The 114,052-nt window shown below is 62.5% G+C and carries 101 protein-coding genes, 1 tRNA gene and 2 pseudogenes (1 of these 104 cut by a window edge); 44 read left to right on the plus strand and 60 right to left on the minus strand.

The features are described 5' to 3' along the window. Positions 1-225 precede the first annotated feature (225 nt). The 4 genes from NKJ15_RS22845 to NKJ15_RS22860 all read left to right on the plus strand — a co-directional run bounded on the left by NKJ15_RS22845 (position 226) and on the right by NKJ15_RS22860 (position 3,923). Positions 226-387, plus strand: coding sequence for a hypothetical protein (locus NKJ15_RS22845; protein WP_352501782.1), 162 nt, complete (start codon positions 226-228; stop codon positions 385-387). Between the two features lie 154 nt (positions 388-541). Beyond that, positions 542-2,701, plus strand: a complete 2,160-nt coding sequence (locus NKJ15_RS22850) for a transglycosylase domain-containing protein (RefSeq protein ID WP_352471002.1) — start codon at positions 542-544, stop codon at positions 2,699-2,701. Positions 2,702-2,797: 96 nt separating this feature from the next. Next, entirely contained in the window at positions 2,798-3,382 is a 585-nt protein-coding gene (locus NKJ15_RS22855) for a DUF1214 domain-containing protein (RefSeq protein ID WP_352471001.1), read from the plus strand. Next, positions 3,375-3,923 (plus strand): DUF1254 domain-containing protein, encoded by a 549-nt coding sequence (locus NKJ15_RS22860; protein WP_352471000.1) that lies wholly within the window; start codon positions 3,375-3,377, stop codon positions 3,921-3,923. The genes NKJ15_RS22855 and NKJ15_RS22860 overlap by 8 nt, the downstream gene beginning before the upstream one ends. A gap of 14 nt (positions 3,924-3,937) precedes the next feature. On the opposite strand, the gene NKJ15_RS22865 is transcribed toward NKJ15_RS22860, so the two are convergent. Then, positions 3,938-4,123: a hypothetical protein gene (locus tag NKJ15_RS22865; RefSeq protein ID WP_352540743.1), complete on the minus strand. Its 186-nt coding sequence runs from the start codon at positions 4,121-4,123 to the stop codon at positions 3,938-3,940. A gap of 187 nt (positions 4,124-4,310) precedes the next feature. On the opposite strand from NKJ15_RS22865, the gene NKJ15_RS22870 reads away from it, so the two are divergent. Further along, on the plus strand, positions 4,311-5,321 hold the full coding sequence (locus NKJ15_RS22870; protein ID WP_352770653.1) for a DUF2336 domain-containing protein: 1,011 nt from the start codon (positions 4,311-4,313) through the stop codon (positions 5,319-5,321). 11 nt (positions 5,322-5,332) lie between these two features. Here NKJ15_RS22870 and NKJ15_RS22875 read toward each other — a convergent pair whose 3' ends face one another. From NKJ15_RS22875 to NKJ15_RS22885, 3 genes are all read right to left on the minus strand, one after another. Then, positions 5,333-5,680 (minus strand): DUF1491 family protein, encoded by a 348-nt coding sequence (locus NKJ15_RS22875; protein ID WP_352501779.1) that lies wholly within the window; start codon positions 5,678-5,680, stop codon positions 5,333-5,335. Between the two features lie 94 nt (positions 5,681-5,774). After that, the gene (locus NKJ15_RS22880) at positions 5,775-6,548 is read right to left on the minus strand and encodes a peptidoglycan-binding domain-containing protein (RefSeq protein ID WP_352683843.1); all 774 of its coding nucleotides are present in this window, start codon (positions 6,546-6,548) and stop codon (positions 5,775-5,777) included. Then, entirely contained in the window at positions 6,523-8,271 is a 1,749-nt protein-coding gene (locus NKJ15_RS22885) for a sensor histidine kinase (protein ID WP_352614963.1), read from the minus strand. The genes NKJ15_RS22880 and NKJ15_RS22885 overlap by 26 nt, the downstream gene beginning before the upstream one ends. Positions 8,272-8,791: 520 nt before the next feature. Here NKJ15_RS22885 and NKJ15_RS22890 point away from each other — a divergent pair. Both NKJ15_RS22890 and NKJ15_RS22895 read left to right on the plus strand, forming a co-directional pair. Continuing rightward, a complete protein-coding gene (locus NKJ15_RS22890; RefSeq protein WP_352470996.1) occupies positions 8,792-9,160 on the plus strand; it encodes a DUF5330 domain-containing protein in 369 nt (122 codons plus the stop codon). A gap of 113 nt (positions 9,161-9,273) precedes the next feature. Further along, positions 9,274-9,702: a SufE family protein gene (locus NKJ15_RS22895; protein ID WP_023677843.1), complete on the plus strand. Its 429-nt coding sequence runs from the start codon at positions 9,274-9,276 to the stop codon at positions 9,700-9,702. 104 nt (positions 9,703-9,806) lie between these two features. Here the strand turns inward: NKJ15_RS22895 and NKJ15_RS22900 are convergent, their stop codons facing one another. Continuing rightward, the gene (locus NKJ15_RS22900) at positions 9,807-10,232 is read right to left on the minus strand and encodes a Ros/MucR family transcriptional regulator (protein ID WP_023677844.1); all 426 of its coding nucleotides are present in this window, start codon (positions 10,230-10,232) and stop codon (positions 9,807-9,809) included. A 677-nt stretch (positions 10,233-10,909) separates the two neighbouring features. Here NKJ15_RS22900 and NKJ15_RS22905 point away from each other — a divergent pair. From NKJ15_RS22905 to NKJ15_RS22915, 3 genes are all read left to right on the plus strand, one after another. Further along, on the plus strand, positions 10,910-13,021 hold the full coding sequence (locus NKJ15_RS22905; protein ID WP_352817721.1) for a S9 family peptidase: 2,112 nt from the start codon (positions 10,910-10,912) through the stop codon (positions 13,019-13,021). 77 nt (positions 13,022-13,098) lie between these two features. Further along, a complete protein-coding gene (locus NKJ15_RS22910; RefSeq protein WP_352614937.1) occupies positions 13,099-13,725 on the plus strand; it encodes a LysE family translocator in 627 nt (208 codons plus the stop codon). A gap of 144 nt (positions 13,726-13,869) precedes the next feature. After that, a complete protein-coding gene (locus NKJ15_RS22915; protein WP_352470993.1) occupies positions 13,870-14,253 on the plus strand; it encodes an SET domain-containing protein in 384 nt (127 codons plus the stop codon). Between the two features lie 11 nt (positions 14,254-14,264). Here the strand turns inward: NKJ15_RS22915 and NKJ15_RS22920 are convergent, their stop codons facing one another. From NKJ15_RS22920 to NKJ15_RS22935, 4 genes are all read right to left on the minus strand, one after another. After that, positions 14,265-15,215, minus strand: coding sequence for a cytochrome c (locus tag NKJ15_RS22920; RefSeq protein ID WP_352614934.1), 951 nt, complete (start codon positions 15,213-15,215; stop codon positions 14,265-14,267). A 9-nt stretch (positions 15,216-15,224) separates the two neighbouring features. Further along, positions 15,225-15,668 carry a c-type cytochrome gene (locus tag NKJ15_RS22925; protein WP_352449059.1) on the minus strand — a complete coding sequence of 148 codons (444 nt, stop codon included), beginning with the start codon at positions 15,666-15,668 and terminating at the stop codon, positions 15,225-15,227. 176 nt (positions 15,669-15,844) lie between these two features. Next, on the minus strand, positions 15,845-16,441 hold the full coding sequence (locus tag NKJ15_RS22930; protein ID WP_023677850.1) for a superoxide dismutase: 597 nt from the start codon (positions 16,439-16,441) through the stop codon (positions 15,845-15,847). A 107-nt stretch (positions 16,442-16,548) separates the two neighbouring features. Beyond that, on the minus strand, positions 16,549-17,427 hold the full coding sequence (locus NKJ15_RS22935) for a branched-chain amino acid aminotransferase (protein ID WP_352470990.1): 879 nt from the start codon (positions 17,425-17,427) through the stop codon (positions 16,549-16,551). A 148-nt stretch (positions 17,428-17,575) separates the two neighbouring features. Between NKJ15_RS22935 and NKJ15_RS22940 the strand changes: the two genes are divergently transcribed. Then, complete coding sequence (locus tag NKJ15_RS22940) at positions 17,576-18,238, plus strand: haloacid dehalogenase type II (protein ID WP_352470989.1); 663 nt, start codon at positions 17,576-17,578, stop codon at positions 18,236-18,238. Between the two features lie 173 nt (positions 18,239-18,411). After that, positions 18,412-19,236, plus strand: coding sequence for a L,D-transpeptidase (locus NKJ15_RS22945; RefSeq protein WP_352540739.1), 825 nt, complete (start codon positions 18,412-18,414; stop codon positions 19,234-19,236). A gap of 355 nt (positions 19,237-19,591) precedes the next feature. Here NKJ15_RS22945 and NKJ15_RS22950 read toward each other — a convergent pair whose 3' ends face one another. From NKJ15_RS22950 to NKJ15_RS22980, 7 genes are all read right to left on the minus strand, one after another. Further along, positions 19,592-20,011: an Ohr family peroxiredoxin gene (locus NKJ15_RS22950; protein ID WP_352470987.1), complete on the minus strand. Its 420-nt coding sequence runs from the start codon at positions 20,009-20,011 to the stop codon at positions 19,592-19,594. Positions 20,012-20,066: 55 nt separating this feature from the next. Further along, on the minus strand, positions 20,067-21,128 hold the full coding sequence (locus NKJ15_RS22955; RefSeq protein WP_352470986.1) for an alpha/beta fold hydrolase: 1,062 nt from the start codon (positions 21,126-21,128) through the stop codon (positions 20,067-20,069). A gap of 46 nt (positions 21,129-21,174) precedes the next feature. Further along, positions 21,175-21,927 carry an SDR family oxidoreductase gene (locus NKJ15_RS22960; protein WP_352614930.1) on the minus strand — a complete coding sequence of 251 codons (753 nt, stop codon included), beginning with the start codon at positions 21,925-21,927 and terminating at the stop codon, positions 21,175-21,177. A gap of 91 nt (positions 21,928-22,018) precedes the next feature. After that, complete coding sequence (locus tag NKJ15_RS22965; RefSeq protein ID WP_502896488.1) at positions 22,019-22,675, minus strand: VOC family protein; 657 nt, start codon at positions 22,673-22,675, stop codon at positions 22,019-22,021. 222 nt (positions 22,676-22,897) lie between these two features. After that, positions 22,898-23,545 carry a cysteine hydrolase family protein gene (locus NKJ15_RS22970; RefSeq protein ID WP_352501766.1) on the minus strand — a complete coding sequence of 216 codons (648 nt, stop codon included), beginning with the start codon at positions 23,543-23,545 and terminating at the stop codon, positions 22,898-22,900. Between the two features lie 47 nt (positions 23,546-23,592). Further along, entirely contained in the window at positions 23,593-24,129 is a 537-nt protein-coding gene (locus NKJ15_RS22975) for a hypothetical protein (protein WP_352471106.1), read from the minus strand. A gap of 131 nt (positions 24,130-24,260) precedes the next feature. Continuing rightward, positions 24,261-25,580 carry an epoxide hydrolase family protein gene (locus NKJ15_RS22980; protein ID WP_502904286.1) on the minus strand — a complete coding sequence of 440 codons (1,320 nt, stop codon included), beginning with the start codon at positions 25,578-25,580 and terminating at the stop codon, positions 24,261-24,263. A gap of 207 nt (positions 25,581-25,787) precedes the next feature. Here NKJ15_RS22980 and NKJ15_RS22985 point away from each other — a divergent pair, with 207 nt between their 5' ends. Next, positions 25,788-28,649 carry an ATP-binding protein gene (locus tag NKJ15_RS22985; protein WP_352470982.1) on the plus strand — a complete coding sequence of 954 codons (2,862 nt, stop codon included), beginning with the start codon at positions 25,788-25,790 and terminating at the stop codon, positions 28,647-28,649. Positions 28,650-28,803: 154 nt separating this feature from the next. On the opposite strand, the gene NKJ15_RS22990 is transcribed toward NKJ15_RS22985, so the two are convergent. Continuing rightward, positions 28,804-30,336, minus strand: a complete 1,533-nt coding sequence (locus NKJ15_RS22990; protein ID WP_352817728.1) for a helicase HerA-like C-terminal domain-containing protein — start codon at positions 30,334-30,336, stop codon at positions 28,804-28,806. 277 nt (positions 30,337-30,613) lie between these two features. Here NKJ15_RS22990 and NKJ15_RS22995 point away from each other — a divergent pair, with 277 nt between their 5' ends. From NKJ15_RS22995 to NKJ15_RS23010, 4 genes are all read left to right on the plus strand, one after another. Beyond that, positions 30,614-32,056 carry a methylmalonyl-CoA mutase subunit beta gene (locus NKJ15_RS22995; protein ID WP_352817729.1) on the plus strand — a complete coding sequence of 481 codons (1,443 nt, stop codon included), beginning with the start codon at positions 30,614-30,616 and terminating at the stop codon, positions 32,054-32,056. After that, positions 32,053-34,176, plus strand: coding sequence for a methylmalonyl-CoA mutase (gene scpA, locus NKJ15_RS23000; protein ID WP_352540734.1), 2,124 nt, complete (start codon positions 32,053-32,055; stop codon positions 34,174-34,176). The genes NKJ15_RS22995 and scpA overlap by 4 nt, the downstream gene beginning before the upstream one ends. A gap of 73 nt (positions 34,177-34,249) precedes the next feature. Beyond that, complete coding sequence (locus NKJ15_RS23005; protein WP_352470978.1) at positions 34,250-34,471, plus strand: AbrB/MazE/SpoVT family DNA-binding domain-containing protein; 222 nt, start codon at positions 34,250-34,252, stop codon at positions 34,469-34,471. Continuing rightward, positions 34,468-34,857 (plus strand): type II toxin-antitoxin system death-on-curing family toxin, encoded by a 390-nt coding sequence (locus NKJ15_RS23010; protein ID WP_352683826.1) that lies wholly within the window; start codon positions 34,468-34,470, stop codon positions 34,855-34,857. The genes NKJ15_RS23005 and NKJ15_RS23010 overlap by 4 nt, the downstream gene beginning before the upstream one ends. On the opposite strand, the gene NKJ15_RS23015 is transcribed toward NKJ15_RS23010, so the two are convergent. Further along, the gene (locus NKJ15_RS23015) at positions 34,854-35,327 is read right to left on the minus strand and encodes a GreA/GreB family elongation factor (protein ID WP_352490814.1); all 474 of its coding nucleotides are present in this window, start codon (positions 35,325-35,327) and stop codon (positions 34,854-34,856) included. The genes NKJ15_RS23010 and NKJ15_RS23015 overlap by 4 nt on opposite strands. 142 nt (positions 35,328-35,469) lie before the next feature. Further along, entirely contained in the window at positions 35,470-36,348 is an 879-nt protein-coding gene (locus NKJ15_RS23020; protein WP_352540732.1) for a class I SAM-dependent methyltransferase, read from the minus strand. A gap of 224 nt (positions 36,349-36,572) precedes the next feature. Between NKJ15_RS23020 and NKJ15_RS23025 the strand changes: the two genes are divergently transcribed. Together NKJ15_RS23025 and NKJ15_RS23030 are read left to right on the plus strand one after the other, a co-directional pair. Beyond that, positions 36,573-37,094 (plus strand): TetR/AcrR family transcriptional regulator, encoded by a 522-nt coding sequence (locus NKJ15_RS23025; RefSeq protein ID WP_352614919.1) that lies wholly within the window; start codon positions 36,573-36,575, stop codon positions 37,092-37,094. 92 nt (positions 37,095-37,186) lie between these two features. Further along, on the plus strand, positions 37,187-38,563 hold the full coding sequence (locus NKJ15_RS23030) for a TIGR03808 family TAT-translocated repetitive protein (protein ID WP_352817734.1): 1,377 nt from the start codon (positions 37,187-37,189) through the stop codon (positions 38,561-38,563). Here NKJ15_RS23030 and NKJ15_RS23035 read toward each other — a convergent pair. Beyond that, a complete protein-coding gene (locus tag NKJ15_RS23035) occupies positions 38,556-39,560 on the minus strand; it encodes an asparaginase (protein WP_352614917.1) in 1,005 nt (334 codons plus the stop codon). The genes NKJ15_RS23030 and NKJ15_RS23035 overlap by 8 nt on opposite strands. 26 nt (positions 39,561-39,586) lie before the next feature. Continuing rightward, a complete protein-coding gene (locus NKJ15_RS23040) occupies positions 39,587-40,753 on the minus strand; it encodes an acetyl-CoA acetyltransferase (protein WP_352540731.1) in 1,167 nt (388 codons plus the stop codon). 226 nt (positions 40,754-40,979) lie between these two features. On the opposite strand from NKJ15_RS23040, the gene betI reads away from it, so the two are divergent. The 5 genes from betI to betB are packed head-to-tail and all read left to right on the plus strand — an operon-like array spanning position 40,980 to position 47,282. Continuing rightward, positions 40,980-41,570, plus strand: a complete 591-nt coding sequence (gene betI / locus NKJ15_RS23045; RefSeq protein ID WP_352454288.1) for a transcriptional regulator BetI — start codon at positions 40,980-40,982, stop codon at positions 41,568-41,570. Beyond that, a complete protein-coding gene (gene betC / locus NKJ15_RS23050; RefSeq protein ID WP_352470970.1) occupies positions 41,567-43,096 on the plus strand; it encodes a choline-sulfatase in 1,530 nt (509 codons plus the stop codon). The genes betI and betC overlap by 4 nt, the downstream gene beginning before the upstream one ends. Continuing rightward, positions 43,096-44,103, plus strand: coding sequence for a threonine/serine dehydratase family protein (locus NKJ15_RS23055; protein ID WP_502901210.1), 1,008 nt, complete (start codon positions 43,096-43,098; stop codon positions 44,101-44,103). The genes betC and NKJ15_RS23055 overlap by 1 nt, the downstream gene beginning before the upstream one ends. Positions 44,104-44,106: 3 nt before the next feature. Next, on the plus strand, positions 44,107-45,759 hold the full coding sequence (gene betA / locus NKJ15_RS23060; protein WP_352470968.1) for a choline dehydrogenase: 1,653 nt from the start codon (positions 44,107-44,109) through the stop codon (positions 45,757-45,759). A gap of 59 nt (positions 45,760-45,818) precedes the next feature. Next, a complete protein-coding gene (gene betB, locus NKJ15_RS23065) occupies positions 45,819-47,282 on the plus strand; it encodes a betaine-aldehyde dehydrogenase (RefSeq protein ID WP_352540730.1) in 1,464 nt (487 codons plus the stop codon). On the opposite strand, the gene NKJ15_RS23070 is transcribed toward betB, so the two are convergent. Continuing rightward, the gene (locus NKJ15_RS23070; protein ID WP_352540729.1) at positions 47,246-49,516 is read right to left on the minus strand and encodes an AGE family epimerase/isomerase; all 2,271 of its coding nucleotides are present in this window, start codon (positions 49,514-49,516) and stop codon (positions 47,246-47,248) included. The genes betB and NKJ15_RS23070 overlap by 37 nt on opposite strands. A 17-nt stretch (positions 49,517-49,533) precedes the next feature. After that, positions 49,534-51,048 (minus strand): phosphomannomutase/phosphoglucomutase, encoded by a 1,515-nt coding sequence (locus tag NKJ15_RS23075; RefSeq protein ID WP_502906634.1) that lies wholly within the window; start codon positions 51,046-51,048, stop codon positions 49,534-49,536. Between the two features lie 205 nt (positions 51,049-51,253). Between NKJ15_RS23075 and NKJ15_RS23080 the strand changes: the two genes are divergently transcribed. Both NKJ15_RS23080 and NKJ15_RS23085 read left to right on the plus strand, forming a co-directional pair. After that, positions 51,254-51,330 (plus strand) — tRNA-Pro (locus NKJ15_RS23080). Positions 51,331-51,339: 9 nt separating this feature from the next. After that, on the plus strand, positions 51,340-52,857 hold the full coding sequence (locus NKJ15_RS23085; protein ID WP_352817743.1) for a site-specific integrase: 1,518 nt from the start codon (positions 51,340-51,342) through the stop codon (positions 52,855-52,857). On the opposite strand, the gene NKJ15_RS23090 is transcribed toward NKJ15_RS23085, so the two are convergent. The 4 genes from NKJ15_RS23090 to NKJ15_RS23105 all read right to left on the minus strand — a co-directional run bounded on the left by NKJ15_RS23090 (position 52,832) and on the right by NKJ15_RS23105 (position 58,246). Then, positions 52,832-54,451 carry an ABC transporter ATP-binding protein gene (locus NKJ15_RS23090; protein ID WP_352817746.1) on the minus strand — a complete coding sequence of 540 codons (1,620 nt, stop codon included), beginning with the start codon at positions 54,449-54,451 and terminating at the stop codon, positions 52,832-52,834. The genes NKJ15_RS23085 and NKJ15_RS23090 overlap by 26 nt on opposite strands. Position 54,452: 1 nt before the next feature. After that, positions 54,453-55,571 (minus strand): ABC transporter permease, encoded by a 1,119-nt coding sequence (locus NKJ15_RS23095; RefSeq protein ID WP_352817747.1) that lies wholly within the window; start codon positions 55,569-55,571, stop codon positions 54,453-54,455. Then, a complete protein-coding gene (locus NKJ15_RS23100) occupies positions 55,564-56,487 on the minus strand; it encodes an ABC transporter permease subunit (protein ID WP_352470962.1) in 924 nt (307 codons plus the stop codon). Before NKJ15_RS23100 ends, NKJ15_RS23095 begins: the two co-directional genes overlap by 8 nt. Before the next feature lie 166 nt (positions 56,488-56,653). Further along, a complete protein-coding gene (locus NKJ15_RS23105; RefSeq protein ID WP_352614906.1) occupies positions 56,654-58,246 on the minus strand; it encodes a peptide ABC transporter substrate-binding protein in 1,593 nt (530 codons plus the stop codon). A 381-nt stretch (positions 58,247-58,627) separates the two neighbouring features. Here NKJ15_RS23105 and NKJ15_RS23110 point away from each other — a divergent pair, with 381 nt between their 5' ends. After that, a complete protein-coding gene (locus NKJ15_RS23110) occupies positions 58,628-59,107 on the plus strand; it encodes a TadE family protein (protein WP_084641571.1) in 480 nt (159 codons plus the stop codon). A gap of 1 nt (position 59,108) precedes the next feature. Beyond that, positions 59,109-60,893, plus strand: a complete 1,785-nt coding sequence (locus tag NKJ15_RS23115; protein WP_352490799.1) for a pilus assembly protein TadG-related protein — start codon at positions 59,109-59,111, stop codon at positions 60,891-60,893. A 16-nt stretch (positions 60,894-60,909) separates the two neighbouring features. Here the strand turns inward: NKJ15_RS23115 and bglA are convergent, their stop codons facing one another. The 10 genes from bglA to NKJ15_RS23165 form a co-directional block, all read right to left on the minus strand. After that, on the minus strand, positions 60,910-62,538 hold the full coding sequence (gene bglA, locus NKJ15_RS23120) for a beta-galactosidase BglA (protein ID WP_352817750.1): 1,629 nt from the start codon (positions 62,536-62,538) through the stop codon (positions 60,910-60,912). Continuing rightward, positions 62,528-64,561, minus strand: a complete 2,034-nt coding sequence (glgX, locus tag NKJ15_RS23125; protein ID WP_352817752.1) for a glycogen debranching protein GlgX — start codon at positions 64,559-64,561, stop codon at positions 62,528-62,530. Before glgX ends, bglA begins: the two co-directional genes overlap by 11 nt. After that, positions 64,561-66,189 carry an alpha-D-glucose phosphate-specific phosphoglucomutase gene (locus tag NKJ15_RS23130; protein WP_352817755.1) on the minus strand — a complete coding sequence of 543 codons (1,629 nt, stop codon included), beginning with the start codon at positions 66,187-66,189 and terminating at the stop codon, positions 64,561-64,563. Before NKJ15_RS23130 ends, glgX begins: the two co-directional genes overlap by 1 nt. A 3-nt stretch (positions 66,190-66,192) precedes the next feature. Then, positions 66,193-67,638 carry a glycogen synthase GlgA gene (gene glgA, locus NKJ15_RS23135; RefSeq protein ID WP_352470956.1) on the minus strand — a complete coding sequence of 482 codons (1,446 nt, stop codon included), beginning with the start codon at positions 67,636-67,638 and terminating at the stop codon, positions 66,193-66,195. A gap of 3 nt (positions 67,639-67,641) precedes the next feature. After that, entirely contained in the window at positions 67,642-68,907 is a 1,266-nt protein-coding gene (gene glgC / locus NKJ15_RS23140; protein ID WP_352470955.1) for a glucose-1-phosphate adenylyltransferase, read from the minus strand. A gap of 35 nt (positions 68,908-68,942) precedes the next feature. Beyond that, the gene (gene glgB / locus NKJ15_RS23145; protein ID WP_352470954.1) at positions 68,943-71,156 is read right to left on the minus strand and encodes a 1,4-alpha-glucan branching protein GlgB; all 2,214 of its coding nucleotides are present in this window, start codon (positions 71,154-71,156) and stop codon (positions 68,943-68,945) included. 146 nt (positions 71,157-71,302) lie between these two features. Then, positions 71,303-73,771 (minus strand): glycogen/starch/alpha-glucan phosphorylase, encoded by a 2,469-nt coding sequence (locus NKJ15_RS23150; protein ID WP_352470953.1) that lies wholly within the window; start codon positions 73,769-73,771, stop codon positions 71,303-71,305. Positions 73,772-73,946: 175 nt separating this feature from the next. After that, positions 73,947-74,729, minus strand: coding sequence for an ATP-binding cassette domain-containing protein (locus NKJ15_RS23155; protein ID WP_352470952.1), 783 nt, complete (start codon positions 74,727-74,729; stop codon positions 73,947-73,949). Positions 74,730-74,731: 2 nt separating this feature from the next. Next, entirely contained in the window at positions 74,732-75,793 is a 1,062-nt protein-coding gene (locus NKJ15_RS23160) for an ABC transporter permease (RefSeq protein ID WP_352503463.1), read from the minus strand. A 154-nt stretch (positions 75,794-75,947) separates the two neighbouring features. After that, positions 75,948-76,925 (minus strand): sugar ABC transporter substrate-binding protein, encoded by a 978-nt coding sequence (locus NKJ15_RS23165; RefSeq protein WP_502893787.1) that lies wholly within the window; start codon positions 76,923-76,925, stop codon positions 75,948-75,950. A 267-nt stretch (positions 76,926-77,192) separates the two neighbouring features. Here NKJ15_RS23165 and NKJ15_RS23170 point away from each other — a divergent pair, with 267 nt between their 5' ends. The 6 genes from NKJ15_RS23170 (at position 77,193) to NKJ15_RS23195 (ending at position 82,594) form a co-directional block, all read left to right on the plus strand. Further along, on the plus strand, positions 77,193-78,422 hold the full coding sequence (locus NKJ15_RS23170; RefSeq protein WP_352470950.1) for an ROK family transcriptional regulator: 1,230 nt from the start codon (positions 77,193-77,195) through the stop codon (positions 78,420-78,422). A gap of 2 nt (positions 78,423-78,424) precedes the next feature. After that, complete coding sequence (locus tag NKJ15_RS23175; protein WP_352470949.1) at positions 78,425-78,871, plus strand: RbsD/FucU family protein; 447 nt, start codon at positions 78,425-78,427, stop codon at positions 78,869-78,871. Beyond that, entirely contained in the window at positions 78,868-79,791 is a 924-nt protein-coding gene (locus NKJ15_RS23180) for a carbohydrate kinase family protein (RefSeq protein WP_352470948.1), read from the plus strand. The genes NKJ15_RS23175 and NKJ15_RS23180 overlap by 4 nt, the downstream gene beginning before the upstream one ends. Before the next feature lie 253 nt (positions 79,792-80,044). Further along, a complete protein-coding gene (locus tag NKJ15_RS23185) occupies positions 80,045-81,187 on the plus strand; it encodes a DegT/DnrJ/EryC1/StrS family aminotransferase (RefSeq protein WP_352540722.1) in 1,143 nt (380 codons plus the stop codon). Between the two features lie 18 nt (positions 81,188-81,205). Then, the gene (locus tag NKJ15_RS23190) at positions 81,206-81,412 is read left to right on the plus strand and encodes a hypothetical protein (protein ID WP_352470946.1); all 207 of its coding nucleotides are present in this window, start codon (positions 81,206-81,208) and stop codon (positions 81,410-81,412) included. 162 nt (positions 81,413-81,574) lie between these two features. Further along, positions 81,575-82,594, plus strand: a complete 1,020-nt coding sequence (locus NKJ15_RS23195; protein ID WP_352470945.1) for an LLM class flavin-dependent oxidoreductase — start codon at positions 81,575-81,577, stop codon at positions 82,592-82,594. 38 nt (positions 82,595-82,632) lie between these two features. Here NKJ15_RS23195 and NKJ15_RS23200 read toward each other — a convergent pair. The 3 genes and pseudogenes from NKJ15_RS23200 to NKJ15_RS23210 form a co-directional block, all read right to left on the minus strand. After that, positions 82,633-83,114: pseudogene (locus tag NKJ15_RS23200) on the minus strand (RES family NAD+ phosphorylase). After that, complete coding sequence (locus NKJ15_RS23205; protein WP_352614887.1) at positions 83,111-83,542, minus strand: antitoxin Xre-like helix-turn-helix domain-containing protein; 432 nt, start codon at positions 83,540-83,542, stop codon at positions 83,111-83,113. Before NKJ15_RS23205 ends, NKJ15_RS23200 begins: the two are co-directional and overlap by 4 nt. 39 nt (positions 83,543-83,581) lie before the next feature. Further along, the gene (locus NKJ15_RS23210) at positions 83,582-84,208 is read right to left on the minus strand and encodes a CDP-alcohol phosphatidyltransferase family protein (protein ID WP_352470942.1); all 627 of its coding nucleotides are present in this window, start codon (positions 84,206-84,208) and stop codon (positions 83,582-83,584) included. Between NKJ15_RS23210 and NKJ15_RS23215 the strand changes: the two genes are divergently transcribed. The 3 genes from NKJ15_RS23215 (at position 84,207) to NKJ15_RS23225 (ending at position 86,187) form a co-directional block, all read left to right on the plus strand. Next, the gene (locus NKJ15_RS23215) at positions 84,207-84,467 is read left to right on the plus strand and encodes a hypothetical protein (RefSeq protein ID WP_352614884.1); all 261 of its coding nucleotides are present in this window, start codon (positions 84,207-84,209) and stop codon (positions 84,465-84,467) included. The two genes, NKJ15_RS23210 and NKJ15_RS23215, sit on opposite strands and share 2 nt — an antisense overlap. A gap of 51 nt (positions 84,468-84,518) precedes the next feature. Then, entirely contained in the window at positions 84,519-85,031 is a 513-nt protein-coding gene (locus NKJ15_RS23220) for a phosphatidylglycerophosphatase A family protein (protein ID WP_352470940.1), read from the plus strand. 79 nt (positions 85,032-85,110) lie between these two features. Continuing rightward, positions 85,111-86,187, plus strand: coding sequence for a tartrate dehydrogenase (locus tag NKJ15_RS23225; RefSeq protein ID WP_352817765.1), 1,077 nt, complete (start codon positions 85,111-85,113; stop codon positions 86,185-86,187). A 96-nt stretch (positions 86,188-86,283) separates the two neighbouring features. On the opposite strand, the gene NKJ15_RS23230 is transcribed toward NKJ15_RS23225, so the two are convergent. Beyond that, complete coding sequence (locus tag NKJ15_RS23230) at positions 86,284-87,885, minus strand: FAD-dependent monooxygenase (protein WP_352817768.1); 1,602 nt, start codon at positions 87,883-87,885, stop codon at positions 86,284-86,286. A gap of 96 nt (positions 87,886-87,981) precedes the next feature. Between NKJ15_RS23230 and NKJ15_RS23235 the strand changes: the two genes are divergently transcribed. Further along, positions 87,982-88,425: a MarR family winged helix-turn-helix transcriptional regulator gene (locus NKJ15_RS23235; RefSeq protein ID WP_352470937.1), complete on the plus strand. Its 444-nt coding sequence runs from the start codon at positions 87,982-87,984 to the stop codon at positions 88,423-88,425. 286 nt (positions 88,426-88,711) lie between these two features. Here the strand turns inward: NKJ15_RS23235 and NKJ15_RS23240 are convergent, their stop codons facing one another. The 6 genes from NKJ15_RS23240 to NKJ15_RS23265 all read right to left on the minus strand — a co-directional run bounded on the left by NKJ15_RS23240 (position 88,712) and on the right by NKJ15_RS23265 (position 94,502). Further along, complete coding sequence (locus NKJ15_RS23240; RefSeq protein WP_352817771.1) at positions 88,712-90,019, minus strand: type II toxin-antitoxin system HipA family toxin; 1,308 nt, start codon at positions 90,017-90,019, stop codon at positions 88,712-88,714. Beyond that, positions 90,019-90,402 (minus strand): helix-turn-helix domain-containing protein, encoded by a 384-nt coding sequence (locus NKJ15_RS23245; protein WP_502906938.1) that lies wholly within the window; start codon positions 90,400-90,402, stop codon positions 90,019-90,021. Before NKJ15_RS23245 ends, NKJ15_RS23240 begins: the two co-directional genes overlap by 1 nt. Positions 90,403-90,537: 135 nt before the next feature. Further along, complete coding sequence (locus NKJ15_RS23250; RefSeq protein ID WP_352470935.1) at positions 90,538-91,716, minus strand: hypothetical protein; 1,179 nt, start codon at positions 91,714-91,716, stop codon at positions 90,538-90,540. Between the two features lie 55 nt (positions 91,717-91,771). Next, positions 91,772-92,779 carry a succinylglutamate desuccinylase/aspartoacylase family protein gene (locus NKJ15_RS23255; protein ID WP_352817774.1) on the minus strand — a complete coding sequence of 336 codons (1,008 nt, stop codon included), beginning with the start codon at positions 92,777-92,779 and terminating at the stop codon, positions 91,772-91,774. A 9-nt stretch (positions 92,780-92,788) separates the two neighbouring features. Further along, on the minus strand, positions 92,789-93,133 hold the full coding sequence (locus tag NKJ15_RS23260) for a RidA family protein (RefSeq protein WP_352817777.1): 345 nt from the start codon (positions 93,131-93,133) through the stop codon (positions 92,789-92,791). A 49-nt stretch (positions 93,134-93,182) separates the two neighbouring features. Next, positions 93,183-94,502, minus strand: a complete 1,320-nt coding sequence (locus NKJ15_RS23265) for a type III PLP-dependent enzyme domain-containing protein (protein ID WP_352817779.1) — start codon at positions 94,500-94,502, stop codon at positions 93,183-93,185. Between the two features lie 77 nt (positions 94,503-94,579). Here NKJ15_RS23265 and NKJ15_RS23270 point away from each other — a divergent pair, with 77 nt between their 5' ends. Continuing rightward, the gene (locus NKJ15_RS23270; protein WP_352817782.1) at positions 94,580-95,521 is read left to right on the plus strand and encodes an amidohydrolase family protein; all 942 of its coding nucleotides are present in this window, start codon (positions 94,580-94,582) and stop codon (positions 95,519-95,521) included. Here NKJ15_RS23270 and NKJ15_RS23275 read toward each other — a convergent pair. Genes NKJ15_RS23275 through NKJ15_RS23290 form a run of 4 tightly spaced genes read right to left on the minus strand, consistent with a single transcriptional unit; the run spans position 95,495 to position 100,004 of the window. Beyond that, positions 95,495-96,466: an ABC transporter permease gene (locus tag NKJ15_RS23275; RefSeq protein WP_352470930.1), complete on the minus strand. Its 972-nt coding sequence runs from the start codon at positions 96,464-96,466 to the stop codon at positions 95,495-95,497. The two genes, NKJ15_RS23270 and NKJ15_RS23275, sit on opposite strands and share 27 nt — an antisense overlap. Beyond that, positions 96,463-97,428, minus strand: coding sequence for an ABC transporter permease (locus NKJ15_RS23280; RefSeq protein ID WP_352503472.1), 966 nt, complete (start codon positions 97,426-97,428; stop codon positions 96,463-96,465). The genes NKJ15_RS23275 and NKJ15_RS23280 overlap by 4 nt, the downstream gene beginning before the upstream one ends. After that, a complete protein-coding gene (locus tag NKJ15_RS23285) occupies positions 97,425-98,933 on the minus strand; it encodes a sugar ABC transporter ATP-binding protein (RefSeq protein ID WP_352614870.1) in 1,509 nt (502 codons plus the stop codon). The genes NKJ15_RS23280 and NKJ15_RS23285 overlap by 4 nt, the downstream gene beginning before the upstream one ends. A gap of 18 nt (positions 98,934-98,951) precedes the next feature. Further along, positions 98,952-100,004: an ABC transporter substrate-binding protein gene (locus NKJ15_RS23290; RefSeq protein ID WP_352470927.1), complete on the minus strand. Its 1,053-nt coding sequence runs from the start codon at positions 100,002-100,004 to the stop codon at positions 98,952-98,954. A gap of 239 nt (positions 100,005-100,243) precedes the next feature. On the opposite strand from NKJ15_RS23290, the gene NKJ15_RS23295 reads away from it, so the two are divergent. Then, on the plus strand, positions 100,244-101,044 hold the full coding sequence (locus tag NKJ15_RS23295; protein WP_352817785.1) for an IclR family transcriptional regulator: 801 nt from the start codon (positions 100,244-100,246) through the stop codon (positions 101,042-101,044). Between the two features lie 174 nt (positions 101,045-101,218). Here the strand turns inward: NKJ15_RS23295 and NKJ15_RS23300 are convergent. From NKJ15_RS23300 to NKJ15_RS23330, 7 genes and pseudogenes are all read right to left on the minus strand, one after another. Further along, positions 101,219-101,404 (minus strand): annotated as a pseudogene (locus tag NKJ15_RS23300) (SDR family oxidoreductase); the annotation flags it as partial. 36 nt (positions 101,405-101,440) lie between these two features. Further along, on the minus strand, positions 101,441-102,730 hold the full coding sequence (locus NKJ15_RS23305; protein WP_352817788.1) for an ABC transporter substrate-binding protein: 1,290 nt from the start codon (positions 102,728-102,730) through the stop codon (positions 101,441-101,443). A 28-nt stretch (positions 102,731-102,758) separates the two neighbouring features. Further along, a complete protein-coding gene (locus NKJ15_RS23310) occupies positions 102,759-103,595 on the minus strand; it encodes a carbohydrate ABC transporter permease (protein WP_352817790.1) in 837 nt (278 codons plus the stop codon). Further along, positions 103,585-104,532, minus strand: coding sequence for a carbohydrate ABC transporter permease (locus tag NKJ15_RS23315; protein WP_084641568.1), 948 nt, complete (start codon positions 104,530-104,532; stop codon positions 103,585-103,587). The genes NKJ15_RS23310 and NKJ15_RS23315 overlap by 11 nt, the downstream gene beginning before the upstream one ends. Before the next feature lie 24 nt (positions 104,533-104,556). Continuing rightward, positions 104,557-105,420, minus strand: coding sequence for a TauD/TfdA dioxygenase family protein (locus NKJ15_RS23320; protein WP_352490782.1), 864 nt, complete (start codon positions 105,418-105,420; stop codon positions 104,557-104,559). Between the two features lie 111 nt (positions 105,421-105,531). Next, positions 105,532-106,194: a TetR/AcrR family transcriptional regulator gene (locus tag NKJ15_RS23325; protein WP_352817793.1), complete on the minus strand. Its 663-nt coding sequence runs from the start codon at positions 106,192-106,194 to the stop codon at positions 105,532-105,534. A gap of 271 nt (positions 106,195-106,465) precedes the next feature. After that, complete coding sequence (locus NKJ15_RS23330; protein ID WP_352817796.1) at positions 106,466-106,948, minus strand: Lrp/AsnC family transcriptional regulator; 483 nt, start codon at positions 106,946-106,948, stop codon at positions 106,466-106,468. An 87-nt stretch (positions 106,949-107,035) separates the two neighbouring features. Here NKJ15_RS23330 and NKJ15_RS23335 point away from each other — a divergent pair, with 87 nt between their 5' ends. The 4 genes from NKJ15_RS23335 (at position 107,036) to ftsH (ending at position 112,094) form a co-directional block, all read left to right on the plus strand. Then, positions 107,036-108,136: a pyridoxal-phosphate dependent enzyme gene (locus NKJ15_RS23335; protein ID WP_352817799.1), complete on the plus strand. Its 1,101-nt coding sequence runs from the start codon at positions 107,036-107,038 to the stop codon at positions 108,134-108,136. A 68-nt stretch (positions 108,137-108,204) separates the two neighbouring features. Then, positions 108,205-108,822 carry a glutathione S-transferase family protein gene (locus NKJ15_RS23340; RefSeq protein ID WP_352817801.1) on the plus strand — a complete coding sequence of 206 codons (618 nt, stop codon included), beginning with the start codon at positions 108,205-108,207 and terminating at the stop codon, positions 108,820-108,822. Between the two features lie 514 nt (positions 108,823-109,336). Continuing rightward, positions 109,337-109,699, plus strand: coding sequence for a hypothetical protein (locus NKJ15_RS23345; protein ID WP_352503729.1), 363 nt, complete (start codon positions 109,337-109,339; stop codon positions 109,697-109,699). Positions 109,700-110,159: 460 nt separating this feature from the next. Continuing rightward, positions 110,160-112,094 carry an ATP-dependent zinc metalloprotease FtsH gene (gene ftsH / locus NKJ15_RS23350; RefSeq protein ID WP_352817805.1) on the plus strand — a complete coding sequence of 645 codons (1,935 nt, stop codon included), beginning with the start codon at positions 110,160-110,162 and terminating at the stop codon, positions 112,092-112,094. 91 nt (positions 112,095-112,185) lie between these two features. On the opposite strand, the gene NKJ15_RS23355 is transcribed toward ftsH, so the two are convergent. Next, positions 112,186-113,043 carry a protein-L-isoaspartate O-methyltransferase family protein gene (locus NKJ15_RS23355; RefSeq protein WP_352817807.1) on the minus strand — a complete coding sequence of 286 codons (858 nt, stop codon included), beginning with the start codon at positions 113,041-113,043 and terminating at the stop codon, positions 112,186-112,188. Between the two features lie 187 nt (positions 113,044-113,230). Then, positions 113,231-114,052, minus strand: the 3' portion of a protein-coding gene (locus NKJ15_RS23360) for an ABC transporter ATP-binding protein (protein WP_352817810.1). The gene runs 810 nt beyond the window's last position; the window shows 822 of its 1,632 coding nt (coding positions 811-1,632); its start codon lies off the right edge, out of view — the gene reads right to left on this strand; it ends in the stop codon at positions 113,231-113,233.

A 114,052-nucleotide genomic window follows, 5' to 3' on the forward strand; every position in this document is an offset into this window, starting at 1 on the left:
GCATCGTCGACCCGGCGAAGGTGGTACGGACGGCGCTGCAGGACGCGGGCTCCATTGCGGCGCTTCTGATCACGGCGGAAGCCATGATCACCGACGTTCCGGCGAAGGAAGCCGCTGCTTCGCCCGGCGGCATCGGCTATTGACCAGCCACTGCCGGAAACAAGCCTGAAAGACAGCCGCCGGGGTATCTTCCCCGGCGCGCACCATCGGCAAGGAGATCGATCAATGATCGCATTCGTCCCGAAGCCAAAGGCAGCGGCGAAAATCGAAGTGGCCGAGGAAAGCCGCTTCGATCGCATTCGCAGGCTTGCCGACAAGCACAGGAAAGCCAACGCCGGCATGATAGGCCGCGACCCGAAAAAGATCGCGGACAAGCGTCCCATGTGACGACTGCCAATGCTCGGCACCTCGCGCAAGCGCGGAACCTTCATCGCCCTTGTAGGCAGCGCCAAAATGGACGAATAGTCATAGCGGCGCGCCGCCGTGAAATTGCCGGCATGCGGTTTCTCAGTTGGCGGCATCGCCGCAGCCGGATCCTGGAATGGCCAGTCCTTTGGAACCACGCAAGAGAAGAGGTCCGATCGCCGCAAGGCTGCTGGCGGTGGATGCGTGGATTGATTCCTCGGTCTACGAAATCGGCTTCAGGGCGCGCCAGTTCTGGGAAGCGGCGACCATCTTCTCGCGGCGTTTCCGTGTCGACGGCTGGCGCCGCGGCCTGATCGAACTGTTGAGTGAAGGCTTTACGCTCGGTGCCGGCGGCATCGTCGTCCTTTTGGCGCTGGCCTTGCCGGCCTTCCAGATAACCGCCGGCGACTGGCGCACGCAAGGCGACTTCGCCGTCACCTTCCTCGACCGCTACGGCAACGAGATCGGCCAGCGCGGCATCATCCAGCGCGATTCGGTGCCGGTCGACGAGATGCCCGACCATGTCATCAAGGCGGTGCTGGCGACCGAAGACCGCCGTTTCTTCGACCATTACGGCATCGATGTGCTCGGCCTGTCGCGCGCCATATTCGAGAATGTGCGGGCAAATTCCGTCGTCCAGGGCGGCTCGAGCATCACCCAGCAGCTGGCCAAGAACCTGTTCCTGACCAATGAGCGGACATTCGAGCGCAAGATCAAGGAAGCCTTCCTGTCGCTGTGGCTCGAAGCCAATCTGTCGAAGAAGGAAATCCTGCAGCTTTACCTCGACCGCGCCTATATGGGCGGCGGCACCTTCGGCATCGAGGCGGCAGCCGATTTCTATTTCGGCAAGAGCGTCAAGGACCTGAACCTTGCCGAGGCGGCGATGCTGGCCGGCCTGTTCAAGGCGCCGACCAAATATGCGCCGCACATAAACCTGCCCGCCGCCCGGGCGCGGGCCAATGTGGTGCTGTCCAACCTGGTCGATTCCGGCTTCATGACCGAAGGCCAGGTGCTGCAGGCAAGATTACACCCGGCCGAAATCGTCGACCGCGGCGAGCAGAAGAGCCCCGACTACTACCTCGACTGGGCCTTCGACGAGGTCAAGAAGATCGCCGCCAAAGGCGGCCCGCACTCGCTTGTCGCCCACACCACCTTCGACGCCAACATCCAGAAGGCGGCCGAAGAATCGATGGAGTTCCACCTCCGCCAGTTCGGCAAGGAATACAACGTCACCGAGGGCGCCATCGTCGTCATCGAGACCAATGGCGCGGTCAGGGCGATCGTCGGCGGCCGCGACTACGGCGCCAGCCAGTTCAACCGCGCCACCAAAGCGCTTCGCCAGACCGGCTCCTCGTTCAAGCCCTATGTCTATGCGACGGCGATGGAGCATGGCTTCACGCCGGATTCGGTGGTTTCCGGCGGACCCATCTCCTGGGGCAGCTGGTCGCCCCACAATTACAATGGCGGGTCGGCCGGCAACGTCACGCTGATCACGGCGATGGCCAAATCGATCAACACGGTGCCGGTGCGGCTGGCCAAGGATTATCTCGGCATCAAGCCGATCAAGGCCATGGCCGAGGCGATGGGCGTCGAGTCGCCGCTGGAATCGCACAAGACCATGGTGCTCGGCACGTCGGGCATGACCGTGATGGACCAGGCGACGGGTTACAGCGTATTTGCCCAGAACGGCCTTGCCGGAACCCGGCACGGCGTCAGCCAACTCTTCACCCGTACCGGCGAGGTGGTCTACGACTTCGCCAAGGATGCGCCGCCGCCGCATCGGGTGCTGTCGGAGCAGGCGCTCAAATACATGAACACCATGCTGGCGGCGGTGCCGGTGATCGGCACTGCCCGGCGCGCGGCCCTTCCAAACATCGTCGTCGCCGGCAAGACCGGCACGACCCAGTCCTACCGCGATGCCTGGTTTGTCGGCTTTACCGGCAACTACACGGCCGCCGTCTGGCTCGGCAATGACGACTTCACCGCGACCAACAAGATGACCGGCGGCACGCTGCCGGCCATGGTGTGGCAGCGGCTGATGGTCTATGCGCACCAGAATATCGACCTCAGACCGATTCCCGGCCTCGATCACCCCTTCGTCGATGCCGAAATTGCCGCCAAGGCCGAGGAAGCGGAAAAGAAGAACGCCGAACAGGCAGCTGCCGATGCCGCCGCCGAGCGTCCGCCGGTGCTGTCCAGCCGGACCACCCAGACCCTGAAGGAACTGACCAGGCTGTTCCAGGCGGCACCCGTGCTCGACGCGCCCGCTGCACCGGAAACCCTCTCGGCGCTGTGACGCCCAATTGCGCGGGGCCGCTTGCCACAAGGCCCTGCGCCGCGATATCCCCGAGCGGCAATCTTTCAGTCCCGGCCTTCGGTTCCCTGCCTCCTCATGCTCAAGAACGCCTTCCTGACACTGCTTTCGCTTGCCATCGCCGTCGTCGGCGGTGGCGGCAGCGTCTGGTATGCACTGAAGCTGCAGGATGGCGTCGGCGCCATCAGGATCGGCCAATGGACCGCCTTCCCCGATATCGGCACGCCGACGGCAGATCCCTATTCGAAGGCCCGCGTGGCTCGCGAAGGCGTGCTGGCGCTCGGACAGGCGGAAGGACTGTCCTTCATAGCCGAGCGCGATTCCGGCGGCGAACAGCTCCAGCGGCAATGTGCCTACAAGATCGCGGGCGGCTTTCCCACCGCCCGGTTCTGGACGCTTTATGCCGCCGACCAGTCGCTTGGCGTGGTCGAGACCGGCAAGCCGAGGCCGGCTGCGCTGCAGTCCTATCAAGTGCTGCGCCAGGCCGACAATTCGGTGGTCATTTCCGTCGGCAGCCGCCCAGCGCCCGGCAACTGGCTGCTGACCAGCGGCGCCGGCAAGATGTACTTGGTGCTTACGTTCTACGACACGCCGATCGCCAGCAGCACCGGTCTCTCGGACGTCACGCTGCCACAAATCCAGAAGGTCGGCTGCAATGCGTAGCCTGCTGCATGCCGTGCTGCTCGGCCTGCTCGGCGCCGGCATCGTGCACATCATCGTGCTGCTGCTCGTCCCCGAGTTCTCCGAACGCGACGCCTGGTCGCGATTGGCCATGGCTTCGGATCTCTACAAGATGACCAGGCTCGACGCGGAAGCCGGCGGCGCGCCGGTGGTGAAATCGGTCGATCCGCTATTTTATGCGGCGGCATGCCGTTTCGATCTTGCCGAGGGGATGGTGCGGGTCAAGGCGCCGGGCAAGGTGCCGTTCTGGTCGATATCGGTCTATGACCGCGGCGGCCACAACATCTACTCGTTCAACGACCACAGCGCGACCGCAGGCATGCTCGACACCGTTGTGCTGACGCCGGCCCAGATGATCGAGGTCCGCAAGGATCTTCCCGAGGAACTGCAAGGGGCCATCTTCGTCGAGGCGCCGATAGAGGAAGGCGTATTCGTCATCCGTTCGTTCGTGCCCGACGACAGCTGGAAGCCGATCGTCTCGCGGTTTCTCGAACAGAGTTCCTGCGAACTGCAGGATTTTTAAGCCGGTTCCGATGCTCAGTGATGCGGTACCGGCAATGTTCCCGAAGGTCCCGGCTTGTCAGGGCCGGCCGGCCGCGTTTCGCCGGTCTGCGGCCGCTGTTCGTAGCGGACCCCGGGAAAGATGATCACTGCCGCCGGCGCGGTTTGTTGTGCTCGATTGGTTGCCGCCGTTCGCGGCACGAAAGACAGTACCATGCCCATGGTTCGCGTATTCCTCTCGGTTGCCCCGGAGCACAACGCAACGCCTCCATAGTCGATTAAGAAGGCAGTAGGTTAACGGAGCGCTAACGGATCGCCGCTAAATTGATCTTTGTTCTTGGGAAACGCGAAACCGGTACAGCCCGGCAGAGCGCTGTCCAGATCGTGTCGAGTGTCGGGCGTATCCTTCGTGTCAGCTTCGGATTTCAGGCAAATCGCAGCAGGAGCTGAATCGGGAAAGGCCGAAAGGCTGTTTCGCGCCGCGGTATCGGCGTTCTGCTCGCTCACCCGCCCTTCGCGCCGGGAGATCGCGCAGCTCGAAGACCTGACGCTGCCGCTTTTCGAGAATGTCTCGGTCGAATCGCGCCGCTACGTCGCGGCTGCCCTTTCCGAATGCGAATATGCACCCGCCGCGCTGGTGCGGCGGCTTTGCCAGGAGCGGGTCGACATCGCCGCTCCGCTGCTGATCCGCTCGCGCGCCCTCAGCGACGTCGACCTGATCGCGCTGATCGGACGTCACGGCCTGCCGCATGCCCGTGCCATTGCCCGCCGCAAGGATCTCAATCAGACGATCGCGGATCTCATCAAAGTGCTCGAAAGGCCGACGCTGGTGCGGTCGCAGCAGCAGCCGGAAACAACCGCCAAAGCCGCGTCCGAAAACGCCGAAGTGGTTGCGGGCGAGGTCAACAGGCAAGAGGCTTCCGATGCCGCTGAAACTGTACGCCGCCGGTTGCGATCCATGATGCGCGCCGAGAGCGGCGCTTCCATCAGTCCGTTCGTCGAGCCACAAACCTATGTCAATCTGCGCGAGACCGCGCTGACCGGCAATGCGGCATTCTTCCAGACAGCGCTCGCCGATGCGCTCGAAGTCGATTTTTCAACGGCGCGGACGCTCACCGCGAGCCACAATTACACACCGCTGCTGGCCGCCTTGCGGGCGCTCGACCTCAGCGAAGACAAGGCGTTCCTGATCACGGCCGCCATCTATCCGACCGAGTTTCCGCACCCGCAGGCGATCCGCATCTTCCTCGACCGCTACCGCCTGCTGCACCGCGACGCGGCGTTGGACAGGCTCCGCGGCTGGAAGGCCGAGACCGTGTCGAAAATCGTTCGCAAGCCTGGGCGCGTCGCCGCAAATGCCGACCTGCGCAAGCCGAACAGCGCCGATATGACCGCCACCCCAAAGGCGCGTCGCGTCTGAAGGGCTTGCCGTTAAGACGCCTTGACCGAGATAAGCTCCTCGACGCGAATGGCGCCCGCCTCGATCTCGACCACCCAGATATCCGGATCGAATCTCTTCTCGCGCTCCAGCCGCGCGTCGAAGATGGCGGCATCGTCGCCTTCGCCAAGCAGGCTGAAAAAACGGTCGTCCGGCCTGGCTGAATCGTAACTCGTCTGCGGCGCCGGCCCGAACAGCGCCATCTCCCCTTGCCTGCCCCGCGCCAGCACGAAAACCGCGCCGGCTTCCGTCGCGCCGCGCTTGACCACGGCGGCAAAGCCGCCGGCGCTGAAAACCCGGCGCAACAGCGCCGACACCCACAGATCGGTGGTTACCCGCATGGAGAAGTCCTGGACATGCGGCGGTCCTTACAGCATTGGCCGGAAGACCGTAACCGGTCTTTGCGAGGCGATCGGCGAGCGGCCGTTTCGACCCTTAGTTGGTCAGGCCGATCTCGCGCATCTTGACGTAGACGATCTCGTCGGGCTCGCCGGTCTCCGGCAAGCCGAACAGCGCCTGGAATTCCTTGATCGCGGCCTTGGTGCGCGCGCCGACGACGCCATCCAATCGCATGTCGTCATTGCCGAACGCCTTCAGTCCGGCCTGGATCTTGACGATGCGGGGATCAGGTGTTTGCGCCACCGCATTTGCCGGTGCGGACGCTGGAATGGCGGTTGGAACAGCGGCCGTTTCGACCGGCCGCGGCACGGGATGCGGCACCACGGCTGCGGTCGTCGGCGTGGCACCCAGTTGATCCAGCAAAACGCTGTCGATCTCGCCGGAGGCATTTAATCCGACCTTCTGCTGATAGGCCTGGATGGCCTTGCGCGTATTCGGTCCGGGAATCCCGTCGACGGTGCCGGAATAGAAATCGAGATCCTTCAATATGCCCTGGACCTGCTCGACGACCGGGTCGCTCTTGATCGGCGCAGCGGCCGGACGCACGATATTGATGGTGGTTTCGGGCTCGTCGCTGTCCGCCCGGGGAAAGCGCTCGATACTCCTCGTGGCGAAAAACGCGCCGGCATGCGGAAAAGGCTGGTACCAAAGCGCGTTCGCCGAGACGTAGAACAGCGTCACCAGGAACGCGGTGGAGCCGCCGACCACAACAGGATTGCGCGAGATCAGGCTGCCCAGCGCCATCGCTCCGTGCTCGAAGGCATTGCCGCGGCGTTTGACCGCCCTAGGCTGTTTTGCGGAGCGACCCATTGCTCTCCCCTTTGCCACCGTCCGCCTTGGCTTTGACTGCGGACATCGGCACCACGCCGGCCTTCTCCGCCGAGCGGCCCGTCGGGCCGTTCACGGGAAGGCTGATCGTCACCGTGGTGCCCTCGCCAGGCATGCTTTCGATCGACATGGTGCCCTCGTGCAGCGCCACCAGCCCCTTCACCAGCGAAAGCCCGAGGCCTGTGCCTTCGAAACGGCGGGTATAGTCGTTCTGGATCTGCATGAACGGCTTGCCGAGATTGGCGAAATCTTCCTCGGCGATGCCGATGCCGGTGTCCCGGACCCAGAAATGCAGCCGCGAGCCGATGCGCTTGGCGCCGATGACGACATTGCCGCCTTCGGGCGTGAACTTGATCGCGTTGGAGACGAGATTGATCAGGATCTGCTGCACGGCGCGACGGTCGGCATTTATTTCGCCTGCGTCCGGCGCGATCTGGGCCTGCAGATCGATAGCCTTTGCCTCGGCTTGCAGGCGCATCATCGATTGGCACATCTCGACCGCTTCGCGGAAGCGGAACGGTTCCGGTTCGGTCGCGTAAGCGCCCGATTCGATCCGCGATACGTCGAGTATCGAGGTGACGACGGCAAGCAGGTGCTGGCCCGAATCCCTGACCAAGCCGACATATTCCTTCTGGCGAGGATCCTTGAAGCTGCCGAACATCTCGTGCAGCAACATGTCGGAAAAACCGATGATGGCATTGAGCGGGGTGCGCAACTCATGGCTGACGACGGCAAGGAAGCGTCCTTTCGCCACCTCGGCGGAGGCAGCCGCCTCATTGGCAGCGGCAAGCTCCTGGCGCAGTCCGGCCAGTTCGTCGTTCTCGCGCAGAAGAAGCGTGAAGACAGTCTCCTGCCCCGGCGCGCGCATCATCTCGAGCGAGAACGGCCGGTAATTGTCGGCCGTCACGCCGCTGCTCTGCGGCAGCCGGACGCGAAGGTCGAGCCGGCGCGACAGGGCGCCATCGCGCATATCGGCCAGCGCACTGAGATACGGGACGCGGTCGGACAGATGGATGCGATCGAAAAGTCCGGTGCCGAAAAGCAGCTCCGGCGGCAGCCTCAGCATAGTGCGTGCCTTAGCCGAGACGTCCAGAACCTCACCATGCGCAGCGATTCGCAGCACGACGGCGTCGATCAGGTCTTCGAGCCGGTGGCTGCCGGCCGGATCGAGCTGTGCGTTGGCGGCGCCGCGAAGCGGAGCGATACGCGGAATGAGCGTGAGTGCCCAGGCCAGTGGTACCAGCCAGTGCCATGCGGCGATTTCGGTCTGGTGGGCGAGCGGCAAGACTGAACCGGCTAAAGGCTGCAGCAAGACTGCGACAAAGGCCGATATGGCGCCCCAGACCACGGCACGGCGCGATTGGCCGATCCACCACGCTTCAAACGGCAGCGCCACTGCGAGCAAGGCAACCGGCGAGGCCACACCGCCGGCGGCAGCGATAAGGGCACCGAGGGCAACGCTGCCGACGACCAAGGCGAGTTGGCCGGCCAGGGTCATCTTGCCCGAGGCAGCCACCAGCAGGGCGGCGAACCAGCAAAGGCCGAACGCCGCAAAGATCGCAGCCACAGTCACGGCCGCGCCCATTCCCGACGTGACCAGCGTCACCGCTGCACCCGCGCTGAAGAAAGGCGCCGCCAGCATGACGCCAATGAACCGGCTGTGGCGGCGACGATCGCTCTGGCCGAGTACGGACGGATGAACCATCCGTTCGCAACCGGCGGCTATCGCGCCCGGCAACTCGGCGTATCTGGCCTTGATCGCACTCAACTCAACGCACCCGGTCGTGAAAGGCCCTGCTTTTGCAGGCGGCTTTTGTCGATCCGAAACTCGCATCCAGCGTTTAAGGAATGGATAAGGCTGGGCTGATCGTCCCCCGGCTGGCTGCAAATATCGGGATACCGGCGGGGAAAAACCGGGGCAATTGTCGCCATAGTAAACGGAGCGTTATCCACACCGCCCGCGCCTGCACCTGCGACCAATGGCATCAACCTGTCGCCGATTAAGAAAATGATCATGAAAAACAATAGGTTGGATAGTTATTATTTGCTGAATAAAATCTGAACCGTTCGAGGCAAATGAACTTCAAAACGCTTCGTTTCGAATCTGCCTAAAATTTGAGGAAAACTGTTGCTTTCGGGACAAGCCGTCCTTTGCGCGTCTGTGTCAGTATCGCGGTACAAGGGTCGTGCGGTTCGGAGGCATGACCGTCATAAAGGACAGACAGATGGGCTTTCTGATAAGAGCTGCTTTCTGGTTTTCGCTGGTGCTTCTGGCGCTGCCGCTGGGTGTCGGCGCCGATGATGCGGGCCGCGAAAGCGTCGGGCCGCTCCAGGCGCTGTTTGCGGCGCGCGAAGCCGTCGGCGATATCGCTGGCATCTGCGAGCGCAAGCCGGACGTGTGCGAGACCGGCAAATCGGCAATGCATACCATCACCGCCCGGGCAAAGGAGACCGCCAAGATCGCGGCTGCCATGCTGGACGACAAGGCCGCTGAACCCGATACAGTGACGACTACCGGCAGCGTGCCCGGGGAAATCGTCTTGCCGGCGAAAGTCGATCTGCCGGCGAAACTGCACTTGCCGGCGAAGAACTGAGACTGTTTCGGCCGAATTCATCGCCGGACCGCAAGGCTCCCCATGCCCGGCGCCTGCGGCGTTTCTCCTCTTTTTCCGTGACGCGGCAGCGCCGGATCACTATATCCGGGAGCATGACGACGACGATCCAGACCATCCGCGACGACTTTTCCCTGCTCGACGAGTGGGAAGACCGCTATCGCTATGTGATTGAACTGGGTGAAGCGCTGCCGCCGTTTCCCGATGAGCAACGCATACAAGCCAACAAGGTGCCGGGCTGCGTCAGCCAGGTCTGGCTGACTACCGAGCAAGGCGGGGGTGTCGACCCCGTTATCACCTTCAAGGGCGATTCCGACGCGCATATCGTGCGCGGCCTGGTCGCCATCATGCTGGCGCTGTTTTCGGGACGGCCGGCCAGTGAAATCCAGAGGACCGACGCCGAGGCAACGCTAAAGGCGCTCGGACTTGACGAGCACCTGTCGCCGCAGCGCGCCAATGGTCTCCGCTCGATGGTCAAGCGCATCAAGCGTGACGCCGAGGCAGCGTTGAAGCAGACCGCCTGACCGCACGGCAGTTGCTGGCGGGCATGGCGGGTTCGACCTTGACCCCATAATACAAAACGGCGCCCGCAGGCGCCGTTTGAGTATCAAACCGGAAGAGCCGCTTGTCAGCGTCCCTTGCGCTTGCGGCCGAGACCCATCTTCTTGGCGAGCTGCGAACGGGCGGCCGCGTAATTGGGCGCAACCATCGGATAGCTCGGGTCCAGGTTCCACTTTTCGCGATACTGGTCGGGCGTGAGATCATAGTGGGTCATCAAGTGACGCTTGAGCGACTTGAACTTCTTGCCGTCTTCGAGACAGATGATGTAGTCGTCATGTACCGACCGCTTCGGATTTACCGCCGGCTTCTGCTTGTCGGCAGGCGGCTGCTCGGCGGCCCCGCCGACACGCCCGAGAGCGGCATGGACATCGGCGATAAGGTTCGGCAGTTCGCCGACCGGTACGGGATTGTTGCTGACATAGGCAGCCACCACATCGGCGGTGAGCTCGATCAGCGCGTCACTGTTTCTGGAAGGTGTTTCGGTAATATCCATGGCGTTCAGGTCCCAACGAGAATTGTTTCTGTCTACGCCCTATTTTTGGCAGGCAGGGCATCGCGCGAACTTGTGCAGGAAAAAGCCTCCGCGATTCGCGTCGCGGCATCTTAATGAGCCTGAGCGCCAAGTAAGTCAATTCGCTTCTTGCGGTCTATTCAGCGATACAAGTCAAATATTCCTCATTCAGCTTCACTCTTTCGTGCAAAGTGTAACCTTGCCGTTTTTTCTGGTCAGACCAGCATCGACTGACGCGGCGGCAAGCAGCCATTACACAAACGGCAGCAGGTAAATAGAGTTCGATGCTTGACCCTGCCGGCGGCATTACAGCCTGGATGATCGGTGGATTCAGTAAAATCATAGGTTGCGAAGCGTTACTGTTGCTCGCGAGCCGTCGCCGGAGCGGTGCGCTGTGTCATTGAAATGGGGTAATGTATTTCCGTAGACCCAGCCATATCGGCCACTTGCCAAGCCGCGAAGGCAGTTGCATGAGATTGACCGGCACTGGCAGGGTCATCGCAGCGACGGCGAGAACCGCGGCAGTCCGAGAAGAAATATTCGTTATCCGTTCCTCCAGCCCGTCCTCTCGAGCCACCACGACAATAGATCATAGCCCTTGAACCCGCGCTGCTCGGCGTGTTCATTCGCCATTCAAGTAGCTTCCACAGCGAGACGCAATGACCAGAACCCCAGTGTTTCCGACCGCCACGCCGCCGCAGCCGGAGAAGCGACCGATCTTCGACACGCATCACGGCATAACGCGGACGGACGATTATGCCTGGCTGAGGGCCGCCAATTGGCAAGAGATGTTCAGGGATCCGTCCCTGCTCGACGGCCAAATCCGCGCCCACCTCGAGGCCGAGAATGCTTATCAGGCGGCGCTGATGGCCGATACGGTCCAATTGCAGAAGCAGCTTTTCGCGGAAATGAAGGGACGCATCAAGGAAGACGATTCTTCCGTGCCGATGAAGGACGGACCTTACGCCTACGGCTCCTCCTTCAAGCTTGGCGGCCAGCAGCCGCGTTATTTCCGCACGGCGCGTGACGGCGGCGACAAGCAGATATTGCTCGACGGCGATGCCGAGGCCGAGGGCAAGCCCTATTTCCGCCTGGGCGGCGTCGATCATTCGCACGACCACTGCAAGCTGCTCTGGGCCTTCGACGACAAGGGTTCCGAATTCTACACGCTGCGCGTCCGCGATCTGGCCGGCGGCAACGATCTGGCGGACAGGGTCCCGGACACCGGCGGCGGCGGTGTGTGGGATGCCGGCAATGACGGTTTTTTCTACACCCGCCTCGACCCCAACCACCGTCCTTCCAAAGTGCTGTTCCATGCGCTTGGCGACGGTCCTGAAAACGACCGGCTGATCTACGAGGAGACCGATCCCGGCTTCTTCATGGATGTCGGTGGCACGCGCTCCAACGAGTGGATCATGATCGGCATCAACGATCATGAGACCTCGGAATACCGCATCATGAGCGCCAACGATCCGTTCGCAGAGCCGAAGCTGGTTGCGGCGCGCCAGACCGGCCTGCAGTACGAACTCGAGGAAGGCGGCGACATCTTCTTCATCCTCACCAATGCCGACGGCGCCAAGGACTTCAAGATCATGACGGCGCCGGCCCACGATCCGGTGCGCGCCAACTGGCAGGAACTGGTGCCGCACGAAGCGGGCCGGTTGATCCTTTCGGTGATCGGCTTCAAGGACCACATGGTCCGGCTCGAGCGCAAGGAAGGCCTGCCGCGCATCGTCGTACGCGACCGCAAGAGCGGCGAGGAGCACCTGATCTCCTTCGACGAGGAAGCCTTCTCGCTCGGCCTGTCCGGCTCCTACGAATACGACACCGAGATCATGCGCTTTTCCTATTCGTCGATGACGACCCCGGCGCAGGTCTTCGATTACAACATGCGCACCCGCGAGCGGATGCTGCTCAAGACCCAGGAAGTGCCGTCCGGCCACAACCCGGAGCACTACGTCACGCGCCGGCTGATGGCGCCTGCCGCCGACGGCGAACTGGTGCCGATCTCGCTCCTCCATCACCGCGACACGCCGCTCGACGGGTCCGCACCTTGCCTGCTTTACGGCTACGGCTCCTACGGCATCACCGTCCCGTCCGCGTTCAACACCAATCTGTTTTCGCTGGTCGACCGCGGCTTTGTCTACGCGATAGCCCATGTTCGCGGCGGCAAGGACAAGGGCTATGGCTGGTACGACGACGGCAAGCGGGCGAACAAGATGAATACGTTCACCGATTTCATCGCGGTCGCCCAGCATCTCGTCGCCGAGCGCTATACACAGCATGACCGCATTGTCGCGCAAGGCGGTTCCGCCGGCGGCATGCTGATGGGCACGGTCGCCAACATGGCGCCGCAATGCTTCGGCGCCGTCGTCGCCGAGGTTCCCTTCGTCGACGTGCTCTCCACCATGCTCGACGCCAGCTTGCCGCTGACGCCGCCGGAATGGCCGGAATGGGGCAATCCGATCGCTTCGGCGGAGGATTACCGGACCATCGCCGCCTATTCACCCTACGACAATGTCGCCGCACTCGACTATCCGCCGATCCTGGCGCTGGCCGGCCTGACCGACCCGCGCGTCACTTATTGGGAGCCGGCCAAATGGGTGGCGCGGTTGCGCGACCGCAAGACAGGTGGGAATCCGGTGCTATTCAAGATCAACATGGATTCAGGCCATGCCGGTGCCTCCGGCCGGTTCTCCAGGCTGGGGGAAATCGCCTTCACCTACGCCTTCGCGCTCAAGGTGACAGGCAAGGCCGAGCTTGCGGCGTGAACATCGGCGGATGAGCGGTCATTGCCTTCCGTTCCGCGACGTGGCTTCATTGGCGGTGAGAGTTGCGGAGCCCACCGATGATCGATCTCGCCACGTTGATAGCTTATGTCGCGGTTGTGCTTGGCTTTGTCTTCATCCCGGGTCCCGCCACTCTTCTGACGGTGGCGCGGGCAACCAGTTCCGGAACCAGGGTGGGCATTGCGACCGGCGCCGGGATCGCGGCCGGCGACGTGGTTCACACCTTCATGGCGATCGTCGGCATTTCGGCGATCATTGCCACGTCGGCGGCGCTTTTCAGCATAGTGAAGTACATCGGCGCAGCCTACCTCATTTATCTCGGCATTCGCGCGATCATCGAGAAAACGCCGGCCTATCCGGCCGCCGGCGCACTTGCGATCCCCGCTTCCAAAGCATTTCGGCAGGCTGTTTTGACCGAGGTTCTCAATCCCAAGACCGCGCTTTTCTTCCTCGCATTTCTTCCGCAGTTCGTGCGGCCTGAAAACGGATCGGTGATGCTTCAACTGGCGATATTGGGCGTCATCTTTGTTCTGTTGGGCCTCGTCAGCACGGTGGTTTTCGCCGTGGGTGCGGGCGGCCTCGGTGCATTCCTGCGCCGAAACCCGACGGTGCTGAGATGGCAAGGCAAGGCTGTCGGCGGTATCTATTGCGCCTTGGGCATCCGGCTGGCGCTGCAACAGCGCTAGGGTCTCGACAAGCGACGCCGTATGAGGCTTCGGATACTAGGCAGGCACAGTTGATTTTCCGCTCGCAATTGCAAAGGCCGCGCGCTACCCAGTGCGCGGCCTTTTCACGGTCGCCGCCAACACTCAATCATCCAGGGATCTGCCATGTTGCTCGTCGATGTCTATCTCGACAAATCGCCCATCCAGGGCATCGGCGTCTTTGCCAAGAACCACATTGCCCGCGGCACGCTGGTCTGGAAGCTCGACCCGAAATACGACCGGCGCATCGAGGTGGAGACCTATGAGCGGGAAACCGGGCCGGTCAAAACCTATCTCGACCGCTACGCCTATCCGGACCGGCGCGACCCGAACTACATCGTCTTCGAGGCCGATGATGCGCGCTACATGAACCATGCCGACGACCCGAATTGCGACGTCTCGCAGCCGGAGGAGACCTATGCCTTGCGCGACATTGCGCCCGGCGAGGAAATGACCTGCGACTACAATCACTTCTTCGAAACCGGCTTCGACTTTCTCGGCGACCGCTGACGCAACAGCTGTCAGCTCGCCGGCTTCTTGCGCGCCGGATAGCCGTTGGGATGCGGCGGCACGGCTTTCAGGTAGGCGGCGATCGCCGAGCGGTCCTCCGGGGTCAGCACGGCCATGTTCCGCTGCACGTCGACCATAGCGCCGCCGACCGTATCGAAATCCGGCGTGAAGCCGGTTTCGAGATAGTTGGCGACGTCGGCCTCGGACCAGTCCGCGATGCCGCCCTCGCCCGACGTGATGTTCGGCACGATGCCGCTGCCTTCGGCGGCGGCCGCACCTGCCAGCCATTGGCTCTTGCTGGTGCCGCCGGCAAGATCCCGCGGCGTGTGGCATTCGCCGCAATGGCCGGGGCCTTCGACCAGATAGCGGCCTGTCAACACCGGATCCGGTGTGCCGTCGGGAAAGGAAACGACCGGCTGGTCACTCAAATAGAGCAGCTTCCACAAGCCAAGACCGCGTCGGACGTTGAAGGGAAATGCCAGCGAATTGGCGGGCGCCTTGCCGGCGACCGCGGGTAACGTCTTCAGGAATGCATAGAGATCGGCAATGTCGGCCGGCTTCATGCGCGCGTAGGAAGCATAGGGAAATGCCGGATAGAGATGCTCGCCCGACGGCGACACGCCCTTCAGCATGGCGTTGGCAAGATCCTCGACCGACCAGGCGCCGATGCCGTCCCTGGTATCCTGCGATATGTTCGGCGGCACGAAGCTGCCGAACGGCGTCTTGAGCTCAAGGCCGCCGACCAGCCGAAGGCGGGCGTCGCCTTGCGAGCCGGGCTTGGCATGACAGGATGTGCAGCCGCCGGCGTAGAAGATGCGCTTGCCCCTGGCGGCGTCGCCGGGACCAAGCTCAGCCAGCGTTGCGGCATCGACCCTGACCGGAGCCGACAGCAACCAGCCGGCAATCGCGGCCGCGCCGCCCAGAACGAGGGCGGCGCCGACAAATTTCTTCAGCAAGCGCATTGCCCGCTATCAGCCTTTTTTTACCCGGTAGTTTTGATGGCAGTTGCCGCAGCCGCCGCCAATGGTGTTGAACTGCGCCTTCAACGCGTCGGCATCCGCAGGTGCTGCGGCGACCGCCGCCTTGACGTCGGCGAGGTACTTGCCTTCAGCCGTCTTGAAGCCGGCCATGTCCTGCCAGATTTTTGGGGACGCCGTGGTGTCGCCGGTGTCGCTGCCGGCCGGGAAAAGCGTGTCGACGCCGGCATGGAATTTCTCGGCATTGACCTGCAGTGCCTGCAACGCCGTCAGCACCGAAGCTGCGTCGTAGGGCGTCTCGCCCTTGACCACTTTCGACAAGCCGGCGGCGATCTTGCCACGTTCCTTCATCAGGGCCTGCCGGTCGGCTACCGGGTCGGCAAATGCCGCCGAACCAGCGAAGGCGAGCATCGAGATGGCGAGGATAAGCTTTCTCATTCACTTGGCTCCATGTTGAAGGCAAATTCAGGATGCGGTCCCACCCCGATGACAAACGGCAAGGATGGCCTAAAAATTCCGACGCTTCGCCTCACGCTTGCGTGAAATTTTTGCAGCTGTCGTTCTGATGCTGAAAAAGAAAAGCCCCGGTTCTGCCGGGGCTTTTCTGGAACGGATCAGGCCTTTTCGTAGAGCTCGAGCACATAGTCCCAGTTGATGAGACTGTCGACGAAGGCTTCGAGATATTTCGGCCGGGCGTTGCGATAGTCGATGTAGTAGGAGTGTTCCCAGACATCGACGCCGAGGATCGGCGTCGCGCCATGGACGAGCGGGTTCTCGCCATTCGGCGTCTTCGAGATAGCCAGCTTGCCGTCCTTGACCGAGACCCAGGCCCAGCCCGAACCGAACTGGGTGGTGCCGGCGGCGATGAAGTCGGCCTTGAACTTGTCGTAGCCGCCAAGGTCGCTGTCGACCGCCTTTTGCAATGCGCCGGGCAGCTTGTTGCCGCCGCCGCCCTTCTTCATCCATTTCCAGAAATGGATGTGATTGTAGTGCTGGGCGGCATTGTTGAAGAGGCCCGCATTCTTGCCGAAGGACTGTTTGACGGCCTCTTCGACCGACAAATCGCCCATGCCCGCCTCGGCGGCCAGCTTGTTGCCGTTGTCGACATAGGCCTTGTGGTGCTTGTCGTGATGATATTCCAGCGTTTCCTTGGACATATAAGGCTGCAAAGCCTCGTAATCATAGGGCAAGGCGGGCAATTCAAAAGCCATCGGTCGTACTCCCTCGTGGAAAAATCCGGTGTCGATACCGGACTAACATAGGACTGGATTGGTCTGGAACAACTCCGGAAACGAAGCGCCGGCCGCTTTTTAGCGGGTCAGCCGGGCGAAGTCGAATGCGCCCATTCCCAATAGAGTTCGCGCGCCTTCTTGGCCACCGGTCCGGGCTGCAGATTGCGATCCTCGATACGGGTGACCGGCACCACTTTCGAGTGGTTTCCGGTCGAGAAGATTTCGTCCGCCTCCAGGAAATCGCGGATCGACAGCGTCTTTTCTGTCGTCGTGAACCCGTATTCGCCAAGCAGGGCCATGGTGCGCGCGCGGGTGATGCCGGAAAGGAAGGTGCCGTTCGGCGCCGGCGTCAGGACATGGCCGTCCTTGACCAGAAAAATATTCGACGTGCCGGTCTCGGCGACATTGCCCAGCATGTCGAGCACGAGCGCATTGTCGAAGCCGCGCATCTTGGCTTCGAGGATGGCCCGGCCGTTGTTGGGATAAAGGCAGCCGGCCTTGGCATTGGTCGGCATGGTTTCGATGGTCGGGCGCCGGAACGGCGACACCGTCACCGAAAACCCCGCCGGCGAGATCATCGGCGATTCATAGAGGCAAAGGCAGAAACGCGTCGAGGCCGGGTCGGCCGGCACGCCCATATAGCCGCCATGCTCGGCCCAATACATCGGCCTGATATAGACCGCCGTCTTGCCGTCGAACTTCTTCAGCCCGTCCCAGGTCAGGCCGACGATCCTGTCGGTGCTCATCGTCGGCTTCAGGCCGAGCGCGATCGCCGAGGCGTTTACCCTTGCCGCATGGCGATCGAGATCGGGAGCGACGCCCTCGAACCAGCGGGCGCCGTCGAACACGCTGGTGCCGAGCCACATGGCGTGACTGCGCGGCCCTAGAATGGCAACATTGCCCTCGTACCAGTCGCCGTCGACGAAGGTCCATGTCGCGGATTGCGCCGCAGTCGCCAGTGTCATTGCCAGGTTCCGTTCGATGCTTGTTGCGGCGCATTGGAAGATGCTTTGGCGGCCGCCAACCGGCTTGGCTGAGATTTGTTGAGGCCAGCGGGCTGGCGGACTGCAATCAGCGCTTGCGCCTTGCCTTACGCGGCCTCAAAACTGTCGAATGCAGTTCGCGGCTTACGTTTTCGACGCCTATGGCACGCTGTTCGACGTGCATGCGGCCGTGCGCCGTCACGCCGACCAGATCGGGCCGGACGGCCAGTTGCTGTCCGATATCTGGCGCGCCAAGCAGCTGGAATATTCCTGGGTCAGGACGCTGATGGGGGCCTATGCCGATTTCTGGCAGCTCACCGAGCAGGCCCTCGACTTCGCCCTGCGCAAGGTTCCATCCGCCGATGCCGGGCTGAGGGCGAAGCTGCTCGAGGCCTATTGGCGGCTGGACTGCTATCCGGAGGTACCGGCCGTGCTCAAGGCGCTCAAGGCATCGGGGGCAAGGCTGGCGATCCTGTCCAACGGTTCGCCTGAGATGCTGGAAGCGGCCGTCAAATCCGCCGCGCTCGACCAGGTCCTGGACGACATCTATTCCGTCGACAGCGTCAAGCGCTTCAAGACCGATCCGTCGGTCTACGACATGGTCACCACGGGCTGGCGCCTCTATCCGGGCGCTGTCTCTTTCCAGTCATCCAACCGCTGGGACGTCGCCGGCGCCACCAAATTCGGCTTCAGGACGGTGTGGATCAACCGCGCCAATCAGCCAGAGGAATACCGGGATTTTCCACCGGCCCTGATCCTGCCGTCCCTTGAAGGTCTGGTCGCCGGGGGGTGACACCGGAATGTTGCGTCGGCGCAACAGTGACGATCCAGTCACAGCTTTGCCTTTGTTTGTCCACCCTGCGGCCAGAATTGGAACCGCCTATCGCGCCGGGCATTGCTCGGGCAACCGCGCGCAACCGGGCGCATTCATGCTTTGTTGCGATTTGAGACTTAAAAAAGGCAATCATGTTCACACCCCCATCGTCCTCTCTGCGCCTGAGCCGTCGCGGTTTCCTCAACGCAGCAGCCCTTGGCGCCGCCTCGGTCGCGGTCTCCAGTTGCACCACGCTGTCGCAACAGCCGGTCGAGCCGCCGCCGCCGACCTATGTCGAGCCGGCGCTTGGCGACTATGTGACGATGTATGGGCCGATGTCGGATGGCGGCTTCGAGCTGCCGGCCATACCGGTCGACAAGATCGACCCGCAGTTCCTGCGCCAGATCGTTGACGATCCGACCGGGCAGCAGCCGGGCACCATCGTCGTCGACACCACCAATCACTTCCTCTATCTGGTGCGCCCGGGCGGCCAGGCGATCCGCTATGGCGTCGGCCTCGGCCGCGCCGGCTTCGAATGGTCGGGCGATGCGGTGGTCCAATGGAAGCAGAAATGGCCGAAATGGACGCCGCCGGACGAAATGATCGCCCGCCAGCCCGAACTAAGACCGTACAGCGCCGACAATGGCGGCATGCCCGGTGGGCTCAAGAACCCGCTTGGCGCGCGGGCGCTCTATCTCTTCCAGGGCAACCAGGACACGCTCTACCGCTTGCACGGTTCGCCGGAATGGCGGTCGATCGGCAAATCGGTGTCGTCGGGCTGTGTTCGCCTGATGAACCAGGACATTATCGATCTCTACGACCGAGTGCCGAACAAGACCCCGGTCGTGGTGACGGCCGATATCGGCCAGCCGATGGTGGCGACAGCAAACCGCAAAGCCATCCCGATCGACGCCGGCGTGCCGGAAGGATCGATCCTGCTCGGCCCGGTCAAGGCGATCACAGACTCGATCTTCTGAGCTGACGGAAGCACAGGCGGGATTGCTCACGGCTCCTGCTGGTTTTGCCGAGCGTCGGCTTGCCCGTGCCGGTGCCCGCCTTTGGATTTGATGCTTACGTTGAGGCGGACTTTGCCGCACCTGTGTGCAGACGCCACCAGTGACAGCTCATGACCCCGGAGCGGACATTTCGCGCTCAGAAGGGATTATCACGGTGATCGGAGGGATACCCCTCCTGTCATCCTGACCGTATTTGTGCTGGATGCGCTCTGACAGGTGCGATGCCGTGGCAGGTTTTTGTAGACCTTGGCGCGAAGGAATGATCCAAAATGTAACCCTGGCCATGCCAATTGCTTCAACGATCGATGCAATCCACTCAGAGCAGGTTGATCGCAATTTGCACGTTGCCGCGCGTCGCTTTCGAGTACGGACAAATGTCGTGCGCCTCGTCGATCAGGGCTCGTGCGGTATTGTACTCCACGCCAGGCAGGCTGACGTTGAGCCGAGTGCTGAGAGAGTAGCCGTCGTCCCCGAGATTTAGATCAACCTCGGCATCGATTCTCACTCCGGCCGGCAGCATAATTTTTTGTTCGTGAGCCACAGACGCAACCGCGCTTGCGAAGCTGGCCGACCAGCCGGCTGCAAGCAGTTGCTCCGGGTTGGTGCCGATGCGCGCCGATCCGGGTATGGAAAGCCTGATGTCCAGAAGGCCATCAGAGCTGCGCGAGGCGCCATTCTCGCGGCCACCTGTGGTTGCGGTCCTGGCCGTGTAAACAACCCTTGCGATCGGGTTCATAGGCATTCTTTTGGTGGTTGTCGTACCTGCCGGAGGGGCGGCGCCGCGAACTCGATCACGCGTCGACCTCGACAACGGCGTCGGCAAAGGCCTGTGGTGCTTCCTGAGGTAGGTTGTGTCCAATGCCGCCCATGACTACCCGGTGGCTATATCTGCCTGAAAACATCTTGGCGTAAGCGCTGGCGTCCGGATGCGGCGCGCCATTGGCGTCGCCCTCGAGCGTCATCGTGGGCACGGAGATGACGGGTGCCTGAGCAAGCCGCTGCTCCAGTGGATCATATTGCACCTCGCCTTCTGCCAGGCCGAGCCGCCAGCGATAATTGTGGATGACGATCGCGACGTGATCCGGATTGTCGAAGGCCGCAGCACTCCGCTCGAACGTGGGCTCATCGAAATTCCATTGCGGCGAGGCGAGCTGCCAAATCAGCCTGGCGAAATCGCGCGTATATTTCTCGTAGCCGACACGGCCGCGATCGGTAGCGAAGTAATATTGGTACCACCATTGCAGCTCGGCCTTCGGCGGCAGCGGCAGTTTGCCGGCTTGCTGGTTGCCGATGAGATAGCCGCTCACCGAGACCATCGCCTTGCAGCGTTCCGGCCACAGGACGGCGATGATGTTCGCCGTCCGAGCGCCCCAGTCGCAGCCGGCAATCGTCGCCTTCTCGATACCCAGCGCATCCATCAGCGCGACGATGTCGGCAGCGATGGCCGACTGCTGACCATTGCGCATCGTCTCGTCCGACAGGAACCGCGTCGTGCCGTATCCGCGCAGGTAGGGCACGATCACGCGGCGGCCTTTCGCCGCCAGAATGGGCGCAACGTCGACATATGTGTGGATGTCGTAAGGCCAGCCATGGAGAAGGATAACGGGCGGACCGTCGGCAGGGCCGGCCTCTGCATAGCCGACATTAAGGACACCGGCATCGATCTGCCTGGGTTCGCCGAACGAGTTCTTTGCCGTGTGCATCGCAGACGCCGTCGTCTGGTCGACTCCAATGGGCGCCGCCTTCGCTGTCGCGGTCATGCCGAGTTCGGCAAGCGTCATGCCCATTGCGGCTGCACCGATCAGGCGACGGCGGCGCTCATCGATTTTGTCGCAAACACTGATCGTGTTCATAGTGATGTCTCTTTGTGATGAGGCAATGTGCTTTGTTCCTGCGTAGTCACGAGACGAGCTGCTGGCCGCCGTCGAGGTCGTATGTCGCGCCCGTCAGCGCCGTGTTGCTCATGATGTGAACGGCGAGCGCGGCGACATCAGCCGGTCCGACGACACGTCGGATTGGCAGCGTCGCGCGCAGTTCATCGCGCCGCTTGTCGAGGTTGTCGCCGAGCAGCGACGCCGACAGTGGCGTGTCGACGAAGCCTGCGGCGATCAGGTTGACGCGTATCGGCGCGAGCTCGAGCGCGAGATTGGCGATGAGCGCGGGGAACGCGACGGTAACCGTCGAGACGATCGCGAGGCCTGGTTTTGGGCGGCGTGCGCCCGTGCCGCCCATGAATATCAGTGAGCCGGCCGACCCGACCTTGCCAGCGGCGCTGCGTGCCACATTGAGCGCGAGCAATAGGTGGTCCGTGAGATCGTGTCGTGCCTCCTCGGGAGGAATTTCGAGGGGAGAGCGATAATGGGGAGCGCCGGCAGTAACCATCACATGGTCGATCAAGTCCGGCAGATCTTGAAAGAACGACTTCAGCTGGGTCGCATCATTGGCGTCGAAGGCGGCGGTGCCCTCAGCGCTAATCTCACACGCTGCTTGATCGAGGCGGTCGCGATTGCGTCCGGTGAGGATGACGCGGGCGCCTTCGGCGCGGGCACGCCGGGCGGTCTCCAGACCGATGCCGGCGCTACCGCCGATGACGACGACGGTCTGGCCAAGAAGGTCAGGTTCGCGCTGAGTGGGGATGGCTGCGGTACTCATGATTTCCTCCGATAAAGGCCGTCAGGTCGCCACGATCTCCGCAGGCCGCGAACGAATACGGCGCCAGTGTGCCGCCGTCTGGAAGCTCTTCCTACTGCGGCAGTTCCTCGCCAGACTGCTCGGCCACTATGTATTCGGCGTACCAGTCCGGCCAGTTCTCGTCACGCTGGCCGCCGGTCCGCTTCTCGTGCTCTCCGTGGGCGACCGACGCGCGCCGCATTGCGGCGGCCAGGTCGCCCTCGGAGGCGAAGCTCGTCGCCTTCGAGTCGATCCGGCCCGGAAACCGGGTGGTGATCTCCTGGAGCAGCCAGCCGTTCCCGTCGGGATCGCTGAACGTTGCAAAGGAGACGTAGCTGCGTCCCTCCGGGTCCCGACCATTGACAGCAGGCTGTCCCGGACCGGCACGGTGGAACACTTCGCTCACATCTGCACCGTGAGCGATGAGCTCGGCGCGCGCCGCTACGATGTCGGACACGATGAGATAGAGACCCTGTGTCGACCCCGGCGCGGCCGAGGTGACAGCCTTGCCGAAGTGGATCGAGCCAGGCGAGCCCGGAGGCGTGAACTGCACAACCCGGAACATGTCGCCGACCGCGAAGTCGGCATCGAGCCGCCAGCCGAGGCCCTCGTAGAACTGCTTGGAGCGGTCGACGTCTGCGACCGGAATAACGACAACCTCGAACTTCAGGTCGACGGGACGTGCGCTTGCGGTGTCGGAGGTCTTTTCGCCCTGACGGGCCGTTGCGATGTCTGACATGGTCGTTTTCTTTCCAGTTGGGTGGGACCTGGTCCTGCCCGATCGTTGCCACGTAATGACCGAGCCTGTTCTGGATCTCTCTGCTGCATGTCGGCCAGAGCCAAGTTCTCTTCGACGTATTTTGACGCGTCGAGCGCACGGAAACGGTCCGCCGGAGTGCAGAGTGAGATGCGCACGGTTGGCCATTCCCTCGCGTGTGAGATCGATCATCACCTACGCCTCGGCGGCCGAGGTCTGGACGGCAGAAATCGAGTCGATGATTTGGTCTGTCGTGACAATCGCGCTGGCGTAGTTCGGCATGTTGATGTCGAGAGCCGCGTGCATCTCCTCATCCGAGTAGTCTGCCGTCGCGTCCCTCACCATGGTTACGTCGTAGCCGAGCTCGGCGGCGAAGCGAACGGTCGCTTCGACGCAGGTGTGTGCGATCAGTCCGATGACAATGAGTTTCTGGATTCCGTGCCTTTTCAGCTGCAGATCCAGATCCGTATTGGCGAACCCACTGGAACACCAATGTTCGGTCGCGACAGTTTCGCCTGGCTTGGGCTCGAACTCGGACCGAATCTCGCCGCCCCAGGTGCCGTATTCAAAGCTCTTGCTCTTCCATGCTCTCTTCTGGACGGGCGCGACGTAAGTCCATGTCTCATAGTCGCCCGGACGGTATCGATGATGCATTGCATAGAAGACGCGAAGCTTAGCTTGACGCGCGGCATTCAGGACTTGCAGCATGTGAGGCACGCAGCCGTTCGCCTCTGCGACAGCCCGGATGCGGGGCCATATCTTGCCCCCATCGGAAATGAAGTCGTTGTACGGATCGATCACCAAAAGTGCGGTGACCTCCCGGTCATGTGCGTGCCTCGTCATTGTGCCTCCTCCATGGAGCGGCTACATCACAAGAAAGATGCTGCCGCTCAGTTCCTGAGCGCGGCTCGTTCGATGCTGGCCGCAAAAAGCGGCGTCTCGCCCTTGTTGTGAGCGATCGACATGGGCTGGCGCTGTGACCGAAGCACCTCGAACGGGATGCCCTGGCGCTCGAAGAAGGCCATGAATTCCTTCGTGGCCCAGGACCGGACGTGGTTGGTAAACTCACATCGGCGACTGTCGATAGCCTTGACGCTCAGCTCCCAACGCACATGGATCGTGGTGCGGCCCGTAGGCGTGAAGAGGTCTGAAACCGACTCCAGGATGAGGTGATCCTTGCGGCCAAGCGTCTCGACATAGTGTTGCACCATCAGGCTGCCGCCGATGATCTCGACATTGATCGACATGCGCTTGCCATCCGGCGCCGTCGTGAAACCCGCCGCTATGTGGGCAGGCGAACACCCCTGATATTCATGTTCGGACAGCGCGAAGCACCAGTTGGGAATGTCAATCTTCTCGATCGGCGCGTTGATGATAGCCGTAAAGCTTGAATCGACGATTTCATGGTCCTCGACGGGGGCTGCCATCTTCGTGATGGGTTCGTGCGATGCGGAAGAGTGCGCGATTGCTGACATGGCGTTCTCCTTTGTCCCGGGTTCAATCGGGTTGCCTTGGACAGTCGAGCAGGTGTGACTGCAAGCGGAACCCTGTGAGGGGTTCAGATTTGCTGGCGCAGCGGACGAAATGCCGTCCGGAGTTCGGCGGTGAAGGCCGCGGGCTGCTCCCAGGCTGCGAAATGGCCGCCCTTGGGGAGCCGGTTGTAATGGATAAGCTTCGGATACGCCTTTTCAGCCCAGGTCTCCGGCGCCTGGTAGATCTCGTCCGGGAAGGCGCTCACAGCGACCGGGATCTTGATGCCCCTGGGGTCGAAGAAGCCTCCCGTCGGGTGGTGCGCGTTGTCCCAGTAAAGACGCGCCGAGGAGATCGCCGTGTTGGTCAGCCAGTACATCGTGACATTGTCCAGGATATCGTCCTTCGTCAGCCCTTCCGGCTGCCCGTCGAAGACGCGTGCGATCAGCTCGTAGCTGCGGATGTCGTGGTCGAGCATCCAGGCTGCGAGACCAACCGGCGAGTCGACGATGCCGTAGAGCGTCTGCGGGCGATTGTTCATCTCGATCGCGTAGCCCAGCCCGTTCTTGTAGAAATCGTCGAGCTGGTCCCAGGCGCGCTTCTCGTCGGGCGAGAGGCCGGCGGGCGCCCGGCCGCCGGCGGCAAGCGCCTTCGAGATGTCGGCGGGCACGGTGGCAGCCATGTTGGTGTGGATGCCAAGCAAGCCCGGAGGCTCTTGCAGCGCCATCGTCTCCGACACGGCGTTGCCCCAGTCGCCGCCCTGCGCGACGTATCTCGTGTAACCGAGGCGTTGCATCAGCATCGCCCACGCTTTGGCGATGCGGACAGGTGTCCATCCCGGTGCGGTCGGCTTGCCTGAGAAGCCGTAACCAGGCAGCGAGGGGATCACCACATGAAATGCGTCCGCTTCGCTCCCGCCGTTGGCGGTTGGATTGGTGAGCGGCTCGATGACCTTCAACTGCTCGATGATCGAGCCAGGCCAGCCATGCGTGATAATTACCGGCAATGCATTCTCATGCCTGGAGCGGACATGGATGAAGTGGATGTCCAGCCCGTCGATCTCGGTGATGAACTGCGGCAGGGCATGGAGCCGGGTCTCCATCTTGCGCCAGTCGTAATCCGTCGCCCAGTACTTCGCGAGCTTCTGCATTGTGGCGAGCTGCACGCCCTGGGTGTCGTCAGCCACATTCTCCTGGTCCGGCCAGCGGGTCGCGGCGACGCGTCGGCTAAGCTCGTCGATTTCCTCCTGAGGAAAGCTGACCTTGAAGGGCCGGATCGCATCGCCCGCGGCTGCGGCGACCGATGGGAGCAGGCTGGCAGTACCTACGGCGGCAATGCCCATTGCGGCCGTGCTCAAAACCAGGCGGCGGTCCTGATCGATTAGTTCGGGAGTCTTGGTCGTATTCATGGGTCTCTCCTGGGGGGTGCTCGGTGCTGCCGAAAACTTACGCCCGCAGGACGAGAATCGCCCGTTATGTGTTGTGAGCCCCCTGTTAGTGGCTGTCAGCGCTGGTGGCTCCGGGCAGCGGGGTCCTGCCACCGTTCGCCTATGGTGCAGGTGTTGTACTTGACTTAGACTATCGGCTTGGTGGCGGGCGGCTCCGAGAGAAGCGCCATGACGATAGTGGCAGGTCAGGCCAAGGACGGACTGTCGTTCGGTCCTTTCCATCTGGTTGCGCGCGAAAGGCTCGTCACAAAAGACGGCGCTCCCTTGGCGCTGGGCTCGCGTGCACTGGACATTCTCATTGCCCTGATCTCCACGCCGAATGAAATCGTCGGCAAAAAGGATCTGATGTCGCGGGTTTGGCCCGATGTCGTAGTCGAGGAAGGCAGCCTGCGGTTTCACATGACCAGGCTCCGCAAGGCGCTGGGTGACGGAAAGGACGGCGCACGATACATCGCGACACTACCAGGGCGGGGTTATTGCTTCATCGCGCCCGTCTCGCAGATCGGCGGTCCGCGCGATGAAGAGCCTGCAGCTGCCGCCAGTTTTCCGCACGCGAATCTTCCGAGCCGCTTGGGCCGAATGGTTGGCCGGGACGACGACGTTCTTCAGCTGTCGGCTCGACTGAATGCGTCGCGCTTCGTCACAATCGTTGGCGCGGGCGGCGTCGGCAAAACCACCGTCGCGATCGCGGTCGGACATCACCTCATTGACGGCTTCGCGGGCGCTGTGCTGTTCGTCGACCTGGGAATGCTCGGCGATCCCGACCTGGTGACGACAGCCGTCGCCTCCATGCTTGGGCTGTCGGTTCAATCGAGTGACGCGACGCCCAGTCTGATCGCCTACCTGCGCAACAAGCGGATGCTTTTGATCCTCGACACCTGCGAGCATCTCGTCGATGCGGTGGCGCCTCTGGCCGCAAGCATCATCGACGCGGCGTCGCAGGTCCACATTCTGGCAACAAGTCGCGAAGCGCTTCGGGTCGAAGGCGAGCATATCTACCGATTGGATGCCCTTGCCTGTCCGCCAGACGACCCAAGGCTTACGGCGGCGGTTGTCCAGACGTTCCCGGCCATTCAACTGTTCGTGGAGCGCGCGGTGGCAAGTGGCGCGCGCTTGGATGTCAGCGATGCGGAGGCCCTGATCGTCGCAAGCATCTGTCGAAAGCTTGACGGTGTGGCGCTTGCAATCGAGTTGGCGGCCCGGCGGGTCGAGTCTTATGGATTGCAACAAACCGCCGCGCTTCTCGATCAACGTCTGACTTTGCTGTGGCTGGGATCGCGGACCGCGCCACCGCGTCAAAAGACCCTGCAGGCCACGCTGGATTGGAGCTTTGGGCTACTTACCGACCTGGAGCGCGCAGTGCTTCGCAGGCTCGCTGTATTCCTTGGCCATTTCACGCTCGATGCGGTCTTGGAAGTCGTCACAAGCGCTGCCCTCGACAGATCGACGGTTCTTAATGCCATGGATAGTCTTGTTGCCAAGTCGATCATAGCGACGCGCCCGCTCGGAGCGATGATGCGCTATCGGCTCCTGGATACCACGCGCGCCTACGTCCTCGATATCAGCATAGATGACGCCGAGGCCGCCGATCTGGCGGTGCGCCACGCCGCCTACTATCGAAGATGGCTTGAGCAAACAGGTATCGAGTGGCCAGGTCTGGCGACCGGCGAGGAGCGGGCTCCTCACTTCGCCGCCATCAACAATGTGCGGGCCGCTCTGGAATGGTGCTTCGGCGAGGGCGGAAACGCCGATATCGGCATCGGACTTGCCACTGCTGCCGCGCCTGTTTTCCTGGCGATGTCCTTGTTGCCGGAGTGTCATCGCTGGTCAGAACGCGCGATATTCGCTCTCGACGATGCCGCTCTTGGCGGACTTGACGAGATGCATCTCCAGGCAGCCTTGGGTGTGTCCCTGATGTTCATGCGGGGAGGGCGTGATGCGGCGCGCGTCGCCCTGGAGAAAAGCCTGGCGATCGCCGAAGAACGCGGTGATACGTTGGATCAAGTGCGCCTGCTGGGTCCGCTCAACATGTTCCACCTGCGGACAGGCAACTTCGTGACCGCCCTCCAGTTTGCAAAACGCTGTTCAGCCATAGCCGCGACCCTGGAGGATCCGGTCGCGATTGCGTTGGCGCATACCATTCTGGGGATATCGCTTCACCTTCGTGGTGACCTGGCCGAAGCCCGCGCGGAGCTTGAGGCAGCGCTGGATCGTGGGCCACGCTCTCAGCGAACCACAACGGTCTATCTCGGTTTCGAGGGCAAAATCCTGGCCAAGGCTATCCTGGCGAGGAACCTTTGGCTGCAAGGCCATCCGGACCAAGCCATGGAACGTGCTCGACAGGCCGTCGAAGAGGCCGCCGCCATGGACCACTCGCTGACTCTGGCGATCGCCCTGATCTGGGGAATATCGGTGTTCCTGTGGGCCGGGGAACTGGAGAGCGCGGAGGCACACATCGACATGCTGATTTCCCGCGCCGAGTCCCATTCCATGGCCCCTTATCTGCTGGTCGGTCGGGGATTCAAAAGCGAAGTCGCAATCCGGCACGGGGATGCGACAGGTGGGGTCGGGGGCCTCCAGAGTTCTCTCCAAAACCTCCACGCAGCACCTTACGAATTGCTCACGACCGAGCTCAACCTCTCGCTGGTTAGAGGACTATCCGCGATCGGTCGGGTCGACGAAGCAGTCGCGCTGATCGGTGATTCAGTTGGTCAAGTCGAAAAGAACGGTGACCAATTGTACCTTCCGGAGTTGCTGCGGATGAAGGGAGGCCTTCTTCTCCAACAACTGTCGGAACGCAATCGCGACGAGGTCGGCGCATCCCTAATGCAGGCACTGGAGTTGAGCCGGAGTCAAGGCGCGCGGGCATGGGAGCTGCGAACCGCAATTGATATGGCAACGTTGATGGCTGGGCGAGGCGAGATCGACGGCGCTCGCGAGCTCTTGCAATCGGTTGCGGAGCATTTCGTAGAAGGCGCGAGTACGGAAGATTTGAAGGCTGCCGCGCGCCTGTTGGCGACGCTGAACTAGCTACCGCCGATACGCGTTTACACTTTTGCAGACGGTCCGACGGCAGCTATGGGCGCATAGCCGCCGTCCGCTGTCCTTCAGATCTGGCCACCGGCACTTGATGTGCAAGACAGAATTTGCCAACACAGATGCCCGCCCTTCGGTGCGATGCCCCTCACCTGCCCCTGGACAAGCTCCCCAAAATCCCGCGGACGATCGCCCGTCCGACCGACGAGCCGACCGAGCGCACGATGGATTTGATCGCCGCCTCCGCAACGGTCTGACGGTTGGAGGGGCGCGGCGCGCGGCGGCCGCCGGTCGGCTGGGGATCGTCATTGCCGAAGCCGGGAATGGTCCAGCGCGAACGGCCGCTTTCCTGTTGCTGCGCCTGTGCCTCCTGGGCGTCCTTGGCCTTCTTCTGCAGCATCTCGAAGGCCGATTCGCGGTCGATGGTCTGATCGTATTGTCCCGCAACCGGGCTCTCGGTGATCAGCTTGCGGCGCTCGTCGGGCGTGATCGGGCCAAGGCGCGATGACGGCGGGCGGATCAGCGTTCGCTGCACCATGGACGGCACGCCCTTGGCTTCCAGCGTCGAGACAAGCGCCTCGCCGGTGCCGAGCTGCGTGATCACGGTTGCGCAGTCGAAGTCGGGATTAGGCCTGAACGTCTCGGCCGCCGTCCTGACGGCCTTCTGTTCGCGCGGCGTGTAGGCACGGAGTGCGTGCTGCACGCGGTTGCCGAGCTGGGCCAGCACCGTTTCGGGGATATCCAGCGGATTTTGCGTGACGAAATAAACGCCGACGCCCTTCGAGCGGATCAGCCGGACCACCTGCTCGACGCGGTCGACCAACACCTTCGGGGCGTCGTCGAACAGAAGGTGCGCCTCGTCGAAGAAGAAGACCAGCTTCGGCCTGTCCGGGTCGCCGACTTCCGGCAGTTCCTCGAACAGTTCCGACATCAGCCACAGAAGGAACGTCGCATAGAGCCGCGGATTCATCATCAGCTTGTCGGCGGCGAGCACGCTGATGGCGCCGCGTCCATCGCGCGTGGTGCGCATGATGTCGGATATCCGCAATGCCGGCTCGCCGAAGAAATTGGCAGCGCCCTGCTGCTCCAGGACCAGCAGCGTGCGCTGGATCGCGCCGACCGAAGGCTTCGTCACATTGCCGTAGCGGGCGCCGATCTCTTCGGGGCGGTCGGCGATATTGGCCAGCAGTGACTGCAGGTCCTTCAAATCGAGCAGCAGAAGGCCTTCCTCGTCGGCGATGCGGAAGGCGATGTTCATGATGCCTTCCTGCGCCTCGGAAAGGTTCATCAACCGCGACAGAAGCAGCGGCCCCATCTCCGAGATGGTGGCGCGGATCGGGTGGCCCTGCTCGCCGAACAGATCCCAGAAGATGACCGGGAATTCCTGGAATTCATAGGGATCGAGCTTGACCTGCTCGGCCCGCTTGACCAGGAAATCCTGCGCTGTGCCCATCATAGCGATACCCGACAGGTCGCCCTTGATGTCGGCGCAGAATACCGGCACGCCGGCATTTGAGAAACCCTCGGCCAATATCTGCAGGGTCACCGTCTTGCCGGTGCCGGTCGCGCCGGTGACCAGGCCATGACGATTGCCATATTGCAGCAAAAGCTGTTCGGGCCGCTGATAACTGTCGTCCGGCTTGCGGCTGGCCCCTATGAAGATACTGGTATCGTCGGCCATGTGTCCGGTCTCTCCGCAAACCTATAGGGTTGAATGCCCTGATCCCTTGAAGAAAAGGGAGCCCTGCCGCAGGTATAGTGAGGCCATTGCGCAGCGACAATGGGCACCGTCGAAAATGGCTTTTGGAGCTTGCGGAACCTGCCCATGTTTGGCAATCGGTTGACGGTCACCGTCACGGAAGGCGAGTTGCACCGCATGTGTGCTGCATTGTGATATCGGGCCGGGGACCGTAGACTGACATAGTCGGCCGCTGCGGCCGCTAGAACGAGGAGAACCGATGGGCGCCGGTGCCTTGACCCAGGATGCCGAACTTCCGAACGTCGACCGGCAACGATGGCTGGCGCTGGCGGAGAAGGCGCTGGCCGGCGGGTCCTTCGAGGAAAAGCTCGTCTCGCATACGGACGACGCCATCCGCATCGAGCCGCTCTACGAGCGTTCGGTAACCGCCGAGCCTCTCGTGCGCGCCAACCCGGGATCACCGTGGATCGTCAGCCAGCGCATCGACGATCCGGACATAGGCCGCGCCAGTGCGCAGGCGCTGGAAGACGTCGCGCAGGGTGCCACCGGACTGTCGCTTGTCTTCGAGGGTGCGCCGAACGCCTTCGGCTATGGCTTGCCGAGGACGGCGGAGGCGCTGGAGGGCGTGCTCGACGGCGTGCCGCTCAACCGCATCCAGATCCGCATCGACGCCCATCCCTGGAGCCGTGCCGTGGCCGACTGGCTGGTGGCGTTTTTGACCAAGCGCCGCTCCGATCCGGCAAAGCTCAACCTCTCCTTCGGCATCGATCCGGCGGCGATCTTTGCCGGGACCGGCAGGCTGCGCATGTCGATCGAGGCTTTGCAGGCTTCGATGCCGCAATCGCTGGCGCATTTCTTTTCGATGGGTGTGCCCGGCGTGCTGCTGGAGGCCGACGGGCGGGTATTCCACAATGCCGGCGCCACCGAGGCGCAGGAGCTTGGCACCATGCTCGCCTCGGCCGTCTCCTATTTGAGGCTGTTCGAGAAGGCGCGCCAGCCGCTCGTCTACGCGGCGCCGCATATCGGTTTTGCGCTCAGCGTCGACCAGGACCAGTTCGTTTCGACGGCCAAGGTCAGGGCGTTGCGCAGGCTGTGGGCGCGTGTCCAGGAGGCCTGCTCGATACCGCCCTCCACCGCCAGCATCCATGCCGAAACATCCTTCCGGATGATGACGGCGGCCGATCCGGAAACCAACATCCTGCGCACCACCATTGCCGCTTTTGCCGCTGCCGCCGGCGGCGCGGATTCGATCGCCATCCTGCCGCACACGATCGCGCACGGCCTGCCCGCGGGTTTTGCCCGCCGCGTTGCCCGCAACGCGCAACTGATCATGGCCAATGAAAGCAATATCGACCACGTCGCCGATCCGGTTTGCGGTTCGGGGGCCGTCGAAGCGCTGACTGCGGAGCTCTGCGCGGCGGCCTGGCAGGAGTTCCAGCAGATCGAGGCGGAAGGCGGCGTGCTGACCAGCCTTGAGCAAGGCCACATCCAGAGGCGCGTCCAGGCAGCTTCCGCCCGCCGCAACACAGCCTACCAGGCGGGCGAACGGGCGATCGTCGGCACGACGCTGCACCCGTCGAAGACCGAGCGTCCGGTCGAGACGCTGGCGGCGGAGCGGCGGCCTGCCTTCACCGAAGGCGTTGCGGTGTGCGAGCCGCTATTTCCGATCCGCATCGATCAGTCGATCGGAGCCGTGCCATGATCCCGGATTTCAGCCAGATCGCCTGGTCGCCGCCACGGCGGGCGCCGGTCGAGATCAAAGGCCAGCGGATGACGCCGGAAGGAATCGCCGTCAAGCATCTCTACAACCAGGGCGATCTCAAGGGCTTGCCGCACCTCGATACCTATCCAGGCCTGCCGCCTTTCGTGCGCGGCCCCTATCCGACGATGTATGTCCAGCAACCCTGGACGATCCGGCAATATGCCGGCTTCTCGACGGCCGAAGAGTCCAACGCCTTCTACCGGCGCAACCTTGCCGCCGGCCAGAAAGGCCTGTCGGTCGCCTTCGATCTCGCCACGCACCGCGGCTACGACAGCGACCATCCGCGCGTCGCCGGCGATGTCGGCATGGCCGGCGTCGCCATCGATTCCATTCTCGACATGCGCCAGCTGTTCGACGGCATCCCGCTTAACGAGATGACGGTATCGATGACGATGAACGGCGCGGTGCTGCCGATCATGGCGCTCTATATCGTCGCGGCGGAGGAACAGGGCGTTGCGCAGAAGGACCTCACCGGGACCATTCAGAACGACATCCTGAAAGAGTTCATGGTGCGCAACACCTACATCTATCCGCCAAAACCTTCGATGCGGATCGTGTCGGACATTTTTTCCTACACGTCGAAGCACATGCCGAAGTTCAATTCGATCTCGATCTCCGGCTATCACATGCAGGAGGCGGGAGCGACGGCGGATCTCGAGCTCGCCTACACGATTGCAGACGGTATCGAATATGCCCGCGCCGGCGTCGCGGCCGGCCTCGACATCGACCGTTTCGCGCCGCGCCTTTCCTTCTTCTGGGCGATCGGCATGAATTTCTTCATGGAAGTCGCCAAGCTGAGAGCAGCGCGCGTATTGTGGGCCAGCCTAATGCTGAAGAACTTTTCGCCGAAGGACGAGCGCTCGCTGTCGCTGCGCACCCATTGCCAGACTTCGGGCTGGTCGCTGACGGCGCAGGATCCCTACAACAACATCATCCGCACCATGATCGAGGCGATGGCCGCCACTCAAGGCCATACGCAGTCGCTGCACACCAATTCCTTCGACGAGGCAATGGCGCTGCCGACCGACCATTCGGCCCGCATCGCCCGCAACACACAGCTCATCCTGCAGAAGGAATCCGGCACGACGCGCATTATCGACCCGTGGGGCGGCTCCGCCTATGTCGAACGGCTGACACATGATCTGGCGGCGCGTGCGCTTGCGCATATCGAGGAGGTCGAGAGCCTCGGCGGCATGGCCGCGGCGATCGAAAAGGGCCTACCGAAGCTGCGCATCGAAGAGGCTGCCGCGCGCACCCAGGCGCGCATCGATTCCGGCGAACAGATCGTGGTCGGTGTCAATGCCCACCGTCCCGGCACGGACATCGAAGTCGACGTGCTGAAGATCGACAATGCCGAGGTCAGGGCACGGCAATTGTCGAAGCTGCAGCGGCTGAAAGGTACGCGCGACGTCGCCGCCGTCGAGAGCGCGCTCGATGCGCTGACCCGTGCTGCCGGGAGTAACGGAAACCTGCTGGAATTCGCCATCCGGGCCGCACGCGCCAACGCCACGGTCGGCGAGATTTCGCTAGCGCTGGAAAAGGTTTTCGGCCGCCATGTCGCCTCGGTGCAGACGATCTCCGGCGTCTATCGCAACGCGCTCGGCGACAATCCGGTGGTCGACCGGCTGCAGGACAAGATCGTCGCGTTCGAGGAGAGGTCCGGCGGCAAGCCGCGCATTCTGGTCGCCAAGATGGGGCAAGACGGCCATGATCGCGGCCAGAAAGTGATCGCCACCGCCTTTGCCGACCTAGGCTTCGACGTCACCGTCGGGCCGATGTTCCAGACGCCGGACGAGATCGCCAGACTGGCAGTCGAGCATGACGTGCACATCGTCGGCGCCTCGTCGCTGGCTGCGGGCCATTTGACGCTCATTCCCGAACTCAAGCTTGCACTGAAGAAGTTGGGCCGCGACGACATGCTGATAGTCGCCGGCGGCGTTATCCCGCCGCAGGATTACGACGCAGTCCGGCAGGCAGGCGCCACTGAAATCTTCCCGCCCGGCACGGTCATCCCGGAAGCGGCGGAGCGGCTGATGGACCGGCTGCTGCAGGCCGGCTGACGCCTTGTTATAATGTCTGTTGTAACAAGAAACACACTGCGTTATAATCAGCGTTGCAACAGGATGCCTCACCATGAACACGACCATTCGCAAGATCGGCAATTCCGAAGGCGTGATCCTGCCGAGGGAACTTCTCGATCGTCTGAACCTGAAGGCCGGCGACCAGCTTCAAATCGTTGAAACAGGTGACGGTTTTGCGCTGAGGCCGGTGGACGACAGCTTCGAGCGGCAAATGAAAGCCGCCCGCGAGGTGATGGATAAATACAAGGTCGCGCTTCAGAAGCTCGCCGAATGAGCTGGGAACTTCTGACGAGGCGTGCAGTCGAAGCCATGCACGCGGAGCAGTTGCGCCGACACGGCGGAGCACAAGGCTTGAGGGATGAAAATGCCCTCGAATCGGCGGGCGCTCGCGCCGAAAACAAGGCCAACTACGGAGACCGGTCGGTTGAGGAACTCGCAGCCGCCTATGTCTTCGGCATTGCCAGAAATCATGCCTTTGTCGACGGCAACAAACGCACCGCCATTGTCGCGGCCGGCGCATTTCTGATTGTGAATGGTTATGCCCTGTCGGCCAATGACGGCATGCTTTACGAATTCGTCATGGGCGTCGCCGCCGGCGAAATCGACGAGGCCGGCGCCGCAGCGTTCTTCCGCGATCATGTCGTCAAGCTCGAAGACTAACTGTCGGAGAGCTTGACGATCTCCCATTCCTTGCCATTGACCACGGCAACTTCGCCGACCTTCTTGCCGAACAGCGCCATCGCCATCGGCGACATATGGGAAATTGTCCCCTTGGCGGGATTTGCCTCATCCTCGCCGACGATCTTCCAGTGCACCTTCTTGCCGTCGTGGCTTTCTAGCGTGACGCCCATGCCGAAGCGAACCATGTCGCTGCCCGGTTCCGGCACCGAAAGCTCGGCGCTTTCGCGCCGCGCCGTCCAGTAGCGGAGATCACGCGACACCAGCGCGATGCGCTCGCGGTCGGCCCTCTTCTCGGCTCTGCCCAGTTCGTCGCGCAGAGCGGCCACCTCGGCATCGATCAGCGCCATGCCGCGTTCCGTGACCAGATTGCGGTGATGGCTGATCGGCCGCTCGCCGATGCCGGCAATGGCGTTTTCGCTGTCTTCCTCGCGGGTGAAGGCCCTGCTCATCCGACGAACTTAGGCTTGGAATGGCGACTCCACAAGCCATTGCTGATGAAGAGGCTAATGGTGAAGATCTGGGTTCAGTACCCGAGATTAGACAGCTGCTTGGGGTATAAAGCTGAGCATGCGAATGCCTCAACTTGGCGCACTATCGCGCTTCGCGGGCCGCAAGGCTAAGGTCCGGTTGCGCAACTAGGTAGCGGAGCCCCTTGGTTCCGACGTCGCCTTGCTCAACGATATTGAAGCCGTGCCGGCCGAGATCCGCTGCAACTTTGTCCAAATCGACGTAACCATGCCGGTGGAGCCGAAAGGTGCTCTTCCGGCGCGGCGGTTTTGCAAAATCGACGATAAGCACGCGACCGCCCGCCTTCAGGACGCGGAAGGCTTCTCTGCCGAAATCCTCGCGGCCCTTCTTTGGAAGATGGTGGAACATCAGCGTGCTGAGGACGACATCAAATTCCCCATCCTTGAAAGGCAGTTCCTGAGCGGTGGCGGTCGAGAACCCGACTTGTAGCCCGGCTCGCCGGGCCTTTGCCGTCGCGCGCGCAACCATTTCGGCGGAGGCGTCGACGCCGTGCACGCGCCCCTCCGGCGCCACTTTTTGTCTGGCAAGGAGCGCGGTGGTGCCGGTGCCGCACCCGACATCCAGGACCACTTCTCCCGGTTTCAGCTCCGCAAAGCTTAATATCCTTTCGCGAAAAGCACGTTCGCGACCGAAGGTCAGAAGCCACGCCAGCATATCGTACAGGGCGGCGGAATGAAGCGTGATGCCGACATGCAGCGCCTTCTCCTCGCCGGCGGCCGGTCTGCGGTCCTTGGCGGACAGCCGCCCGTGAGCGCTTTGCCATATCAATAAGCTCGCGACTACGACGAGTGCACCAGCATGAAGCAGGAGGACGGGAACTCCCAAGGAAAAGACCGCATTTGCCTGTCCCAACGAGAAAAATGCCGCGAGCACCACGGCCACTTTGACGAGCGCGACTAACGCATGCCCTCCGACTATTGTTCCGAAAAGACGTTGGTGCATTGCTTTATCTCCGGCCAGCCGGGCATCGCGCCGGGCCTTCCGCAAGAGCATAGGATACTGGACAGTGTGTCCAGTATCAGTTTTACTGGCCACATCGCACCGACGCGCCCAATACTGGACGATTTGGTGTCCTTTGGCCGGAAAAGGATGTTGCCCATGCCAGCCGGACCGATCGACCGTCGGGTCGCCAGGACCGCAGCCGACTGCAGCAGGCGCTTTTCAGATTGACCGCCGAGAAGGGATATACGGCGATCACGGTCGAGGATATCTGCAGGGAAGCCGATGTCGGCCGCTCGACTTTCTACACACACTATCCCGACAAGGACCGCTTGAGGAAAGCAACGATCGACGACCATCTGAAGACCCTGCAGGCACACGGTGCCGAACGCCATTCGCAGCGAAACGCCAAGGGCTTTTCCTTCAGCGGTCCGGTGTTCGAGCATGCTCATGCCATGCGGGAGATGCACCGTGCGCTGATGGGCGGGAAAAAGCGCGAAATGCCAGAAGAGATCCGCGGCTGGATAAGCAGGCAGGTTCGCAATGAATTGCCGAATATCCAAGGTGATCAAGGCGGAGTCAGACTTGAGATCGCCACACGCTTCATCGTTGGCGCGTTCTTTGAAGTGATGCACTGGTGGCTTGAGAGGGATACGAAGCTGTCTCCGGCGGAGATCGACCAGACATTCCTGCAACTTGCCTTCAACGGGGTAAATGCGGTGATCGCCGAGCCAACGAGGATCGAATAGGGGCCAAGCGTCAGATTTTCACCACGAGTTCGACCGGGCTAGTCTGGCACGAATCCTGCGGCGCGACCGTTGAACGCAAGGAATCTGTGCCGATGTTGAACAGACGAACGCTGCTTGCGCAGACCGCCGGCTTTGCCGTCATGGGGCTTTCGCTCGGCAAGGCAGCGGCGAAAAACCTGCCAAGCATCGAGAAAGCCGCGATGCGTGGCGCGATCAACGCGACCGAGCTCGGCGTCCGGCCCGGTGCGCTTGACGATCAGAGCAAGGCTTTCACCAAGCTGCTGCGCGACGCGCACGACCGCGACATGCCGGTGTTCCTGCCGCCGGGGATCTATATCGTTTCCAACCTGTCGCTGCCCGGCCGCGTGCGCCTGTCCGGCGTGCCGGGCGCATCGCGGATCGTCTATGGCGGCAATGGCCATCTCATCATGGCCGAACGGGCCGAGCACATCGAACTCAGTGGGCTGGTGTTCGATGGCCGCAAACGCTGGATGGGCGACTACACGCAAGGCCTGCTCGATCTGCGCCGCATCGCCCATCTGGTCGTCGACAATTGCCAGCTTACCGGCAGCGGCAAGAACGGTCTGGCGCTCGAGCACGCCTCGGGCCGCATCGAGCGCTTGGAGATTTCCGGTGCGGCCGATGCCGGCATCTATTCGGTCGAGGCCGATGGCCTGGAAATATCAGGCAATAGCGTCTCCGACTGCGCCAATGGCGGCATTCTCGTGCACCGCTGGCAGGCGGCTGAAGACGGCACCATCGTCAGCGGCAACCGGATCGAGCGCATCCAGGCGCGCAGCGGCGGAACCGGCCAGAACGGCAACGGCATCAATGCGTTCCGCGCCGGCAACGTCATCATCTCCGGCAATATTGTCTCGGACTGCGCGTTCTCGGCGATCCGCGCCAACAGTTCCAGCAATTTGCAGATCACCGGCAACACCTGCTCGCGTTCGGGCGAGACGGCCGTGTATTCCGAATTCTCGTTCGAAGGCGCCGTCATCGGCAACAACATCGTCGATGGCGCCGCGAACGGTATTTCGATCGTCAATTTCAATGAGGGCGGCCGCATGGGCGTGTGCTCCGGCAACATCGTCCGCAATCTGTCGACCAGCGGCCCCTACCCTGCCGACGCGCCCGGCTTCGGCGTCGGCATCAGCGTCGAGGCCGACACCACCGTTTCCGGCAACGTCATCGAGAATGCGCCGCTCTACGGCATGCAGATCGGCTGGGGACCGTTCATGCGCAATGTGGTCGCCACGGGAAACATCGTCCGCAAGGCCGGAACCGGCATCGCCGTCAGCGTGGTTGAAGGTGCCGGAACGGCAATCATCTCCGACAATGTCATCGACCGAGTCCAGAACGGCGCGATCGTCGGCCAACGCTGGGCCGAGCGAGTGACCGGTGACCTCGCCGCATCAGGCAATGCCGGCTACGCGCATTTGACCGTCGAGCGCAACCACGTCAGTTGAGGGTGGCCGTCGGCCGGAGCGCACCGACTCTGGCACCGATCCGGCTCTCGATAGGCGGATTTGCCTGTTCGGTCAGTTTCGCAGCGAGCGCCTGGTCGGCGTGCAGCAGCTTAGCCAGCACGGCCGCGACCATCACTTCAGCGGCGCGGCCGGCGCCATCGTCGCACTTCAGCGCGATGCCAAGGCCAAGCTCCGGAAGGGTTGCACAAAAAACACCTTCGGCGCCTCCCTTGACGAAAATCCGGCCCGGCGCGGCCTCCATCATCGCGACATCGGACCTGCCCGTGCCGGCGACGAAAAACGGCTCGGCCATGCAGGCGGAAAGCAGCCGCTTCGCCGCCCGGGCGCGCATCGGCTCGAACCCGGCACCTGTCGCCATGCGGGCAAAGCCAAGGGCAAAGCTGCGCAGGGGCACGGCATAGGTCGGAATCGAGCAGCCGTCGGTGCCGCGGTGATCGGCGTCATGGGCAGCACCGGTCACCGCCTGCATCGCTTCGCGCACCATCTCCTGCGAGGCGTGGCCAGCCTTGACGTAACCACGATGGGCGATGCCGCTGTGAACGCAGGTGCAGAGAAAGCCCGAGTGCTTGCCGGAACAATTGTTGTGCAGCGCGTTCGGCACGCTGCCGGCGCGGGCAAGTGCCAGGGTCGCTCCATGGCTCGAAGGCCAATGCGCGCCGCATTCGAGTGCCGTCTCGTCCAAGCCGGCCTTCGCCAGCATGGCGCGCGCCAGCTCGACATGTGGCGGCTCGCCGGAATGCGAGGCGCAGGCCAGCGCCAGCTCCCGATCACCGAAGCCGTAGGCATCGGCAGCGCCGCTCTCGACCAGCGGCAGCGCCTGGATCGCCTTGACCGCCGAACGCGGGAACACCGGTTGTGCCGTGTCGCCGATCTCCCAGACAGGCTTGCCGTCGGCGTCGAAGACGGCAACAGCGCCGCGATGAGCACTCTCGACGATTGCGCCGCGCAAGACTTCGACCAGAACCGGATTTGCCATGTCACCTCCCGCGAATGCGGGCGGGTTTATCTGATCCGGTCGAGAATGGAAACGTAGTTGGCGACCGCGGCACCGCCCATGTTGAAGATGCCGCCGAGTTTTGCTCCCGGCACCTGGATGCCGCCCGCCTCGCCGACAAGCTGCATGGCGCTCAGCACATGCATCGATACGCCGGTGGCACCGATCGGGTGGCCCTTGGCCTTCAGTCCACCGGACGGATTGACCGGCAGCCTTCCATTTTTCGCCGTCTCGCCATCCAGGGCCAGCTTGGCGCCCTCGCCCGGCTTTGCCAGGCCCATCGCCTCATACTCGATCAGTTCGGCGATGGTGAAACAGTCATGCGTCTCGACGAAGGACAGGTCGCCGAGCGTCACGCCCGCCTGCTTCAGCGCCTGGTTCCAGGCCTGCTCGCAGCCTTCGAAGGCGAGAATGTCGCGCTTCGACATCGGCAGGAAATCCTGCACATGCTCGTTGGCGCGGAAGGCGACGGCGCGGCGCATCTTCAGCGCCGTGGCCGTGTCGGCAAGGACAAGCGCGGCGGCACCGTCCGACACCAGCGAGCAGTCTGTGCGCTTCAGCGGACCGGCGACGAAGGGGTTTTTTTCGCTTTCCTGCCGGCAGAACTCGTAGCCGAAATCCTTGCGCATCTGCGCGTAGGGATTGTCGACGCCGTTCTTGTGGTTTTTGGCGGCGATCATCGCCAGCGCATCCGACTGGTCGCCGTAGCGCTGGAAATAGGCTTGGGCGATCTTGCCGAAGACGCCGGCGAAACCTGCCGGCGTGTTGCCGTCCTCCGGCAGATACGAGGCCTTGAGCAGGTTCTTGCCGATCTCGGGACCGGGCGTCGTCGTCATCTGCTCGGCGCCGACCACCAGCACGATACGGGCGGCATTGGCGTCGATGGCGCGGATGCCTTGCCTGACCGCCGCCGAGCCGGTGGCGCAGGCGTTCTCGACGCGGGTCGCAGGCTTGAAGCGCAGCCGGTCGTCTGCCTGGAGGACCAGGCTCGCGGTGAAATCCTGGGCGGAAAACCCGGCGTTGAAGTGGCCGAGCACGATCTCGTCGACGTCATCCGGACCGATGCCGGCATGATCGAGCGCCTCGACTGCCACCTTGGTGATCAGGCCCTCCAGCGTCTCGCCTTCGAGCTTGCCGAAGCGCGAATGCGCCCAACCGACGATGCATGCTGTCATGGCGATCTCCATCCTGTGGACCCGGGCTACGCGATACTTGCAGCGCGCCTCAGCATTGTTCAAGCATGAACCGTTCCGCCGGCTTCGTGAAGGGGCCAGAACCGCACAATCGCTTGATCTTGATCATCTGGTCATAGTGCCTGGCTTTTGCCAGCAAATCAGGCCGGATTTTTGTTGATTGATGCGTCAATAAAAAATAATCTTGCCCCAACAGGCCGGAGCAAGAATGCCGAAACTCGGAATGGAGCCGTTGCGCCGCAGGGCGCTAATCGATGCAACGATCTCGGCGATCGGCGAGCGCGGTTCGCTTGATGTGACGATGTCGGAAATCGCCGGGCGCGCCGGCGTGTCCTCGGCGCTTGCCCACCATTATTTCGGCGTCAAGGACGAATTGCTGTTGGCGACGATGCGGCACATCCTGAGCGAGCTCACCGCCGATACGCGCCGTGCACTTCGCGCGGCCGGCACGGCGCGCCAGCGCGTCTCGGCGGTGGTCGCGGTCAATTTCTCCGACATCCAGTTCCAGCCCGAAACGATCGCCGCCTGGCTCGCCTTCTATGTCGAGGCGCAGAAATCGGCAGCGCTTCGACGGCTGCTCAAGGTCTATGCGCGGCGGCTGCATTCCAATCTGCTCAGCGGGCTGGCCGGGATCCTGCCGAGAAGCGAGGCCGACCGGGTCGCCGAAGCGACGGCGGCGCTGATCGACGGGCTCTATATCAGGCGCGCGCTGAAAGACGGTGTTCCCGATGCCGCGACCGCGATCGCACTGGTCGAGGACTATCTCGAAACGAAGCTCAGCGGACGGCAGAAGCAGTGACATCCAAGCGACCCAACATCCTGATCGTCATGGTCGATCAGCTCAACGGAACGCTGTTTCCGGATGGGCCGGCGGACTTCCTGCACGCGCCGCATCTGAAGGCGCTCGCCGCGCGTTCGGCGCGTTTTTGCAACAATTACACGGCCTCGCCGCTCTGCGCGCCGGGCCGCGCCGCATTCATGAGCGGCCAGTTGCCGTCACGCACCGGGGTCTATGACAACGCCGCCGAATTCGCGTCTTCGATCCCGACCTTTGCCCATCATCTGCGCGCCGCCGGTTATCACACCTGCCTCTCCGGCAAGATGCATTTCGTCGGGCCGGACCAATTGCACGGTTTCGAGGAGCGGCTGACCACCGACATCTATCCGGCCGATTTCGGCTGGACGCCCGACTATCGCAAACCCGGCGAGCGCATCGACTGGTGGTATCACAATCTCGGCTCCGTCAGCGGCGCCGGTACTGCTGAGATCACCAACCAGCTGGAATATGACGACGAGGTCGCCTTCCATGCCGTGCAGAAGCTTTATGATTTTGCCCGCGTCTCCGACGATGCCGCACATCGGCCCTGGTGCTTGACGGTTTCTTTCACCCATCCGCACGATCCTTACGTCGCACGGCGGCAATACTGGGACCTCTACGAGGATTGCCCGGCGCTCGAGCCTGAGGTCGGCTTCATTCCTTACGACAGGCAGGACCCGCATTCGCAGCGGCTCTACCGCGCCAGCGACTATGACAGGTTCGACATCACCGCTGAGCAGATACGCCGCGCACGGCGCGGCTATTTCGCCAACATCTCATATCTCGACGACAAGCTCGGCGAGCTGCTGTCGGTGCTCGAGCGCACGCGCATGCTCGACGACACGATCATCCTGTTCTGCTCGGATCACGGCGACATGCTCGGCGAGCGCGGCCTGTGGTTCAAGATGTGCTTCTTCGAAGGTTCGGCGCGGGTGCCGCTGATGATCGCCGGCAAAGGCATCGCCGCCGGGCTGATCGACACGCCGGTCTCCAACCTCGACGTGACGCCGACGCTTTGCGACCTCGCCGGCATCGACATCAGCGCGATTGCGCCGTGGACCGACGGCCAGTCGCTGCTGCCGCTGCTGAATGGAAAGAAGCGCTCCGCGCCGGTGCTGATGGAATATGCCGCCGAAGGCTCGAACGCGCCGATGGTGGCGCTGCGCGAGGGCCGTTACAAATTCATCCATTGCGAGATCGATCCGCCGCAACTGTTTGATCTTGAATCGGATCCGCTGGAATCGACCAACCTCGCCGCCGATCCGGCCAATGCGGCTTTGGTGACCGCTTTCTCCGACAAGGTGCGGGCGCGCTGGGACATGGCGGCGTTCGATGCAGCGGTGCGTGCCAGCCAGGCACGCCGCTGGGTAGTCTACCCGGCGCTGCGCAACGGCACCCATTATCCCTGGGAATTCCAGCCGCTGCAGAAGGCATCGGAGCGCTACATGCGCAACCACATGAACCTCGACCTGCTCGAAGAGCAGAAGCGCTTTCCGCGAGGCGAATGATGGCAGATAGTCTCGTCCCCTCGCTCGACCATCTCAGGCAGGCCTATGCCGTCACCTCCAAGGCGACGCAGGTCACGCCGCTCCTGGAATCGGCGGCACTTGCCCGCGAGACCGGCGCCGCCCGCGTCTTCGTCAAGGCCGAATCGCTGCAATGGGCAGGATCGTTCAAGGTGCGCGGCGCCTACTGGCGGCTGAAGAAGCTCTCGCCTGACGAAACCAAAAAGGGCGTCGTCGCCTACTCCTCCGGCAATTTTGCGCAGGGGCTAGCGGCGGCTGGCCAAGCCCTTGGCATTCCCGTCACCATCGTCATGCCGATCGACGCGCCGGCCGCCAAACGCGATGCCACGTCAGGGTATGGCGCGCGCGTGGTGCTGACTGACCATGGCGAACGCGCGCGTGAGGAAGTCGCCGCCGCCAGAGCGCGTGAGATCGCCGCGAGCGATGGCTTGGCGCTGCTGCACCCGTTCGACGATCCGGAGATCGTCGCCGGCCAGGCCGGCGCCGGACTGGAGGCACTCGACCAGCTCGCCGCCAGGCAAGTGGAGGCCGATGGCTTGTTCTGTTCGGTCGGCGGTGGCGGGCTGATCGGTGGCGTTTCGCTGGCCTTCCACTATCTGTCGCCCGCCACGGAGATCATCGGCGTCGAGCCGGAAGGTTTTGACGGCATGGGCTCGTCGCTCGCGCATGGCGCCATCGAAACCATGCCGATCGGACCGAAATCGATCTGCGACGGGCTGATGTCGCGGCGGCCCGGCGACGCGCCGTTCGCAGCGGTGAAGGCCGCCGGCGTTCGCGGCGTCACCGTCGACGATGCTTCGGTGCGGCGCGCCATGCGCCTCGCCTTCGAGCGGCTGAAGCTGGTGCTCGAGCCATCCGGCGCTGCCTCGCTGGCGGCGGTGCTCGGCGGCAAGGTCGACATAACCGGCAAGACCGTTCTGGTGATGGCAACCGGCGGCAACGTCTCGCTGGCCGATTTCATTGCGCATATGAACCACGGGCGCGCATGAACCATGCTTGAAGCGGATTTCGTCATCATCGGCTCCGGCTCGGCCGGCTCGGCCATGGCCTACCGGCTGTCGGAGGACGGTAAGCATTCGGTGATCGTCATCGAATATGGCGGCAGCGATATCGGGCCGCTGATCCAGATGCCGTCGGCGCTGTCGATCCCGCTCAATATGAGCCTTTACGACTGGGGCTTCGCCAGCGAGCCGGAGCCGCATCTCGGCGGCCGCGTGCTGGCGACGCCGCGCGGCAAAGTCATCGGAGGCTCATCCTCGATTAACGGCATGGTCTATGTGCGCGGCCATGCCCGCGACTTCGACCATTGGGCCGAACAGGGCGCGACCGGCTGGGGCTTTGCCGATGTGCTCCCGTACTTCAAGCGCATGGAGGACAGCAATGGCGGCGAGAATGGCTGGCGCGGCCACGGCGGCCCGCTGACTGTGCAGCGCGGCTCGAGGACGAACCCACTCTACGGCGCCTTCGTCGAGGCAGGCCGTCAGGCCGGTTTCGAGCTGACCGACGACTATAACGGCGCGAAGCAGGAAGGCTTTGGGCCGATGGAGCAGACCATCCGCGGCGGCCGTCGCTGGTCGGCCGCGAGCGCCTATCTGAGGCCGGCGCTGAGGCGGAAAAATGTCAGCCTGGTCAAGGGTTTCGCCCGGCGGGTAATTATCGAGAATCAACGCGCCACCGGCGTCGAGATCGAAGTGCGCAAACGGATTCAGATGGTCAGAGCGCGGCGCGAGGTGATCGTTGCCGCGTCCTCGATCAACTCGCCCAAGATCCTGATGCTGTCCGGCATCGGCCCCGGCCAGCACCTTAGGGAGAACGGCATCCCGGTGATCGCCGACCGGCCCGGAGTCGGCCGCAATCTGCAGGACCATATGGAACTTTACATCCAGCAGGAATCGACAAAGCCGATCACGCTGAACTCCGTCTTGAACCCGTTCTCGAAGGCGCTGATCGGGGCACAATGGCTGTTCTTCAAGTCCGGCCTCGGCGCCACCAATCATTTCGAGGCGGCCGCCTTCGTACGCTCGCGCGCCGGCGTCGACTATCCCGATATCCAGTATCATTTCATCCCGGCCGCGGTCCGCTATGACGGCAAGGCGGCGGCCAAGGCGCACGGCTTCCAGGCGCATGTCGGGCCGATGCGGTCGAAGTCGCGCGGTTCGGTCACGCTGCGCTCGCCCGATCCCAAATCGAAGCCGGTGATCCGCTTCAACTACATGTCGCATCCGGACGACTGGACGGAGTTCCGCCACTGCATCCGGCTGACCCGCGAGATCTTCGGGCAGGCGGCCTTCGATTCGTACCGCGGCAAGGAACTGTCGCCAGGTTCACATGTGCAATCGGATGAGGAGCTCGACGCCTTCATCCGCGACCACGTCGAAAGCGCCTATCACCCGTGCGGCACCTGCAAGATGGGCCGTGCCGACGATGCGATGAGCGTCGTCGATCCAGAATGCCGCGTCATTGGCGTCGAAGGGCTTCGGGTCGCCGATTCCTCGATCTTCCCGCGCGTCACCAATGGCAATCTCAACGCTCCGTCGATCATGACCGGCGAGAAGGCCGCCGACCACATTCTCGGGCGTACGCCGCTGCCACCTTCCAACCAGGAACCATGGATCAATCCGCGCTGGCAGGTGTCGGACAGATAGGCCATGATCCGGCGGACGCATATTCCGCATGCCGCGACAAGACGATTTGGAGAACAGTCATGCGCGCCCAGCCAACGGCATCGCATTATGTCAACGGCCGCTATATCGACGACGAGCGCGGCTCAGCGCTGCCGGTTATCTATCCGGCAACCGGCGAGACCATCGCCATGCTGCGCTCGGCGACGCCGAACGTGCTGGAGCTCGCGATCGAGGCGGCGCGTGCAGCACAACCGGCCTGGGCGCGGCTGAAGGCGGTCGAACGCGGCCGCATCCTGCGCCGCGCCGCCGACATTTTGCGCGCGCGCAATGCCGATCTGGCGCGCATCGAGACGCTGGATACCGGTAAGCCTATCCAGGAGACGCTGGTTGCGGACGCCCCGTCGGCGGCCGACTGCCTGGAATATTTCGGCGGCGCGGTCGCCGCCTTTAATGGCGAGGCCGTGGATCTCGGCGGACCCTTTGCCTATACCAGGCGCGAGGCGCTCGGCGTTTGCGTCGGCATCGGCGCCTGGAACTATCCGATCCAGATCGCCGGCTGGAAATCCGCACCCGCCCTCGCCATGGGCAATGCGATGGTTTTCAAACCATCGGAAAACACGCCGCTATCAGCGCTGGCGCTCGCCGAAATCTATACCGAGGCCGGGCTGCCCGACGGGCTGTTCAACGTGGTGCAGGGTTTTGGCGATGTCGGCGCCGGCCTTGTCGGCCACAATGTCGTCGCCAAGGTCTCGGTGACCGGCTCGGTGCCAACCGGCCGCAAAGTGCTGTCGCTCGCCGGCTCAAAGATGAAGCACGCGACGATGGAGCTCGGCGGCAAGTCGCCGCTGATCGTCTTCGAAGACGCCGACCTCGAAAATGCCATCGGCGGCGCGATGCTCGGCAATTTCTATTCGACCGGCCAGATCTGCTCCAACGGCACGCGGGTCTTCGTGCAGAGCGGCATCCATGACCGTTTCGTCGAGAGGCTGACCGAACGGACGAAGAAAATCCGCATCGGCGATCCGCTCGATCCGGACACGCAGATGGGGCCGCTGGTCTCGAAGGCGCAACACGACAAGGTCGTCTCATACATAGAGGCCGGCAAGCAGGATGGCGCGGTGCTCGCCTGCGGCGGCAATGTGCCTTCGCTGCAGGGTTTCCAGGATGGCTTCTTCGTCGAGCCGACGGTGTTCACCGGTGTCACCGACACGATGCGCATCGCCCGCGAGGAGATTTTCGGGCCGGTTATGAGCGTGCTGAAGTTTGACAGCGAGGACGAGGTGATCGAGCGCGCCAACGACACCGAATTCGGCCTCGCCGCAGGCGTGTTCACGCGAGACCTGGCGCGCGCCCATCGTGTCATCGCCGAACTGCAGGCCGGCACCTGCTGGATCAACGCCTACAATCTGACGCCGGTCGAAATCCCCTTCGGCGGCTTCAAGCAATCCGGCATCGGCCGCGAGAATTCGCTCGCGGCACTGGCGCTCTATTCGCAGCTGAAGTCGGTCTATGTCGAGACCGGGGATGTCGCCAGCCCGTACTGATCCTTGGGCGCCGTGCCGTCCAGATACTGCGTCAGCGCGCAGACGAGATGATAGAAGATGCTGGCCGGCACCTCGCTCGCCAAGGAGCGGCCACGCTCGTCGATGCGGTCGATCCACAGGCCGAGCGGCGCCGGATTGATGTGCCAGCGGAACAGCCGGCCGACCCGTGCTTCGATCTCCGGCTTCAGGTCGGGACCGCCCGAACCGTCCAGCGCGATCGCCGCCTTGATCGCTTCGGCCTGCGGCCAGCTGCGCGAGACGCGGTCGAGCGGCAGGCCTTGCCGCGAGACGGCGCCGTAGGCGAGGCCCGTGGCGCGGTTCAGGCCATTGGCGATCGCCGACGCGTAGAGCTTCCGCGCAAGGCCGGTCAAGCCGCTCTGGCCGCTGCGGCCGGCGAAGTCGACCAGCAGCGAGGCCCATTCGAAATGATGGCCGGGTTCGGTCCACGTGCCCTTCTCACCAGGGGTCGGCCGCCATTCATGGTCGAAATACTCACCCAGCGTCCAGCTTTCCGGGTCGAAGAAATGGCTGCGAAACAGATCGACGATGCGCGCGGCGCGACGAAGATGGGCGCGCTCGCCGGTCGCCTGATGCCAGGCCAGGAATGCCTCGAGCAGATGCATGTGCGGGTTGGAGCGGCGCTCGCCCTCGCCGCTCGAGGTCTCGCGGAAGCCGGTCAGGCGTTCGTCCTCGAGATGCGCGTCGATGAACGCAAAGGTCTCCTGGCCAAGTCGCAACGCATCGGGATTGCCGCACATATGGGCATGTGCCAGCGCCAGGAGCACGCAGGAATGGTCATAGGCATCCTCGGCGGCGTCGGCGACGGTGCCGTCGACGTTGAGCGTGCGTACCCAGCCGCCATTGTCGGTACGTCCGTGCCTGGCCATGAATTCGAGGCCGTGGCTGATCAGCCGATCGGCCGGGCCGTTCCAGCCGCGCGCCTTGGCGACGGCGAAGGCGTAGATCTGCCTGGCCTGCGTGCGCATGCGCTTGGGTTTCATCAGAGGGGCGGCATCGAAGCCGAGCGCCTCGTGGAACCCGCCGTGGCGCTCATCGACGCCGACCGTCGACCACAACGGCACCGTCTCCTCGAACAGCCAATGGTGCACGCGGCGCTGCCAGGCGCCGCTTTCGATGACGCGGTCGTCGGCGGGCGTGAACCTGGTCTCAAGGCGGCCGCTTTTTTCGAGCTGCTCGACGATCTTCTTGACGTTCTGGCTGTGGCTGACCGGGGCGACGAAAGTGGCGTCGGCGGTCGACACGATGGCGACGTCCTTCAGGCCTATGGCCGACAGCAGGCGGCCGTCGCTGCGGATATAGGAGTTCTCGCAATCGATGGCGACGACATCGCCGACGATGACATTGCCCTGCGTGTCGGAGGGGCCGACGTCGAGCAGCGATTGCCAGGAGCCGAGATCGTTCCAGCGAAAGCCGGCCGGCACCATGGCGATGCCGCTGGCGCGCTCCATGATCGCATAGTCGATCGATGTCGATGGGATGGCGGCATAGAGATCCAGAGGCATGTAGAGGCCGGAAAGATCCGATGTCGCAGCCTGGTAGGCAGCCTCTGTGGCGCTCCAGATGTCGGGCTGGAAGGCCATGAACGCGTCGCGCATGGCACTTGCGCGAAACAGGAAGATGCCGGTGTTCCAGTAGAAATTGCCAGCCTTGAGATAGCTCTGCGCCGTGGCGAGATCGGGTTTTTCGACGAAACGCGAGACATCGCAGATGCCATCGCGCTCGCCGGCCACCTCGATGTAGCCGTAACCGGTCTCGGGTTGGGCCGGCTTGATGCCGAACACCACCAGCCTGCCTTGGCGCGCGGCCGCCGTGCCGGCCTCGATGCTCCGCCAGAATTGCTGTGGCGTCGCGATCTCATGATCGGACGGCACCACCAGCACCAGGCTATCGCCGAATTCCGACAGCGTGCGCAGGCTTGCCAAAGCGACGGCCGCGGCAGTATTGCGTCCGGTCGGCTCGAACAGCGGGCCGCCGCCGGAAAGCTCGTGACCGGCAATGTCGGCATGAACGCGGTCGGCATGCCTTTCCGAGGCAATCAGGAAAACCGGCGTTTCGCCTTCCGGCCGCGCGGTTAGCCGGCGCAGCGTCTTGGCCAGCATTGAGCCGTCGCCCGAGAAATCATGGAACTGCTTGGGATTGTCCTCGCGCGACAACGGCCACAGCCGCGAGCCGACGCCGCCGCTCATCACAAAACTGACGATCCGTTCGATCATGAAAACAAGCCCCGCGTTCAAAAAGTCTGATTGTAGGCGCCGACTTCGGGGCTGCGGCGCAGCACCGCATCGACGGCTTCGAACATCTGCCGCCGCCGCTCGGACGATACCGGGCTCTCCACCACCACCACAAGCTCCGGCTTGTTCGATGATGCCCGCACCAACCCCCATGTACCATCCTCCGCCACGACCCTGACGCCGTTGACGGTGATCAGTTCGCCTATCTTCTGGCCGGCGAAGACCGTGCCCTCGTCCTTCATCTTGCGAAAGTCGCCTACGACGCGCTCGACGACGCCGTATTTGAGCTCGTCGGCGCAGTGTGGCGACATGGTCGGCGTGCCAAAGGTCAGCGGCAGATCGCGATAGAGGTCAGCCATGCTGCTTTGCGGGCTGCGATCCAGCATCTGGCAGATGGCGATGGCCGTGACCAGGCCATCGTCATAGCCGCGGCCGATCGGAGGATTGAAGAAGAAGTGGCCCGATTTCTCAAAACCGGCGACAGCGCCGAGTTCGGCCACGCGCCGCTTGATATAGGAGTGACCGGTTTTCCAATAGTCGGTGACCGCGCCATTTTCCCGCAACACCTTGTCAGTCATGAACAATCCGGTCGACTTGACGTCGACGACGAAAGTCGAGCCGGGATAGAGGTGCGAAATGTCGCGCGCCAGCATGACGCCGACCTTGTCGGCGAAGATCTCGTTGCCTTCATTGTCGACCACGCCGCAGCGATCGCCGTCGCCGTCGAAGCCTAGCCCGACATCGGCGCCCGTTTCCAGCACCTTGTCGCGAATGGCGTGCAGCATCTGCATGTCTTCGGGGTTGGGATTGTAATTGGGAAACGTATGATCGAGCTCGACGTCGAGCGGGATGACCTCGCAGCCGATACTTTCCAGTGCCTCGGGAGCGAAAGCCCCGGCGGTGCCGTTGCCGCAGGCGGCCACCACCTTGAGCTTCCTGGAGATACGCTTTCCCGCGGTCAGATCGTCAAGGTAGGTTTTGCGGAAATCCGCAACGAAGGCGTAGGAGCCACCACCGACAAGGTCGAAATCGCCTGACAGCACGATCGCCTTCAGCGCGCTCATCTCCTCCGGACCGAAGGTCAGCGGACGCGCCGCGCCCATCTTGACGCCGGTCCAGCCATTCTCGTTGTGTGAGGCAGTGACCATGGCGACGGACGGCGTGTCGAGCGCGAACTGGGCGAAATAAGCCATCGGCGACAGGGCAAGCCCGACATCCTTGACCCGTGCGCCGGCCGCCATCAGCCCGGAAACCAGCGCCAGCTTGATGGCAAGCGAATAGGAGCGGAAATCGTGACCGGTGACGATGTCGGGTCCGGCACCCAGGCGACGGATCAGCGTGCCGAGCCCCATGCCGAGCGCCTGGACGCCGATTAGATTGAGTTCCGGCGTTTCGTTCGAGCCGGGATGGCCGAACCACCAGCGCGCATCATATTCGCGAAACCCGGACGGCATGACGAGCGCCGAGGTTTCGAACTCGAATGTGTTTGGTCTGGCATCGCTAACGATCTTCATCGACAAGGCTGCAAACTCCAGGCGGCTGAATCAGGTGCTTCGAGGCAAGTGGACGGTTACCCAGATGCCCTTTAAGCCGTGTTTGTGCGACAGGAAACTGAAACCTGTATGACGTGGCGGCGAAAGCGAAAGAAATGCGACAGAAGCGCTGCCATTGGCGCTTGCAGTAACCAAACTCGGCGGCTATAAGCCCGCGGTCTGGTCACGGAGTGTAGCGCAGCCTGGTAGCGCACATCGTTCGGGACGATGGGGTCGCAGGTTCAAATCCTGCCACTCCGACCAGAAAAAACATTGTCCAACCCGGGAGGCAATGGCTCAGGGCTCGTAGGGGCTCTTCCAAGTTGCGCCTGTACATTCGACAAAAAGAGGTTTGGCCGAGGAGAGGCTACGCGGTGCCCGCAGTGGCATCGGATCGCGGCTATTGCTAACGCATGTTCGTCACCGAAAAAAGCGAGATTTCCAAGGCACCGGAAACCTCCCCCGCTTCGAAACGCCAAATCGTCCCGTGAAGGCCGGCGTGAGATTTACACCTCAGTTGCAACCGGAACATGGGATAACCCGAGCCACCATTTTGATGCGGCTGTCAGCTACCCTCCGGGAATGCACCAAGACTCGTCGTCCGGCGGGAAAGCCAAGCCGGCGCGATTCTGCGCCGCCTTTCGCAAGTCTTTGCATCTCACGGCACTATCGTCCATTTTGCTTGTTGCAAAGCCGGTCTTGTCGCCTCTTCTAGTGATCCCCGTCCGCAGGACGAACAACTTCGGAGCAAAAAAGGGGACCATTGTGACGACCCATCATCATGCCCGCACGGGAGCGGTGTCTAGCGCTTCAGGTATGCTGCGCCCTCAACTCGGGCCTGCCGCCGCAGGCAAATATCAGCGCCCGATCTCCAGGGCCGATGCCCGCCGCCTGACTGTCGGTGACATCCTCGCCGCCTATACCGAAGCACGCCAGGCCAAGATTGCCGGTCGCAAGGAATTTCTCGCCAGGATGCGTTTTCTGAACGAATTCTTCGGCACCGAGCCGGTCGCCAACATCAATGGAGATCGCTGCCGCGCCTATGTCGAGCACCGTTCGCGCGAGCGCAATCGGGTAGAGCGTGAGCGAATCGCCAAGCTCAACGCTGCGGCGATGGAGACCCGCCGTGGGTTACTCCCGGCGTGGCGAGACAAGGACTTTACATCAGGCCCGCGTCGCGATCTTGAGGACCTCCGCTCGGCGATCAACTTTTGGGCCAAGGAATACGGTCTCGATCCGAAGCCGTCCGTCACCTTGCCAGACAAACCAGCAGCGCGCGAGCGCTGGCTGACGCGCGAGGAAGCAGCGGGACTGCTGCGCGCGGCATTGCGGCTGCGCCGGAAGCACGGTCAGTACGCTCATCTCTGCCGCTTTATCATTGTGGGGCTCTACACTGGCTGCCGACATCGTTCAATCCTGCAACTCAATTGGGACGGCAAGGCCGCAGAAGCTTGGCCGGACCTAGGCCGCGGCGTGCTCTATTGCAAAGACCAGCACGCGAAAAAAAGCAAGAAATGGCGTCCGCCGACGCGACTGCCGTCACGGCTGATCGCCCATATGCGCCGCTGGAAGCGTATCGATTGCGACTGCGGGCCGGTCGTCCATGACAGCCTGGGCGAACCGACAAAGCGCATCGAGAAGGCGTTCCGCACCTGCCGCGTGGAAGCCGGGCTCGGCGACGATGTCACCCCGAATGTGCTTCGCTATACCCGCGCCATGTGGCCTGTGCTGTGCGACGTCGACATGTGGCGGATCGCCAGCAAGGCTATGCGCTCAGGCGAAATCGCGTGACGTCGATGGCCGCGGCCATCAGTGTCTGTGTGTAGGTTGCCTGCGGATTGCCGAAGATCGCCTCGGCCGGTCCCTCCTCGACGATCTTGCCTTGCTTCATGACGATGATGTAGTCGGCCATGGCGCGCACGACGGCGAGATCGTGGCTGATGAACAGATAGGACAGTTCGTGGTCGGCCTGCAGCTTGCGCAGCAATTCGACGATCTGTTTCTGCACGGACCGGTCCAGCGCCGAGGTCGGCTCGTCCAGCACCACCACTTTCGGCTTGAGGATCATGGCGCGCGCAATGGCGATGCGCTGCCGCTGACCGCCGGAGAATTCGTGCGGATAGCGGTTGCGCGTGTTCGGGTCGAGCCCGACTTCGAGCAAGGCATCGACCGCGCGGAGATCGCGCTGCCTGCCCGACAGATTGGGCTCGTGGACCAGGAGCCCCTCGGTGATGATCTGGCCGACGGTCATGCGTGGCGACAGCGAGCCGAACGGATCCTGGAAAACCAGCTGCAATTCGCGCCGCAGCGGCCGCATCGCCTGGCGGTCGGCGTGGGAAATGTCGCGGTCACCAAGCCGGATGATACCGTCGCTGGGCAGGAGCCGCAGCAAGGCGCGGCCGAGCGTCGATTTCCCCGAGCCGGATTCGCCGACGATGCCGATCGTCTGGTTGCGCTTCAGCCGTATCGAAATGTGATCGACGGCGCGCAGCAGCAGCGGCTCGCCGCCAAGAAATCCGCCGCCGATCTTGAAGGTCACCTCGACGTTCCTGCCTTCAAGCAGGACAGGGGCATTCGGAGGCGGCGGCGCCTTGGTGCCGGTCGGCTCGGCGGCAAGTAGCATCTTGGTGTAGCCGTGCTGCGGGTTGGCGAAGATCGCTTCCGCCTCGCCCTCCTCGACCACCTCGCCATAGCGCATCACATAGACCCGATCGGCAAAGCGCCGGACGATGCCGAGATCGTGGGTGATGAAGACGATCGCCATGCCGAGCTTGCGCTGCAATTCGGCGAGCAGCATGAGGATCTGCGCCTGGATGGTGACGTCGAGCGCGGTCGTCGGCTCGTCGGCGATCAGTATGTCGGGGTCGTTGGCCAGCGCCATGGCGATCATGACGCGCTGGCGCTGACCGCCCGACAACTCGTGCGGATAGGATTTCATCCGCCGCTCCGGATCGGGAATATGGACCAGCCGCAGCAGCTTGAGCGCCTCCTCGCGCGCCGCGGCGGCGCCAAGTCCGCGATGCTTGCGGATCGGCTCGATCAGCTGGTTGCCGATCGAATAAAGCGGGTCTAGCGACGTCATCGGCTCCTGGAAGATCATGCTGATCTTGCGGCCGCGGATCTTGTTGAGCTCGGGTTTGCTCAAGGTCAAAAGATTGCGGCCGCGATAATCGACTGTGCCGCTGGCTTCGCCGTTCGAGGCGAGCAGGCTCATCGCCGCCATCATCGTCTGGCTCTTGCCGGAACCGGATTCGCCGACGACGGCGACGGTTTCGCCTGATTTGACGTGGATATTGATGCCCTTCACCGCCTCCACCACACCGTCGAGGGTGCGGAAGCGGACGCGAAGGTCCTTGACGCTGAGGATGGTATCGGAAGCAGCCATCTCAACGATCCTTCGGGTCGAGCGCGTCGCGCAGCCCATCTCCGACGAAATTCAGCGCGAACAGCGTGGAGACGAGAAAGAAGGCCGGGAACAGAAGCAGCCAGTTGGCCGAGCCGATGTTCTGGGCGCCAACCGAGATCAGCACGCCCCAGCTGGTCATCGGCTCCTGGACGCCGAGCCCGAGGAACGACAAAAAACTCTCCAGGATAATGACCTGCGGCACCAGCAGCGTCATGTAGATCACCACCGGCCCGAGCAAATTGGGGATCACATGGCGCAGCAGAATGCCGCGCTGGCCGACGCCCATCGCCTCCGCCGCCTGGACATATTCCTGCCGGCGGATCGACAGCGCTTGTCCGCGCACGATGCGCGCCATGTCGAGCCACAGCACCGCGCCGACCGCCAGGAACATCAGCACGAAGTTCCTGCCGAAAAACACCACCAGCATGATGACGAAGAAGATGAACGGCAAAGAATAAAGCACGTCGACGACACGCATCATCACCTCGTCGACCCTGCCGCCGGCAAGACCGGCGGTGGCGCCGTAGAGCACGCCGATGACCACGGCCACAATGCCGGCAAGCAGGCCGATGGCCAGCGATATGCGCCCGGCCATCAGCGTTCTGGACAGGAGATCGCGGCCGGTATTGTCGGTGCCGAACAGGAAATATTGCTGCTTGATTGAGGCACTCATCACCATTTCGAGACCGTCCGGCGATTTGCTCTCGATCTTTGTGTCATCAAAGGTATCGGAACGATCAAGGTAGCGAATGTTGCGGTCGTCGATCGGCTTGGACGATTTGACGGTAACGAACACACGGCTGCCCTCCTGCCGCCACTCCTTGATGTCGACGCGCATACGCCTGATCGCCTCATCGAGAGCGCCTTCGATCATGTCGGACTTCGGATAGGCGGAGAAGCTCGGCGGCGTACGGACATAGTCGGCATAGATGGTGGTGTATTGGTGCGGCACGAAAGAGGGCCCAAACACGCTGATGACGGCGATGAAGGCAAGATAATAGAGGCTGAACATGGCCGCGCGATTTGCCTTGAGGCGCGCCCAGGCGTCACCCCACAGGGACCGGCCGACGACCGGTGCGGCAACTGCGATATCAGTCATAGCGCACCCTCGGATCGACGACCCCATAGAGGACGTCGACGATCAGGTTGAAGACAATGGTGAAGAGCGCGATGACCACCACCGTCCCCATCACCAGCGTGTAGTCGCGGTTGAGTGCAGCAACGACAAAATGGCGGCCGATGCCCGGGATAGAGAAGATGGTCTCGACGATGACCGAGCCGGTGAGAAGGGCTGCGGCTGCCGGACCGGTGAAGGAGACGATCGGCAGGATGGCGCCGCGCAGCGCATGCTTGACGACGACCGACCAGTCGGACAGGCCGAGAGCGCGCGCGGTGCGGATGTGATGCGAGTGCAGCGATTCGATCATCGAGCCGCGCATCAGGCGGGCAACGATGGCGATCTGCGGCAGAGCGAGCGTCAGTACCGGGCCGACCTTGTTGATGAGGGCTCCATCGCCCCAGCCGCCGATCGGCAGCAGCTTCCAGGTCAATCCGAATACAAGCTGGATTATCGGGGCGATGACGAAGGTTGGTATGGTGCTGCCGGCGGTCGCCAGCGCGATCACCGAATAGTCGGCAAGCTTGTTCTGGTTGAGCGCGGCAACAGTGCCGAGCACGCTGCCGAGGAGCAGCGCCAGAACGAGCGCCGAAGCGCCAAGTTGGATCGAGATCGGCAGGCCTTCCCTGAACAACTCGCCGACGGTGAAATCCGGCATGTTGTAGCTGGGGCCGAAATTGCCGCGCAGAAGATTGCCTAAATAATGGAGGTACTGCAGCCAGAGCGGGTCGTTGAGCCCGAACTGGGCTTCGAGATTGGCCCTGATCTCGGGGCTCAGGCCCCGCTCCTGGTTGAACGGGCCGCCCGGCGCGACGCGTATCAGGAAGAACGCTATAGTCACGATGACGAACAGCGTCGGGATGGCGGTCAGGAGCCGCCGGAAAACGAATCGCAGCATCGATGCCCCGCTTGATCCAGAGCAGCGCGCGTCCGGCTGGACGATTGCGCTCTAGCCTTCAAATTTTCGCACCGACATTGTCGAAAATCGAGTCCGGTTCCCGGGCCGATGCGATGGCAAACCGGCGCCGCCGCGCATTGAGTCGCGCGGCGGCCTGGCTAAGGGATCAGTCCTTGCTGATGAAGCGGGACGGATGGATGTCCATCACATTGTCGTCGAAGCCGTGCAGCTTCGAGGAAACGATGTCGTGGTAGCTGTAGTAGAGAAGCGGGATCTCGCCGACGTCGTCGACGAGGATGCGCTCGGCCTCGGCGAGCTCCTTCATGCGCTGTTCGGGCTTGCCGCCGGCGGCGGCGGCCTTGTCCATGGCCGCCTCGAATTTCGGGCTGTTATAGCTCGAATAATTGTTGCCGCTGGCCTTGCGAGATATGCCGAGGAAGGTTTCCGGGTCCTTGTAATCGGCGATCCAGGCGGCACGCGCCACATCGTAGTCGCCCTTCTGCTCGAGGAAGGAGTAGTGGGTCTTGGTGTCGGTGTTGAGCAGCGTGACCTCGACGCCAAGCGGCTTCAACTGTTCCTGGATGGCGACAGCGGTGTTCTTGTGGTTTTCAGAGGTGTTGTAGCGGATCTGCATCTTCAACGGATGCTCGGGTGTATAGCCGAGTTTCTCGAGGATCTTCTTGGCAGCGTCCTCGCGGTCGATCTGCGGCATGTCGGCGTATTTGGCCAGTGCCGGCGTGTAGCCCTGGATACCCGGAGGGACCATCGAATAGCCGGGCAGCATCGAATTCTGCCAGACTTTTTCAGCGAGGAAGTCGCGATCGATCGCCATCGAGATAGCGTTGCGCAGTTCGACGTTGTCCCAAGGCGCCTTGTCGGTCTTGATCGCGTAATAGTAGATGCCGAGATATGGCCCGACACGGACCTGGTCGCCGAATTTGGTCTTGAGATCGGCGAGCTGTTCGGTCGGCAGGTCACCGTAACTGTCGAATTCGCCGGCCTCGAAGCGCTTCATCGCCGACGAGCGATCCTCGGTCGGGATGTAGTTGACCACGTCCAACTTGACGCTGGCGGCGTCCCAGAATTTCGGATTCTTGACCAGCTTCAGATGGTCGTTGGGAATCCACTCTGCCGCTGTAAAGGCCCCGTTCGAGACCAGCTTGCCTGCCTTGATCCAGTCGGCGCCAAGCTTTTCGATAGACGCCTTGTTAACTGGATAGGTCGCCTGATGGGTCAGCATCTCCAGGAAGTAAGGCGTTGGCGCCTTGAGCGTGACTTCGAGGGTATTTGCGTCAATCGCCTTGACGCCCATATCCTCCGGCTTGCCCTTCTTGGTGTTGACTTCCTCGGCACCCTTCACTGGATAGAGCATGGAAGCGTATTCCGCAGCGGTGGCCGGATCTTCCAGCCGACGGAACGAATAAACGAAGTCGTCCGCCGTCACCGGGCTGCCATCCGACCAGAGGCCGTCCTTGCGCAGCTTGAAGGTGTAGACAGTGCCGTCGTCGGACACCGTCCAGCTTTCAGCGGCGCCCGGAATGAGATTCGTCTTCTGGTCATGCATCACGAGGCCCTGGAACAGGTCGCGTATGATATCGGCTTCGTAGACCGTCGAGGTCTTGTGCGGATCGAGCGTCTCCGCTTCGGCGGCGGCTCCGCGGTTGTAGACGGTCTCGGCGAAAGCCGGCGTGTAGAACGTACCGGCGGCCAAGACCATGGTCGTGGCGAGTACCGTCGCCTTCAGCACATGTTTCAACATGGAGTTCTCCCTAATGACGTCGCCCTTCGGCCACGTCTCTAAGTGTTGACGCCCCGAAACCGATTGGTTGGTTCCTTTCGAGCGCGCAGCCGGTTCCCTCTCCGGCAGCTGGTGGCCAAACAGTAACGTGGAGATTTTTTATTTCAACAGACTCTCGGGGTCACCCAAAGTAAGGGGGCCGGGGCAGTCGTTTTGCGGGCGGCCAATCAATGGTCGAAACCATGAGTTTGACTGGGTTTCCTGGCCAGAACGCCGATCTGGGAAATAATCTGGCCGATCATTTCAGTTTACCGGAATGTATTAATTGGTTCTTAGGCAACCAAGGGTTACAAATTTCGATGGAATCGGCACATCGACCTTGGGTTCCAACGGGCAAGGGCAATGAACAAGATAGACAGTAATACTGTCGCATTGAAGCGTAAAATATTGCGCCACATACGGACGAATCTACGCAAAATTGGAGAAGAGTCCGGAACTTCCGCGGTCGAGTTCGCCCTGCTTTCCCCAATCTTTATCCTTCTTTTGCTCGGAATGGTTGCGTATGGTATCTATTTTGGTGCAAGCAACTCCTTGCAGCAAATCGCCGCCGATGCCGCCCGCACCGCAATTGCCGGATTGAATCAAACCGAGCGCCAGGCGCTGGTGGCGAGTTTCGTCAAAAACAATGCCAGTGGATACCCGTTTGTCGATTCCGGCAAGCTGACCTATCAGGCGACGGACAGCACGGCCGACGGAAATCAGTTCGTCGTGTCGATCCAGTACGATGCCAGCAACCTGCCGATCTGGAACCTGTTACCAAGCCTTGCGATGCCGCAAACCACGATGTCGCGCAGATCTACCATCAGGATTGGAGGCATTTGAAATGTCGCAGTTCTTGCTGAGGAGCATCGGGCGGATCGCTCGCTCGATGGTTGGCGACAAGAAGGCGAACTTTGCCGTCATGACGGCGCTGACAGCGCCATTCGCGCTGGGGCTGGCTGCCTTCGCTGTCGACGAAGGTTCGATCTACACGGAGCGCAGGGAAGCCCAGGCGATGACCGATCTGGCGGCGATCACCGCGGCGTCGAACATCAACAATATGGAAGCCGCGGCGGTAACCACGCTCAGTGACAACCGAATGCCCGGCATCATTGTTCAAAAGGCAGGTCAGACAATCGTTCCCACGGTTGGCAAAACCGTCGTGTCGGTCACCGGCGGCCGATACTCAGCGGCGTCCTCCGTTGGTGTCGACAAGCGCTTCGAAGCCGGCAAAACGCCTTACAACGCCGTTCGCGTCACTCTGCGAAAAATCCCCGCCCGGTATTTCGCCAGTTCGCTCATCCCTACTCCGGTTGTCGGCACCGAAGCCATTGCCAGCGTGACCCCGCAAGCGATGTTCTCGGTCGGGTCCAGGCTCCTCAGCGTCAATGGCGGCATCCTCAACGCGCTTCTCAGCAAGTTGCTGGGCGCCAACATTTCGCTCAGCGTCATGGACTACAACGCGCTGATCTCGGCCGATGTAAACGTGCTTTCGTTCGTCGATGCCCTTGCCGTACAGTTGCAACTGACAGGTGTCAGCTATTCCGACGTGCTGGCGTCAAAAGCGACGGTAGGCCAGATCGCGACCGCCATGGCCAATGCGTCCGGGTCGGGCAGCGCCAGCAAACTTGTGCTGCAGACGATCGCGTCGAGGGCCACCAACACGGTCAAGATACCCCTCAGTCATCTTATCGATCTTGGCTCGATCGGCAGGCTCGGCCTCGGACAAAAGTCTCCCGGCTTTTCCGTCGACGCAAGCGCGATGGGCATGCTGGGTGCCGCCGCCTCGCTGGCCAATGGCTCAAACCAGGTCCAGGTCGATCTCGGCGCCACTATTCCGGGACTTACCTCCACCACGCTCGCCATCGCCATCGGTGAACCGATGCAATACTCACCCTGGCTGGCCGTCGGGGAAAAAGGCACCGTGGTGCGCACCGCGCAGACGCGCATCAAGCTGGTCACCACAGTGGGCATCGGCAATTCCAATCTCGGCGGCGGCATCAGCCTGCTGTCCGTCAACCTGCCTCTGCATGTCGAAGTCGCCTATGCGGAAGCCAAGCTAACCGACATCAGCTGCCCGACGGGCCGGCCGGATAGCATCAAGGTTTCGATCGCCGCGCAGCCTGGCGTGGCCTCGCTGCACCTTGCCACCAGCGACGCCGACAACAACCCATCGGCCTTCGCCGATTTCAGCAATCCGCAATCGTTCTCCGATGCCACGATTGCCCAGGTGAGCGTGAAGCTTCTGCTGCTTACCCTCAATCTGCTCGATGTGAAGGGTTCTTCATCACTTGCCATCACCAACAACGATCCGACCACATTGACGTTCGACAGCACCGATATCGCCAACAAGACGATTAAAACTGTCACCACAAAAAACCTGACGCAATCACTCACGACATCGCTGGTCAGCGGCCTCTCGCTCTCGGTCAATGCACTGGGCCTCGGGCTGGACGTGACGGCCCTGCTCGGAACGGTTAAGCCGGCGGTGGTAACGGTTCTGAACGGCGTGACGGCGCCGGTCGACGAACTGGTCTATAACGTGCTTGCAGCTGTCGGCGTGCATGTCGGCGAGGCCGATGTGCGGGTTGTCGGCGCGACTTGCGGGCGCTCCGTGCTCGTTCAATGAGATAATGAAATAGAGCTCAGCCGATCCGGCCGAGGAAGCAGCCCAGCGGCGGCAGCGACAGCGTTCTTTCCTGCAAGACGCCGGCAGCACCGCCAAGGTCTATCGGCTCTATCGCTTCCAGATCCGGTGGCAATTGCCAGCCGGCCGGCTCGTCGGCGAAATTGAAGACACAGAGCAGCTTTTCGTCACCGCCTTCGCGAATGAAAGCAAGGACGTCGCCTTCGGCATCGAGGAACCGGATCGAGCCTCGAACCAGCACCGGATGCTGCTTGCGCAAGGCCAGCATCGCACGGTAGCTCGCCAGGACGGAGGTTTGCTCGCCATCCTGGACGTCGACCGCCTGGGCGCGATGGCTTGCCGGGACCGGAAGCCACGGCTTGCCCGTCGAAAAGCCGGCATTGTCGGCGCCAGCCTCCCAGACCATCGGCGTTCGGCACCCGTCCCGCCCCTTGATCCCCGGCCAGAAGCGGATGCCGAAAGGATCGCGCAAATCCTCGAACGCCAGTTCGGCCTCCTCCAGCCCGAGTTCTTCGCCCTGGTAGAGGCAGATCGATCCGCGCAGGCAGGAAAGCAGCACGATCGAGAATTTCGCCATCCTGTCCGGATCGCCGCCCGGCCTTTTCCATCGACTGACATGGCGCACGACATCGTGATTGGAGAACGCCCAGCAAACCCAGCCGTCGAATACCTTACTCTCGAAGGCCTCGACACAGCCACGCACATGCGACGCCGAGAATTGCGGGCCGAGCAGGTCGAACGTGTAGGACATTTGGAGCTTGTCGCCACCGCCGGTATAGGCGGCGAGTGTCTGCAAGGAACGCGTTTCGTCGCCAATCTCGCCGACAGCGGCGCGGCCTTCATATTCGTCAAGCAAGGCCCGGAAGCGCCTGAGGAAAGCAAGGTTTTCCGGCTGGCTCTTGTCGAACAGATGCTCCTGATAGAGATAGGGGCTGGTTGCCGTATTGGTGCCGGCGACGCTTTCCGCCAAAGGCGGGTTGCTGCGCAGCCAGCGGTCGTGGACGTAATAGTTGACCGTATCCAGCCGGAAACCGTCGACGCCGCGCTCGAGCCAGAACCGCACCGTTTCCACCAGGGCGTCCTGCACCTTTGGGTTGTGGAAATTCAGGTCCGGCTGCGAGGCGAGGAAATTGTGCAGGTAATATTGCCTGCGCGTTGCGTCCCATTCCCAGGCCGGGCCGCCGAAAAGCGACAGCCAGTTGTTGGGGGCGGTGCCGTCGGGCTTCGCATCGGCCCAGACGTACCAGTCGGCCTTGGGGTTGTCGTGGCTCGTGCGGCTTTCGACGAACCATTCGTGCCGATCCGACGAATGCGACAAGACCTGATCGATGATCACCTTCAGGCCGAGCCGGTGCGCCTCCGCAATCAGTGCGTCGAAATCCTCTAGTGTGCCGAACATCGGATCGACGGCGCAGTAATCCGAAACGTCGTAACCCATATCGGCCATTGGCGACTTGAAAAAAGGCGACAGCCAAACGGCGTCGGCACCGAGCGATGCGACATGGGCCAGCCTCGAGGTGATGCCGCTGAGATCGCCGCTGCCGTCGCCTGTCGTGTCCTGGAAGGAGCGCGGGTAGATCTGGTAGATGACGCAGCCGCGCCACCATTCGGCATTGTCAGCCATCATGGCTCTCCCCTGCGCCCGCACACGCTGTCCTGCTTTCGATCATGAACAGGACTGTTCGCCCAGGCACCGGCCGCGAGATATCGCTACTATCCGGTTCGATAGCTGGGCGCCAATGAAAACCCGCCCGTTCCGGCAGCGTGAACATGCAGGCCCGGCGGTCGCCATTGATGACCACCGCAAGGCGACTGTTCTCACCGCTACCGAGAACCATGACCAGCCGGTGCCGCCTGGCATCGTCCCAGGCTGCCTCTTCGAACGGCACGCCGGTTTCCGTCAGCCAGGCTACGTCTGGGATTTCCGAACCCGCAGGCTGTTCTCCGGTCAGGAATGCTGTGTCCAAGAGCGCCGGCACGGCGCGACGCATCCTGGCGAGCAGAGCCGTATGATGCTCGAGCGCCAGGTCGCGCCCGGCCCAGTCGAGCCAGGTGATGTCATTGTCCTGCGCGTAGGCGTTGTTGTTGCCGCGCTGCGTGCGGCCGAACTCGTCGCCGGCCGTCAGCATGATCGTGCCGCGCGAGGCAAAGAGCGTCGCCAGCAGCGCGCGCTGGTCATCGAAACGGGCCGTAACGATTGACTGGTCGCTGGTCTCGCCCTCGACGCCATCGTTCCAGGACAGGTTGTCGTCGTGACCATCGCGGTTCAGTTCGCCATTGGCCTCGTTGTGCTTGTGCCCATAGGCGACGATATCGGCCAGCGTCATGCCGTCATGCGCGGCGATGAAGTTGATGCTGCGGCTCGTTGTCTGGCTTGCTTTGGCAAAGACGTCGGACGAACCGGCAAGCCGCGTCGCCAGGGCACCGATCATGCCGCCGTCGCCGCGCCAGAAGCGGCGGATATCGTCGCGGTATTTGTCGTTCCATTCGAGGAAGGGCGGCGGAAAATTGCCGAGCTGATAGCCATCCGGTCCGATATCCCAAGGCTCGGCGATCAGTACCCGGTCGCCAAGAACAGGGTCGTTGCGAATGGCGTTCAGCAGCGGCGCATCGGCGTCGAAAACGCCGTCGACGCGGCCGAGGATCGGCGCCAGGTCGAAGCGGAATCCGTCGACACCGGCGCGCTGGACAAAGTGGCGAAGCGTGTGGAGGACCATTTCCCGGACGACCGGATGCTCGCAGGCGAGCGTATTGCCGGTTCCGGTGTCATTGACCAGAGCGCCGTCCGGCTCGTGCCGATAATAGGCGCGGCTGTCGAGCCCGCGCAGCGACAATGTCGGGCCGAGCCGGTCGCTTTCGCCGGTGTGGTTGAACACCAGGTCGAGAATGGTGCCGATGCCGGCCTCGCGCAGCGCGGCGACCGTTCCGCGCAACTCGGCCAGACCGCCGGGCGCCAGTCGCGGATCGAGCGCCATGAAGGTCACGGGATTATAACCCCAGGCGTTGCGCAGACCGAGGGGCGGTAAATGCCGTTCGTCGATCGATGCAGTCACCGGCATCAACTCAATGGCTGCCACGCCGAGTTTTTGCAGATGCTCGACAACGAGGGGGTGAGCGAGCGCTGCAATGGTGCCGCGTTGCTTCTCGGGAATGTCGGGATGCAGCTTTGTGAAGGCGCGTACCGGCACTTCGTAGATAAGGCCGCCGGGCCGAAACAGCGGCGGCAAGGCGGGCAAGGGTTCCGGCAAGGCGCCGGCGATGGCTTTCGGCATCAGCGGCGCAGTGTCGGCCCCCTCGCCTCGGCGCGCGGCTAGCCGGCCGTCATAGGCATAGGGCCTGTCGATCTCGACGGCGTAAGGATCGGCCAGCAGCTTGTCGGGATCGAACCAGAGACCGTGTTCCGGCGCGTAGTCGCCATCGGCGCGGAACCCGTATCGGGTCCCGGCGGCGAGACCGGCAACAAAAAGTGCATGGACGCCCTCGTCTTCCGACTGGAGTTCCAGCCGGTCGACTTCGCGGTTGCCGTGTTCGTCGAAAATCGAAACCCAGATGCGCCGAGCCGACGAGGACCATGCGGCGAAGCGGATACCGCCCTCCCCGGCAAGCCCGCCAAATCGCGGACGATAGCCGGCGGATAGTCCCGACGACATCAGGTGATGACGCTCGGCTTGGCGCGGCCGGTATGGCTGCGAATCCCGGCAATGTCGTCGGCCGCCGCGATCAGATCGGCAAGCACCTCCTGGGTGTCGAGATCGTGGCGGTTCTTGTCCGGCTCGTAGCGCTCGACATAAAGCCGCAGCGTCGCGCCCGAGGTGCCGGTGCCGGACAGGCGGAAGACGACGCGTGAGCCGCCTTCGAACAGCACCCTGATGCCCTGGTTCTCGCTGACCGAGCCGTCGACCGGATCGTGATAGGCGAAATCATCAGCGCTGGCGATCGTCATGCCGCGCACGCTGGTGCCAGGCAGCGAGCCGAGCTTGGCGCGCAACTCGCCGACAAGCGCGTTGGCACGATCGGTCTCGACCTCCTCGTAGTCGTGGCGCGAATAATAGTTACGGCCATAGGCCGCCCAATGCTGGGTGACGATCTGCTTGGCGCTTTCGCCGCGAACGGCAAGGATGTTGAGCCATAAAAGCACAGCCCACAGGCCGTCCTTTTCGCGGACATGGTTGGAGCCGGTCCCCGCACTCTCCTCGCCACAGATCGTTGCCATGCCGGCATCGAGCAGATTGCCGAAAAATTTCCAGCCGGTCGGCGTCTCGTAGATGCCGATGCCGAGCTTTTCGGCGACCCGGTCGGCAGCACCGCTGGTCGGCATCGAGCGGGCGATGCCTTTCAGCCCCGCCTTGTAGCCCGGCGCCAGATGGGCGTTGGCGGCGAGCATCGCCACCGAATCCGACGGGGTGATGAAAATTCCCTTGCCGATAATCAGGTTGCGGTCGCCGTCGCCATCCGAGGCGGCGCCAAAGTCTGGCGCATCCGGCCCCATCATCTCGTCGTATAGGTGTTTTGCGTGCACCAGATTGGGATCGGGATGATGGCCGCCGAAATCCGGCAGCGGAATGAAATTGCGGGCGGTGCCGTTGGGCGCGCCGAGCCGGTTTTCGAGGATCTCCTTGGCGTAGGGGCCGGTCACCGCATGCATGGCGTCGAAGCGCATGCGGAAGCCCGACCTGAACAGCGCCCGCAATGCGTCGAAATCGAACAGGCTTTCCATCAGTTCGGCATAGTCGGCGACAGGATCGATGATTTCGACGGTCATGTCCGCCGTCTTGACCGTGCCGATCGTGTCGATGTCGACCTGCCCGATATCGGCGATCTTGAAGCTTGAAATCGCCTTGGTTTTTTCGAAGATCGCGTCGGTCAGCTTTTCCGGCGCTGGGCCGCCATTGCCGGCATTGTACTTGATGCCGAAATCCTCATGCGGGCCACCCGGATTGTGGCTGGCCGACAGGATGATGCCGCCAAAGGTCTTGTATTTGCGGATGACATGCGAAGCGGCTGGCGTCGACAAGATGCCGCCCTGCCCGACCATCACCTTGCCGAAGCCGTTTGCCGCGGCCATGGCGATGGCCTTCTGGATGACCTCGCGGTTATAGAAGCGGCCGTCGCCGCCGATCACCAGGGTTTTGCCCTCGAACCCGTCCAGCGCGTCGAAGATCGACTGGATGAAGTTCTCGGCATAGTGCTCCTGCTGGAACACGGGGACCTTTTTACGCAGCCCGGACGTGCCGGGCTTCTGGTCGGGATAGGGTTTGGTGGCGACGGTGCGGATCATCAGTCAGGCAGCCCTTTTCGAAAGCAGCAAGCGATAGTGTTGGACATATTTTTCGGCGCTTTTGTCCCACGAAACGTCGGCCTTCATGCCTTGCCGCTGCATCGACGTCCACACTGCGGGATTGGCATGCGCCTCGACAAGGCGGCGGACGGCGTGCAGCAAGGCGCCGGCATTGGCGGGCGCAAACTGGAAACCGGTCGCCACGCCGGCAGAGATGGCGGCTTCGTTGGCATCGATGATCGTGTCGGCAAGGCCGCCGGTGCGCGCGACGACCGGCACGCAGCCATAGCGCAGGCCGTAAAGCTGTGTCAGCCCGCAAGGTTCGAAGCGCGATGGGATAATGATTGCGTCGCAGCCGCCCTGCATGGTGTGGGAGAGTCCCTCGTCATAGCCGACGACGACGCCGATGCGGCCGCGATGGCGGGCTGCGGCGGCAAGCAACGCGCCTTCCAGCCCAGCGTCGCCGGAGCCGAGGATCGCCAGCCGTGCACCTCTTGCAACGATGCCGTCGATGGCCGCAGCCAGTATGTCCATGCCCTTTTGCCAGGTCAGCCGGCTGACGACGCAGACGATCGGGCTATCATCGCGATCGAGGCTGAAACGGTCCTCGACCGCGGCCTTGTTGGGCATTCGCGCCTTGAGCGTCTTTGCGGTGTAGTTGGAGACCAGATGCTTGTCGGTTTCCGGGTTCCAGATCTCGGTATCGATGCCGTTGACGATGCCATGGAGATCGACGGAGCGCATGTTGATCAGGCCGTCGAGGCCCATGCCGAATTCGGGCAAGCGGATTTCCTGCGCATAGGTCGGGCTGACCGTGGTGATCGCCCACGCCGCCTGCAGGCCGGCCTTGAGGAAGCCGACGCCGCCGTAATATTCGACGCCGTCGAGCGCCATCGCCGCCGCCGGCAGGCCAAGCTCGCCAAAGATGCCGGCGCCGAACTGGCCTTGGAAGGCTAGGTTGTGCACGGTGATCATCGACGGCGTGCCGACCGCCTTGCCGTAGCGCATGTAGGCAAGCGTCATTGCCGACTGCCAGTCATGGGCATGGACGATATCGGGCAGGTAGCCCGAGATCGCGCCGCCGGCAATATCACCGCCTACCTGGCTCAAGGCCGCGAACCGCCGCCAATTGTCCGGCCAGTCGGCGCCTGTCGCGTTGCCGTATGGGCCGCCGGGACGGTCGAAAAGATGCGGCGCGTCAAGCACGAACAGGTCGAGCCCGGCGATCTGGGCGGCATACACCGAAGCCTTGCCGCCCTGCAGCAATGGATATTGCTGAACCGGCTTCTTTTTCCTGAAGGCGCCCATCACCTGAGGATAGCCGGGGACGAGCGTGCGCATGGTGACGCCCTTGCCGGCCAATGCCACGGGCAAGGCGCCGGTCACGTCGGCGAGCCCGCCCGTCTTGACCAGCGGAAAGATCTCGGGCGCCACCGACAGAACCTGCATGCACTACGATCCCAGCCTGTTGATCATGTCCTGCGTGACGAGGCAGATGCCTTTTTCCGAAACGCGGAAACGCTTGGCGTCGAGGACGGGATCCTCGCCGACCACCAGACCCTCCGGAATCCTGACGCCGTGATCGATGACCACGCGCTTCAGCCTGGCGCTGCGGCCGACATGGACGTCCGGCAGCATGACGACCTCCTCCAGCGTCGAATAGGAATTTATGCGCGCGCCGGTGAAGATCAGGCTTCGCTTCAGCGAAGCGCCCGAAACGATGCAATCGCCCGACACGAGAGACGACACGGCCGACCCGCGGCGGCCATCCTCGTCATGCACGAACTTTGCCGGCGGCTTCAACTCGGCATAGGTCCAGATCGGCCAATCGCGGTCGTAAAGGTCGAGTTCCGGCGTGATGTCGGTCAGGTCGATATTGGCCTCCCAATAGGCGTCGACCGTGCCGACGTCGCGCCAATAGGCCTCGTTCTCGGCGGTCGAGCGCACGCAGGATTTGGCAAAACGATGGGCGATCGCCTTTCCGTGCTCGACGATGTAGGGGATGATGTCCTTGCCGAAGTCCCGGCTCGAGCCGGGCTCCGCCGCATCGCGACGCAATTGCTCCATCAGGAATTTGGTCTTGAACACATAGATGCCCATCGAGGCCAGCGCGAAATCCGGTTTGTCGGGAATGCCCGGCGGATCGGCGGGCTTTTCGATGAAGGAGATGATGGTGTCCTTGGGATCGACATGCATGACGCCGAAGCCCGTGGCTTCCATGCGTGGCACTTCGAGGCAGCCGACGGTGACGTCGGCGCCGGCCTCGACATGCTGGCGCAGCATCATTTCGTAGTCCATCTTGTAGATGTGGTCGCCGGCCAGGATGACCATGTATTCCGGCCCGTAGGCCTCGATGATGTCGATGTTCTGGTACACGGCGTCGGCGGTGCCCTCATACCATTGCGTTTCCGACACACGCTGACTGGCCGGCAGGATGTCGAAACTCTCGTTGCGCTCGGGCCGCAGGAAGTTCCAGCCGCGCTGCAGATGGCGGATCAGCGAATGCGCCTTGTACTGGGTGGCGACGCCGAGGCGGCGGATACCGGAATTGAGCGCATTGGACAGCGCGAAATCGATGATGCGGGTCTTGCCGCCAAAATAGACCGCCGGCTTGGCGCGGCGGTCGGTCAGTTCCTTGAGCCGGCTGCCACGGCCGCCTGCCAGCACATAAGCCATGGCGTCGCGTGCCAGCGGCTGTGTTCGTTTTATTTCAGCCATTCCTATCCTCCCAGGTTAGATGCTCCAGACATAGCTCAGTCCGGGACGAATTCGAGCATGATCGTCGACAGCGGCGGCAAAAGCATCGTCGCCGAAATCCCTCCCCCTTCCGCCCGAGCCTCGACGACGCCGCTATTGCCCTTGCCGGAACCGCCATAATCCGTGGCATCGGTGTTGATGATCTCGCGCCATTTTCCGGCCTGCGGCAACGGCACGCGGTAATTGTCGCGCGGCACCGGCGTGAAGTTGGAAATGACGGCGACCGGGTTGCCGCCCGGCGCGCTGCGCAGCCAGGCAAAGACCGAGTTCGCGCTGTCGTCGACGATCAGCCAGGAAAAGCCCTCCGGCTCGCAGTCGCGGGCATGCAGCGCGGGGCGCGAGCGGTAGAGATAGTTGAGATCGCGCACCGTCTGCCAGACGCCACGGTGGAACCGGAAATCGAGCAGGTTCCAGTCGAGCGCGCGCGCCTCGCTCCACTCGCGGCGCTGTGCGAACTCCTGGCCCATGAACAACAGCTTCTTGCCAGGATAACCCCACATGAAGGCGTAGTAGGCCCGCAGCGTCGCGAATTTCTGCCAGTCGTCGCCGGCCATCTTGTTGAGCAGCGTGCCTTTGCCGTGCACCACCTCGTCATGGGACAGCGGCAGCACAAAATTCTCGCTGAAAGCGTAGACCAGGCCGAAGGTGATGTCGTTGTGGTGATGCTTGCGGAAGATCGGCTCCTTGGAGAAATACTCCAAAGTGTCATGCATGAAACCCATGTTCCACTTGAAACCGAAGCCCAGTCCGCCTTCATGCACCGGCTGCGAGACTTTCGGCCACGAGGTCGATTCCTCGGCGATGGTCATCACACCTGGATGGTGGCCGTAGACCTCCTTGTTCATCCGCTGCAGGAAGCTGACCGCTTCGAGGTTCTCTCGCCCGCCCTTCTCGTTGGGAATCCATTCACCGGCCTTGCGCGAATAATCGAGATAAAGCATCGAGGCGACCGCATCGACGCGCAGTCCGTCGACGTGATATTTCTCGGCCCAGAACAGCGCATTGTTGACCAGGAACGAAATCACTTCGCGACGGCCGAAATTGTAGATCGCTGTGTTCCAGTCGGGATGGAAGCCCTTGCGCGGATCGGCATGTTCGTAGAGCGCGGTACCGTCGAACTTTGCCAGACCGTGTTCGTCAACCGGGAAATGCGCCGGCACCCAGTCAAGGATGACGCCGATGCCTGCACGGTGGGCGCCGTCGACGAAGCGGGCAAAACCGTCCGGATCGCCAAAGCGGGCAGTCGGCGCATAAAGACCCGTCGTCTGGTAGCCCCAGGACGGGTCATAAGGGTGTTCGGAGATCGGCATGAATTCGATGTGGGTAAAACCGGTCTCGACCACGTAAGGGATCAGCCTGTCGGCGAGCTCATCCCACGACAGGAAGCTGCCGTCGTCGTGAAGCCGCCATGACCCGGCATGGACCTCGTAGATCGATACGGCTTCGCGCCTGTGGTCGGCATTGCGCCAGTAGTTCCGGTGCGCCTCGTCACCCCATTCATGCGCCGGCGGCAGTGCCGTAACCGAGGCGGTGGCCGGGCGCAGTTCGGACTTGAAGGCAAACGGATCGGCTTTGAGCGGCAATCTCACGCCATCCGGCCCGATGATTTCATACTTATACGGGCGGCCAGCGCCGATGTCGGGAATGAACAGCTCCCAGATGCCGGTGTCGCGGCGGATGCGCATGGTATGCCTGCGGCCGTCCCACTCGTTGAAGTCGCCGACCACCGAGACACGCCTTGCATTGGGCGCCCACACCGCAAAATGCACACCCGATGCACCCTCATGGTCGATGAGATGGGCGCCGAGCTTGTCGAACAGCCTGAGATGCGACCCTTCGGCGATGTAATAATCGTCCAGCGGGCCGAGCACGGGACCGAAGGAATATGGATCGGTCAGCCACCAGTCACCGCCGGAATTCCTGGCGTGATAGCGCAGCGGCTGGCGTTTGCGCAGCGACAATTTGCCTTCGAAGAAACCGCGGTCGTCGTGTCTCGACAGCTCGCCGGCCTTCTTGCCGGTCAGCGTATAGGCGGTGACGAACTCGGCATGAGGGACGAAGCAGCGGGCGACAAAGCCCTTCCCCGCCTCATGCACGCCAAGCACGGCAAACGGATCGCCGTGCGTGCCGGCGACAATCGCCGCGACATCGTCGGCTGGCGCCAGTCCGTCCGGCCCGCTTGTCGCAACGGTCGCGCGCGGCTTGCTCATCAGGCAGTGACCCTCCCCGGGCACCAAGTGTATGTTTCTAGTGAAGTTTTGAGTTCGACAGTCGCCATGCCGCCTTACCCTCCAAGGGATGCGAGGGTCAAATCACTCCACTAGGGCCACATTGTTCCTGGTCTCATGCAATCACATCAGGCGGGCACGTGCCAGATGTCTTTCGCATATTGGCGAATCGTTCGATCGGACGAGAACCAGCCGACGCGCGCGACATTGCGGATCGCTCTGGCGTACCAGTCCGGGCTGTTGCGCCAGACGGCATCGACGTCGCGCTGGGTGGCGGCGTAGGCATCGAAATCCGCGGCGACCATGAACCAGTCGCTCTGGTAAAGGCCGTTGATCAGGTCGCGATAACGGTCCGGATCATCAGGTGAAAAAACCCCGGACGAAACCGCGGCAAGCGCCTGCGCCAATTCAGGCGATCCCTCGATCACAGCGCGCGGATCGTAACCATTGTTGCGCCGCTCGGCGACTTCCTCTGTGGTCAGCCCGAAGATGAAGATGTTGTTGTCGCCCACACATTCCTTGATCTCGACATTGGCGCCGTCGAGCGTGCCGATGGTCAGCGCGCCGTTCAGCGCGAACTTCATGTTGCCGGTGCCGGACGCTTCCATGCCGGCGGTCGATATCTGCTCCGACAGATCGGCGGCCGGCATCATGATCTCGGCCAGGCTGACATTGTAGTTCGGCACGAATACCACTTTCAGCAAGCCGCGTACCGCCGGGTCGCGGTTGATGACTCGGGCGACGTCATTGGCAAGTTTGATGATCAGCTTGGCGTTGTGATAGCTGGGCGCCGCCTTGCCGCCAAAGAATTTGACGCGAGGCATCCAGTCGCGCTCCGGATGCGAGCGGATCTGGTCGTAAAGCGCGACCGCTTCGAGAATGTTCAAGAGCTGGCGCTTGTATTCGTGGATGCGCTTGACCTGGATGTCGAACAGCGCCGACGGGTCGACCTTGATGCCGAGCCGGTCTGCAACGAGATTGGCAAGCCTCGTCTTGTTCGCCCGTTTGACGGCGGCGAACTTGTCGCGGAAGGCGGCGTCCTCGGCAAGAGGATCAAGCCGGTTTATCTCGTCGATGTCGTCGAGGAAGCCATCGCCAATCGCCTCTCGGGTGAGTGCAGTGAGGCCGGGATTGCACTGTATCAGCCAGCGCCGCGGTGTGATCCCGTTGGTCTTGTTGTTGATGCGATCCGGGTAGAGCCTGTGGAGGTCGGCAAACACCGTCTCCTTCATCAATTCCGTATGCAGTGCCGAGACGCCGTTGATCGAGTGCGAGCCGACAAAGGCCAGATTGCCCATACGCACGCGGCGATCGCCATTTTCCTGGATCAGCGAGATGCGGCTGATCTGCTCGTCCGAGAACTGGTCGGAGGCGCGCGCCTCGAGCAGCACCTCGGCGTTGATGGCGTAGACGATCTGCATGTGGCGCGGCAACAGCCGCTCGAACAGCGGCACGGGCCAGCTTTCCAGCGCTTCGGGAAGGAGCGTGTGGTTGGTGTAGCCGAAAGTGCGCTTGGTGATGCTCCAGGCCTGGTCGAAATCCATGCCGTGGACATCCATCAACAGGCGCATCAACTCGGGGACGGCGATGGCCGGATGGGTGTCGTTAAGATGGATCGCCGCCTTGTCGGGCAGCGATTGCAGGTCGCCATACTGGCTGAGATGACGCTGGACGATGTCCTGCAGCGAGGCGGTGGAGAAGAAATACTCCTGCCTGAGCCGCAACTCCTGGCCGGCCTTGTGGGAATCGGCCGGGTAAAGGACGCGCGACAACGCATCGGCCTTGTTGCTTTCGGCGAGCGCACCGATGTGATCGCCGGCATTGAACTTGTCGAGCAGGATCGGGTCGACCGGCATGCCGGACCACAGACGCAGCGTGTTGACGCGGTTGGCCCGCCAGCCAACCACTGGCGTATCGTAGGCAACGGCCAGAACATGTTCGGTCGGCTTCCAGACGTGCCGCTCGAGCCGGCCGTCCTTCGAGGTGATCGATTCCACCGAGCCGCCGAAACCGACCTCGAAGGAGCGTTCGCGGCGCTCGAACTCCCAGGGATTGCCGTGATCGAGCCACGTCTCGGGCAGCTCCACCTGCCAGCCGTCATGGACCTCCTGCCGGAACATGCCGTTGGCGTAGCGGATGCCGTAGCCATGCGCGGGTATATTGACGGTCGCCATGCTTTCCATGAAGCAGGCGGCGAGCCGGCCAAGCCCGCCATTACCAAGGGCAGCGTCCGGTTCGAGCGCTGCAATGATGTCGAGGTCGACGCCAAGCGACGAAAGCGCCTCGCGCATATTGTCCATCAGGCCGAGATTGGAGAAGGCATCGCGCATCAGGCGGCCGATGAGGAATTCCAGCGACAGGTAATAGACGCGCTTTTCCTGCTGGGCGTAGGCCTCTTGGGTCGCCTGCATCCAGTGATCGACTATGCGGTCGCGTACAACCTTGATCGAGGCGGTGAGCCAATCGTACTGGGTTGCAACGTTGGTGCCCTTGCCGAGCCTGTATTTGAGGGCTTGCAAGACTTCCTCGGCGAGCGTCTTGGGATCCGGGTTTTTGAGCGTGGGCAGAGGAGCTTCGGTTGTCATCGCGCGCGTCATGCTGCCTCTCGTGACGTTGCCAGGATCATGCGGCTTTCACCATCTCTGCCAATGCTAGTGCATCCCACCGGATGTTCAATCGATTCAGGTGATCGCAAGCCGGGTTGCCCTGCGGCAATTTGGCATTTGGAAACAGCGCATTTGGGACCCTTGGCGATGGGCCTCAAGTTCTTGCTCAAGCCGCCAGCGCCGCTTCCGGCGGCACCTTGGCGCCCGTCATGAAGGCGACCGCGTCGGACATCGTATACTGCTTCGGATCGATGACGCACAGGCGACGGCCGAGCCGGTGAATGTGGATGCGGTCCGCCACCTCGAAGACATGCGGCATGTTGTGTGAAATCAGCACGATCGGCAGGCCTCGCTTCTTCACGTCGAGAATCAGTTCGAGGACGCGGCGGCTCTCTTTGACGCCAAGTGCCGCCGTCGGCTCATCCATGATCACCACCCGGCTGCCAAAGGCGGCGGCGCGCGCCACCGCCACGCCCTGACGCTGGCCGCCGGAAAGCGTTTCCACGGCCTGGCTGATGTTCTGGATGGTCATCAGGCCAAGCTCCGTGAGCTTGTCGCGGGCGCGCTTTTCCATCGCCGGGCGGTCGAGCATGCGCAGCCATTCGCCGAGGAACCCCGGCTTGCGGATCTCCCGGCCGAGGAACATGTTGTCGGCGATGGACAGCGCCGGCGACAGAGCCAGGTTCTGATAGACTGTTTCGATGCCGGCCTCCCGTGCCTCCATCGGCGACTTGAACGCAACGGGCTTGCCTTCAAGTCGTATCTCACCTTCGTCGGGCACGACCGCGCCGGAAATCGCCTTGATAAGCGACGACTTGCCGGCGCCGTTGTCGCCAATGACGGCAAGGATTTCGCCCGGATAGAGGTCGAAATCGGCGTTGTCGAGGGCGGTGACGCGGCCATAGCGCTTGACCAGACCGCGCGCGATGAGGATGGGTTCCTGGGTCATGGCTATGCCGAAACCTTTCTGATCCATTGATCGATCGCCACGGCGCCGATGATCAGCACGCCGGTGAGCAGCACCTTCCACTGCGGATCGGCGCCCAGCATGTTGAGGCCCATCGAGACGACGCCGACGATCATGGCGCCGAACAGCGTGCCGAGGATCGAGCCGCGCCCGCCGAACAGAGAAATACCGCCGATCACCGTCGCGGTGATGGCCTGAAGATTGTAGTCGGTGACAGCGGCGGAAGGAGAGATCGAGCCATTGCGGCCGATGGAGACCCAAGCTGCGAAGGCGGCAATCAGCCCGGCAAGGGCATAGACGGTCATCAGCACCTTCTTCGTCTGGATGCCCGACAGTTTCGCAGCCTCCTGATCGTCGCCGACCGCGTAGACATGGCGGCCCCATGCGGTGTGGTTGAGCACGTACCAGAGGACCAACACGAGAACGACCATGGCAATGACGCCAAGCGTCAGCACGGCCGTGCCGACCTTAAAGCTCAGGGCAAACAGGTGCAGCAGAGGCGCCTGGACGTCGACGTCGGTGTCGCGGATCGTCTCATTGGCCGAATAGATGAAGTTGGTGGCCATGACAATGTTCCAGGTGCCGAGCGTCACGATGAAGGGCGGTAGCTTCATGTAGGCGACCAGCACACCGTTGAGCAGGCCGCACGCGCCACCGGCGAGAAGCCCGATCGCCACCGCGAGCACGGCCGGCATACCGTAGCTGACCGCGCAATTGCCCATGATCACAGCCGAAATCACCATGATCACGCCAATCGACAGGTCGATGCCGGCAGTCAGGATCACCAGCGTCTGTGCGGCGCCCAGAATGCCGACAATGGCGATCTGCTGAAGGATCAGCGTCAGCGTATAGGATGAAAAAAAACGCCCGCCGATGGTGATACCAAAAATAATGATAGCCAGAACCAACACGATAAGCGGCACCGCTGCCGGCGTGGAATGCAGGAAATGCTGGGCACGCTTGACGGCCGATTTATGGTCGTCGAACGCGGCGACGCTTGTGTCGCTGCTCGATAGAACTTTTTCGAATTCTTGTGCTTGAGCCATGTTTCCTCCCCTGGGCTTCGGCCAACCGCCGACGCCATCCACGCCTTCCGGTCTGCCGCCGGCACTATTTGCGTTTAGATCGGCACATCGTCCACCCGGAGCGGCCGGGGATCAAGCCCCGGCCGATCGCGATCTGTTGCCGGTCAGGCCAGGCTCAACCCCAGCACTTGGCGAGGCCTTCCTTGGTGTCGATGGACTTCACACCGTTGGCGGGCTTGTCGGTGACAAGATTGACGCCGGTATCGAAGAAGTTCTTGCCTTCGGTCGGCTTCGGCTTCGTCCCGTCCTTGGCGAAAGTGGCGATCGCCTCGATGCCGAGCGCCGCCATTTGCAGCGGATATTGCTGCGAGGTAGCGCCGATCACGCCTTCGGTCACCGATTTCACGCCGGGGCAGCCACCGTCGACCGAGACGATCAGCACCTGGCTTTCGAGACCGACGGCCTTCAGCGCCTGGTAGGCGCCGACAGCTGCGGGCTCGTTGATGGTGTGGATGACGTTGATGGTGTTATCCTTCTGCAGAAGGTTCTCCATCGCCTTGCGACCACCCTCTTCATTGCCGTTCGTCACGTCGTGGCCAACGATGCGCGGATCGTCCTCGTCGCCGATCTTGTTGGGGTCCTTCACGTCTATGCCGTAGCCCATCATGAAACCCTGGTCGCGCAGCACATCCACCGTGGGCTGCGACGGCGTCAGGTCGAGGAAGCCGATCTTGGCATCCTTGGCCTTATCGCCAAGCGTCGCGGCGGCCCATGCGCCGATCAGCTTGCCGGCTTCCAGATTGTCGGTCGCGAAGGTCGCGTCAGCCGCATCGATCGGATCAAGCGGGGTGTCGAGCGCGATCACCAACAGCCCGGCGTCCCGCGCTTTCTTCACGGTCGGCACGATACCCTTGGTGTCGGACGCGGTGATGAGGATACCCTTGGCCCCGTCGGCGATACAGCTCTCGATTGCAGCCACCTGGCTCTCGCTGTCGCCGTCGATCTTGCCGGCGTAAGTCTTGAGATCGACGCCAAGCTCCTTGGCCTTGGCCGCCGCACCTTCCTTCATCTTGACGAAGAAGGGATTGGTGTCGGTCTTGGTGATCAAGCAGGCGCCGACCCCGGCGGCCGATGCCGTCGACGCAAAGGCCATCAGGCTCAGTCCGGCCGCGGCAAACACGGTGGATTTCAACAGTTTTGACGTGGTCACGATTTTCCTCCCATGGAACCATTTAGGATGCCGGCCAACCGGCATCTGCAGCGCGTCCGACGAAATCTCCCAGTGTCGGCGCCGACCTCAAGAGACACCAGTCCGGCAGCACTGTCAATAATTAAATCACTCTTATTTATTATTGACAACGCAGGATTGTTCACTCACTCTAGACCAAAAGCATTGAGGGGAAACGACGGGAGGAACAGGGTGGAGACCGGCATTACGAGGCACGGCTCGCCCGATGCGGCCGAAAGCCGCCTGCACCGCGGCACCAACCAAAGCGGCATGCGGGACCACAATGAGCGGCTGGTGCTGTCGCTGGTGCGCCAGCACGGCAGCCTGGCCAAATCCGACATCGCACGTATGACCGGCCTTTCGGCGCAGACAGTGTCGGTCATCATGCGCGAGCTGGAGGAGGACGACCTGCTCGTCCGCCAGGCGCCGTTGCGCGGCAAGATCGGCCAGCCCTCGATACCCATGGCGCTCAATCCCGACGGCGCCTATTTCATCGGCCTGAAGATCGGCCGCCGCAGCGCCGAATTGGTGCTGATCGATTTCCTCGGCAGTGTGCGCTCGATGCTGCAGCATTCCTACCGCTATCCGGCGCCGCGCGAAACGGTGGAATTCGTCACAAGCGGCATGAAGAAGATGCGCGGCGAACTCACCCCGGCGCAGGATAAACGCATTGCCGGGCTTGGCATCGCCATGCCGTTCGAATTGTGGAACTGGGCCGACACCGCCGGCGCGCCGCGTGAAATCATGGACGAATGGCGCCATCGCGACATCCGCGCCGATATCCAGGCGCAATGCGAATTTCCAGTCTATCTGCAGAACGACGCCACCTCGGCCTGCGGCGCCGAACTCGTGTTCGGCCACGCGGCGGGTGCGGCACGCGATTTCGTCTATTTCTATATCGGTGCCTTTGCCGGCGGCGGCATCGTGCTGAACGGCCGGTTGTTTGGTGGCCCAACCGGCAATGCCGGCGCGCTGGGCTCGATGCCGGTGCCAGGGCCGGACGGCAAGCCGACGCAGTTGATCGACGTGGCGTCGATCGCCATGCTGGAAAAGGCGCTCAACGCGCGCGGCATCGAGGCCTCGCATCTGTGGACATCACCGGGGGACTGGGGCGAGATCGGCGCCGAGCTTGACGACTGGATCGCCAGCGCCTCGCAGGCGCTTGCCTATGCCATCGTTTCGGCCTCCTCCGTCATTGACTTCGATGCCGCGGTGATCGACGGATGGATGCCGCTTGCCGTGCGCAGGCGGCTTGTCGATGCCGTTATCCAGGCCATCGGCCGGATCGACGGCGAAGGCCTGAGGCTGCCGGCCGTTCGCGAGGGAACCGTCGGCATCCATGCGCGGGCGCTGGGTGGCGCCAGCCTGCCGCTGTCGGAGCGCTTCCTCATCGGCTCGACCACGATTTCCCGGAGCTTCTGAGCATGCTGATCGGCATCCCGGCGCTGCTCGGCCCCGAGCTTCTGGCGATATTGCGCGCCATGGGCCATGGCGACGAGATCGCCTTGGTCGACGGCAACTACCCGGCCGAGCAGCAGGCACAGCGGCTGGTCCGCGCCGACGGTCATCATCTCGTCCCCGTGCTCGATGCGGTATTGAGCGTATTGCCGGTCGACGACGCCGTGCCGCAGGCGCTGTTTCGCGCCTCGGCCAAAGGCGATCCCCTGCTCGCCGATCCGGTTCACTATGAGATGGAAGCGATCTGCGCCAGGCGTGCGCCGGGCCGCAAGGTGGTTGCGCTTGCCGGTGCCGACTTCTATGCACGGGTCAAGGCCGCGCACGCGATCGTCGCGACTAGCGAGCCGCGGCTTTATGCCAACATCATCATTCGCAAGGGCGTGATCTATCCGCCGGAAAGCAAGACTTCATGATCCTCTGCTGCGGCGAAGCCCTGATCGACATGCTGCCGCGGACCACGACGGAGGGCGAGCCGGCCTTTGCCCCCTATGTCGGCGGTGCCGTCTTCAACTCGGCCATTGCGCTAGGCCGGCTCGGCGCGCCCGCTGCCTTTTTCTCCGGCCTGTCGTCGGATCTGTTCGGCGGGCAGTTCAGGGAGGCGCTGGGGAACAGCAAGGTCAGCTCGACCTATGCGCACACTTCGCCGCGGCCGACCACGCTCGCCTTCGTGCGGCTCACCAACGGCCAAGCGACCTACACCTTCTATGACGAGAACACCGCCGGGCGCATGCTGACCATCGAGGACCTGCCGGAACTCGGCAGCGAGATCGAGGCCATGCTGTTCGGCGCCATCAGCCTGATCTCGGAGCCGGCCGGATCGGCCTATGAGGAGTTCATGCGGCGCGAACATGAGCGCCGCGTGATGATGCTCGACCCCAACATCCGGCCAAACTTCATTCCCGACAAGGCCAAGCACCTCAGGCGCATCCGCGGCATGATGGCGATGGCCGACATCGTGAAACTGTCGGACGAGGATTTGAACTGGTTCGGCGAAGCCGGCTCGCATGAAGACGTCGTCCGTAACTGGCTGGATCGCGGCCCAAAGCTGATCGTGGTCACCCACGGCAGCGAAGGCGCGGTCGGTTACAGCAGCCAGCACCGGGTCACCGTCGTGCCGGACAAGGTCGAGGTGGTCGATACGGTCGGAGCCGGCGACACATTCAATGCCGGCATTCTTGCCTCCTTGCATGAACAGGGTCTGCTGTCGAAGACGGCAATCGCCAGTTTGCCGGAAGACGCCATCCACAAGGCGCTGACGCTTGGCGCCAAGGCCGCGGCGGTGACGGTATCGCGGGCCGGCGCCAACCCGCCATGGCGGCATGAAATCGCCTGACCGGCTGGTGCGCAGCCCATGGACTGCTCACCGGCGATCACTTTATGTTTCGTCCAGCCTGGCGGGCGGGGTGCGAAGCCTGTAACAGGCCGGCCGAAGCCCGGATTCCACGCCTTTAAGAGGCCAGATCGGAAATCAGAGGTAACAGGCTGCGACACTTGAGCAATTCAGGGTTTTTGCCCTGCGGCTTTCTCGGCCGTACCAAGTCTGCTACCAGCGGCCGGTTATCTGACTAAAACCGTTTGAGGCCGACATGCAGTTCATCGATCTTGGCGCGCAGCGCGAACGCATCCGCGACAGGCTGAAAGCGGCAATCGACCGGGTTGTCGACGAAGGCCGCTATATTCTCGGACCGCAGGTCACCGAATTCGAAAACAAGCTCGCCGCCTATATCGGCATCAAGCACGTGGTCGCTTGCGCCAACGGCACCGATGCGCTGCTGCTGCCGCTGTTTGCCGCCGGCATCGGCCCGGGCGACGCGGTGTTCGTGCCGAGCTTCACCTTCGCCGCCACGGCCGAAGTGGTGGCGCTGACCAAGGCCGAACCGGTGTTCGTCGATGTCGATGCCGACAGCTACAATATCGACATCGCCAGCCTCGAGGCGGCAATTGCCATGATCAAGGCGGAGGGCCGGCTGAGGCCGAAGGCAATCATTCCCGTCGACCTGTTCGGCCTCGCCGCCGATTACGAGGCGATCATGGCCATCGCCGATCGCGAAGGCCTGATGGTCATCGAGGATGCGGCGCAGGCGACCGGCGGCTCGGCTGACGGCAAGATGTGCGGCTCGTTCGGCACCGTCGGCTCGACCAGCTTCTATCCGGCAAAGCCGCTCGGCTGCTATGGCGACGGCGGTGCGATGTTCACCAATGACGATGCGCTGGCCGAACAGCTGCGCTCGTTCGCCTTTCACGGAAAGGGCGAAACGCAATATGACAATGTCCGCGTCGGCATCAATTCACGGCTCGACACGCTTCAGGCGGCGATCCTGATAGAGAAGCTGGCCATCCTCGAGGACGAGATGGTGGCGCGGCAAGCGGTCGCCAATCGCTATGCCGAAGGTCTCGGCGATATCGTCAAGGCGGCGCGCAATCTGGGCGGCGGCCGCTCGGCCTGGGCGCAATACGCCATCGAAACGCCGAAACGGGACGGGCTCAAGGCACATCTCGGTGAAAAGGGCATTCCGTCGGTCATCTACTATGTGAAACCGCTGCACAGCCAGATTGCCTATCGCGATTATCCGCGCACGCCGACCGGCCTTGCCGTTTCGGAAGAGCTGCCGAAGCGCATCCTGTGCCTGCCAATGCATCCCTATCTGAGCGAGGCTGACCAGGACCGGATCATCGAAACGATCCGAAACTATATCGGCTCGAATTCGGCGCATGTAGCGGCGGCATAAATTCGAAAGCTTCGAAGCATGGTCGCGGAATACATCGACGAGTTCATCATGTTCTGCGCCGGGTTGTGGATGGCTGGCATCGGCTTCGGATTTCTCGCGGACCCGTTCCAAGCTCGCCCCGGCCAGCAGCAAGCATGGTGGACCAACTTTGGGACTCGCTTCAAATGGATGGGACCGCTGTTGATCCTCATCGCGATAGCGCTCGCATTCGCGGCACCTTCCTAGGCTGGCGTCCGACGGCAGCTCGGCACGGTCGGCCATCGTTGATCAACAACCGCCGATTCAAGCTTTGCGCGTCAAGGCAGGCGGTCATCGGCACCGATTTTGCGATGCTTTGCTGCGCGCCGCAGCATAGTCTGCACCTGGCTCCCCTTTAGGCTGGTTCTCATGAAGAAGATTGGTTTCCTCTCGTTCGGGCACTGGACGCCCTCGCCGCAATCGCAGACGCGGACGGCATCCGACGCGCTTTTGCAGTCCGTCGAGTTGGCGGTCGCGGCCGAGGAGCTGGGTGCGGACGGCGCGTATTTCCGCGTGCATCACTTCGCCCGCCAGCTCGCCTCGCCCTTCCCGCTGCTGGCGGCGGTCGGCGCAAAGACCAGCCGAATCGAGATCGGCACGGCGGTGATCGACATGCGCTATGAGAACCCGCTCTACATGGCCGAGGACGCCGGCGCCGCCGACCTAATCGCCGGAGGGCGTCTGCAGCTGGGCATCAGCCGAGGCTCGCCGGAGCAGGTGATCGAGGGATGGCGCTACTTCGGCTACGCCCCGCAAGAGGGCGAGAGCGATGCCGACATGGCCCGTAGACACACCGGAGTGCTGCTCGAAGTGTTGCTGGGCAAAGGCTTTGCGCAGCCCAACCCGCGGCCGATGTTTCCCAACCCGCCTGGCCTGCTTCGCGTCGAGCCGCACTCGGAGGGCCTGCGCGAGCGCATCTGGTGGGGCGCCGCCACAAACGCCACCGCCGAATGGGCGGCGAAACTGGGGATGAACCTGCAGAGCTCCACGCTCAAATTCGATGAAGGCGGAAAGCCGTTTCACGTCCAGCAGGCCGAACAGATCCGGGCTTTTCGTGAGGCCTGGAAGGCGGCCGGACACACGCGCGAGCCGCGGGTGTCGGTGAGCCGGAGCATTTTTGCGCTGGTCGACGATCGCGACCGAGCCTATTTCGGCGGCAACCAGAGCGGAGATCATTTCGGTTACATCGAGGCAGACAGACGCGCGGTGTTCGGCCGCTCCTATGCCGCCGAACCGGACGTCCTGATCGAGCAGCTAAAGGGCGACGAAGCCATCGCCGAGGCCGATACGCTGCTGCTTACCGTCCCCAACCAGCTCGGCGTCGAGTACAATGTCCATGCCATCGAGGCGATCCTGACCCATGTCGCTCCAGGCTTGAGTTGGCGCTGACGGGTTGTGTTAAGTAGGAACCTGCCTCTCTGCCCGGCTCAGGAGCCAAACAGGCGGCTATCCCAGTATACGGGTTGATGCAGGCTGGCCGTGATCAGGGAAAACCCGGATGTGCCGGATTGATCAACACGTTGTTGTCGGGGCGAGCCACGACGCTTGGCACGATCAGGATCGCGCTGCGGCGCTCGACACACCATGTCTCACCGAATTCCTTGCTCACCGTTGCCGGCATCATATCCCATCCGGGCAACGACGGCTGAGAAAAGAGTTCGTAGCTCAGCCCGCGCGGAAGCATGATCTGGACGTAAGGCTGGTTGGGCGGCAGTCTGCCGCTGCCGTGCACCAGCTTTTCCAGCAAGGCCGTTGAATAATGCTCGCTGGTGTAGATCAACGGGCTGCCGGGCGTGTTCCAGCGGCCAGGCGCTATCGTCGAGCCCGTCGCGTCGAAGATCGGATATGTGCCGGCTGGATCGCCGATCCTGAAGCACTGCAGCATGCGATCGAGTATCTGTGCCGTCAAGCAGCGGTGCCGTACTTCAGGCCTGCAAGGATATCGAGCACCAGTTCGGCGCCGATCTCGCTTTGAATGACCACGTCGATCGGGCGTCGGTCTTCCAGCATGGGATGAGACCGAAACAGAAAGTCACGAGCCTCACCTTCGATCTGCCAAACGTCGAGGGCCAGGTTCCATAGGCGCGCCACCCGCGCCACCCGCATGCCCTCTTCCGAAGAGAGTCGGAGAGCACCTCTCTTGCGGCGCTCATAAGTTGCCTTTGGGACGAGGCGATATTTGAATTGCGTATCGGCCGGTGCCAGCAATTGTGAGACGCGTTCAAGCGCACCCAACGGCAATCCGTCTTCGATTCGAGCCATCAGCCCGAATGGCGACCGTGCAGCCGTCTCCTTGGGCGGCAGCCCCAGCACATCGGCTATATTTCCAAATGCCATTAGCCTCAGGTGAGGCCAAGTGCAAGCATCCCCGTAGTCTCACGGCTGCTTCCCGTCGGCTCGTTTCAGCATCGCAAATGCGCGACTGATCCGTTGCAGGGCTGTGGCGTTGGCCAGCACTGCGTACAGCGCGAACCCACCCGCCAGAATCCAGGGCGAAGCCGCGCCCATCGCGGTCGCGACTCCGTCGGCGGCGAGCAGCACGCAAATGAACACCAGACGTTCCATCCGCTCGAAGAAATCCGGCCAACCGTGGTTTTTCACAGGGATTTCCAGCGCCGTCCGCGCCTTGGCGTAACTGGTGAGGATCCCGCCCGCGAATGCGAACATTGCGATCGCCCACAGATCGGCAACCCAGCCGATAGCCGCAAAGACGGCCAATTCCTGATAGCGGTCGACGACGGCGTCGAAATAGCCACCGGCCTTGGTGCTCATATTTGTCCGGCGGGCGACCGCACCGTCCAGCGCATCGAAGCTGAAGGCAAACGCCAGGCAAAGGCCAAAGGCAAGACTTGAATGATGAAACGCGTAGGCGGCCGAAGACAAAGCCACGAGCACCAGCCCGCTGGCCGTAACCTGGTTCGGCGTCATGCCGATCCCGATCAGCGGAGAGGCGGCCTGCTCCCATAGCGGGTCGATGCGACTTTTCATGAGACCGGCGATCATGGCGGCTCCTCTGATGATGTCGGTTGACGGAGCTTTACCAGCAATTTGCGGGTTTGTTCCACCGTCGCCACCGTTTCGGTTGGCCAATGCGGGCCGAGACCGGGCTCAGCAACGTTCTCAACTTGCCGCAAAAATGATCTCGTTTGGCGAATGGGGCCGGCGGATTAAGGTACTCGCCGAGCTGGCGGCGAAACAGAACTTCCAGTCGCTGCGACAGCTGCCCGACAGCATTTTCACGGTTTGGGCGATGCCCTTGTGAGGTGGTGCAAATCGAACAGCAGTCTGGCGGCAGCACCCGAACGATGTGACTATGATCGCTTGCGATCCGTGGGAAGCCGGCCGAAAATCGATGCATAAGTTTCCACCCAAGTTCGCCTACCTGCTCGCGACCTCTGTCGGCGCGGGATTATCTCCAATATGGCCGGGCACGGCCGGCGCAATGGTTGGAGTGGCTGTTGCCGCGGCTCTGATACCCGCATCACCTTGGCTGACGGTGCTTGCCTACGTGGCCCTGTTCGCCGTCGGCGTATGGGCGTCATCGTATGTTATCTCCCGTACCGGGACGGAGGATCCGCAGATCGTCGTCATTGATGAGACCTTCGGCGCGGCCCTAACCCTTTCCATGCTGCCCCTCGATCCGCTCTGGTGGGCAGCAGGCTTCCTTGCTTTCCGGTTTTTCGACGTCGTCAAGCCTTGGCCCATCCGTATCGCACATGACAAGGTAAGGGGTGGGGCCGGTATCATGGTGGACGATGCGGCTGCGGCTGTGGCCGCCGGGGTGCTGCTGCTCCTGCTGAACGGATTGATTGACCATTTGCCGTAATGGCGGCATTCGGCCTCACGGCCAAAGGCCAGCACGATGGTCCATGCTAGTTTAGCGCCACAAGGGGAGGACTGGACTAATGCGAAGCTATAGGATCGCGGCCATTCCAGGCGATGGGATCGGCAAGGAAGTCGTAGCGGCCGGCCTTCGTGCGCTGGCCGCCTGCGCCACGCGCGACGGCGGTTTCAGTCTCGAGGTGCAGCATTTCGACTGGGGCTCGGACTACTACAAGTTCAACGGCGTGATGATGCCCAAGGACGGCACCGAGCGGCTGAAGGCCTTCGATGCGATCTATTTCGGCGCTGTCGGCGCGCCAGACGTGCCCGACCATCTGACGCTTTGGGGGTTGCGGCTCGCGATCTGCCAGCCCTTCGACCAGTACGCCAATGTCCGCCCGACCCGCATCCTGCCCGGTATCGAGAGCCCGCTTCGCGGCGTCACGGCAGGGGATCTCGACTGGGTCATCGTTCGGGAGAATTCGGAAGGCGAATACGCCGGCCAGGGCGGGCGCTCGCATCTCGGCCGGCCTGAGGAAATCGCGACCGAGGTCTCGATCTTCACCCGCGCCGGCGTGACGCGCATCATGCGCTTCGCCTTCGAGATGGCGCGGTCGCGGCCGCGAAAGCTGTTGACCGTGGTCACCAAGTCGAACGCCCAGCGTCACGGCATGGTGCTCTGGGACGACATCGCCCGTGAGGTCGCGGCCGATTTTCCTGATGTCGCATGGGACAAAATGCTGGTCGACGCGATGACAGTGCGCATGACGCTCAATCCGCGCTCGCTCGACACAATCGTCGCGACCAATCTTCACGCCGATATCCTGTCGGATCTTGCGGCCGCACTTGCCGGATCGATCGGCATTGCGCCGACTGCGAACCTCAACCCCGCGCGGCGGTTTCCGTCGATGTTCGAGCCGATCCACGGCTCGGCCTTCGACATCACCGGCAAGGGCATCGCCAATCCGGTCGGCACGTTCTGGTCGGCGGTGATGATGCTGGAGCATCTTGGCGAGCCGGCTGCCGCGGCGCGCCTGATGCGCGCCATCGAGCGCGTGACGGCGGACGCCTCACTGCACACGCCCGATCTCGGCGGAAGTGCCACCACCGATAAGGTCACCGAAGCGGTGTGCGCGGCCCTACTCGGCGACAACGAGTAGGAAAGGAGCAAGCGCCTGGCATCGTTGTCATTCCCAGTGATGGCATCGGCAAGCAAGTCATGCCCGAAGGCGGGAGGCATCCGCACTCGCCGCCGCTCACCGATGATGTTCGTGCGCCTCCGTGCGGAAACCGAGCCCATCAAGTGTTTCGATCAGCACCTGTACAGGATCAGGCACACCGTGCGTTGACCGCCACGCGACAAATCCGTCCGGTCTGACCAAGGCGGAACCGCCGCTTTTAACCCCGAGCACGGAAGGCCACCGATGGTCCAAGTCAAGCAGATCCCCATTCGCACCCAACGAGTGGCACGTCAGCGGCATCCCGAGGCGCTGGCTTACGGAGTCAGCGGCCTGACACCATGCTTCGTCGGCGCAGAGGAGAAGAAGATCGCGGTCGCACAAATCGAGACTCGAAATCCGCTGGCCGGCACGCCCGACCGCGAAATGCGGCAAACGCGTGCCGGGGCGGCCCGACAGCTCCGTGGATTTTTGGAATGGGTGATCGTCCGGTGTGGATTCCAGAGCCACGATGCCTGCAGCGTAGCGTTGGCCAAATACCACGTCGTAATCCTCGACGATCGCAACAGGAGGAGGCAACCGCTTCGACGGATCGTCGAACCATTTCTGTAGGCGGGCGAGCGCTTGCGCCAACGTAGCCTCGATGACCGGCCGGCGCTCCATGTCATAGCTATCCAGCAACGAGGGATCGGCATGCCCGCGTGCTACCATCGCAAGCTTCCAGGCAAGGTTATGGGCGTCGTGGATACCTGAATTGCCACCGAAAGCGCCTGTTGGGGGCATCACATGTGCGGCATCCCCCACAAGAAACGCGCGGCCTCGGCGGAATTGGCGCGCTGTGAGGGCGGCCACTTCCCAGGAGCGCGCATCGACAAGCCTCGTCGTGATGTCCGGCCGGCCCGCACCTCGTATGATCAGTTCCCTGCACTTGGCTTCATCAAAATCCTGTGGTTTCTCGCCCTTTTCGGGAAAGTACTGGAGCGCCAGAAGCCATCGTCCACCCTGTCTGGGCGTGAAGGTCCCGTTGAGGTCCGTCACGAAGCACGACGTGAAGCGCTTGCCGCCTATCGTCGGAGGCATGTCCGTGTCAAAGACGACATTCATCCAGTGCTGAAGGCCGCCTGCCCCGCTGCGGCTGATCTCCAGCCTCTCTCGCAGGGAACCGTTCGCACCGTCCGCGACGATCAGATAGTCGGCCGAGATGACCTCCTTTGCGCAGGTCGCGAAATCGCGAATTTCCGCGCGGACGACGGTCTCGTCCTGATCGAAAGTCACCAGCTCCGTGCTGAAACGCACGTCTGCACCGTTCCGCTCGGCGTAGCGGCGCAGAATCGGTTCCAGGACGTGCTGATCACACGTCGCTGGTTGCGTGGGGCTGAGGGCACTTGCATCCGGCCACGCGGGTCCGCCCCATTGAATCTGCGGATCGGCGAGATTCCTGGCGCGCGCAATAGCGCCTGCCTGCTGGTCCCCCGTCCGATTTGTACGAATCTCCTCCTCGAGGCCGAGGCTTCGGAATATCTCCATGCTGCGCGGGGAGATGCCGGCAAACTTGTACTGGATTGACGTGTCGGGATGACGCTCGACGAGGACACACGCAATGTCGTTGTGAGCCAAAAGGGCGGCCGCCGTCAGACCGTTCAGGCCGCCTCCGACGACGAGAACCGTGGTATTGGTCATCTCGGATCTCCTCTCTTGCTTTGACCACAAAAACATTTTGATTGATCAAATCATATGATTGGTCCAAGTATGTGTCAAGACATGAAGGAGCGTGGAATGAGACCGAGCCAAGATCGCTTGCAGCACGCCACCGAGGCATGGCGCCTGATGTTTGATTTCCTGATGCGGTCCGCGCCGGACCGGTTGGCGATCCAGCAGAAATTGGGCCTGACGCCCAACGACTCCCGCGCCCTCTTCACGCTCGACAAAGATGCGGGCAAGCCGATCGGCGCATTGGCTGCTCAATGGCAGTGCGATCCATCGACGGCGACCTGGCTGGTCGACCGGCTTGAGCAGGCGGGGCTCGCCGAACGGATTCCGTCGCCAGGCGATCGCCGTGTGAAGCTTGTCAAGCTCACACCCAAAGGTGCCGCAACCATCAAGGAATTGATGAAGGAATATCACAAACCCCCGCCCGAGATACTTGCGCTTCCACGCGCTGATCTGGATCAGTTGATCGGCCTCGTAAGAAAGTTACAGGCTGGCAAATCCGTGAGTTGATCCTATCCCGGAAAGGCACTGGCTAGGATCGGGTAGCGCCGCGTCACACTTTCCATGCTGCCGCTCGAGCTGCTCTGGTGGTCGGCAGGTTCCTTGCTTTCCGGTTTTTTGACGTGGTCAAACCTTGGCCCATCCTATCGCGCATGAGAAGGTAAGGGGTGGGTTCGGCATCATCTGGACGACGCAGCGGCGGCCGTGGCCGCCTGGATGCTGCTGCTGCTGAAGAAGACCATTTGAGCGTTGTCGCAATGGCGACATCAGTCTCGTTGCGTCTCTACTTTCAGCATCACGCCTCTTCCAGTCTGCGTACACGAGCCCTGACCCCATTGCCGATGGCATCAGCGACTTCCGCAGGAAAATCCTTTGGGAGCGATGCAGAAACCAGTTCGACCGCCGCTAGCGCCTGTTGGCGCAGCTCATCAAAGATCGCCTTGACGGGTTTCGGACCGATCCCTGCTTTGGCGGCGGTCTGGATAAAATGGCGTGGCATGACGCTGTCGACGAGGTAGTGGCGTGTGTCACCAATAGCCATCGCCAGTTTCACTTTGTTGCGCTTGATCTGTCCCGCATCAAGGCTGGGCTGCGCTGAAATCACATCATAGAGCGGCGTTATGCGGAACCGGCCGCCGGGGGAAAGAAAGACGCTAAAATTCTTGGCGTGCCCATCTGTGGCGCCGAGAAGCCAAAAGGCAACCACGGCCTTTAAAACCGCAGCCTGGTCTACCTCCGGTTGGTCGCTTCCCTTCATCAAATTGAGGATAGCCGGAACGCCAGGCCCGCCGTCGGATTCGTATTTCAGTGACGGCGGCACAGAAAGGGCCTGGCAGCAGTCTTCCTGGGGCAAACGCAGGAGACGATTGTCACCGGTCCATCGGCGATCGAACCGCTCGACCGCGAGCACGCGATTGCCTTCGAACTCCTCGATTGCGACGACGGCGCTCGGGAGCCCTAGGGCGGTTGTCAGCTTGAGGCAGAAAAATTCGTTCTCGACGCTGAAGGAAAGATCGATGCCATTTGGCAACCGTCCAATCTGTGGTTTGAGGATGTGCGTCGTGGCAGTCGTCGCCAGCGGCTTGTACCAACGTCCTTTCCAGAACAAGAGCGCAGTCTTTTCCTGAGCGCCAGCGATCGAGATCCGGAAGTCCTCGTCCTCGCCAAGCCCAAGGGGAGCCGATGCCAGATCGAGGAGAAGACGAGCAATCTCGGTATCGTCAACGGGTTTGCCGTTGACAATACCGGCGGGGCCTGGCTCGACACCATCCGGCAGGAATTGCAATGCGCCGACACAATCGCGCCCGACAGCGGCAAGCAGGTCGTAAGCGTCTATTCCTTGAGCATGAACACGCTCCGCCATACGGCGGCGAATGGGGACGTTGTCGGGCAGGAGATTGTCGAAGACGGCGATGACGGGCGCACCGATATAACGATCTTCACGCAGAGGCAGTGATAGCGAGACGGGCAGCGCGTGCTCCCAAGCAAGCCAGGACGGATCGTACTGAAAATCGATCGCGCCGCTGGATTGTCTATTCAGCCGCCCGACGAGACGGCTGTTCAAGAAGACATTTAGCGGGATGTGCTGCCGCGGACGAGCCATCAGAAGATGTCCTCGATCTCAGCCGGCTTTGCCTTGGTACGAGGGCGGACGACGAATTCGAGGTCGAGCGCTGCGAGAATATCGCAAAGCGTTCCGAGCTGGGTCCCAGGCGCGCCACTCTCGACGGCCGAGATGGTCGCCTGACGCAGCATCGTTTGGTCCCCGACATTGGTCTGGTTGAGGCGGAGCTTGCGACGCTGCCGGCGGACGGCATCTCCAATTTGCTTGGGTGTTCGGGCGATTTGGTCCACAGCATACCTCTCTAGCCATGGTATTATACGCTCGCGCAGATAAATTTCAATATACGCTTTTCCGTATCGAATATTGTATACTTTGAAGCGTATAAGCAGCAATATGGTCGGCGTATGATCTTCGATCCGCATGGACCGTCACCGCCATGCTTTCAGCTTGTCCGGCCGCCGCCGGCCAATGTGACCGAAGCGAATAGCCGGCATGCTCATAAAGCTCCAAGGCAAAGTGAGGTCAGTCCTAGCAGACTGCGGCAACGGATCGGTTTTTCAAACGGATCTTGCGGCACTCACCCAATCGAGGCGTGCGGCAGGGACAAGGCCATAATTGTAAAAATTGATGCCGTCGACATCCGGCGCCATCGCAGCTTTGACCTTGGCGGTGAGGATGTCGGGGCCGGCCATTTCCGGATAGAACAGCCGGTAGCCGGCGCCGAGGAACTTTTTCACGCCAAGGGCTGCGCGTCCGGCCGCCATCAGGCTGGCGACATCGCCGGGCTGCATGTCGTAGGCACACAGGATTGCCCCGTCACAGACCTTGCCGAGCGCCGCGAGATCGCAGCCGCCAAGCCAACCGTCTTTCAAATCGATGATGACAACGCGGGTCGCCGGATTGGCCACCTCGCGCAGTTCGGCGACCAGGCTGGTCACCGGTTCGAACCGCCACAGCAGGTAGCCATGGAGTTCCGGCCATGGCAAAAAAGTGTCGAGGCCGCTCCCCGGAAAGTCTGGAAAGCGCCGTTCGGGCACGGCGCGCTCGCAGGTCTCGACGATCCATTGCCCGACGAGCTTGCGCGCTACTTCGCCGTCGACGCCGGCCTCGGCCGCGCGCGCAAGGCAGGACGGGCAGAAACATATCGACAACAGAAAATCGTCTTCCGGCATCAGCCCGACACCGTCTTTCTCATGATGGTATTCGTGGGCGAAGCCCATGAATGACGGGCTTTCAAGCTCGATCCGGTCCGGCCTGTAGCTGTGCGAGATATCGGCGATCAGCGCGCGGACATAAGCGCGCGCTTCCGGATGTGATGGGCAGAGATTGTAGTAGTTGGCATCGCCGAAGGCGTTGCGGGTTACGGCCTGCGGATGAAGCATGCCGAGCCGGGTGTTGTGCAAGCAGACCGTCCAACACGAAACGCCCAGCCCGCCCACCTCGCGCCGGCGGACAAGGTCGCCAAGCACATCGCCGCCTTCCATGATCACCTTCGCCACCTTGGGCTGGATGGCTAGGTCGGCCCAGTGTGCCGCATCTGGCTTGAAATAGATGGTTCCGTCTTCCGGAAAATAGGCTTTCCGGCGCGGGCTGCGCGGCTGCAGAAACCGGCCAGCGTGATACGAAGTCGCCAGACTGATCATGTTGAGCCCGGCACGCTCGACAAGATCGCGCTCGACCATCTCCAAGCCCAGATCCTGGACATCCCAAGGATAGGTCCACATCGACAGTTGCATCCGGTTATCCTCAGTCTTGATCCTGATATGGGCGTATGGTCGGGAGGGCTTCTTATCAGTCGACCGGCTCGGCGACCTGCATGAGGCAGTCTCCCGCCTCGCACATCGTGTGCAGCCGGCGCGAAAGCACAATGCCGCTTTCGAGGAAGTGCAGGGCTTGCTCGGCGAGGTCGAGTCGTTCGAGGTCGTGGTACCAGCCCGCCAGTTGGCCTGAAGTCACGCTGTCGCCCAGCCTGACTGCCGGCTCGAACCAACCACGGCTTGTGGCATAAAGGCCCTGACTGTGCCGAGACAACGAAAGAAGCCGCGTCGGCGCCGAAGGTCCGGTTGCCGGTGCAAGAACCGGCGCCTCAACCACTCCCAAGGCGGCCATCAGGGCGTCGAGTGCGCGGGCGGTAATCTCCATCGTATCGACCGTGACAGTGCCACCGCCGCCGAACTCTCCGCTGACGCCGATGGCGCCGGCCCGGCGCGCCGCACCCATGGAGGTCGGTGAGGCCTGGCCGTTGTCGGCCACGAACCCATAGGGCATGCTGAGCGTCCGCATTAGCTCCACACCGCGCCGGTGCCGGTCGGGATCGGTATTGTGCTCGACAAGCGCGGTCGGCAGATGCTCCATCGAGGTGCCGCCAGAATGAATGTCGAAGATGACGTCGTGGCGGGGAAACAGTTCCATCTCCAGGAAATTGGCAAGCCGGCTTGTTGGCGTGCCTGACGGGTCGCCCGGAAAGGCGCGGTTGAGATTGCCGCCGTCGAGTGGCGAGCAGCGCTTTGCGGCGATCACCGCCGGCACGTTCGCCATCGGCAGGATGGTGACGCAACCCTTGATCTGCTTGGGATCGAGCCGGCGCACCAGCTTTGCCAACGACAGCTCGCCTTCATATTCGTCGCCGTGATTGCCGGCCATCAGAAGCACCGACGGGCCTTCGCCGTTGCGGACAAGGCAGATCGGGACCTTGACCTGGAAATAGGGCGAACGGTCGATCGAAAACGGAATGCTGAGATGGCCGAGTGTCTTGCCGTCCCGGTCGAAGTCGAGCGTATGGCTGAGGCCGGTGTGCATGGCGGCGGCTCAGACAGCTGCGATCGCAGTGACCTCTATGCGGAGATCGGGATCGGCGAGACGCGCCTCGACACAGGCGCGCGCCGGCAGGCGCGCAGGATCCACCCAGGCATCGTAGATGCTGTTCATGGCATCGAAGTCGGCGATCTGCGGCAGGAAGATGTTGACCGCCACTAGCCTCGACTTGCTGCTGCCGGCCTCAACAAGGAGCGCCTCGACCTTGGAGAGCACGTCGCTCGTCTGACCCTCGATGCCGGCCTTGCGGTCGTCTGCCACCTGGCCTGCGATGTGCACGAGGCCGCCATAGACGACCGCCTGAGACATGCGGGAGCCGGCCTGGAAGTACTTGATCATATCAGATCCTTTCGAGGTTCTCTTTTTTGGAAGTGGCCGCGATATCTGCTCAGCCGAAATAGGTAGGAAAGGCGTGGCGGACATACCCGGCCGCGTCGGCGCCGAAGATCACGCGATAGCGATCGAGGCAGGTGCAGGGGTGCGAGATGCCGAATTCAACGACGTCACCAACGGCAATATCGTCGCCCGACGCAATTGTCAGGAAGGCGTGCTGGTCGTTGAGCTTGAAGACCTCGGCACGCGTTTTCGGCAGCTGCTTGCCGGCACGAAAGATGGTCACGACCTTCGGAAAGCCCTGGTCGAACGACACGTCGCGCATGCCCATACCGCAGATAGCAAGGCCGGGCTCCGGCCGCGACAGTACCTCGGCCCAAAGACGTAAAGCCGGATGGAAGGAATTTCGTGCGGAAGCACCGACGCCGCCGATCGCAAAACCGTCGCGGGCATCGAGTGCGCCGAGCGACCTGTCGTAGACGCCATGGTCGTGAAAGAAGATGGCGCCGCTGCGCAGCACCAACGTGGCATTGCCGTCCCTGGAGACGAGGGGCGAAAGCGCTGCGACCACCTTGTCGAAGTACACCGAGCCGCCGGCGGTGGCGATCAGCGGGGTGTCGCCGCCGACGCGGGCGCGGAGCCGCAGGAACATATCGGCTGTCATTGCCAACAGCGCGGATATCGCCTCATCGGTACGGCCAGGATCGGCTTGCGCCGCGGCACCTTCGTAGGCTGCGACGCCGGCGATCAGCAGCCGCCCTCCGGCAGCTACAACCGCGTCGGCGATCGCCTCGGCTTCGCCGGTGGTCCGGGCGCCTGCCCTCCCCGCACCAAGTTCGACGAGCACGCGCAATGGCGGCAGCGTCGCATTGGCGCGCCAAGCTTCAGCAAGCGCATTCACGGCGTCGAAAGAGTCGGCAAAAACGTAGAACTCGGCGCTTGGCCAGGCGCCGACAAGGACAGCAAGTCGGTTCGCACCACCTGGTCCGCCGACCTCGTTGGCGATGATCAGCCGAGAGAGCCCGGATCTGAGCATCACTGTGGCCTGCCTTATGTCGGCGACGGTCGTGCCCCATGCTCCGGCCTCGACCAGGGACCGGGCAAGGTCCGGCGCCATCGGGGTCTTGGCATGCGGGGCGATCACGGCGCCCTGTTCTCGCGCATACCCCAAGAACAGGTCACGATTGGCGATGAAGGCCTCCTCGTCGAGGGTCAACACCGGCAACGACATACGTCCATGCGCTGGATGCCAGCGCTCAGATGCGACAAAGCTGCTGTCCAGGCCGAGGGTGCCAGGCGGAACGCCGCGGATACGATCGTCGAGCAGGAAATTTTCACGGGTCGCGAGCGACAGTACGGGTGAGTTTTCGGTCATCCGATGCTAGTCCTTTCGCTTTCGCAGGATGAAGTCCGGATCGATTTCCGATGCCGGCCACACCATGAGAGAGATGCGTGCCAAAGCGTTACTGCGGACCGATCATCGATGCCCACCATCACCTGTGGGATCTCGGCCTCGGCCGCCATCCCTGGCTCGCGCCCACGGCTGGCGAACGCGGCGGTCTGGGCGAGCTTGGCCCCTTGCGGCGAAACTACCTTCCTGAAGATTATTTGCGCGACGCCGGCCAGCACAGTGTCGTCGCCACCGTCCATATTGAAGCCGGTTGGGCCGGGGATGACTGCGTGGGTGAAACGCGGTGGCTTGAAACCCTCGACAAGTCGCGCGGCGTGGCCGCCCGTTACGTCGTTCACGTACCTCTGGCGAACCGCCAAGCGCCGGCGCTGGTCCAGGCGCAGGCGGCATTCGACCGTGTCGTCGGCGTACGCGACATACTGAGCTGGGATCCTGATCCCGCCCGTCGTTTTGCCGCCCGCGACGGCATCATGGACGATCCGGTCTGGCGTGCCGGCCTGTCCCTGCTTGGGCGCCGCCGGCTGGTTTTCGACCTGATGGTGTTTCCGCGCCAGCTCACCGGCGCGGCGCGCCTCGCAGCGGCCTTTCCAGACCAGCTCTTTGTTCTCAACCATTGCGGCAGCCCGATCGATCGCGATGCGGACGGAATGCGGGTGTGGCGCGAGGGGCTGCGGCTTTTGTCGGAGCGCGAGAACGTCGCCATCAAGATATCGGATCTGGTCGCCTACGATCATGATTGGACGCTCGACAGCCTAAGGTCGGTTGTCATGCATTGCATCGACTGTTTCGGTACGCGGCGCGCGATGTTCGGCAGCGACTTTCCGGTCGCCGGCCTGCATGCATCGTTCGATGCGGTGTATGACAGCTTCAAGGCCATTGCAGGAGAGCTTTCCGCGGACGAGCAGACGGCACTGTTCTACGGCAATGCACGGCGCATTTATCGGCTGGACGATATGTCATCGGCGGGCCTGCTCTCTGCCTGAGAGAAGCAGCAGCCCCAGGATCAGCGACCCGAACAGGATGCTGCGCCAGCCAGGCGATGCGTTGACCACGGTGATCAGCGCCGTGATCGTAACCAGCAGGATGGCGCCGGGGATGGTGCCGGCATAGGTGCCGAGCCCGCCGAGGATCGAGGTGCCGCCAAGCACCACGGCGGCAATCGAGGCGAGCAGATAAGGATCGCCGATACCGACATAGCCTTGTCCGTTCATGCCGAGGACCAACACACCGGCAAGTCCCGCACAGAAGCCGCTGATGCCGTAGACCGCCAGCGTGGTCGAGGCGACGGGAACCCCGGACAGCGCCGCGGCGAGCGGATTGGCGCCCATCGCGAATATCCGGGCGCCAAGGGATGTCGCATGCATCGTGGTCAGAACGATCACTGAAATGACCACCCACAAAAGCACGCCTGCCGGAATACCGACCGGCCGCGCATTGCCGAGCCAGCGGACCAGCGGGTTCTCGGCGGTCACGGCACTGCCGCCGGCGATGATGATCAGCAGACCTTGCAGGAATGTCGCCATCGCCAGCGTCATGATCATTGGATGAACGCGCAACAGCGCCACGCCCAGCCCGTTCACCAGACCGATTGCGCTCGTCAACGTGAGAACTGCAAGAACGGCGGTGAGCCCTGTCGGATCCGCCTGCCATGAAAGCAGCGGCAGGCTGACAGCGCTAACCGTGACGATCGCCGCGACGGAAAGGTCGATTCCGCCGGCAATCACCACGAAAGTTTGGCCCGCCGCGACCAGGCCGACCACCGCGCCCAATTCAACCAAATAGCGCAAATGCCCATAAGCGCCGAAGCCAGGTGAAGCGAAGCTCGCCGCGATCCATACCGCCGCAACTATAGCGATCGTAAGGAAGGGCCGGCTGCGCAAAATCGTCACGGCGCGCCTGCCGCTCACACTGACTTTCCGTGCTGTCATTGCTGCACCTTGCGGAATTGCGGGATGGCGACCGCCCCGATGATGATGAGGCCCTGGGCGACATATTGGGCGACCGGCGTGAAGCCGAGGAAGAACATGACACTGATCATCAGGCTGAGCAGCAGGCTGCCCGCAAGAGCGCCGCGCATGGTACCTTGGCCGCCAAGGAAACCGATGCCGCCGAGCACTGCGGCGGCTATGGAATTCAGCGTGAACGCCGTGCCGATGACTGGATCGCCCGAACCCGTTTGCGCGGCGATGAACAGGCCGGCGCCTGTGCAAAGCAGGCCGCTAATCGCGTAGGCGGCGATCCGGGCACCGTCGACCGGCACGCTGGAGCGGTAGGCGCCGACGGGATTTTCGCCTGCAGCATAGATGCTCAAACCAAGCGGCGTGGCGAGATAGAGTTTCCACAAAACCACGATGAGTACCAGCAGCACGAATGCCGCCGGCGTGTTGCCGGCAAGCAGGTCCGACAGCCACTCGGGTATGGCGCCCCCTGGCCTCGGCAGGATGAGCAGGGCAGCGCCGCCGATAATGAAGGAGCCAGCCAGCGTCACCACGATCGCCGGCAACCGAAGTTTCACGACGATGAACCCGATCGCGGCACCGATGCCGAGACCGGTCAGCGCCACCGCAGCGGCACCGCCGGCTACGCCCAGCGGTCCAGTCATCGTCGTCGCAGCGATCACTGCGCCCAGGCTGACCATGGCGCCGATGGCCAGGCTTATGCCGCCGGTGAGCATGAGGATCGCCTGGGCCATGGCGACCAGCGCCAGCGGAAACCAGCTCTGGGTGAATTTGGCGAAACCGGACGCTGTCAAGAGGCCGGGAAACAGGAAACCGTAAGCAATGACGAACGCCAGGACCACAGCGAACAGGCTGCGCACGCCGACATTGCGGCGCAGCTGAACCGGCCAGTAGAGCGCGCCGGCTTGGCTTGAGGATGCGACCGCGCTCATGCCGCAACTTTCTGCTGTTCGGCGCCCATTGCGGCGGAAACGATGGCTTCCTCGCTCAGTGCCTCGCGCTCGAGCATGGCCACGATGCGGCCTTCGCGGACCACGCCGACGCGGTCGCAAAGGTGCACCAGTTCGGGTGTGTCGGAACTGAGCAGCACGATCGCCTTGCCGGCGGCGGCGAGTTTGCGAAGCATCATGTAGATCTCACGCTTGGTCTCGACATCGACGCCGCGCGTCGGGTCGTTGAGGAGAAGCACAAGCGGCTCGTGTGGCATCCATTTCGCCAGCGCGACCTTCTGCTGGTTGCCACCTGAGAGTGCCTGTGCCGGGCGGTCGAGGTCGCCCTTGATGGCAAGCTGGGCGGCGAGACCCCTTGCCATATCGCGCTCGGCACGCCGACTGCGCAGCTTCAGCGCCGGCAGCCTTGCGAAGGCGGGCAGCATCATATTGGTGATGATGGGATGGATCAGGTGCAGGCCTTCGCGCTTGCGGTCAGCCGGGACATAAGCGAGGCCGAGCGCATTGGCGTTCGGCACGCCGCCGGGCAAACCCGAAACACCGTTTACGGTCGCGGATACCGTCCTGGCCGGGATCGCGCCGTAGAGGCCAAGCAGCAGATCTTCCTGCCCCTGCCCGACCAGGCCGCCAATGCCAAGCACCTCGCCCGTCCTGATGTCGAGATCGACGTCGCGCATCAGGCCGGCCGAAAATTTACGAACCGAGATGGCGTCGGCCGGCGATGGCGAAGGCCGCCATCGTGGAAAGAGATCGCCGGGGTCGCGGCCGACCATCAGCCGTACCAGCCCGGCGGCATCGGTTCCTTCCAGCGAGCAGTCCGCTGTGCAGGTCCCGTCCTTGAGCACGGTGACATGCTTGCACAGCGCCATCACCTCGTTCAGTCGGTGTGAGATGTAGAGAATAGCGATGCCCTCGCCCCGAAGCCTCTCCAGCAGGTCGGTGAGGATTTTTGTCTCAGTTGCCGATAGCGATGAGGTGGGTTCGTCGAGAATGAGCACGCGCGGCCGGCGGTAAAGCGCCTTGGCGATCTCCACCATCTGCCGGCGGCCGAGGGACAGGTGCCCCACCGGCGCAGACAGCGGTTCGTAAAGCCCGACAAGATCGCATGCGGCCCTGGCCCGGACGGCAAGCTCGTTGTAGTCGATCAAGCCGAACCGCTTGGGATAGGCACCGAGCCCGATGTTTTCGGCAATGGACAAGCTGGTCGTCAGGCTGAGTTCCTGCTGGACAACGGCGATCCCGGCCTGTCGCGCATTAGCGGGGGTCATGCGCGAGACCGGGCGCCCATCGACCTCGATCGCCCCGCCGTCCGGGCGCAAGGCGCCGGACAAAAGGTTGATCAGTGTCGACTTACCTGCGCCGTTCTCGCCCAGCAGTGCATGCACGCGGCCGGGCTGGAGAGCGATTGAAACGTTGCGCAGAACGGGGTTGCCGAAAAAGGACTTCGACACCCCCTGCGCGGCGAGAAGCGGAGCCGTGGTTGTCAATGCTACAACCCTTCAGGCTTATTTTTGGGCCAGCAGCTTCTTGAATAGATCCTCATCGTACGGCGAATAGATGTAACCGTCAGCCGGGAAATCCTTCGCCCGGGCGAGGTATTCGTCGATGTTGGAATTGTCGATCACCGGCAACGGGATCTTGACGAAAGCCGGCACATCCTCGCCCTCCAGTGCCTGGACGGCGGTGTAGGTGGCGAAGGCGCCGAGCCAGTTCGGCTGCATCGTCGCCCAGCTCTTCAGGCCCTTTTCCTTCCACAGTTCGAGAAACTGGCGCGCATTCTCGCCGGTGATCGGCACCTGGTCGCGGCCCTGCTTGTCGAGCGCGAGCACGGCGCCCGCCGACAACGCGCCGCCCAGCGACAGGATGCCGTCGATTTCGGGGTTGGCGAAAAGCAGGCTGGTGACGGCCTCCTGGGCGGGCGCGACATTGTAGGGCGTGTTCGTCTCGGCAAGCACCTTCACATCGGGATGGGCCTTAAGCTCGGCATCGGCGCCTTTGCGCCGGTCGTCGCTGACCGAAACGCCGGCTGGGCCATTGAGGATGAGGATCTTGCCCTTGCCGCCGATGGCGTCGATCAGGAACTTGGCCGCCTGATCGCCCCACTGTGAGGAATCGGTGTTGACCTTGGCGGTCACCTGGTCGGTATCGACGAGGCTGTCGAAGTTGATGATGGCGATGCCTTTGGCGCAGGCGTCCGCCAGCACGCGCGCCGGCGCGGTCGACGAACCAGCGATCAAGATGATGGCATCGACATCGGAATCGATCATCGACTGGATCTGCTGAATCTGGACGTTGGCGTCGCCCTGGGCATCGGTCACGACGAGTTTGTCGACCAAGCCTTGCTTCTTCAAAGTCTCGACTTCGGCTTCGATCGTGCCCTGTGTCTGCTTCATCCAGGTCGGCACTGAATAGATATTGGCCCAGCCGATCGTATATGGCGCTTTGCGATCGCCCTTGATGCATTTAGCGGCGGCGTTGGCCTGCGAACCGGCGCCGAGGCTGAGGAGGAGGCCGAGGCAAAGGGCACTGGCGGACGCGAAAAACGATGATTTCGTCATGATTGTTCCCTTCTGAAGTTATGCCTGGACGTGCGGGATCGGGACGAGAGAACCCGCCGGTTGCCGCATCGGAAACCGCCCGTTTTTCTCGTCAGGACTTTCTGCGCCTGGCTCGTTATTGTCCGATATTTCAGACAGTAGGCCTGTATATCGGACAAACGGGATGCTAGACTGAGCCTTGACATCTTTCAAGCGTCTTGAGACGAGGGCCGAATGATTTTTGCGCGGGTGCGGCCTACATGAGCGATGGCGTCACTGGTCTAATTGAAACGGAAGCCGGCGCCGAGCCGCGCAATGGCGAACGGCGTCGCGGGATCGACCGCGTCATCATGCTACTGGAGGCCCTTCTGCGGCACCGCGCGCCGATGCGCGTCGGCGACATCGCCAAGATGATCGGCGCGCCGCGTTCAACCACTTATGAAATCGTCAACAGCCTGCTGGAAGCCGAAATGCTCGAAAATGTCGGGACGGAAGGCTATGTCTATTTCGGAAAGGCGATGCATCTGTTCGGCTGGGCCTACTCACATCATAATGCCCATTACCGGCGCATCATCGAAACCCTAGACAGACTAGGCGCGGAGACGGGCGAGACCGTCCAACTGTGCGGCCTGCGCGGGACCAAATATGTCGTCCTTGATTGCCGGGACTCGCCTGGCCCGTTCCGGATTTCAAGCGATGTCGGCGTCGAGGTGCCGATACCGTGGACGGCGTCCGGTAGGCTGCTGCTCGGCCATATGAGCGAGCAGGAAATATGGGACTTCATTCCGCCTGGCGACTACACGCTTCCAGACGGCCGTGTCATTGCGCCAGCCGAGTTCTTCGGCGATGTCGCTCTGGCGCGCCAGCAAGGTTTCAGCGAGACCGCCGCTCTGGCCGACCGCTTCACTTGGTGCATGGCCGCGCCCATCCGCGACGGCAACGGAGCCATCAACAAGACGCTTTGTTTCGTGTTGCCCGTCGACACGCCAGAAGCGCGGCGCAGCGAATTGCTTGCCCTGTTATGCGAGCGCGCCAGTGGGTTGTCGCTCGCGGGAAGCTAGTAGAAAATCGGCGCGCGAAGGTCCGGGGTAGGCTCCGTTCGTTCAGCCGCAGCAGCGAAACCCGAACTGGTACTCCGGTGAGTATGGCAAAGGCGGCAGCGCGCTCCTGCTACCAGATCATCGGATATTCGATCGGAAAGATCGGCGGTCGGCTTCGGCCTGGTTCAGACCTGCCTACGGAGTGTCGCCGACCATGCCTGAGAACAGCACCGAACCGCGCTGGTCGAGAAGAGAAAGCGAAGTGAAGTCCAGTATCGAGAGCCCTCCGTCGGCGATCAGGGTTTGGCCTGTGACGAACGAAGCTTCATCACTCGCGAGGAACGCCACCGCCGCAGCGATTTCGGCCGGCGTTCCCATTCGGTATGTGCGAGGCGATATGAACGTCGGTTCATATGATTACGCTGGCATCAGCGGTTTGACGCGGTCGATAATGGCGGCGACCGCTTCCTTCGGGCTCTTGCGACCGAGGACAGCGAGTTGAACCTCCTCGAGAAACGTCGACTGAGCGCGAGCGGCTTCGGGAAAAGCCGGAAATGCCGGTCGCGCTTTGGCGAGCGCGGCAGCCTCCGCCTTCGCCTGCGGCAGCGACCCGGCGAACGACGGCTCGGCATAGGTCGAGGTTCGGACGGGGCCATTGCCGTTGCGCGCCATGTCGAGTGTGGCGGCCTTGCTCGCTACGAAGCGGATGTAGCTCCAGGAGAGCTTCTTGTCCGTCGAATTGGCGGGAATGGCCATCGCCCAGGATTCGACGACCGGATGCATTTCGTGACCGCTGCCGAGGGTTTTGGAGCCGGGGAGCTCGATCGCCTTGATCTTTCCCGGTGCGGTCGACTGTTCCTTGTTGTTGAGCTGCGCGTAGCGGGCGAAAGGCAGCACCGCGAAGGCCGCGCGCCGCTGCTGCATCCACGTCACCATGTCGTCGTTGCGCGTTGTGGCATAGCTGCGGGGGAGCGCGCCGGCCTTGAAGAGGTCGGCAAGCACGGACAGGCCTTTTTCCATCGCCTCCGGATCGGGGACCACCTTGAACTGCTTGTCGATGAAATCGCCGCCGAAGGCGCGGGCGAACATGACCGGGAAGACGGCGAGGTCACTCGCAAGGATCATGCCGACGACGGGCGTGCCGGACCTGGAGGTGAAGGTCAGCTTCTTCGCCTGCTCGACCAGCTCCTCCAGCGTATCCGGCGCCGCCGAAATGCCGGCCTCCTGAAGCAGCTCCTCGTTGTAGAAAAGCCCCTGCGTGGCATGGCGCACCGGAACGCCGACGAGCTTGCCGCCGACGGTCATCGACTGGCGCAGGCCCTCGGCGATATCGTCGAAATCCTCGATCGGCTCGGCTTCCCGGAGATCGTCTAGCGGCTCGAATAGCGAGGCGATCTGCGACGTCATGCGGTTGTCGATGACATAGCCGATGTTGAAATCGGTCTCGCTCAGGCTCGCCTCCCGGAATAGCCGGTCCTGGAGCGGATTGCTGTCGAGCGTGGTCCAGGATATCTGGGCATTGTTCTTGTCCTCCCAGGGCTTGATGACATTGCCGGCGGCGCCGGTCGTCAGGTTGGCTTGGTGGACGCGATGGCAAAGCACATTCAGCGTCTTTACCTGAGCATGGGCCAACCGACCCAAGGCACCCGTCGCGCCGGCGGCCATCGCCGTCGTCAGCAGGGCTCTGCGTGTCATGTGCAAAGGCATTGTCTTCCTCCCTTTCTCGGTGACGTCGTCACCCCTTGGTCGCGCCGGCGGTCAATCCGGCGACGAGAAACCGGTTCATCAGGACCACGAAGACGAGAACCGGCAGCAATTGGACGGTAGAGGCAGCAAAGAGGACGCCCCAGTCGACGCCATCGATCGAACTGATCATCTCCGAAAGGACCAGAGGCGCGGTCTTGGCGTGGTTGGCGGTGAAGATATAGGCGAACAGAAACTCATTCCACGCGAAGACGACCACGAAGACGGCGACGGCGAGCATGCCGGGCGCTACGAGCGGCAAGATGATCTTCACAAGGATCGTCAGCGGCCGCGCGCCGTCGAGGACGGCCGCCTCGTCGAGTTCGCGCGGTACCTGGTCGATGAACGTGCGCATCAGGAGCGTGCCAAGCGAGACGAAGAAGGTCGCGTAGAGCAGGATCAGCACCAGATGGGTGTCGTTGAGCCCGAGCCGATTGACGACCGGGAACAGTGGCAGCGTCACGACGATCGGCGGGATCAGCCGCGATCCGATCAGAAACATCACCGATCCCTCCAGGAAACGGACGCCTCGATAGCGCGAGTAGGCAAAACCGGCGAGCAGACTTGCCATCACGGCAAGCGCCGTCGCCCCGGTGGTGATGACCAGGCTGTTGACGAGCCCGTCGAAAAAGGCCGGCCAGCGCTGCCACAGCGAGGCGTAGTGCTCGAAGGTCGGTTCGAAGAAGAGCTCCGGTGGAACCGCGAAAATCTCGCAACCGGGTTTGAACGACGAGAGCACGATGAAGCCGATCGGAAACAGTGACCAGACGACGATTGCCGCAACGGCGAGCGTCTTTCCGGCACCGATGGCGAGACGCCTAGAACGCATTGGCCATGGATTCCTTGCGCAGCCGCCAGACATAGCCAGTCGCAAGCAGCAGCGAGATGACGACCATCATCCATGCCGTCGCGGCCGCCGTGCCGAACGAGTTGTAGCGGAAGCCTTCCTGATAAAGATAAACGGAAACGACCTCGGTCGTGCGTGCCGGGCCGCCCTGGGTCAGGAGCCAGACCTCGGAAAAGAGACGGAAGGCGAAGATGTAGCGGAAGAGCAGCGCGATCAGCATCGCTGGCGCCAGAAGCGGCAGCGTGATGTTGCGGAAGAGCTGGAACGCATTGGCTCCGTCGGTGCGCCCAGCCTCATAGAGCTCCTTCGGAACCGCGAGCCGTGCCGCATAGAGGATGATGAATGTGAATGGCAGGTGCAGCCAAATCGTGAGCAGGCCGACGAGGATGAGGCCGTGAGAAGGGATGAACGTCCAGTCGAGCGTCGGCAGACCGGTGTATCGCAGCATCAGCGTGATCGGGCCGACGTCTGGATCGAACAGGAAGCGCCACATTGCGACCGCCGTCACCTCGCTGATGGCGTAGGGAGCGAGCACCACGACGAGCATGACGCGCTGGAGGGGAAGCCCGGAGGCGAAAAGCAGGGCCAGGCCAAGGCCGAGCAGCAGTTCGATATGAACCGCCACGGCGACGACAAGGACCGTGTTCCAGACCGAACCCCAAAAATAGGGATCAGTGAGGACGCGGATATAGTTATCGAAGCCAACGAAGGTTGCCGATTGGCCGAATGACGAGGCTTCGAAACTCAGCCACAGGACGAAGATCGCGGGGAGCACGATGATCCCAAGCACCAGGAGGTGCACGGGCGTCGCATAGAGGTAGGCAGGCGAAAACGCGAAGCGCCGCCTCTTGGTCTCGCCAGCCGCTTCCGCCGCCCCTTCCCCCCTATGGCCGACGGACGCCTCGGAACCAAATGCCATTGCTCCTCCCTGAGCGGTTGCGTGTCAGCCGTCCCTGGCGGCAAGTGGAACGGTGCCCTCCACCGTTGTTCTGTACATTACCCGGCGATATCCGGGATAATCGTTGATGGCGGTGTGCAGGACATGGGGATTGTTCCACATACCGAGCGTCTTCGGTTCCCAACGCAGCCTGCAGTTGAACTCGGGCCGGACAGCCCGCGCCATCAGGAAGTCGATCATCGGCTTGCTTTCTTCCTCCGTCATGCCCTTGAAATTGGTCATCACGCTGCTGACGAAGACATAGCGCCGGCCAGTCTCGGGGTGGCGACAGATCACAGGATGCTCGACGACGGCATTCTCGATCGCCTCGACATCGGCCTTGACGCCGAGCCGGCTGTGGGCCGCGTTGATGGCGAAGACCCCGCGGCCGCTATGGACGCCCGTCAGGCCTTGCAGGATCTCGACCAGCCGCGGCGAAAGCGAGTCATATGCCTTCTCGAGGCTGGAGAAGCAGGTGTCGCCGCCAACCGGCGGCACCTCCTCACCGTAGAGAATCGTAATGCCCGGTGGCTTCGGTAGCCAGGCGAGGTCCATGTGCCAGTCCTCGCCGATCACTTTGCCCGTGTCGTCCGGCTCGCGCACGAAGCGCACGATATCGTCAAAACCGTCGATCGGCGTGTGCACCGGATTGCCGCTAAATGGTCCGAACCGGCGGGCGACCTTGTGGACGCCAGCGGCGTCAAGCTCCTGATCGCGCACGGCGAGCGCATGATATTTGTAGAGCGCGCGGCGAACGTCCTGGAAGGCATCCTCGCTCGCGCTCGCCAGATCGATCCCGCGAATTTCTGCACCGAGTGCACCAGTGAAGGGGCTGACCTCGAAACGGGTGAATGCATCATCGCGCAGCACGTGATCCTCCCTAATACGCGCCTCGTCGCCATCATGGGCTGACTTACCTGCAAGTAAGTAATGTGAAAGCCAAAGGCTGTCAACTCACCTTCGCTTTGATCCACCCGATGTCTAGCCTCGATCCGAGCCCTTTCCCGCATCCTGCCAAGCGGCGCGGATGATCGCAGCGAGCGCTGCGAAGGTCCTGGCGACCTCGTCGAAGCTTCCGGTGTCCTGCGTCATCGGTGGACAGGACAGAAGGGTAATGCGCAGCATGTGCACGAGTTCGTTCCTGAGTGTGTGGGAGGAAAGCTCTCCGTCCTTCACCGCCTGGTCCACCGCATGACGCAGGCTCTGATCATAGACCCGGTTGACGCGCTCCAGGGCACGTTCCGCTGGTTCTCCGAGAACCGGGAGGTCGTGGCGAAGGCGCGAAAGCGGGCTCCACATATTGCGGGCTCCCTTCACAGCGTTGAAACGTTCGTAGAAGCGGCGCAGATCCTCGAGCTGCATATCGAGACGGTCGAAGAACCGGATATCGGGGGTCGTCCAGAAGCGCTTGATGCGGGCCTCGGCGTTGGCGGCGAAGTCCGCGATCAATTCCTCCATCAGCTTACGCTTGTTGCCGAAGTGATGATGGATGTTGGCGCGCGTCGTGCCGATTGCCGTCGCTATATCGCCGAAGCTGAAACCATCGTGGCCGCGCAGGACATAGAACTCGGCCGCGACCTCTTTGATTCTGCTGCGGGTAGAGTGCGCCTCATCACCGGGAGATCCTGAAGTGTTGGCTCTCATATCCCTTCCGAAATTCATGCCGCCGTTGGACGATCAGTATACGGGAGCGAGCGGCACCCCCCCGTTTCATACATGGATATTCTTCTACGCACGAGTGGAAGTAATTTGCGCCAGGGGCAGACATTCGCGAAGCATCTTGGCGGCAGCGATTAGCTCGGTGCGGCGGGTGAGCAGATACCGGATGCGTGTATCGAACTTCAATCGGGTTCGCGCCCTTGACTAGAATTCCGGGTCAAGCAGGGCAGTCAGCTTGCCGGGGGCACGCCGCAACTCAGGCAGTGGATAGTGGCTGCGCATCGGCTGCGCCAACCACTTCCCGCATTGTCACGATGGTGCGGAACGCCCTCACGTTCGAATTGGCGTGGAAGATTTCCCGCGCGAAGACATCGTACGCCTCCATCCCCGGCAATTGCAGGAGGAGCACGAAATCGGCTTCACCGGTGACATACCAGGCCTGACGAACCTCCGAGCGCCCGCGGAGCTTGCCGATGAAGGCGTCCAACTCGACAGCGCTCTCCCGTTCCAGGGAAACGAGCACATGGATGGTTAGCGGCAGGCCCATGGCCGCCGGACGAACGACGGCAATATCCGCCGCGATCACGCCATCCTTCCGCAGCCGGCGCAGGCGGCGCAGGACCGCACTCTGGGAAAGCCCGACCTGCTCGGCGAGACGCCGCGCCGGGATCTGGTTGTCGCGCTGAACCAGCGACAGCAGCACATGGTCGAAGCGATCGAGGGCGGCGGTTTTCGTCATTTGGATAGGCATCTATGACGAAATCAGGCAGCTGGGCAACGATAATAGGCGCCAAGCGCCATCGTTTCCGGAATAGAATTTCGCCTCATGACCACAGACACACAGCCGGGCCTTGGCCCTGATCTCATTGCGGCGCTGTTACAGCGCCTGTCGCCGTTTTATGCACCGACACAGCTGCTCGACCTGCCAAGCCTGGCTGCGAGCCTGGATGTGACCCAGGTGCTTGCCAAGAACGAGGGCCACCGTGCCCTGGGCAGCTTCAAATCCCTCGGCGGCACCTATGCCGGTCTGTGGGCTCTTGCCCGCACTACCGGGATGGATATCGATGAACTGCTCGATCCAGAGCGGGCCCAGACGCCGCTGCCGGCGCTAATCACGGCCAGCGCCGGCAATCACGGACTTGCCGTCGCCGCGGCGGCGAAGTTTGCCGGCGGGAGGGCAAGGATATACCTCCATACGGGCGTTCCTGCGGCCCGGGTGCGGCGTATCGAGTCCCAAGGCGCCGAAATCGTGTGGGTCGACGGCACCTATGACGATGCCGTCGATCGGGCCTCTGCGGCAGCCCGCGCCGGAGAAGGTATTCTGGTGGCCGATACCTCGAGCGACCCGGATGATCCAGCGGTCGCTGATGTCGTCACTGGCTATGGCGTGATTGCCGCGGAAATCCGCCGCCAAGTCGACGAGATTGGCCATCTGAGACCAACCCACCTTTTCGTGCAGGCCGGTGTCGGTGGACTTGCCGCCGCCCTGACGACTGGGCTGAAGGACTGGCTGATGCCTCCGGCCATGATCGTCGTGGTAGAACCAGAGGCCGCAGCCTGCGTCGCGGCCGCGCTGTCGAAAGCACGGTCGGTGCGGATATCCGGCGATCTCAAGACGTCGGCAGACATGCTCGCCTGTGGCGAAGCAGCGGCATCGGCGCTCGACGTACTGCGCCAAGGCAACGCTCGGGTCATAACCGTGTCCGAAGCGGCGCTTGCCGACGCGAAGAGCCGGCTTCGTGAAGCAAACGGTCCAGACACAACCCCGTCGGGTGCCGCCGGCCTCGCCGGCCTCGCCACCGCCGTCGCGGCTTACGGCCTGTCGCAGGAGCTTGCGCTCGACGAATCGAGCCGGGTGCTGATCATCGTGACCGAGGCCGAACTGGAGAAGGACGCAGGACGATGGCACCGGACCCGGGATCATTGAACAGAAGAGCGGCTGGGCCACGCACTGCTCGATATGTCCGCATTCCAGACCCAACGCAGAACGGGTCCATGAAACTTATCTACCAGACCCACTCTCCCTACGCGCGCAAGGTTCTGGTCTTTGCCTACGAGACTGGGCTTGCCGGACGTCTGCGCGTCATTCATCAGGAGACGAGCCCCATCAATCGCAACGATGATGTGTTTGCGATCAATCCGCTTGGCAAGGTGCCCGTTCTCGTTGTCGACGAGGGCTATGCTCTCTTCGATTCGGGCGTAATCTGCGACTATCTCGACAACCTCGAAAGCAGTCGTCGGCTCATCCCCGAAACAGGGCGGGCCAAATGGTCCGCCCTGCGCCTCCAGGCGCTTGCCGGCGGCATGTGCGACGCAGGCATTTCCATCCGCTGGGAAAACGAGCGCCGCCCTGAACATCTGCGTTATCCCGCCTTGGGTGCAGGCATGACGATGAAGCTTATCGAATCCTATGACTTCGTGGAAAGCGAGGTCGAATTCGACGCGCCGCTCCATGTCGGCCACATCGCGCTCGCCACTTGTCTAAGCTGGCTGGAATTCAGCGGACTGCCCGACTTCCTGCAGGGAAGGCCACGAGTGGCACAATGGTATAGCTCCTTCGTGGAACGCCCTTCAATGCGTGCCACGCCCTACGGCGGCGACACGCGAGATTGATATCGATCGCCAGGCTTTCGAGTTCCAGCATGTGTCCCTCATCAGCCAGGCATTCTCGCGGCCATTTGCTGGTCGGCCTCGATAATAGAGCGCGAAACCGGTAATCTTGCCCGGGCTCGCGACCACGGCCGGCAGCTTCTGACGCAGGATTGCGCCGAAGTCGTTCGGGATTTCCTGTGCTGAAACCGGAGCAAAGCCGCCAGCCGAGAGCATCAAAATTCCTGCGACCAAGCCAATGCACAGTCGCTTCCTGGAAATGTAAGAAATGATTGGTTCTCCCGCCCGACCGCCCTGGCGCTGCCGCGCGACTTGTCCCAGGCGCAAGAACTGACATTCACGCCGATTGTTTCACCGGTTCGAAAAAATGTTGATGGCGGGCGGAACTGCGAGGATGTGGCGTTGCGGGGCCATTGAAATTTGGTCGAAACTCTCCAAAATTTTCAGCTGGTGGAAATCGCGACAGCCACCACAGACGACGTCAACAGAGGAGACTATTCAAAGCGGAGGACTATCGATGGAAGGAGCCATTTCGACGAGTTTTCCCCCAATCGGGCCCGAGGGCCCTGATGTTTTTCTTGACCGGTTGCTCCATCCGGCACGGCATTTCGAGCGACCTGAGAACGTGCTGACCGACGTGACGCTGGACTTCCAGGAGAAGCGTGCAATCCTTTCGTCATGGGCATCGGATGCCTGTGCAGTGGAATCGGTGCCGGCGCTGCGCATGCCGCCGGGCGCAACCGAACCGGTCAGCTTCGATGCCATCATGGACGCGTTGCGCCAATTGGATCAATTGGAGAAGCTTCCCGGCGCCGGTCGCGGTCGTGAAATCGAAAGTATCGCGGTCACCGGTTTTACAGCATCCGTCGATCGACTTTGAGTTGAACGCGGCCACTCTCTGTATCCGAGGCATCCGCCCGCCCGCGAGGAAAAAGCCGGGGGGCGAGGACTGGCGCGTTCTCTCCGCGTCCATTCATGTAGGGTTCCATAGGTCCGGCTCTCGCCTGAGTGTTGAACCCTTGCGATGCGGAAAAGCGGCCGCATGCCGGCGCAGATGTTGTCTGGATGTTGGCATTGCTGCAGAGCAGCGACCGCCGCCGTGTCGCAGGTGCTTGCCTGCGAGTGCAATGCGGCCGTCAGCCATGATTTCAACGACGTTTTGAAGGGGGTCTATCCGGCGGAGGAAAACGGCATGCCGGGCATGCCGCGCAGGAAAGGACAATGCAGACCCAGTATCGTCGCCGGCTGGTCTGGGCTTCCCACTTTTTTGCGCCGTACCTGGCCTGCACCGATGCCGCGCGGGCTTGGCGACCTATATCCGGTTCCCTGTGGAGGCCGCCATGGACATGAGCAACAGAAAGACGCGGTTCAATATCTGGTACTGGGTCGCGGCGTTCGTGGGCGTGATGGTCGTCCAGTATATCTATGCCACGACGCAGCACGTCGCCGAGATACCGTACAGCCAGTTCGAGACCTTGCTGAACGCCGGCAAAATCGCCGAGGTGCAGGTTTCGGACCGCTTCATCCAGGGCCGCTTCAAGGAGCCGCAAGACGGCAGGCCGCTATTCATCACCACACGCGTCGAGCCGAACCTCGCCCGTGACCTGCAGGAGCACGGTGTCACTGTGACCGGCCAGGTCGAAAGCACCTTCCTGAGCGACCTGCTTTCCTGGGTTGTGCCGGTGCTCGTCTTCTTTGGCCTGTGGATGCTGCTTCTAAGACGCATGGACGGCGGCGTCGGAGGTTTGATGCAAATTGGCAGGAGCAAGGCCAGGGTCTATGTCGAAGCCAATACCGGCGTGACGTTCGACGATGTGGCGGGGGTCGATGAAGCCAAGGCCGAGCTGCAGGAGATTGTGGATTTTCTGAAGAACCCGGGCGAATACGGCCGCCTCGGAGGCCGCATGCCCAAAGGCGTGCTGCTGGTCGGACCGCCGGGCACGGGCAAGACTCTGCTCGCCAAGGCCGTCGCCGGCGAAGCCAAGGTCCCGTTCTTCTCGATCTCCGGTTCGGAGTTCGTCGAGATGTTCGTGGGGGTCGGGGCCGCGCGCGTGCGCGATCTTTTCGAGCAGGCGCGGTCCAAGGCTCCCGCAATCATATTCATCGACGAGCTCGACGCTCTTGGCCGCGCCCGCGGGACCATGGTCGGCGGCCACGACGAAAAGGAGCAGACGCTCAACCAGCTTTTGGTCGAACTCGACGGTTTCGATCCACAGATCGGCGTCGTGCTGCTGGCCGCGACGAACCGTCCTGAGATCCTTGATCCGGCACTTCTGCGCGCCGGCCGTTTCGACCGCCAGGTATTGGTCGACCGGCCCGACAAGCAGGGTCGCATCAAGATCCTGCAGGTTCACATGAGTAAGGCCAAGCTGGCGACGGATGTCGACGCGGAAAAAGTGGCGGCGCTGACGCCCGGTTTCACCGGTGCTGACCTGGCCAATCTCGTGAACGAGGCGACGTTGCTCGCCACGCGCCGCAAGGCGGATGCGGTAACGATGGACGATTTCAACAATGCGGTGGAGCGCATCGTCGCGGGACTGGAGAAACGCAACCGGCTCCTGAACCCGAACGAGCGCGAGATCGTCGCCTACCATGAAATGGGTCATGCGCTGGTGGCCATGGCGCTGCCTGGCGTCGACCCGGTGCACAAGGTGTCGATCATACCACGCGGCGTCGGCGCGCTCGGCTACACTATCCAGCGTCCGACCGAGGATCGCTTCCTGATGACACGCGAGGAGCTGGACAACAAAATGGCAGTGCTGCTCGGCGGCAGGGCGGCCGAATGGATCGTATTCGGCCATCTGTCCACCGGAGCCGCCGATGATCTCGCCAAGGTAACCGACATAGCGCGCGCCATGGTGACGCGTTACGGCATGTCGGCAAAACTCGGGCACGTGGCGTTGGAAAAGGACCCACGCTCCTTCCTGAGCCCCAACCCGCTCGCCGGCGGACCGCGCGAGCACGATTACGGCGAAGCCGCCGCCGATGCCATCGACGCGGAAGTGCGCGACATTGTGGAGGCCGCGTTCGAACGAACCGTCAGCCTGCTCACCGAGCGGCGCGACGTGCTGGAAAGGGCGGCACGCAGGCTGCTCGAGACCGAGACGCTCGATGAGACTGACCTTGCGGCGCTGGTCGGAGACGCCTCGACGGCGGATCATGCTGCGCCGTATAGTTCCAGTCCGTCTTCGCATAAGAAGAAGGCTGTGCTGCAGCCGGCCAGGACCGCGGCTGCAATCCCCACGCGCGGATCGGGGAAATTTCGGACGCAATAATGATGTTTCGGACTGCTCCCGCCGGCATAGATCGCTCGTGGAAAGCCGTGCCGCACGCTACGACGGTGACACGCAAGATCGACATTGATCTCTAGGCTTTCGAAATCCAGTATGCGTCGGTCACCAACCAAGCGTTCTCGATGCCATTTTTCGGTCGCCCTCGGTGATATTGCGCGAGACGGGTGACCTTGCCTCGCGCAGCCTTGAGGGCGACCATCAAGGCCTTTTCTTCGTCACTGCGCCTGGCTCCGCTGCAGGGGTAAAATCCGCATGGCACAAGTGATCGTACGGGAAACGTATCGCCAGCCCTTTCCAGAAGCATCATGAAACCTCGTCGGTCTTCACCCGTGAACGGCAATGCCATCCGGCCAGCGTCGGACAAATTTGAAAGCCACCGTTCCGGCACGTGCGTCACTCCGGCAAAGGCGATCACGACATCGAGGTCTGGCAGATCAATTGCCTGCGTTGCATCACCGCACGTCACTTCGACGTGCGCATAATGAGCAAGATTGCCTTGCGCGCGACGAGCTAGTTCTTCGTCGATCTCATATGCAATCACGCGTCCTTCAGAACCCGTCAGTTCAGCGAGGATGGCGGTGAAATAGCCGACACCGGCGCCCACCTGAAGGACGGTCTGGCCGGGAGTGATGTTCAGATGGTCGAAAACCAATGCCCAAAGCGACGGCAAGCCGCTGTTCAGTCCGCGTTTTTCGTCAAGCAAGACCAGAACGTCGTGGTAGATCTCATGAAGCGCGGCTGAAGGGCTGGTATGGACCGCCCCGATTTGCAGTCTCGAATGGATACGCCATGGCCCGTCGCCAAGGTAGTGTTCGCGCGGAACCCTTGCAAAGGCCTCGATGACCGCAGGATTGTGCAAGACAGGTGATGCGACACGCAGGTCTTCGGCAAACCACCGGCGCGCTACACTAGCATCGATTTCTGTTGGCATAGAGTATCGGCTCCCGGATTGCGCGTACTCCATCATGCTCTCAGAAAACCGAGTGACGGCAAAGGGCGCCTATCTTCGTATGGACGGGGCGACGCGCGCTGTCCGTTTGCGACCGAGCGCGGTCTCGCCGAGCGCCTTTCGCGAGACTGTAAACCGTGGCGATATGGAAGAACACTCTGCCCGACGATCACATCGTCCGGCTGGCGAGGAGCCTTGTGAGCCAATCCGGATCCATTTCCGGCACGGAGGACAGAAGCCGTTCGGTATAGGGGGCATGCGGCGGCGTGAGAATTTCGCTCTTTAATCCCTGCTCAACGACTTTACCCTGGTGCATGACCACGATTTCGTCGGCGATCGCCCGCACGGTGGCAATGTCATGGGTGATGAAAATGTAGGTCATGCCGAGCTCGCGCTGAAGCCGGATCAAGAGCTTCAGGATTTCCTCTTGCACAATCTGGTCGAGCGCGGACGTGATTTCGTCGCAGATTATCACCTCCGGATCGGCGGCCAACGCCCGGGCGATGCAAACGCGCTGCTTCTGGCCCCCCGACAGTTCGGCCGGCAGACGATCCAGGTAAGTTTCGCTCATCTCGACCATGTGCATGAGTTCGCCGATCCGCCGATCCCGTTGTGCACCCTTGAGGCCAAGGTAGAATTCAAGCGGACGAGCTATAACTTCTTCGACCGTCTGGCGCGGATTTAGGGCGTTGTCGGGCATTTGATAAATCATCTGTATGCGTCGCAGGATCTCTTTTGGGCGCAACTTCACGGTCTTGGAAAGGGCCTGGCCGGCAAAGGAAATCGACCCCGAAAGCGGGGGCAGCAGGCCGGTAACGACGCGAGCGAGCGTCGATTTCCCGGAACCGGACTCGCCGACCACAGCCACTGTTCTTCCGCGTGGAACTTTGATGGAGACATCCTGGAGCACCTTAACCGCCCGGCCGTAGGCCGCGGTGACGTTGTCTATCGTAAGCAAATATTCATCGGCCGGAACTTCGGGCTTGGCGAG

The organism is Mesorhizobium sp. M0207, assembly GCF_040321995.1.
Classification (GTDB): Bacteria; Pseudomonadota; Alphaproteobacteria; order Rhizobiales; family Rhizobiaceae; genus Mesorhizobium.

Bases quoted from the DNA above. Each gene is read 5' to 3' on its own strand.
- NKJ15_RS22845 (WP_352501782.1), top strand. From the start codon at position 226: ATGATCGCATTCGTCCCGAAGCCAAAGGCAGCGGCGAAAATCGAAGTG.
- NKJ15_RS22850 (WP_352471002.1), top strand. From the start codon at position 542: ATGGCCAGTCCTTTGGAACCACGCAAGAGAAGAGGTCCGATCGCCGCA.
- NKJ15_RS22855 (WP_352471001.1), top strand. From the start codon at position 2,798: ATGCTCAAGAACGCCTTCCTGACACTGCTTTCGCTTGCCATCGCCGTC.
- NKJ15_RS22860 (WP_352471000.1), top strand. From the start codon at position 3,375: ATGCGTAGCCTGCTGCATGCCGTGCTGCTCGGCCTGCTCGGCGCCGGC.
- NKJ15_RS22865 (WP_352540743.1), bottom strand. From the start codon at position 4,123: ATGGGCATGGTACTGTCTTTCGTGCCGCGAACGGCGGCAACCAATCGA.
- NKJ15_RS22875 (WP_352501779.1), bottom strand. From the start codon at position 5,680: ATGCGGGTAACCACCGATCTGTGGGTGTCGGCGCTGTTGCGCCGGGTT.
- NKJ15_RS22880 (WP_352683843.1), bottom strand. From the start codon at position 6,548: ATGGGTCGCTCCGCAAAACAGCCTAGGGCGGTCAAACGCCGCGGCAAT.
- NKJ15_RS22885 (WP_352614963.1), bottom strand. From the start codon at position 8,271: ATGGTTCATCCGTCCGTACTCGGCCAGAGCGATCGTCGCCGCCACAGC.
- NKJ15_RS22890 (WP_352470996.1), top strand. From the start codon at position 8,792: ATGGGCTTTCTGATAAGAGCTGCTTTCTGGTTTTCGCTGGTGCTTCTG.
- NKJ15_RS22895 (WP_023677843.1), top strand. From the start codon at position 9,274: ATGACGACGACGATCCAGACCATCCGCGACGACTTTTCCCTGCTCGAC.
- NKJ15_RS22900 (WP_023677844.1), bottom strand. From the start codon at position 10,232: ATGGATATTACCGAAACACCTTCCAGAAACAGTGACGCGCTGATCGAG.
- NKJ15_RS22905 (WP_352817721.1), top strand. From the start codon at position 10,910: ATGACCAGAACCCCAGTGTTTCCGACCGCCACGCCGCCGCAGCCGGAG.
- NKJ15_RS22910 (WP_352614937.1), top strand. From the start codon at position 13,099: ATGATCGATCTCGCCACGTTGATAGCTTATGTCGCGGTTGTGCTTGGC.
- NKJ15_RS22915 (WP_352470993.1), top strand. From the start codon at position 13,870: ATGTTGCTCGTCGATGTCTATCTCGACAAATCGCCCATCCAGGGCATC.
- NKJ15_RS22920 (WP_352614934.1), bottom strand. From the start codon at position 15,215: ATGCGCTTGCTGAAGAAATTTGTCGGCGCCGCCCTCGTTCTGGGCGGC.
- NKJ15_RS22925 (WP_352449059.1), bottom strand. From the start codon at position 15,668: ATGAGAAAGCTTATCCTCGCCATCTCGATGCTCGCCTTCGCTGGTTCG.
- NKJ15_RS22930 (WP_023677850.1), bottom strand. From the start codon at position 16,441: ATGGCTTTTGAATTGCCCGCCTTGCCCTATGATTACGAGGCTTTGCAG.
- NKJ15_RS22935 (WP_352470990.1), bottom strand. From the start codon at position 17,427: ATGACACTGGCGACTGCGGCGCAATCCGCGACATGGACCTTCGTCGAC.
- NKJ15_RS22940 (WP_352470989.1), top strand. From the start codon at position 17,576: ATGCAGTTCGCGGCTTACGTTTTCGACGCCTATGGCACGCTGTTCGAC.
- NKJ15_RS22945 (WP_352540739.1), top strand. From the start codon at position 18,412: ATGTTCACACCCCCATCGTCCTCTCTGCGCCTGAGCCGTCGCGGTTTC.
- NKJ15_RS22950 (WP_352470987.1), bottom strand. From the start codon at position 20,011: ATGAACCCGATCGCAAGGGTTGTTTACACGGCCAGGACCGCAACCACA.
- NKJ15_RS22955 (WP_352470986.1), bottom strand. From the start codon at position 21,128: ATGAACACGATCAGTGTTTGCGACAAAATCGATGAGCGCCGCCGTCGC.
- NKJ15_RS22960 (WP_352614930.1), bottom strand. From the start codon at position 21,927: ATGAGTACCGCAGCCATCCCCACTCAGCGCGAACCTGACCTTCTTGGC.
- NKJ15_RS22970 (WP_352501766.1), bottom strand. From the start codon at position 23,545: ATGACGAGGCACGCACATGACCGGGAGGTCACCGCACTTTTGGTGATC.
- NKJ15_RS22975 (WP_352471106.1), bottom strand. From the start codon at position 24,129: ATGGCAGCCCCCGTCGAGGACCATGAAATCGTCGATTCAAGCTTTACG.
- NKJ15_RS22980 (WP_502904286.1), bottom strand. From the start codon at position 25,580: ATGAATACGACCAAGACTCCCGAACTAATCGATCAGGACCGCCGCCTG.
- NKJ15_RS22985 (WP_352470982.1), top strand. From the start codon at position 25,788: ATGACGATAGTGGCAGGTCAGGCCAAGGACGGACTGTCGTTCGGTCCT.
- NKJ15_RS22990 (WP_352817728.1), bottom strand. From the start codon at position 30,336: ATGGCCGACGATACCAGTATCTTCATAGGGGCCAGCCGCAAGCCGGAC.
- NKJ15_RS22995 (WP_352817729.1), top strand. From the start codon at position 30,614: ATGGGCGCCGGTGCCTTGACCCAGGATGCCGAACTTCCGAACGTCGAC.
- scpA (WP_352540734.1), top strand. From the start codon at position 32,053: ATGATCCCGGATTTCAGCCAGATCGCCTGGTCGCCGCCACGGCGGGCG.
- NKJ15_RS23005 (WP_352470978.1), top strand. From the start codon at position 34,250: ATGAACACGACCATTCGCAAGATCGGCAATTCCGAAGGCGTGATCCTG.
- NKJ15_RS23010 (WP_352683826.1), top strand. From the start codon at position 34,468: ATGAGCTGGGAACTTCTGACGAGGCGTGCAGTCGAAGCCATGCACGCG.
- NKJ15_RS23015 (WP_352490814.1), bottom strand. From the start codon at position 35,327: ATGAGCAGGGCCTTCACCCGCGAGGAAGACAGCGAAAACGCCATTGCC.
- NKJ15_RS23020 (WP_352540732.1), bottom strand. From the start codon at position 36,348: ATGCACCAACGTCTTTTCGGAACAATAGTCGGAGGGCATGCGTTAGTC.
- NKJ15_RS23030 (WP_352817734.1), top strand. From the start codon at position 37,187: ATGTTGAACAGACGAACGCTGCTTGCGCAGACCGCCGGCTTTGCCGTC.
- NKJ15_RS23035 (WP_352614917.1), bottom strand. From the start codon at position 39,560: ATGGCAAATCCGGTTCTGGTCGAAGTCTTGCGCGGCGCAATCGTCGAG.
- NKJ15_RS23040 (WP_352540731.1), bottom strand. From the start codon at position 40,753: ATGACAGCATGCATCGTCGGTTGGGCGCATTCGCGCTTCGGCAAGCTC.
- betI (WP_352454288.1), top strand. From the start codon at position 40,980: ATGCCGAAACTCGGAATGGAGCCGTTGCGCCGCAGGGCGCTAATCGAT.
- NKJ15_RS23055 (WP_502901210.1), top strand. From the start codon at position 43,096: ATGGCAGATAGTCTCGTCCCCTCGCTCGACCATCTCAGGCAGGCCTAT.
- betA (WP_352470968.1), top strand. From the start codon at position 44,107: ATGCTTGAAGCGGATTTCGTCATCATCGGCTCCGGCTCGGCCGGCTCG.
- betB (WP_352540730.1), top strand. From the start codon at position 45,819: ATGCGCGCCCAGCCAACGGCATCGCATTATGTCAACGGCCGCTATATC.
- NKJ15_RS23070 (WP_352540729.1), bottom strand. From the start codon at position 49,516: ATGATCGAACGGATCGTCAGTTTTGTGATGAGCGGCGGCGTCGGCTCG.
- NKJ15_RS23075 (WP_502906634.1), bottom strand. From the start codon at position 51,048: ATGAAGATCGTTAGCGATGCCAGACCAAACACATTCGAGTTCGAAACC.
- NKJ15_RS23090 (WP_352817746.1), bottom strand. From the start codon at position 54,451: ATGGCTGCTTCCGATACCATCCTCAGCGTCAAGGACCTTCGCGTCCGC.
- NKJ15_RS23095 (WP_352817747.1), bottom strand. From the start codon at position 55,571: ATGACTGATATCGCAGTTGCCGCACCGGTCGTCGGCCGGTCCCTGTGG.
- NKJ15_RS23100 (WP_352470962.1), bottom strand. From the start codon at position 56,487: ATGCTGCGATTCGTTTTCCGGCGGCTCCTGACCGCCATCCCGACGCTG.
- NKJ15_RS23105 (WP_352614906.1), bottom strand. From the start codon at position 58,246: ATGTTGAAACATGTGCTGAAGGCGACGGTACTCGCCACGACCATGGTC.
- NKJ15_RS23110 (WP_084641571.1), top strand. From the start codon at position 58,628: ATGAACAAGATAGACAGTAATACTGTCGCATTGAAGCGTAAAATATTG.
- NKJ15_RS23115 (WP_352490799.1), top strand. From the start codon at position 59,109: ATGTCGCAGTTCTTGCTGAGGAGCATCGGGCGGATCGCTCGCTCGATG.
- bglA (WP_352817750.1), bottom strand. From the start codon at position 62,538: ATGATGGCTGACAATGCCGAATGGTGGCGCGGCTGCGTCATCTACCAG.
- glgX (WP_352817752.1), bottom strand. From the start codon at position 64,561: ATGTCGTCGGGACTATCCGCCGGCTATCGTCCGCGATTTGGCGGGCTT.
- NKJ15_RS23130 (WP_352817755.1), bottom strand. From the start codon at position 66,189: ATGATCCGCACCGTCGCCACCAAACCCTATCCCGACCAGAAGCCCGGC.
- glgA (WP_352470956.1), bottom strand. From the start codon at position 67,638: ATGCAGGTTCTGTCGGTGGCGCCCGAGATCTTTCCGCTGGTCAAGACG.
- glgC (WP_352470955.1), bottom strand. From the start codon at position 68,907: ATGGCTGAAATAAAACGAACACAGCCGCTGGCACGCGACGCCATGGCT.
- glgB (WP_352470954.1), bottom strand. From the start codon at position 71,156: ATGAGCAAGCCGCGCGCGACCGTTGCGACAAGCGGGCCGGACGGACTG.
- NKJ15_RS23150 (WP_352470953.1), bottom strand. From the start codon at position 73,771: ATGACGCGCGCGATGACAACCGAAGCTCCTCTGCCCACGCTCAAAAAC.
- NKJ15_RS23155 (WP_352470952.1), bottom strand. From the start codon at position 74,729: ATGACCCAGGAACCCATCCTCATCGCGCGCGGTCTGGTCAAGCGCTAT.
- NKJ15_RS23160 (WP_352503463.1), bottom strand. From the start codon at position 75,793: ATGGCTCAAGCACAAGAATTCGAAAAAGTTCTATCGAGCAGCGACACA.
- NKJ15_RS23165 (WP_502893787.1), bottom strand. From the start codon at position 76,925: ATGGCCTTTGCGTCGACGGCATCGGCCGCCGGGGTCGGCGCCTGCTTG.
- NKJ15_RS23175 (WP_352470949.1), top strand. From the start codon at position 78,425: ATGCTGATCGGCATCCCGGCGCTGCTCGGCCCCGAGCTTCTGGCGATA.
- NKJ15_RS23180 (WP_352470948.1), top strand. From the start codon at position 78,868: ATGATCCTCTGCTGCGGCGAAGCCCTGATCGACATGCTGCCGCGGACC.
- NKJ15_RS23185 (WP_352540722.1), top strand. From the start codon at position 80,045: ATGCAGTTCATCGATCTTGGCGCGCAGCGCGAACGCATCCGCGACAGG.
- NKJ15_RS23190 (WP_352470946.1), top strand. From the start codon at position 81,206: ATGGTCGCGGAATACATCGACGAGTTCATCATGTTCTGCGCCGGGTTG.
- NKJ15_RS23195 (WP_352470945.1), top strand. From the start codon at position 81,575: ATGAAGAAGATTGGTTTCCTCTCGTTCGGGCACTGGACGCCCTCGCCG.
- NKJ15_RS23205 (WP_352614887.1), bottom strand. From the start codon at position 83,542: ATGGCATTTGGAAATATAGCCGATGTGCTGGGGCTGCCGCCCAAGGAG.
- NKJ15_RS23215 (WP_352614884.1), top strand. From the start codon at position 84,207: ATGGCGGCTCCTCTGATGATGTCGGTTGACGGAGCTTTACCAGCAATT.
- NKJ15_RS23210 (WP_352470942.1), bottom strand. From the start codon at position 84,208: ATGATCGCCGGTCTCATGAAAAGTCGCATCGACCCGCTATGGGAGCAG.
- NKJ15_RS23220 (WP_352470940.1), top strand. From the start codon at position 84,519: ATGATCGCTTGCGATCCGTGGGAAGCCGGCCGAAAATCGATGCATAAG.
- NKJ15_RS23225 (WP_352817765.1), top strand. From the start codon at position 85,111: ATGCGAAGCTATAGGATCGCGGCCATTCCAGGCGATGGGATCGGCAAG.
- NKJ15_RS23230 (WP_352817768.1), bottom strand. From the start codon at position 87,885: ATGACCAATACCACGGTTCTCGTCGTCGGAGGCGGCCTGAACGGTCTG.
- NKJ15_RS23235 (WP_352470937.1), top strand. From the start codon at position 87,982: ATGAGACCGAGCCAAGATCGCTTGCAGCACGCCACCGAGGCATGGCGC.
- NKJ15_RS23240 (WP_352817771.1), bottom strand. From the start codon at position 90,019: ATGGCTCGTCCGCGGCAGCACATCCCGCTAAATGTCTTCTTGAACAGC.
- NKJ15_RS23245 (WP_502906938.1), bottom strand. From the start codon at position 90,402: ATGCGGATCGAAGATCATACGCCGACCATATTGCTGCTTATACGCTTC.
- NKJ15_RS23250 (WP_352470935.1), bottom strand. From the start codon at position 91,716: ATGCAACTGTCGATGTGGACCTATCCTTGGGATGTCCAGGATCTGGGC.
- NKJ15_RS23255 (WP_352817774.1), bottom strand. From the start codon at position 92,779: ATGCACACCGGCCTCAGCCATACGCTCGACTTCGACCGGGACGGCAAG.
- NKJ15_RS23260 (WP_352817777.1), bottom strand. From the start codon at position 93,133: ATGATCAAGTACTTCCAGGCCGGCTCCCGCATGTCTCAGGCGGTCGTC.
- NKJ15_RS23265 (WP_352817779.1), bottom strand. From the start codon at position 94,502: ATGACCGAAAACTCACCCGTACTGTCGCTCGCGACCCGTGAAAATTTC.
- NKJ15_RS23275 (WP_352470930.1), bottom strand. From the start codon at position 96,466: ATGACAGCACGGAAAGTCAGTGTGAGCGGCAGGCGCGCCGTGACGATT.
- NKJ15_RS23280 (WP_352503472.1), bottom strand. From the start codon at position 97,428: ATGAGCGCGGTCGCATCCTCAAGCCAAGCCGGCGCGCTCTACTGGCCG.
- NKJ15_RS23290 (WP_352470927.1), bottom strand. From the start codon at position 100,004: ATGACGAAATCATCGTTTTTCGCGTCCGCCAGTGCCCTTTGCCTCGGC.
- NKJ15_RS23295 (WP_352817785.1), top strand. From the start codon at position 100,244: ATGAGCGATGGCGTCACTGGTCTAATTGAAACGGAAGCCGGCGCCGAG.
- NKJ15_RS23305 (WP_352817788.1), bottom strand. From the start codon at position 102,730: ATGCCTTTGCACATGACACGCAGAGCCCTGCTGACGACGGCGATGGCC.
- NKJ15_RS23310 (WP_352817790.1), bottom strand. From the start codon at position 103,595: ATGCGTTCTAGGCGTCTCGCCATCGGTGCCGGAAAGACGCTCGCCGTT.
- NKJ15_RS23315 (WP_084641568.1), bottom strand. From the start codon at position 104,532: ATGGCATTTGGTTCCGAGGCGTCCGTCGGCCATAGGGGGGAAGGGGCG.
- NKJ15_RS23325 (WP_352817793.1), bottom strand. From the start codon at position 106,194: ATGAGAGCCAACACTTCAGGATCTCCCGGTGATGAGGCGCACTCTACC.
- NKJ15_RS23330 (WP_352817796.1), bottom strand. From the start codon at position 106,948: ATGACGAAAACCGCCGCCCTCGATCGCTTCGACCATGTGCTGCTGTCG.
- NKJ15_RS23335 (WP_352817799.1), top strand. From the start codon at position 107,036: ATGACCACAGACACACAGCCGGGCCTTGGCCCTGATCTCATTGCGGCG.
- NKJ15_RS23340 (WP_352817801.1), top strand. From the start codon at position 108,205: ATGAAACTTATCTACCAGACCCACTCTCCCTACGCGCGCAAGGTTCTG.
- NKJ15_RS23345 (WP_352503729.1), top strand. From the start codon at position 109,337: ATGGAAGGAGCCATTTCGACGAGTTTTCCCCCAATCGGGCCCGAGGGC.
- ftsH (WP_352817805.1), top strand. From the start codon at position 110,160: ATGGACATGAGCAACAGAAAGACGCGGTTCAATATCTGGTACTGGGTC.
- NKJ15_RS23355 (WP_352817807.1), bottom strand. From the start codon at position 113,043: ATGCCAACAGAAATCGATGCTAGTGTAGCGCGCCGGTGGTTTGCCGAA.